The organism is Bifidobacterium sp. LH_730 (genome assembly GCF_056355835.1).
The window spans coordinates 1-104355 of sequence record NZ_JBKETB010000003.1; the positions used below are offsets into that span (position 1 = coordinate 1).

The following is a 104355-nucleotide window of genomic DNA, read 5'->3' on the forward strand; positions in this document are numbered from 1 at the left end:
GTCGTGACTGCATCCAAACTGCATATGACTGCACGGGTGCAGTTACAAATTCCATCAACGTTGGTGGTTTTCAACTGCACCAGGCAGTCACGGGGCGGTGATGCGCGGGCATTAACTGCATCCCGACTTCACGGCGGCTTTCGCATGCCCCCCGGCCGGCTTCCGGGTCGTGGGCTCGCGACCTGACTCCACGGCCGCCTTTCCCCAGGCGGGCGGCCTCCGGCTCCCCGGACACGGCCGCGCCGCATCTCTGTTCGCACGGCGGCTCCCCGGAGCCGTCCGATGTTCCGCCGGCCGTGGCGGCGTATCGCTTGGAGTGACTTCGGGACGGATGCCCGGACCCGTCCCATACCCCCTTCGCATGGCTCGCAAAACAAGGGGGAGGTACATCCCTTCTTGGCGTCCGGCGGGAACATACCCCCTTATTTTTCGCGGACATCATCGTTCGAAGACCTCTTTCAGGGGACGTCCGCCGCTGGCCCGCGGTCCTCCGGTCCGCGTCTCGTCCGGATGCATAGCCGCGTCGCATGGCTAGAACATCATCGCAGCCGCGCCAGCCGCGCGGCATCCCCCAGGGCGGCCAGTGGGCGTCGGACGGGACGGCGCACGGGACGGACGACCTTCCCGCCCCTCCCGTGGAGATCGACCCGGAGACCGGCAAGCCGGTGGGCTCGACCCTCGAGTTCGACGACCCCGCGAAGTGGTCGAGGAGAGACAAGGCCCTCCTATGGTTGGAGGACCGTCTCAGGGCCAGGGAGGGCGAATACAGGGACGACCCGGTCATGTCCTGCGAGCGTGAGATCGAACTGCTCGACAAGGCGGTCGGCACCGAATCCGAGCCGGGCCCCATCATGCGCGGCCTGCTCCCCTATTTCGACAACAGGGCGGAATGCCGGCAGCTCGCCCTCGCCTACGCGGATGAGAAGCTCCTGTGCATGCGCCGGTCGTGCGCGCGCAACGGCAACACGACCCGCACGTATTCGGAACGGTTCGTGTGCAACCGCAAGTTCGGCCTGTTCGCGCCCGTGCGCGTTGAACGCATCCTCGCCAAGCCGCCGTGGAGGCTGAGCGCTCACAGGATGCGCGTCGGCATGCGCTACAAGAGGAGGGTCGACCAGTGGCGCGCCAAGCACGGGGGCCGCATGCCCGACTCCAGGGAGCGCGACCGCCTGTGGGACGAGAACATGCGCGACTTCGTCGCGGAGAAGATCAGAAACGGCAAATCGTTCGGCCATGGCATGACCCTGTCGGACGGGCACAGCGCCGACCCGTCGGTCAACCAGGAGAAGACGCGCATGTGGACCGACCCGAAGGACGGGTCGAAGCATCCGTTCAACGGACGCAAGGACTTCGAGACGATGCTCGACAACGGCATGCGCCACCTGTCCAGGACGCCCGCGTTCGACATCATAGCCGCCCAGAACGCGGGCGAGGCGCTCGTCTCCCGCGTGGACGACGCGGACCTGAGCGAGGTCGTCGAGATCGCCGCCCGGCATGGCATCGACCTTAATACGGTCGCCGCCCGGCTCGACATCAAACCGGATTCGCTGCGGCGCATGGCAGGGGACGCATGGGAGGGATGACAGCATCCATGTGACGGCCGGAAGGAGGCGCGCGTCATGTTCATCATCGGATTCATCGTCGGCTTCCTGCTCGTCGCCGGAACCATCGCCCTCGCGACCGCCACGCTCTGGCTGGCGGGCATGCTCATCGGCCTCGTCCTCGGATTCGGCCGACTGCTCCTCGGCCGGGGACGGTGACCTCCCATGGCCACGACCGGCGTCAGGAACCCCATGCGCGCGATGCGCGGCCGGCGCCTGCCTTCCCCCACGGAACTCGGGGAGATGGGTCCCGGGGAGATCGAGGAGGCGAACCGGCTCGCCGGCGAATTCCTCGAAGCCTGCGCGAACGCGAACGTAAGCGAACGGTTCCGCGTCGACGACCTGATCCTGCGCGGGCATGATCCCTATCTGGACCCGCACATCTAGGGCAGGCGGGAGCCGAAAAGGCGAAGGCCGGGGGCGATCATGTCCCCGGCCTTCCCTTCTTTCGGATTTCCCTATCTCAGACGCTCATTCCCATGCGCGCGAACACGTCCCCGCCGGCGTCGGGAACCGGTTCCGCGGGCTTGTCCGGAGCATCCTCCGCGGCCCCCTCCCCGTCCATGGGAGAGGCGAGGCGCAGCATGCCCTCCAGGCGCGCGCTCTGCCCGGGGTCGAACAGGCTCTCCGCGCCCTCCGGGTCGATCGTGCACCGCACCTGAGGCAGGCTCGGCGCGCGCACCGCCACCCCGTCCGGCAGTTCGCCTGACAGCTCGTGCTCCACCAGGCCCTTCAACCAGCCCTTGTCCAGGGCCGCGTCCACGGGCATGGGCCTTGGCTCCGTCATGGTGGCGCGCCCGTTCGCCACGAGCCACGCCGCGTACTTCTCCGGGTCGTCCACCCTGTAGGTGCACGCGTCGCCGCCCTTGGTGCGCGCCAGTGTGGCGACGACCCGTCCGTCGACGGCGACCGGCATGTCGCCCTCCGTGGGATCCATGCGGTCCACGAGGCGCGCCTTCGCCTCCCTCTCCACGAGACGGCAGCGCTCCCCCAGCACCTTCGCCAGGGCGACGGCGCGCATCAGCTCCGCGTCGGTCAATCCGTCGAGCATGGGGTCCATCAACTGTGCGCCCATTCCAGGCTCCTTCCATGTGATTCGATTCGGTTCGCTTCCCCACATGCGTCCCCGCGCATAGCCCCGCCCCATGAACGAAGCCCTCAAACAGGAAGCCTACGAGAAATACCCGGACCCGAAGGACAGGGCGTTGGCGCGCGCCAACGCGAACCGTCGCACCGGATGGATCATGGGCCGGCTCGCCGAACCCACCCAAGCCCAAGTGGAGGCCGCCGAAAAGGCGCTCGCCAAGGCCGGCCTGCCCGCCCGTGCGGCGCGCATCGCATTGGACGCCGCACGGCAGGCCCTTTCGGCTACTTCCCCCCGGTGATCGACCTCAACTGGTCGTCGGGGATGCGGCATTCCACGGGGATTGCATCCCCGGCCAGGCCCACGTAGTAGGGGATGCTGCCGCGCAGCAGATGCCCGTCGTCGGGATCGTGCAGCGCGTACAGGCTCTCCCAGTCGGGCGCCTTGCTCTCGTCGTCCAGGACGGCCTTGTGGCGCATGCGCGCGTGCATGCGCCCATTGTCCGGCAGGTCGAACAGGCGGCATGCGGCCTGCGCCTGCGACACCTCGCCGCTCTTCTCGTTCTTAGCGCTCACGGGCAGGATGATGCCGCGTCCGATGAACTCCACGAGACGCGCGTTGACGAACTCGTCGATCTTCTGCGACATGTACACGGGCAGATAGTTCTGGGCGCGCGCCAGGCGTCCCTGCCGTTGGGCGACGCTCCTTCCGAACTCGTCGCCGAGGATCAGGTGCGCCTCGTCCTGCACGAACAGGCCGTTCCTGCCCATCACCGACCCGGCCGCCCCTAGGGCCATCATGCGGACCGCCCACCGTTGGATGGCGGACGGCACGCTCTCGCTGCCCTCGTCGGGCGCGATCGACAGGCTTCCCGCCGACAATAGGGTCAGGCCGCGGCTCGCGTTCAACCTGAGCCCCCCGGGCTCGCGCCCGTAGATGAGGCGGAAGATCTGACTGTTGTCGGCGGCCATCTCCAACTGGTCGTACACGTCGTCCACCAGGGGGCTGACCCGCCCCCGGTCGCTGCCGTCGTGGTGCGCCTTGTGGGCGACGCGCACGGCCATGCCCGTGCAGTCGGCGCCCTGGTCGAGCCCGTAGTTGATGATGCTCATCAACGCGATCTGGCGCATCTTGTCGTCCAGGTCGCCGCCCGTCGTCTGCGACAATAGTTCCACCGCGGTGGTGATCATCTCGTCGCGCAACCCGTCGGGCATGCAGCGCACCGGATCGAGCATGCCCTCCGCCCTCGGATCGTCCAGCATGTACACGCGCCCGCCCCGCGAACGCACGTATGGGCCGAAATCGTCCGAGTTGGGCTTGGGGTCGTTGAACACCACCGGGATCGTCTCCCCCGGATGGTCCGGATCCTCCAGGCGCGCCCACTGGCTGGCCAGGTAGAGCATCATGGTCGTCTTGCCCGCGCCCGTGTCCCCGACGACGAGCAGACAGGGCGGCGTCTTCCGGTACTTGCTGGCGAATGGGCTGACATAGCAGGGCAGCCGGTCCGCCTCCGTGAAGCCGAGCAGACCGCCGGGCAGGTCGGAGGCGCGGCCCAGACCCATGTCCTCGCCGGCGACGCTCCTGCCGTGCAGGCCCGCGTATGCGAGGATGGGGGTGGGCCAGTAGACGGGGCTGGGATTGTAGGACACGTTGCTGCCGATCTGCATGTCCTGGAACGCGGCCTCCTGCCGGTCCGGGTTCAATGTGACGAGTCCGCCCGGGTAGGCGACCTGGGTGCTGCGTTCCACGACGGCGGGGATGGCGACGTGCACGTGCGCGTCGATCAGCGTGGGCCAGGGTTTGCCGTCCGCCTGGTACACGTCGTTCGCGTAGTTGAGCTCCTTGGCGACGCCGAGGTTCTGCTTGTGGCGTTCGGCCGCCTGTTCGATGGCCTTGTCGAGGACCTTCTCCTTGTCCTTGTCCAGTTGTTCGCGGCTGACCTCCCCGGGTTCGACGGCGCCGCGCACGCTCAACGCGAGCGCGCCCATCCCGTCGCCCAAAGGGCTGGCCATGAGCCGGGCGGCCCAGTCGCAGTCGCCGGTCTGCCATTCCGCCTCGCCCTGGTATGGGAGGGCGCCGAGGCTGGCGATGGTCATCGTGTACGCGCCCCTGATGTCCTTCCTGCGGGTCCAGGTGGCGCAGTCGACGCCGGTTTTCTTGAACTTGTCGCCGATGCTCGCGGCCCTCCACGTGGGGAACGTGTGCAGGTGGGCGGGTTCGACCATGAGGGGCACGGGGTCCGGGCTGCGGTCGAGGTTCCACCAGGCGAAAGCGCGGCGCATCTGCCTGTCCGAGGGGATGGTGCAGCCCGCGTCCCTCAGGATGGTGGTGATGACCTCCCTGTCGTGGTCGAAGCTCTGGTCGGGCGCCCACCCGTCGTCGCCCTGGGTCTGGGCGACCATGTCGACGATGCGGGCGAGCATCGACGCGTGTCCGCCGCCGGTCCTCAATAGGACGCCGATCAGGGTGAACCGGTCGTGGACCATCTGCGACCCGTATTCGCGGGCGAGCGTGAGCCGCACCCCGTCGTTCACGCCGCCTCTCAACGTGGCGGAGGGTTCGAACCGTTGGGGCGTGGCGATGGCGAGGATGTGGATCTGCCTGTAGAAGCCTTTCAACGCCTTCCGGTTCGCCAACGGGATGCGCGGCGCCAACGCCGCCAGGCGGGGCATGATGATCTTCAACGGCTTGGCCGCCGCCTCCCGGTCGTCCCACCCGTTCGCGTCCCGCACGCTCGGCTGGCCGGGCAGGACCATGTACTGCCATGCCTGACCGTCGTTCGTGCGGACGAACCCGTTCCCGTTGTGGTGCCCGAACGTGCCGACCGGGCGGATGCTCTGCATTGCCATGCGGTGCGGCTATGCGCCGCACGGCCGGAGGAGGGATCAGAGCAGGTCGAGCGTGACGACGAGCGCGCACCAGAACAGGCCCGCGGCCACCGTCCAACGGTCCAGGTTGCGGGCGGCGACGCCCGAGTTCGCGGCGTTCGCCGCCAGTCCCGTGGAGAACATGTCCGACAGGCCTCCGCCACGCCCCCGGTGCATCAGCACCAGCATGGACAGGAGCAGGCTCGCCACGACGGCGAACAGGGTCAGGGAGAACTTGAGAATGGTCATATGAAGGCCTATGCGTCGGACGGCGAGATGGGAAATGGGTCCTTAGCTTTCGCTGAATTGATTGTCTGATTCCACAAGCGGCAGACGCCGGCCATTCGGCAACGTCACCTCCACATGCAGCAGACAGCCGACGCTGTTCAGATAGCGGCGCAGGGACTCCACGTCCACGCGGCCGAGGTCGCCGTTCTCGATGTCCAGCACGGTGCCGTCCGTCACATCCGCGTAGTTGGCCGCCATGTTCAACCTGTCGTGACGCAGACGGCGGATGCCCTCGTAGGCGGCGAGGATACCGGTGTGCTCCGCGTGTATTTCTTCGTAGGACCTCATCGAATGGCCGGCGTCTCCGTGGAGCTGTTGACCAGCGGGTGCCTGACGCCGTCACCGAGGTCGTATTCGACGTGGATGGTCGCACCGATCGTCTCTAGATAGGATTGCAACGCTCCGATGCGCACGTCGCACAGGTCGCCGTCCTCGATCATTTCGCTGGTCCCCGGTTCGAGGCAGGATTCCCTGTCTGTGGCACCGAGGTCTCCGACCATGCTTTCGCGGACCTTCGGTAAAAGCGTATATGCATTCTGAAGGGCGAGCATGTGGCCGGTCATCGATAGCATCGCCACTTCGGCAACGCCCATGTGTTCAAGCTGTTTCGACGAGAATCTCATTGTGGGCGCCCCCTCCGGATGTCATGCAAGCTGTCATTGCATCCGCAATGATGCGTCCGCCGACGTCATTCGCCATCGAAAGGCCTTGCCAATTCCGGTCCGTCGCCCCTCAACGGCATCACCCGCCAGGCCTCCAGCCGTTCGCTCCGGCCGATGCCGGCCTTGGCGGCGCCGGCCAGCAGTCGCGCCGCGTCATCCGTGGGATCGGTCCACGCATCCAGGTGGTCGGGGCCGATGAGCAGCGGCATACGCGCATGCACCTGCTCCGCGTCGCCGACGGCCCGTCGCGTGAGGATGGTGCAGGTGAGCCGCCAGAACCTTGCCTTCGGGTCGCCGCGCCACCATGAGGCGAGACCGGCGAAGTACAGGACCGGCTGGCCTGGATCGTGGAAGTACCATGGACGCCGTTCAGAATCCCACTCGTAGTATCCGCTTGCGGGTATGAGCACGCGCCGGCGCAGGGCCGCGTCACGGAACGTGCGCTTCTCCAGCACCGTCTCGACGCGAGCATTATGGGTCGGATACGACAGCTCCAGGCTCTCCGCCCATGGTGGCGTCAACGACCAGCGGGCCGGGGAGGCGTGCCTGCCTCCCCCGTCGTCCTTCGCCAGGACCATCACGTCATTGGTCGGCGTCACGTTCCACGAACGACTCGGGATGTTCGCATCCGGCTGGGCGTCGAACCCGGCCGCCACGTCATAGGGGTCGAAGTCGGTGGCGAAACGGCCGCACATCACTCATCCGATCCGTCGGTCGGAGCATCCCCGTCAGCCGAATCGACATCCTTTCCTATCGCCTTGGCATCGCGGGAAGACTTCCAGCGCGAATACAGATTCGACAGAACGGTCACGGCGCCAGCCACGGCAAGGGCCGCCAGAGCTCCGGCGGCGGAGCCTTTCCTGAATCCGTCCCTGCTGAGCCCCTCCACATACTTGTCGGGGCCGCCGGCCTCATGCGCCGCATGGGTCAGCATGGAATAATCCCAGTCATTGGCCATGTCATCTCTCCTTGGATTCCATCTTGGCGATGGGCGAACGGAACGTCCCGTCTCACGCCCTCGCCGTCCCTCGTCCGTCCAAACCCAAGTCAGCGTTCCTCCGGCTTGGGTTTGGCAAACTCCAGTCCCCATGCGGTGAAGTCGTCCATGACAAGATCCGCGACCCGTCTGTCACGTTCGAGGATGTCGTCCAGGTCCCAGTCGTCGTGTTCGGCTCCCAGCCGGTTGGTGACCGTGATGCCGCTCTGCGCGTAGTACTTCCGCTTCTTCGAGAAATACCCGTTGCTGGCCTTGATGTTCAACGGCTTCTCGAACGGTACCTTGTTGCCCAGATGCTCCAGACGCGCCCTCACCTCGCGATCCTCCAGGGCGGGGAACCTCATGTCGTCCCACTTCTGCGGGAACACATGCTCGATCTCCCAACGGTCCGGCAGCAAATCGTGCTGGCTTGGCTCGTGGTAGGCGATGATCTTCAACAGCATGCGCACCAGGCTGCCGTGCGGTTCGACGATCCTATGGCGCAGCTCGTCGGCGTCGACCTTCGGGAAGTCGAAGGATGGTTCGGCGGAGTCCAGAATGCGCGCATTCAGCCTGAACACGCTGGACTTGACGCCGTTGACGGTCGGCGTGACCGCGAACTTGGCGGCGAGGCACGCGGCCAGACAGCGGAGGAAGGCAAGGAACCCCGCCCCGAAATCCTCCTCGGCCCGGTGGGTCAGATAGTAGATGACCGTCGGATACTTCCAGAAGTCGTTCGGATAGGATGCGAGCACGTCCAGCGTCCGGAGGATGGCCCCGTCCATGGACCAGGGCTCGCCTTCGATAGACTCATGGCCGGACGCCACGCGCCACACGTTGAGGATCGCATCCAATTCGCCGAGCACATTCCCGGAGCGCAGACGCCGGAAGTCGTTCTCCGCATACCATCTGCGCATCCTCGGCATACGGCTGCCGCTGTTGCCCTCGCGCGCCCACAGCACGTACATGTACTGGGCGAACAGGGACTGCATGCTCTGCCCCGCTTGCTCCGCCTCGGCCGAGATCCGCCGCCATTCCCCGACGAACCTGTCGCGCCCGTCGCCCGCGTACCGGTACATCTTCGCCTTGAAGATGTCCGCGTCCGACAGGCTCAGCCCGCGGTCGTTCAGCGTGTTGAAGATCATGAGGGCCGCGTCCTGGGAGTCGGCGCGGATGGGCAGCACCACGACGTTGTCCAACAGGGTGGCGATGAACCCGGGGAACGCGAGCGTCTCCGCGGCGGCGTAGTCGTCCACCCGCTTCTCCAACAGGCGGTAGTTGGTCGAATACGCGTCATGGGCCGCCGGATCGGTTTCGCCCGTCTCCAATATCAGCTTGAGCATGGCGTCCGCGTCATCGTCGATGGCCCTCGATTCGATGAGCGTCGCCGTCCGGTCCGCCATGCCGGTGATCCGGTCCGTCCGCCACAGGGCCGGGGTGATCCTGTTCATCAGATTCGTGCGCGCGGGCGAATCCGACATGCCCTCCAGCTTGCGGTACAGGACGCGCAACAGGAGGAACAGGGTCGTCAGCCTTTGCTGCCCGTCGATGACCTCCCGCCGGCCCTCGTTGCGGTACGTGACCACGCAGCCGAGGAAATACTCCGACGAGGCGTCCGACCCCGCGTGCTCCACCAGATCGTCGAACAGCGTGTCCACCTGGTCCGCGCCCCACGCGTACGGACGCTGGTACTCCGGGATCAGGAAACGGCTCCTCGCCCCGGATGACAGCAATTCGGCGACGCTCTTCTTCGACACGTCGATGCTGGTCTCGTCAGCCATCGCAAACCGCCTTTCACATCGGCCACAGTCTCATCAATGGAATATACGCGCCTCGGGGACGACCCGCGCGGAACACGCGCCTCGACCGCCTTCCGTCATCGCCTCAGGGCCCGGGCGGCCTCGTCGAGAAGGGCGGGCGTGAGCGCGCGCAAGGCCTCCTCCGGGCAGATGACTTCGAAACCCAGCTTCCCCCCGTGCCAGAAGACGACGTCGTATCCGTCCTGGCATGAGTTGCATTCGAGCCGGCCGTCGAAAACCCGGAGCCCGGGGCGCATCTCCACCTGGGCTGCGAACCATTCGCCGACGGACTGCGTGCCATCCATCGCGTCAATCCTCCCGTTCCATGTCCTCCTTGAGGAGCGTGAGCGCATCCTCGGGCACATGCAGGCCCGCCTCACGCAGGTCGAGCAGCCACTCGTAGGCTGCCCGATGGGTGAGCCCGTTCCGCGTCATTCCCGCATACGGGGAGTCCAACGGCTCCCGATGCGCGAAGGAGAACGCCCGGTCCTGCTCGTCGCAGTCCTCCATGATTTGCTCGACGCTCTTGCCCGGAGTCCACCTGTGGTCCGGATACGGGTGCGCCGGGTCGAACACGATCCGGCTGCCCGCCACATGCACATCCACCCCGCCCAGGCAGGACTCGTACGCGTAAATGTCGGACTGCCAGCCGTCGCTGGAATACCTGCAATAGCTCATGCAGGCTGAATGCGTCCGCCGGATCGTCGATGTAACTTCCGGGGGCCGGAAACTTACATCGATTGGTCCGGAACGCCGTTTCCGGCCCTGTTTTCGCGTGTGCATGTAAGTTCCGGGTGACATGCGCGGGGACGCATAGGTTCGGCAGACGACGATCCCGGAAGGGAAGAGGCCCATATGGACGACAGGCTCCGACAGCCGCGCGGCATCCCGCAGGGCGGCCAATACGCGGACGAGCACAGGGGCACGGGCATTATTGACGATCTGCCCGCCCCTCCGAACATGACCATCGTGGCCACGCCCAGCCGCGGCCACGACTCCACCGACAGTTTCGACGACAAGTTCGCGCGCTTCGACGAGCATATGAGCGAGCTTGGCTTCACGCGGGTGGCGAACGTGAGCGGCATCTGGAACAACGAGCGCGAACGCTCCGCCATGTACATGGGGCATGTGGACGACATCCACGACATCAAGGCGTTGGACCGGCTCGGCACAAGGATCGCCAACCAGTGGAACCAGGACAGCGTGATGCTGGTCGTCGACGACCCGGACGGCCTCGACCGGCTCGTCTCCTACGACGTGGACTACGAGACCGCGAATCGTGTCTGCCAGAGGATGCTGGACCTCCACAAAGACGATCCCGACTATGGTCTGGGCGCCAGTTACGCCGACGGGCGTCTGACGATGGCCGACGTCGCCGATTTCGGCGGACTGGACCCCGACGACATCGACATGTTCGCGATGATGAGCGAATCCCAGGCCCGGCGTTCCTCGCCGTGCCGCATCCTTTTCCCCGAGTTGGATGACGAGCACAAGGCGAACCAGAAGCGGCGGGATGCCGAGGACAAGGCGTATGCGATGCTGGAAGGCAGCATCGACTCGCACGCCCCACCCGAATCCGACAAGGCGGAAGGTTCCTCCCACTCGCACAAGTCGCTCGTCGACTGGCTGAACAGACACATCTAAAGCATCAAAAGGAAAAGACAATGACCTACACCGAGCTCCGCATCCCCGCCCAACATGAGGACGGAACCAGGTACGAATGGACCGCGTGGGCGGACTTCGAGACGCAGGACATCAAGGTCCGGTGCGCCGACGGGCACGTCTATTGGGTCGGACACGACGTCACCGCCAGGCAGGCTCGCACCCATGAGGAAAAGAATCGCGTCGCCGATGCCATGGCCGTCGCATTCGTCGTCCGCCGCAAGTATCGGGAACGGTTCCGCGAAGGCAAGAAGCGCGCGATCGAAAAGGGCATCCCCCTGGCCCCGTACATCGGATATTCCGAGCGCTCCGGCAAAACCAAAGAGAAGCCGCTCCCGGTCTTCGATAAAGACCATAACGTCGCGGTCATCGTCCGATGACATCCGGACCCATCGCATAGGGGATCCCATACCGCTCGCCTAGGGAAAGGGGCGCATGATGGGCGTCGACGCGCACGGACGATCGCACGAGCCGCGGGGCATTCCCACGGGAGGCCGCTACATGGGCGGAGGGTCGGGGTCGGGCGTGACCGACGACCTGCCGCCTCTCCCCGGCATGGAGGCGCAGAGGCCCGTCTGGACGGCGCGGGACCTCGAATACGTGAACGCGGCCGCCCTGTTGGACTCCCCGCTGGTGCGCGTCGCGTCCGACGGCGAATCCGACGACCGCGAAATGCTCGCCGCATGGGACCTGTACGATCCCCTGGCGGAGGACAGCGAATTCCCGTTGCAGGCCCACGCCAACGCGCTGCGCAACGCCATGACCACTCCTCTGCACGTGGACGATCCCGACGGCATGGTGCGCATGGAATTGGCGCGCCGCATCCAAGCCACCAGCCTGAACCCCGGCGAGGACCTGAAGCGATGCGGGATCGACATGGAGGAACTGCGAGGCATCCAAGCCACGCGCGCCTGCTGGGACGCGGATGCGAGGCAACGCATTCGGGCATTGGATCGTCTGCGGGACGAAACCATCGACGCCGACGACCGGGTGTGCCGCGAACTCCTCGACCACGACGACAGGCCCTGGCCGCAGGACGTCGTCCAGACAATCGACTGGCGGCACGCCCGCTTGGACGAACATGATGCGGACCGACTGCTCGCCGACCCCGATCCCATCAAAAGACGGGTCGCCGTCGACCACGGGAGCCCCACGCCCGACGCGTTCGCCCACGCCGCGCTCACGGAAACCGACGTGCATACGCTGCGGCGCATGGCATTCGCCGCGGCCCGGCGCGGGCTCGAAACAGACGATCCCAAGGCGGGCGACAGGCTCGTCGCCGCATTGCATGATGACGAGCTCGACGCGGGCGCCATCCGCACGCTCGCCCAACACACGCCCATGTCCGCCCGTTCGATGGACCGTCTCGCGGACAGGAACGCGAGAGCCCTCTGGTATGGGCTGCAATACGCCGGACGCGAAGCCGACTGTCCCGCATCCGCGCGCGCCAAGGCGGGGCGGGCCGCCATCGAAAAAGGCGACTATCGGATGGCCGGGGACATCGCGTGCATGGAATCGGATCCCATGGTCCGAATGAAACTCGCGCGCTTCTCCTACGACAGGTCGACGCAAGTCATCCGCGAGGCATCCAGCCGTTTCGCCAGGGACAACGCCATCAAGCATGCCGCCGGCAACCTGGGCGGGCTCGCGCGGAGCCTGCCGTCCGAGGAGACGGCCACGCTTGCCGAATCGGACCCGTCGAACCCCCTGTGGAAACAGGCGGACGTGGTCAGGGCGATGCCCGAGGCCACCCTGCGCAGACTCGCCCGATCCACGGAATGGAGGACGCGCGTCATCCCCGCACGCCACCCCGACCTCCTGCCCGACGACGTCAGGCGGAAACTGCGGGAGGACGGGACGAAGAGCGTGCGACGGCTCGCCGGCGGAGAATAGACGAATGTCTCCGCATAGACGGACAACCATGAGCGACCTGAAAAACATCACCCCCCCCCATTGCGTTTAGGCATCTGAAGACCGTTTTCGCCGCATTGGCGACGATGCTGTTGCTGGCGGCGGGATTGAACGGCGCGACAGCCTACGCGGCCACACCCGAACCGTGCGGAGGAGACTCTGGTTTCTGCTATGCCGGATACTCGGCCAAGGGTTTGAAGACCATCGCCGAGGACCTTAGCGCGAACGGCCAAGGCTCGCAGTATTACGGACAGATGAAGGCCGCGATGGACGCGGACACGAGGGGCGCGCTCAAGGTCACGAGCACTGCTGTCGCCACCAAGGGACAGCAGGTCGACATGCCGGTCCGTCTGATCGGCATCCTTCACGACGACAAGGCGAACGGAAGCGGCAAGGCAGGCCTGACGTTCCAGACCGTCAATTCGTTACCTCGCACCTACTGCATGAACGGGATCATGTTAGATAAAGACTCCTCGCAACATTGTTTCCCCGCCGGAGAAACGAATAGGGGCGGCTGGCGCGACAGTTCTCTCCGGGAGAACATGAACTCCGGGGAAATCTGGGCGAGCATGCCCGCCGATCTGAGGGACACGGTGGAGCCAGTCGTCAAAATGACAAACAACACCATCGGCAACTCGAAACACGCCGTCACCACCGGCACCAATGACAGACTCTGGCTGCTTTCCTACCGCGAGTATGTGCAGACCATGGACGACGGAGGGAAGGGCTATGATGGGGCCCAAGCATGGAGCCAGGAAGGTCGCCAATACGAATTCTATGACGGCAAGGTCTCCAACAGTAACGGTCGCAATACGATCCTTAAAACGCTTTGGTCCGATCCCTCCGGAGCTGATCCCGCCGGAGGGATCGACGGTGTTGCATGGGAACGGTCGTCCCATCCGGACGAATCCGATGTCTTTCTGCAAGTCGATTTCCGTGGAAACCCGAACTACACAATCAACGGCGCGGATAAGCGCCAGGGCGTAGCGCCCGCCTTCTGCCTTTGAACCGTCTCAGACCGCGACCGGCGCCTTGATCGTGGGATGATGCCGGTATCCCTCGATATGGAAGTCCTCGTAATGGTAGTCGAACAGCGAAGACGCCTTGTCGATCGCGATCGTCGGGTAGGGATACGGCTCGCGCGACAGCTGCTCGAGCACCTGGTCGATGTGGTTGTCGTAGACATGGCAGTCGCCGCCGGTCCACACGAACTCCCCCGGCTCCAGGCCGGCCTGCTGGGCCATCATCAGCGTGAGCAGCGAATAGGAGGCGATGTTGAAGGGCACGCCGAGGAACATGTCGCAGGAGCGCTGGTAGAGCTGGCAGGAGAGGCGCCCGTCGGCCACATGGAACTGGAACAGCGCGTGGCAGGGCGGCAGGGCCATGTTCTCGACCTCGGCCGGGTTCCAGGCCGTGACGACCATGCGCCGTGAATCGGGATGGTTGCGGATCAGGTCGAGCACGTTCTCGATCTGATCGATCGTGCGGTTCGGATCGCCGGGCGTCGGCGCGGGCCAGGAGCGCCACTGCACGCCGTAGACCGGTCCCAGATCGCCGTTCTCGTCGGCCCACTCATCCCAGATATGCACATTGTGCTCGGTGAGATAGCCGATGTTGCCGCCGTCCGAACCGTTGAGGAACCACAGCAGCTCATGCGCCAGTCCCTTGAAGAACACGGTTTTGGTGGTCAGCAAGGGGAAGCCCATCGCGTCCTCGGGTTTGTTCGGTTCCATCGCATACGACAGGTCGAAGCGCATCTGCTGGCCGAACAGGCTTATCGTGCCGGTGCCGGTGCGGTCCGATTTCGGCGTGCCCTCCATGATGATCTTCCTGACCTGATCCTCGTAGGGTGTGGGAATGGGTGTGTCCGGACGCGCGGGGACGCGCCTCCTGATGCCGTCCAATTCCTCGGCGTTCATTCGTTCGATCCTTCCTTGTCGTATCGGCTCACCATGCGCATATGCCTGTCCCGCGCCCGCACTTCGATCCGCCCGCAGTCCTCGCGCATCCACTCGCCCGGCGCGTCCACGTCGGAGAAATACCATCGATGCTCCAGGGACTTCAGCCACATGTTCGCGTTTTCGTCCATGTAGAAGCCGGGGTCGAGGAGCCGGTCCCGCCGGTCGTCGAGGATGGTCTCCGCCATCCGGTCCAGGTCGATGGCCGGCGCATCCCCGTCGCCCATGAGGAGGCTGTGATCCAGGAAGTCGTATTCGACCGGAAGCCCCTCGGGTATGTACAGCCAATCACGGTCGTCGGCGAGCCGGTCGACGAGGCGCAGGAACAGGGGCGTCTCCTGCGCCTCCAGATCGAGGTCGCCCATGTCGAAGCCAATCAATCCATCCGGGTCGGCGGGCCCATAGGCGAACGGATACCAGCGCCAGTCGATGTCATGCTTCCGCAGCCATTCGCCGTCCACGGTCAACAGCCAGACGACGCCATCGGGGTCGACGTGCAGCCCCGGATCCGGTTTCCCCATGCTTCTCCTCACTTCCTCTCGTCGCCGCGGACGACCTGTGGCAGCCGTCCGCCGTTTCCGAGCATGCCTCGGATCGAGATCAGACGCGCGGCCAGGTCATCGATCTCCTCCAGACCGCTTCTGGCGCCAGTTTTGCATGTCTGTCGTTCAGCCGATACCTCAGTTGCGCATACTCGGCTTTAAGAGCTTCGAGCCTCTTGGCGTTCGCCTCCATGCGTCGCTCCCTTCTCACTTGCATTCGCTGTTATCGCTGGTCTCGGGGCATTCGTACCTGTACGTGTAGGCGCCCAGATACCGGTTCTGGACCTGGTGCGGGCCATGCCTGTCGCACCACTTGTCTATATGGTCCTTGCACCAGCGGGTGCCCTCCACGGTCCGTTTGCCGCACGCATTGAAGCCGATGGTGGCCATCTTGCAGCTGCCGTCGATGTCCCGGTTGTCTTCGAGCAGTAGGTCATGGTCGCGGTCGAGCCGGTCAAGCAGACGATTCACGTCAGCCAGCTTCGACTCGAGTTCGACCGTCTCGCGCGCCGCGTCGGTGAGCGTCGCCGCCTTCCGATTGAGCGCAACGCAATCCGTTGTGTCCGCGTTCGACACGTCGAGGAACGCTTTCTCGACTTGATCGCGCGTCAACTGGAGCTTGTTCTCAAGCCGGAACCTCCGATGCCGCAGGTCGATCCGGCGGCGTTCGATCCAATCCGCCTTCCCGTACTCCTCGAGTTCCCGCTCGTGCTCCTCCGCCTCCGCGAGATCGTCGAAGGTCCTGCCGTCGCTGGTCGCGTAAGTGGTGACTACTCCCATGTCTAATCCTCCTTGCCGCCGGCGCATTCCGCACATTTCAATAGGAACGTCTTGCCTCCCATGCGCTTCGCGTGGTCACAATGCTCCCCATGCCTGTCGCACCATTCGTCGACGTGCTTCTCGCACCAGCGCGTGCCCTCGACCGTAGGCTGCCCGCACGGGGCGCCGTCGACCAAGCGCATCCGGCAGGTGCCGTCCACGTCCCGGTTGTCTTCCATGAGCCGCGTATGGTCCTTGGGCAGGTTGACGAGCAGGTCATGTTGTTTCTCCTCCTCCATGCGCCGCGCGTCCACAGCCTCGCCTCTGAGCCGGGCGGCGAGTTCGGCGATCATCTGGTAGGAGGATTCGTCCGTCTCCTTCAGCTCGCCAAGGGTGAAACGAACCTGATGGTCGAAGCTCTTCAGCCACTTGTCCTTCTGCCGGATGCGTTCCATCACGTATTTGACGCGGCGTTCCAGCCAGTCCATGCCATCGTCCCGGCCGATGCGGCGCTCGTGCGCCATCGCCGCGCCCCTGTCCTCGAACGCCTCTCCGTCGCTGGTCATGTACATGATTCGAACGCCCATCACTCCTCCTCGGTGTCGTCCTGCCCTTGGGATGCGTCCCCGCCGAACGCGGCGCGCACGATCCGGTCCACGTTGAAATACCACTGTCCGTCTTCACGGGGGATTTCGACCAGCATCTCGCCGTTCGCGTCACGGCTTTCAAACTCGTCGATATGGTCGCGGTCATCCCAATCGATGCAATGGCTCTGCATCCAATCCATCTGGCGCAGGATCTCATCGAACACGCGCCGCGAGGCCTGCGAATCCGGCCCGTCCGACTCGAAGCGCAAGCTGTCGTTGGCGGCGACAACGCTGCAAATGTACATGGCGCTCGCCCTGTCGGAGGCGTCGTCGTAGCTGATCGTCATGGTCCTGCGGGTCATTTGCCCATCTCCTTGATTCGTCGTGTCGTCCATTCCTGGTCGAGTTCGTTGAGGACGTTCATGCTTTTCAGGTAAAGGCGCATGGCCCCCATCTGATTGTCGGCGCCCAGGCTCGCGTCATGCAGGATCCTGCGCGGGTCATCCGCCCCCCGCGCTCGTCCCGTCGCCGAACGGATTATCCCTGCATGCTTCCGGATACCGGCGGTGGAACTCCGACTGCCCGTAAGGACGGTCGATGGGGCAGTCGCAGCGCAGCGCGAACCCGTCGCCATGACGTTTCGACACGATGCGGTGCTGGCATACGAGGCAGGGAACGGCCGTCAGCACGTTCCACTCCTCGACGAGACGGCCCCATGTCTCGTCGGCCTCGACCACGAGGCTCGCGGCGGCGGACACCGTCTGGCGTTCCGAGAATCCGTGCGCGAAGGGGCAATGCGAGTCCTTCGCATGCGCCTCGATGACCCGCATCGTGTACGTCGTGATGTCTCCCGACATGGCCGCATCCTCGACCGCGATCACCGGCCTATGCCCGCAGACCGGGCACGGCACGCATCCACGGAACACCTGTGTGTCACCCATCGTCTTTCTCCTTCTCATTCGTCGCACGGCCAGCCGTCGCCGGGCAGTCCGGCCCACCAGTCGCCGCCACTGTGATGCGTGGCGAACGAACGTGATCTGTTGCATTCGACAGGTCCCGTCTCATTGATGGCGTGATGGTGGGGCCTGATCTTCTCCCATTCGTCGAAGTCACGGAAGTCATCGGGTCGGATCGTCCGCTTCGAGAACCAAGGGCGCAGATTCCCATCCTTGCGTATGCCGACCTTGATGATCGGGGTCCTGCCGCCCGAGTGCGCGCGCACCAGCAGGTGATGCGCGTCGGGCAGGCCGATGATGGTCAGGGCGATGGTCTCGCCGTTCTTTGCCAATGTCTCGCACTGGTTGCCGATCAGATATCCGCTCATTGTCAGTCCTTCCCCGTTTGGCCTCGCATGCCGTCCGTCACAGACGGCATGCTTTGTCCGCATGGTCGAACGCGCAGTCGGAGCATAGGTCGCGTTCATGGGTGCTGCAATAGGTGTCGTCGTCGCAGCACACGGTGCGCCCGCAGTCGGCGCACCTGTTCGCGCATTCCACGCAGACATGACGGCCGCACGCCTCGCATACGAATGCGGTCGTATCGTTGCCGTCGTACTCGCAATAGCCGCATTCGCAGGGGCCCGTGTACTCGCCGTCATGCAGGATGATGTCACCCATGATTACCCTCCTCGTCGCTCGTGTTTTCCCGTCGGGACTCTCATGCGTCCCGAACTCGCTGAATCACATCATGCCCGGATTGCTCAAGTCGGAACCGGGGCGACCGGAACGTGTGCCGTCACAGACTGGCGATGATGTCCGGCACGTCACGCCAGTCCTTGAACGTGAGGCCCGGCATCGAATCATCCAAGTACGGCCGGTCGGGATGCAATACGGTCTTGCCCGCGTCCGCAAGCGTCCCGATCGCATACGGGCTGTCCTCGACGTACAGGTCGGCGTCCAACAGGAGCTTTCCTCCCATCCACAGGCCCCGGTCCGCCGGCAATAGGTGGTGCGCGTTGAGCCAGCGCAATGTGTCCCCGTGCGTGTCGTCGCGGCGGCTCGTGCAGAACATCACTTGATGTCCCCTGTCTTCGAGCAAGTCAATCGTCTCCTCGACATATGGCAGGACCTCCTCCTTGAGGTACAGGCCCGAATCCACGGCCCTCGCGTGCATGGCACGGAACTCCTCGACCGTGCCGAACGGCCATGTCGGATCCACGAACCCATAGTCCGTGGGCCCGGTCATCGGATACTCGTCGAGCCCCGGATACCGTTCGCTGATGTACTCGCGCAGCGCGCCCGTGTAGTCGGCGATCGTGTTGTCGATGTCTATGGCGATCCTCATGGACTTTCCTTTCAACGTTTGTGCGATTTCATGCGTCCCATCATGCGATGGACGACCGGCGTGGACACGGGGCGACCGTGGGCCGGCGGTTCCTCTCCCGGCGATGCGCAGGATGGGCGCGCTACCATATGGTCCCGGTCGAAGGCATGGGACCTTCGGCTGAAACCCACAGAAAGGAAAACACGATGGGAATCAAGGAATCGATGATTCGCGGAATGGCCCTTTATGGGACCAACAACAGCTGCTACATGAGCAAGGCCATGGCCGAGACGGTCCTCCAAATCGCCAACGAAACCAAGCGCTGAAAGCCGGCTCATCAACGGGAACACGGACAACGGGGTCCGGTCCACTCCCCTTCTCTAGCCTCCCGACGCAGTAACAGGATGAATCCGGGGTGAAAGAGGAGGTTCCCATGGAAAAGAAGAAACGCAACGTCATCATCGCCGCCATCGTGGCCGCCTGTCTGATCGTCGGCGGCGGTGCCGGCTGGTGGTTCGGCTACGAGGCTCCGCACCGCGATGCCGAGGTCGCATGGCAGTCGGCCGTCGACAAGGTGAATGCGGAGAATGCGAAGCTCGACAAGGCCTTGGACAAGGCGGATAGGCTTGTCAAATCGAAGGCCGGCACGCTGGACCCGCAGACGAAGAAGGATGCCAGGCAGGTCGTCAAGGACGCGAAGAAGGAGCGACGTGCGGTCGGAGAGAAGCCAAAGGGCACGGACGAGCTGAAGATGCGCGCCAAGGAACTGGCCGAGCCGCTCGACTATTCGGCCGCGATCAAGAGGCTGGAGGATGCGGTCACGAGCGTGGACAATGGCATCCGCCAGCTCAAGCAGGTCACGGATCCGTCCCAGGATTTCATCGTGTCTCGTTTGCGGACGGTGCCGGGCGTGACGGGCATCGAGAGTGTAACCGAAGGCCATGATCCGAACGGGTTCCTGAACCGTCAGGGCGGATACACGGCCAGCATCTACTTCTCCTACGAGGGCATCGACCTGGCCCAGTTCGACGGCGACAACCTCGTGGACAAGGGCACTGAGTCCGGCGGCAACATCGAGGTCTACAGGACCAAGGATGACGCGGCGAAACGCGAGGCCTACCACGCCGCGTTCGACGGCACCGTGCTCTCCAGCGGCTCCCACACTAGGGTCGGCACCATCGTCATCCGGGTCAGCGACCAACTGCCCGCCGCCCAACAGCAGGCGGTGCAGCAGCAGATCGTGGACGCATTCACACGACTCGAATAGACCTAACACCCGGGAACGCGGAGGGAGTCCATCATGGCCCAGGTGATCCTGCATTCCGATTTCGACGGCGTGCTCAACGTGTTCCCGGATGCGAAGATGCTGCGTCGCGGCGGGCAGGACCGGCTTGGCTGGTTGAAGCCGGGTGATCCGCGCCTGCCCCTCTATTCGTTGGGGAATGCGTTCCGTTTCGACCGGTCGAAGCGGCTTTCATTGGGGTCTCCGTATGGGAAGGTGCGCATCCGTTGGAGTGGTGAACTGGCCGACGCCTATCGACGGCTCGTCGAGCCGGGCATCGTCGAACTGGATTGGCTGACCACATGGCAGCCGTTCACTCGCCTGCTCGACCTGGAGCTCGGATGGGTTGGCCTATCGGAGACGGTCCGTTGGTATGACCCCGTCACCGGCGCGGGACGTCTGACCGGCAAACTCACGGCCGTCCTGCGCCGCATCGAGGTCGAACGCGACTCCCCCGATCCGAAGCCAATCATATGGATCGACGACGAGGAATGCCATCCCAACCGGTTATCCGACATCGAAGCCGCCCGGCCGGCCATGCCCGTGCTCATGGTCAGACCCGACGAAAGGATCGGCATAAGCCGACGTCAATGGGCGCTAGTCGAACGGTTCGTCGGTGATCCGAGCGGTTTCCCCATGGTCATGTTGGACGAGGAACCGAGCATCGGGCGGAGGAACGGACACATGGGATTGTAAGAGAGCCGCTCAGGCCGGATTCTCTGTGAACGACGTCGCCGAAAATCCGGCCCTCGACCAATGACATGGCCGCGGCTCACTCAGGAACAGGACCGGAGACGTGCCTCGTCAGCGCGGGGACGCATGGATGCTGTTGCACAACGGAAAGCACATGGAGGAAGTTTCGATGAAGGCATGCATGAATCCCGGTCAGCGCAGAGGGTTCTCCAAGGCGATCCGGGACACGGGGCGAAGAGAGCGTGATTGCGTGGTGTACGAGTGGGAATGCGCGTGCGGGGGAAAGTGGGAGGGAGTGATCGACCAGAAGGGCGTCAACCTTTGTCCCGCCTGCCGCAAGAGCGTCTGGAAACGGAGACTGAGCGAATCGTGGATGCTTGAGAGGAAAAGACGGCAGTCGGTTTTCGCGAAGGAAATGGGCAGGGCCAACAAGCGTGACCTCGTCGGATTGAAGTTCGGTTTGCTCACCGTGCTCAGGGACACCGGGCTGCGAGACTCGCAGCGGCGCGTCCTGTGGGAGTGCGAATGCGAATGCGGCAACCATGTGGTGACAGCGGGAGGCTATCTCAAGAACGGGCGTCGTTCGTGCGGCAAATGCTCAAAGGCATATTGCAAGCCATGGGAGGTCGAGGTGGAGCGCGTGTGATCAGATGCGGCGCGCCGCCTCCTCGTATACGGCGTTGTCGTCGCGCACGCTGACGACGATGGCTGGCATTTCTCGTTCCGTCCGTTCCAGACGGTAGACGATGCGGATGTCGTCGCCGCGTAGTTTGACTTTCAGCAGTCCGGTCAGGTTGTGGTTGCGTTTGTTGCCCAACGGCTTGCCGTAGCCGCCTTCGGTGAAGGGCAGTGGGTTTCCACCGACCTTGTCGACCGCCGCGCGAACGTGGCTTATGACTGGTTCGCGCAGTCGCCTGATGTCCTTGGCCGCGGCCTTGGTGTACAGGACCTTCCATTTTGCGTCGGCGGTCATTCGAACTCCGGCTCGTATCCGTCGTCGGCGGACTTGTGGTCCTTGCCATACACCTCGTCGGGGGTCAGGCGGGTGCCGTCGTCGTCCCTCAGACGGTCCATGGCCTCCCGGTAGAGCGCGAAGTCCTCTTCGGCCTGGGTCAGTCTCCTGTAGTCGTCGGGTGTGATGATGACGGCGCTGGGCCGGTTGTTCTTCAGCACCACCACGGGGTTGTCGTTTCCGACGCGGCTCAGGGCTTTGCTTGCGCCGCCGTGGTTGAGGCTGGTTACGGAGATCATGTTGTCGAGCAGTGTTGCGACCGGCATTCCATCCTCCCAAGTCGTATACGGATAAGTACCCTCAATCGTATCCATTCGTCAAGGGAAGCACAACCCATCCAGATTGACGCGCCTCGATACTAGACTGGCTTCCTAGCCGATCCGCCCAGTCCGCGGAAACGGTTTCCTGGCACGCCGCGGCGTGCCTTGCTTTTATCCGCGCCTGTCCACGTCGAGGCGGTTGCCGGGCCCGCAGACGATGGTCAGTCCGGGGCCCATGAGGATGATCTGCCCCCAATGGTTCGCGTCGGCGAACCATAGTTCCTTGTGGTTTCGGACCTGTTCTACGGCGAGGCGCACCGTGTCGGGGCTGACATAATCGGGCGCATCCGCCGCGACGAGGCGGACCAGTCGTTCGCTAAGCATCCTGCTCGATGTCCTCCGGCTTGCTGGCGGCCGTGATCTCGGTGATCCTGTGCTTGGGGATGACGATCGGATCGGTCTGGGACCAGTATTGGGGTCCGCCTTTGAGGGTGACGGTCCCGTAGCATTCGCCGCCGATCATATCGCGGGTTTCCTTCCATCCGGCGTCGAGATAGTAGGCGAACGTGGTGTCGTCGTCGAGCTGGACCTTGATCGGCCGGTCGTTCGGCAGGATGCTGTCGAGCCCCTCCGCCTCGTGGAGCCGGCTGGCGGCGATGGAGCTGACCGCGAGGCAGAGCACACCCATTTGGTCCTGCGAGTTGCCCGCGCTGTCGAGCAGTTGCTGCGCGAGCTCGTAGTTGTCGATTGTCTCCATCATGGTTTCCTCCCGTGGTCGTTCCTTTGCCAAGGCCATGCGTCCCCGGCCTCTTGGGATCAATCCTCGCTGATGGTTCCGTCCGTTCGGGAGGCCGACCGGGCGCGCGCCGCACGCTCATCCCCGCACAGGCGGATGTATCTGCGGATGCTCTGCGCGAACGCTCCGGCGGCCATGCCGACCGTCACGCATTCGACCAGCGCCGCGGGCAATGACAGTCCCTCGCGGTATGCGATGGCGCCGAGCATGGCGGCCGCGACCCAGCCGACCATCCACGCCGGCAGACTCCACTCGACGAGGTCCACGTCGGGCAGTGGGTCACCGCGCCCGATGGTGATCGCGAAGTCACGGAAGGCGAGCGCCATGGCGGTCAGGCCGCACAATGACAGGGCGAGCGCCTGGAACAACGGGGACGCGGCGCGGGTGCCCCAGATCGCATACATCCATGCAACGCAGGCGGCGAGAGAGGCCGTGTGTCGGATCCATTTCATAACGTTTTCCTTTGGTTGGGGTTGTTTCCAACCTAGGATGCGTCACATTGCCATGGTTCGCGGAACGCGGGCCAGGATGACGTCAGTTGCTTCTCTCCGCTTTGGTGGTTTTGATGAATTCGTCGACGAGGTACAGGTTCGAGCCACGTTGCAGCGAACCGTCCCCGGTCGTCGCCCGCTTCCATGAGTCGATCCACGAGGGGCTTCCCTGCATGCTCCAAAGCCGCTTCACTGCCTTGCGATAGAGTTCGGGCTGCGCGCCGAACAACGTCGACAGTTGCGCGGAGATGCGTTCCTTCTCTCCGTCGGAGAGATTGTCCGGATTGCCGAGGAACGCGTGCTCGAGGTTGCGGGACACGTAGAACAACCGGTATGGGACGCTCCACCTGTCGAGGGTGACGTGGCTCATACCGAGGAGTTCGCGGGTGCCGCGACGTTTCTCCTTGTTTCGCTTCGCGATTCCGCCGGGGTTCTTCGAGTGTATGGCGTGCAGATCGTACCGCACCTTGGATGCCCGCTCGTCCATTCGGATCTTTTCGTCGTCCACGAACGCTCCGTCGAGGTCGGTGACGTGGATGATGTGGGAGACATCGTGCCACGTGAGTTCGGTATGGAACGCGAGGTATCGCTCGACCGTTTCACGGATTATCTCGCGCATCGGCGTATGTTCCGTCCACTGGTAGCCGTTCCTCTCCGCGTCCTCCAGATGCATTCTGACGATGGTGACGTCGAAATGGTAGGCGAGCCCGTCCACGGCACGATCCGAATACAAAGCCCGCAGGGCCCTTGCGACCACGTCCTAGTCGCTGGGGCCCTCGACGAGGACGAGAAGGGTTTTGCGCGCCATGCGGTCACTCGCCTCCGATCAGAGCCCGGAGGGCCCGGTCGACGTCCCCGTTGTCCTGCCCGGGATGCCCGGCGCGGTACATGCCCGTGGCGATGCTTTGCTCGTCGGTCATCCTGTAGAGGATCTGGTCGCCGTCGGAGGTGAGGTTGGAGATGTATCGGGAGCGAGGGTTGTGGACCTCCCTGATGTTCCGGCGGACCGCGAAACGCTCCCCCGGATTGACGGTCGTGACCACGATGCTGCTGTTCGGCATTGTCTCCAAGGTGCGTAGATTGTGCGCGGTGAACACCAGCTGGCCATGCGCCCGTTCGGACATGACCGCCGCTATCTGGCCCAGCAGGTATTCGAACACACCGGAGTCCAATTCGTCGATCGCAGTGAATGCATCCGGCTCGTTGTACGAGTGGATCAGGTGGGATAGCAGGGACGTGAGCCTGACGATGCCCTCGGATTCGCAGCGGAACGGTATCCGGATACTGTCGTCGCGCACGCTAAGGAACTCGACCTTCACACCCTCGCTTCCGTCCGCCAGCTTGGCGCTGCCTTTGTCCCGGGCCTCGATGTTCAGGCCGGGCACCAGCCGGGGCAGGACTTCGTTGAACGTCTTCAGGCTTTCCTTGAGGGAGGAGAAGGCCTGAAGCCCGACCATATTGTCTCCCAGCAGATCGTACATGCGCTCGTCGTCGGGCATGCCCGCCGCGTTGGGCAGGATGATGTAGTTGAAGCTGGCGGGCGCGGTGCGGGAGGTCTGGGCGACGAACATGTCATGCAGGGCGAAATGGGTGAGCCTGTCCACCGCCTTCGCCAATGGTTCGAGGCGGTGATCGACGTATTCCTCGGTCTTGGCGTTGTATTCCTCTGTTTCCTTGTATCGGTCCGCGATGCCCTGCAGATGGTCCCTGTAGAAGACGTATGACATGGACGGGTCGAACGTCTGGGTTTCCGCGTAGGCGACGTCGAGGAGGATGCTCTGATCGTTTCTGAGGATGTCGTTCCATATGTACGCGGGGGTGAGCTTGAATTTCTTCCTGCCCGGCTTGTCGGGATCCCCGTCGAGTTCATGCGCGAACACGGGGCGTCCCATCTTGGCGGGGTCGTCGCCGATTCGCATGGTTTCGCCCTTGATCCGCAGCCTGTTGTCTTCGCCGCCTTTGATGAACGTCGCATCGTATTGAACGAGCGTCCCATCTATCTCGAACAGGGCGGTCACGGTCATGTCCGGGGCTCCGTAGCGGATGTAATCGGCGCTGTTGGGGGCCAGCCGCATGCCCGCCATGATCTCACGGAGGCATTCGAGGATGTCGATGACCGCCGTCTTGCCAGACCCGTTCTGTCCGTAGATTCCGGTGACGGAGCCTCCCGCACCGTTCGTCTGAAAATCGATGGCGCCATGAACCACGTTCTTGACGTTCTGCATCTCCAGTTTTTTCAGCCGGATCATTTCAGCTCCTCATTGACAAAAACTCTTGAAAAACGTATAAAACATACATATTTACAGACTTATTGTATCCCCGTGGAAGAAAAGACCCAAACAGGCACGCCAAAACAACAAAAAAGCCCTAAATCGTCTGGCTTATGCCGCTCCCTCCAGGACGAACCGGATGATGAGCACACCCACCGCGGCGACCGCCAGGAGTTCGAGGAGGGCCGTGAGCGCTGTCCCGCACCGGAGGCCCGCCAGGTATCGGCGGAACAATCGCTTGCGGTCGGCGAGCATGCGATACCAGTCCGCTTCCGCCTGGTCGAACCATTGGCCGCTGGTCTCCGGCGGACCATACTTGGCCAGATGCTCGGCGACCGTGGGCATGGGGTCCGCCGGCCACGGCTCATGCGAGAACCGGGCGAACGGGCCGGCGATGCGCATGCCGCGTCTGACCCCGTCCAGGAAGCCGCCGTGCTCACCTGCCATCGTCGGCGCCTTGGATGAGCCGGCGGGTCTCCTCGATTCCGGCGAGCTCCCTATCGGCGCCTTCGGCCGCATCATGGCGTTGCAGCCAGTCGTCATACCGATCCTCCGCCCTCCGCTTCCAGTCATGGAGGGCGCCTTGCCACGTAGACCCCTGGCCGGTCGTGCATGCGCACGAGCACGCGTAGGGCCGGTCCTTGTCCTCGACGCCGTGGAGACGCGGCCTCGGATCCCCGTGTTCCCGCTCGCACATGCGGCACGAGGCGGCGGCCAGCGTAAGCCAGTCGTCGACAAGGTCATTCCATTGTCTGGAGATGTCACGCTCGTATTGCGCGGTCGCCCTGCCCAATTGCGGGTGGGCCTCGCAGGAGATGAACACGCTCCCCCACTTGTCCCTGCTCGGGAACACCTCATGCCGGCAGATCGGACAGGGCGCGGGCATGCCCGCATACAGGTCGTGCCAGTGTCGTTCCGGCTCCTCGTGCGCGTATCCGTGCGCGTCGGCCCACTCGTTCCACTCGCGGATCGCCTGCCCGGTCTCCGCCTTCCGGCCGAGCATGATGCGAGGCGCGGTCACCGTGAACGGCTCATACCCGTCCGCTTTGAACCGGCGTGCGTGCCCGTTGGCGCAGTCCGCCCAATACGCGAGGGTCGCGTCCCCTTTCGGCGGCTTCGCCCTCGTGCCGTACAGGCGCATGCTCGTCCCGCACACCGGGCATGCGTGAAGTTCTCCCGGATAGTCGCGGGACCAATCCGAATCGCCAATCATCATCGTTCCTCCTTGTCATGAAGTCTTTGCGCCGCGAGCAGCCTGCGGTCGCACCAGTCGCGGATGCCCTCGAGATCGCATTCATCCAGCCACTGCTCGAGGTCCACCACGCCGGACTCCTCGTCAACGACCTCGATGCATGGCCCGCATTCCGTATTGCAGAAGCGGACGATCCCGTCGACCACCTGATAATCGTCGCCCCGAAGCGGGGGCAGCATGTTCCTTCCCATGGTTCTCCTTCCCGTCCCGTCTATTCGGCGTCCCCGTCCACGCGGATCATGCTCCTCATCTCCTCGATCCGGAGGATCACCATGTCCGCCTGAGTGAACGCGCGGCGGCGACGCTCCCATGCCGCGTGCTTTTCGTCCGTCTCACGCTTCCACCCGTGGAACGCCTTACGCCATGTGACGCCGAAGGCCTTGGTGCATTCGCATGAGCACACGTAGGGGCATTCCACGTCCTCGCGCGCCGTCAGACGTGGCGTGCCGTCCCACCCCTGCCGGTCGCATTCGGCGCATGCCGCGTCGGCGAACAGACGCCAATCGTCCGCGAGCCCGTTCCACTCCCCGACCATCCCCTCGATGCCACGCTCGTCGAGCGCAGCCTGCCCGAGTCCGGGATGCTCACTGCAGGCGAGGAACACGGCGCCCGTTTCGTCCTCAAGGGGCTTGACCTCCCGCTGGCAGACCGGACAGGGCTCCACGAACCTGGAATCGGTTTCGTTTAGGATACTGGGGTCGATCATCGCTTTTCCTTTCGCTGTCCCGACTATCGCATGCGTCCCCCATGCTTGGATGGGGCGACCGTGGGACATGTCGGAAAGGGCGGAAAAAGATCCGGCCCCTCCACCCATTGCGGGAAGAGGGGCCGGACCGCGGCGACGACGCGAACAGTCGTCACATGACGGCGCTGGCCTTGACCATGCGCACCGGCTGGGCGAGCTTGCGCTCGATATGCGCGCACGCCATGCCGGCGAGACTGGCGGCGATCCCGTATCTTTCGCAGGTCTCCTTGTCGGCGACGGCGGTCGCCAAGTGCGGCCCGTCCTGGATATAACGCCCGTGGCCGACGATCCCGCCGTCCGCGGTGATGAACGCGATCATGTCGCCGGTCGCCCGCTCCGCCCACGAGGCGAGTTCCGTGGGGTCGGCGTCGGGCGCTTCGAGCCGGTCGAGTTCCAGACGCGCCTTCGAAATGTAATACGGGTGGGACGTCATAGTTCCTCCCAGAGTCGTTTCGACGGCAGGTTGCCCCGCAGGCACAGCAATCCTATGGCCTCGAGCTCCCCGTCGTCACGGGGCATGTCGAACAGGCATCGGGTGCGCTCTCCGCTGCCTTCGCCGCCCTGGTTCCAGCCGCGGATCACGTCGACGATCATCGCACCCATGTCGAACTCGCGGCCGGTCGACCACGAGTAGGCCTTCCAAGAGACCTTCCACGCCTCGACCTCGACGCTTCCCTCGGAAAACAGACCGGCCAGCGTGTTCTCCTTGGCGAGGACCAGATGCTCTACCTTAAGGTCGTGGTCTCGTTCCGTGTCCTCGATCTTCCTGAACCGCTGGGAATCCAATTCCTTCAACGCTTTGCGGATGGTCGCCTCGTCGGCGTTCTCCTTGATTCCTATCATCGCTTGTGCTCCTCTCATTGTCTTGCTGTGATATGGGATGTGGGACACTCCGATTTCTGGAATGCCCCATGGGAGAGCCCCGCCAAGGCGGGGAGCAAAAACAACGATCGTCGTCGGCGACACAGGAGCGAATCCTGGCGTCCGACCATAGCGCAGTGACATCGTCCGTGCGCGGGGCCGTTCGAACGATGGGTTTTGGCGTCGTGGTGGAAGAGGCCCGCGTCTTTCGACGGGGCTTACCTGTCTTCGAGGGCGGGGATGAATGAGATGCGCATGGCTTTGTTCCTGTCTGATGCATGCTGGGCGATGCTTCTGTGCCAGGCCGCGGGCATGCCGTCTGGTGATTCGGCTTCGGTTCGGGGGACGGTCGCCCGAGTCTGGGGGCGTATGGAGTCCACGGCGGCGTCGAACGTGCCTTTGAGCGCCAGTAGGTCGTCGGCGTATTCGGCCGGTGGCAGGCGTTCGCGTTCCCATCTTTTGACGCTGTATTCGGCGACGTTCCAGCGGTTGGCGAGCCATGCCGTCGTCAATCCCATGCCTTCGCGGAGGCATTTGAATTCGGCGCAGGACAATGGGGAGGAACGCCCGTCGGGGTCTCCGACCCATTCGATGGCATCCAGCACCGCGTTTCTTGCCGCTTTGCGTTCCTTGCGGTACGGGTCTTTGTCGATGGTCGGCTCCTCCGATTCCCATGGGTCGCCGTCCTGCGTGAAAAAGAAGTCCGGGGAAAATTCCTTGAGCCCGGCTAGGGCGAGCGTCGGATACGATTCGTATGAGACGATGCGGTTCTCTTTGCCGGTCTCGCCTTCGCGGCATGTGATGATGACCTTGGATATTCCGGCGCCTTCCGCGGCCTTGATCGTCGCGACGCGGTTCAGCGTGGTGTCGCGCTCGGTGGCGCGGATGACGTATTCGTGGATTTCCTCGCGGCTTCGACGCCTGTCGTCCGGCCCTGTCTCCCATGTCGTGGTGAGCCTCTGTACCTGATTGTCGCTGCATTTACTCAGGCATAGCTCGATCCAGCTTCGCGCCGCCCTTGGTATGTAGTCGGTCATGGCTTCCTCCTTGCCACCTCCGGATCCCGGGCATTCCTCGAGAATCCTGCGCCGCCTTTTATGCGGGCAATCATACCACAGCCGGTTACAAATAGTAACCGACATGCCTTTCTCATGCGTCCCGCAATGCCATCATCGCCGTCTGCATGAGAATCGGCCGCACAAGATCGCGGAATTCGTTCTCATCCAACGGCTCCGGCAGGTTCGAGCCGTCTACCGTTGCCGGCTCGCCGTCATGGATGTCGAGCAATCGGTCGAGTTCCTTGGGGTCGCGTCCGTGTTCGCGGATGTCCAATAGTTCGGACCAGTCTTCGGCGCGGCGCACGTTCAATCGTCCGGTCTGGGCGAGTTCGAGCATCATCCTGTGGATGCGGACGGCGTGCATCATCGCCTTGCGGGCGCGCTCCGGTTCGCTCGTGGGTCTCGACGCGATGTGGCGGGCGTGCATCATGTAGCCCTCCATGGGCTTGAGGCACGAGCGGGTCAATAGGCGTGATCTCAGGCCGATGACCTGGCGGCCTATCGAATCCGCGTACAGGAGACAGTCGGCCGGCAGGGCGAACAATTCGATGATGTTCGGGTTGCCCCGCCACAGCATGGTCAATGTCTTCCGGACGCTGCGAAGCGTCACATCCACGCCATCCAGATGCCTTTCGTTGAAGTCCTCCTGGAAGCAGATCTCATCAAACGTGGGCGGCGTCATGCAGCGTACATCCCAATCGGAGTCCTCGTGGTTCAACCCGTAGGCTCGGCTGCCGGCCACATACACTAGGCTCGCATACGGAACCTCGGCGAGAATCCTGTCCCGCAGTTCGGCGGGAAGCCGGTTCATCTTCGCCTCATAGGCGAGCCGTTGTTCCCAGCTCAGGTTCACTCGATCCTTCCTTCTCTCAGTAGATGGTCCGATTTCCGGATGTTTCGCAAAGCCACCGTCTAACGGAACGGACCGCGCCACAGACGATGAACGTCACGACCAGCACGCAGGGCAGGAGCCAGAGTCCGAGAGACACCGGCTCCTTGAGGGCGAGGAGCAGAAGGCCGAAGCCCGGCAGGTAGGGCAGAATCATGGCGCAGACGGTGACTCGTGTGTTTCCGATACCATACCCGACGAGGATCGTCGTGATGTTCGACAGCGCGGCGCAGACAACGAAGGTCAGGATGACGGCGGCCACGAACAGCCACTTGTCCCGGACCGGGTCGTACCCAGGCTCTGCGACGATGCTCATGAACAGGGGCGCTGCCACCGCAAGCAACAACGGACTGAGCATAAGCGTCCATTTGAGTGCGCGCCTGGCCTTCTCCTCCTCCGGATCATCCATGGGATCGTTCACCGACCGCTCCTTTCCATCAGTTCGCACAGGCGTTTCGACTGTCCTACGGTCATCATCCCCCTGTCGAGGCAGTCCCAGAGCCGCAGGGCCTCCCCGCGCTCCCCGTCGTCTAGGAGTTCGAGCCGGTCGCGCAACCATGCCGCATCCATCCTATTGACCGACAGCGGGTCCGTGACCAGACGCACCTTCAGCGTGGGCCACACGGCACGCCACTCCATGTCGTAGGCCCGACGGTCCGGATCATCCATGCTCCACTTCCCCGTCCACCACTGGCGGGCGAGGAAGGACACGAAGATCAATGACAGCGCCACGCCGACGCACACGCCGACAAGCAGCAGGGCGCGCAACCAGGAAGGCGCCTGCGGGAACCACACGTACCACAATAGGAACAATGGCATGAGCGAACATACGATCCGACTCCACCGGCGGGCGGCGCCCGACGCCACCGCGATCCGGTCCACCATCCGCATGGCCGCCACCATCGCGGCGATGGCGAGCAGGGGCGTGAGCGTGTGGGAGTTGACGAGGTCGTTGGAGAGGAAGCTGCCGTCGACCGCTCCGGGCAGGACCTCAAGCAGAATCAGGAACAGCAGTGTGAACGCCACATCCCCGCAAGCCTTGTTCAGCTCCCGGCGCACCATGCCCGGCACCGCCCCGTTACGCTCCTTGATCTTGTTCATCGTTTCCCCTCCTTGATGCGCGTGATCCTGCCCACGCCCGGCAGCCGACGGCCCTCCTTGTCGAAGAGATCGACGTAGTTGTCAGAATACATGGTGCCGTCAGGTTGTATCCCGTACCCGTCGTGGTTCCTGTACAGCCACATCTGACCAGTCACCGTCTCGCCGTCGACGACGGCCGTATACCGGTGCCTCGCCGGATACCTGTGCTCCACCCACAGCCAACGGGGATGATGGAAGAGCATGTGAAGGAATGCCTTGAGATATCGCATCAGCGCGTTGCCGCACCTGATATGCTTCCCGCATGTCAGACAGGTCCAGATCCAACGCCTCGGCCGCAGACCCGCGACTAACAGGTACCCGGCGAGCGCGAGCAACGCCACGGCGAACGGGGTGAGCATGCCCAGCATGTAGATCAGCCACGGAGCCATCGGCTCTCCTTCTCAATCGAAATGAACCGAGCCGAACGGGTTGAACGGCTTCAAGGATTCTTTGGCATGCCGTTCGATCTTTTCCACCGTTCGTTCGACGAGCGCTGGGATGCGTTCCCCCTCCGGCGGGATCTTCCCTTGCATGGGCCTATGGTCCGAGGCGATGGATCCGCTTCTGGTCATGCCGTGGCGTCCTCCGAATAGTGTTCGCGGAACCATCCGTAGGTCCATTCCAAGGCCTTCGTGTCCCGTGGGCCGCGTTCGTCCAGATATTTGAGCCATTCGGCGAGCTCCAGCCCGTCGAAGCGTCCACGCTCCAGCAGGATGCGGGCGAACGAATCCAATCGCCTGTCGAACCTGCGGCGTTCCTCCGGGCCTAGGCGGCTCGGGGTCGGCGTGGTCGCATCGATCATCGGCAGGCTCTTGATCTGCAGCTCCCAGTACCGGTCCGAGTCGAGGGGAAGCGCGGCGTCGGAATCAACGTCGTAGACCACCCAACGGTATCCGATGAACGTCCCGTCCAGGCGTGAGCGCAGCGCGGGAAACAGCGCGTAGGCGCGCCCGTCGCGTTCGATCACGAACATGTCGCGCAGCAGGATCGACTGGCCTTTAGCCGGGAAGAGCGCGTTGATTCGGCCCTTGATATGGTTCAATGACTCCAATGGCTTCGATTCACCAAGCGTATTGTGCATAACAGTCCTCGCATATCTTGTATTCGTGGTGGCCGAACAGCCACGAACTGACGACCTCGTATCGTTCCCGGCATTCCGGCCGCAACACTCGCACCGACATCGCTCCGGCTTCTCCACCGCGGTTGTTTCGCCGCGCTGCTGGGCGTGGACTTCGTCCAATACCTGGGCGACCGTCCTATGCGCTACATGGTCATGCCAAGACCAGTCGGCCTTGAAATCGAGGATGGGCCGCAGGTCCCGCGCATGACGCGCATGCTCCAGGCAGACGGGCCGGTGAACTACGCGCCACCTGAAGGTGACGGCTTCGCGGGTTTCGCCCCATTGCCGGGAATCTCGTCGGATTCCTTTGGTCTTACGTGTGGGCGGATCGTGGCTGGCGATGCTACCGCAACCCCGTTCACGGGGTAATCCTGTGTTGTGCCGGTCGTTGGTCTGGTTGTTGTCGTGGTAGGCGTGGGTTAGAAGGCCCTGCAGGCGCAGTACGGTCCGACGGGCACGTCACGTGGCTTGCGCAGGTCCCCGTGGCTCAACGCCCTATCCTTCAAGGCGATCATGTTCAAAGCGGAGTGGAGGTCGCGTTTCTCCTTGGCACCGCAGTACGCGCAACGCCATATCCTCTCGGACGGCGGCGTGGGCGTGCGGCATCCGCATAGGCGGCACCATGCGGTGGTCGGCTGCCATTTGTTCAGCACGATGACATGCGGGTCGGTCTTGAGCATGGCGTACAAGCGACCGAGTATGCCGCCGTGTAGCTTGGCTCCTCCATAGGAACGAATCCAGTTGGCTATCTGCTCGTCCTGGACAACGAGGGTCCCGTACCTCGGGGTCGGACCGGCGACGAGGCGCTGATATTCCTCACGGGCCGCGCATGTCCGCTGGGACTGGAGTCGTTCCTGTTCCTTCCGATATAGGCGGTTCGCCGCCCTCCATCCCCGCGAATTCTTGTCTCGCTTGCTCATGCGCCGCGCCCAATACCGGGCTTTGCCGGTGTCCGGGTAGCGTCGGTTGGTTTCGGTGCCATCCGACTCGGTCAGGTCCGTCTTCATGCCCGCGTCCATGCCACCAATGGGCATCTCCGGCTCGCGAGCTTCGACGGAGTCGGTCTTGTCCCTATAACAGGTGACGGCAAGATAGTAGCCGCTGGCCTTGCGCAGGAGTTTTGCGTTCGCCGGCTTCCAACCCTCTCCGATCTGTCTCATGCCGGTGACGTGCATCCACCCGGGGACCTTCTCGACGCGGATGTAACTGCCATGGATGGCGTAGGTCCTACCGAACTGCTTCAGCGGAATGCTGTCCACGCTTTTCACGCGCTTCAATGCTCCGACCTTGTGGCCGGTCTTCTTCAACCCGGCGAGACTCTTGATGTTGTCCTTCGCCTGCCGGACGATGCCCTGCTTCGTCTGCGCGCCAATATGATCGAGGGCTCGCTCCTCCCGTGTCCCGTCCGGGAGAGTGACCGTCACCACCGACGGAATCACATAACCCTTGATGCTCTCCGCCGAGACCACGTCGTTGTACAGGTGCTTCGCGTCACGGAACAAGCCGTTCAACGCATCTCTCTGTGCGACCGTGAGCTTGCGGTAATCCACCTTCACCGTGAACGTCCGGCACTCCTGACGTGCGCGACGCTCACGGGTCTTACGTTGCGCCGTTTTGATTGCCTGGTTACGAACCCACAAAGCCGACCTGCCGATCGCCATACGAACCACCTCCCCAAATCAACGAAACACAAGATAAGCAACACAAACGAGCTATACGCCCACCGACCGGAAGGCGTGTCGCGATTCACCACCCGCCTAAGGGCGGGCGCGCTCTCGCGAGTCTAGGTAGGAGACCCATGGGTTCATCGCGCCACCATCCGTTTCCACTCGTCCCATGCGAATTGGTGGCCTTCCCACCAGTCGGTGCCGAGATGTCCGTTCGGACAGCGCAGCGAGTATTCGACGATGGTCTCGCGCCACTGGTGCACGATGTACCGCTCGAAGGGCCTGTGGGCCAGCGGATTGTCGTCGTCCACAAGCACGTTGCGCCTGCGTGCCACGATGCGCGGCGGCTCATGGCAGAACGGGCAACGGTAGTCCGGTTCCGGTTTAGGCCTGCGCTTGAACCAGATCATCGTCCGCCTCCCCTCGCCGCTTCCAGCACCTCGCCCAACGGGATCACATCGTGCACCGCGTGCGCCTTGCACACGCCGTCGTAGACGCCTTCGGGACCGATCTCGCCGTCATCGTCGTATTCGCCCGCGTGCCAGCGGCGGATCGCGACGACGGGCTTGTCGCACGGGCATAGGGTCTCGTCGCGCCAAACGCTCGCGCAGCATCCCTCGCCCCCGGGGATTGACAGCCGTCCGACTGCGCCGCGGATAAGCCCAAGGTCGTAGGGGACGTCCGTCCTCCATGCCGGTTTTGCTCTGTGCTTGGTCCCGCTCATCTCCTCCACAGCCTCCTATGCTTGAGCCTCCTGTTGCGCTTGATATGCGAGACGCCCGGCAGGCGACGGCCCTTCGCATCCCATAGGACGACGTCGTCCCTGTTGTATCGGCTCAAGCCAACGCCATCCTCAAGCACGGAGATCACGCCCTCGACCCGTTCGCCGCACTTCCAAGCCTCCATCCAGTACTTCCGTGGATCGAAGCGAAAACCGAGGAGCATGATGCGAGGATGCCGGAGGGCCAAATGCGCCCAGAAAGTGCACTTCAGGAACAGAGGGCGACGCGCCACATCATCCGGCGCCTTGTTCGTCCACCCGCAGAAGCACTCATCCGGCTCGTAATCCGACGTGGATCTCAACCCGCGGGCGAGCCGGCGCATGGCGAAAGCCAGGCTGGCCGATAGGATGCCGGTCGGGATGCCGAGCAGGAACGATAGCCAAGGATCCAATGCGAACACCTCCGTTACTCACGCTAGAACATGCGTCCACAATCGGCGCCAGCGGGCGCGGGGCAGGCTAGAATCAACGGCGGAGCCAGCCTTCGCAACCGCATCCCAGGCTGTTTGGCCGACGGCAGTGGCGAGAATGGGCGGTGTAGGTCAGCGGAGGCCGAAGACACCATGGTGTAGACCGCGTAGAGTACCCGCGGAACCTCCGCGGGGGTTGTCATATGGCCGACAGTAACGAATGGCTCCACCGGTCGGGGCGGTTGGCCGCCGCCCCATCAGGACCGGCGTTCCATCAGTATCTTTCGTTGGCCGCATCCATCACATGCCGTTTGAACACGACGATCGGCGCGCGCTCGGTCTTGTCGGCGGCCGCGAGCGGAGCGACGGACACCGTCGTGAGGATGCCGTAATAGGCGGTCTGGTCCTCGTCCCACCCGGGCGCGAGCTCGTAGACATGATCGTCGTCCATGTGCAGCCGGACGTTCTTGCCGTGGTCGAGGAATCCCATGTACCCGAGAATGCTGCCTGCCATCGTTTTGCCTTCCTTTCAATCGTTGACGGGCTGGATGCCGGTGCCGGACAGGAGCAGGTCGCCGATGCTCCAGCCCTTGACGCGCCAATGCGTGCCATCCGAGAATCCGACGAGCAGGTCCACGCCGTCGCGTCCGTCGGCGTAGTCGTCGATATGCGGCCAGTCCTGCGATTCCGTGATGTCGCAAGCCTTGTGATCGAGGAACGCGGCGGTCTCCGTCTCGTCGGCGTAGGTCCAGCCCCATCCGTCCTCATAATCGTCGTCGTAGCGGTCGGCCTTCGCGTATTGGAGTTCGGCACCGTCGTGGACCATGATCCGGCTCAACTTGCTCCAGACGGTTTCCCTGACGAGCTCGCCGAGGTCATTCCCCTGCATGGTGAGATGTTCGATGCGGAACATGCTCAGATCTGCCTCCGGGTACCAGATCCCGACCTTATGCTCCACGTCCTCGCGCGCGAACGTTTCGCCGTCCCGCTCGGGGATGCGCGCGACGATGACGTCGCCCTCGACGTCGGTCCAGTTCTCGCTTTCGATTGTGCCGTCAGACTCGAAGTCCTTCTCCCATTCATCGAGGCCGGCAAGATAGGCCTGCGTGTCCCTCGTGTAGTCCTTCTTGATGCTGACCTGCCAGCCGGTGAAGTCCGCCATGATCGCTCTCCTTGAATCGTTTTCGCTGTCGGTTCCCGTATGCGTCCCAATCATCCGCCGCGCACCTCATGCCGGAGAGGGGCGACCGGGGTGTGTGTCATGCGAAACGCGGACAGTTCGACCGGGAAGAACCTGTGCCATATACTCGGGATTGAGGTTTTCGTTTCGCTTCGCCGTCCAAGCGCCACGAAACCGAAGACTTCACTTGGCATAACGGAGGATATCTGCCGCGACCCGTCATCGGCGTTCACGTCGTTGCGAGAGCGACGGGTCCAAGATCCGAGGATCCGATCGAAGCGATCCTGGTAGCGATTCCCGATTCCTTGTGATCGGGATGATTTCCCGCAGTGGATGTGATTCTCCGACATGCCTTGGTCCAGGGGTTCCTCGCAAAGGAGCCCCTGGTTTTTCTTAGATGCCAGAGGGAAGGCGCATGTCGAGCACGACGGAAGAGAAGGAACGGCTTCTGCGTCTTTCGCGCCGCTACCAGTCCCTGTGCCAGAAGCTGGTCGACCGAGGCAGTTCGACCATTGTCTGCGCGGACGCAAACCACACCAGATTCACGGTGTTGTGGAGGAAAGAGCAGTACGCTCATTTGTGTGGATGGGAGTACTACAAGGACAAGGCGAAGCGGATTCCCGGACCGCGGAAACAGTTCTACGACCTACTAAGAAAAGGCGTCCGTCTGGAAAACCGCGTGAAGCCGACCGACCCATATGCCCATATCGACGAGCCAGGACGGAAGCCCGATACGCTCAAGTGGACGCGGGAGAAGCACAGGGTGCTGCCGATGGCGTTGGCGCTCACGTCGGCCACGAAGGTGGTGGTGTCGGCCAAAGGGTATGCGGCGATATTCTTCGGGAACAACGAGTGGGCGTTGGGACTGCTGCCGACCGACGGCGACGCCTATGTTCCGCGGACGTTGTTCGCGCTTTCCGTCGAAGACCCCACGATCCGACGCAAAGCCAAGCAGGGCGAGATCGCGGAATGGGACATCCAGCATATCGAGTGAGCCGACGCCGAGTTCTCGGTGCGCGTCGGCCCACTCGATATGGTCACTTGCCGCTGGTCTCCAACGCGCCTGTCAACTGCGTGTAGAGGTCTCGGTATCCGCCGGGCGTGGAGGCGGGCAGGACCACGGTCTTCGCGTTCCCCGACTCGCTCAGGCTGCGCATCACGTCGAGGTACTGGTTGAACAGGACGACATGGTTCACGTCGTCGATGCCCATGCCGACGGCCTGCAGGCTCTTGATCTGGTCGACGATGCCGTTGGCGATCTCACGCCGGTAGTTCGCCTGCCCCTCGCCCTGCAGCCTGGTCTTCTCCGCCTCCGCGGCCGCCTGGGTCTCGATCTGGATGCGCTGCGCCTCGGCGCGCTGGCGGGTGGCCTCCTTCTCGCGTTGGGCGGCGTTGATCGAGTCCATGGCGGCCTTCACCTGGTCGGTCGGATCGATGGCGGTCACCAAGGTCTTGATGACCGTGAAACCATACCTTGCCATCTCCTCGCCGACCGTGTGCTGCACGTCGGCGGCGATGTCGCTCTTGCGCGCGAACGCGTCGTCCAGGGTGAGGGCCGGGACGGCGGAGCGCAGCGCATCCTCCATGTAGGAGCGCATCTGCGAGGCCGGGTCCCTGAGCTCGTAGTAGGCGGTCGCCACGTCCTGCGGCGTCACACGGAACTGGGTGGACGCGACCACGGTGACGAACACATTGTCCAGGGTCTTGGTCTCGAGTTGGACGTCGAGTTGGTTGACGCGCAGGTTCGTCTTGGTGACGATCCGGTCGACGTAGGGGATCTTCACGTGGATGCCGGCGCCCGCGACCCGATGATACTTGCCGAGGCGTTCGATGACGAACGCCTGCTGCTGCGGGACGATGAAGATGCCCGCCAGCAGCGTCACGATGGCGAGGATGCTGATGATGATGACGAATGCCATTTCTTCTCCTTCTATCCAAGGGTTATTGCATCCCACGCTATGGGGCGAAGCGAATGGGCGAGCCCGCGGACGCGGGGCAGAAGGATGCGGACAGCACGGAACTCAAGTCGATGCATCTAACGCTTTGAACACGAAAGACGTCTCCACACCCGACTAAAATATGGTTCAGTCAATAAAAAATTGATGAAATACATTTTGGAGAGTGGTAGGGCCTATGATTCGACTCGAGAAATTGATCCTCGATGACATGAGGAACATCCGGCATGGAGAGCTTGCGTTCGACGACCTGCCCCAGGGTGGCAGCGTGACCGGCATCTACGGGCAGAACGGCAGCGGCAAGACGACCGTCATCGACGCCATCGGCTTGCTCCGCTGCCTGCTCTCCGGCCGGCCACTGCCCCAGCATGCGGGCGACGTCATCAACACGGACACCCACCGTGCGACCATGACCGTCCGCCTTCGCATCGAACGGGAAGAAAAACCGGTCCGATGGCTCGAATACCGGACGGTCCTCCAGCAAACGGAGCCAGACGACATGGGCGCGAAGGTCCTTGAGGAGGCGGTGCGCATCGGCGAGGACCCGAAGCACATGGGCCGCGAGCTCGTCTCCCACCGGCTCGCCGACCTTGAAAACGGCCGCTTCGAGGACATGCCCGCCTATGTGTGGAGAAGCATCTGCTCCGTCCCCTTGATGAGACAGACCATCGAAAGAACCGCCGAGCGCGCGTGGGCGGAAGGCACATCGTTCCTATTCGCCCGCCGCGCGGCCATGTCCGGCTGGACCCCGGAATACCTGTTCGACCTGATCTCCGACATGATGCCCCCGGACGGCATGGCGGCGCGGTCGGTCGCCTACATCGACTCCGCGTTCAAGGAGTTCGCGGAACTCAGGCAATGCCTATGCGAATACGCGTTGAACGACATCTTCGTGTCCACGACCAGGCGCAGCAACTACGCTTCCTACAGTTTCATCCCCATCATGGAGGAAACGCCGGAAGGCAAGGAGGAAAGCCTTTTCGACCTATTGAAGCCCAATCCCCTCACACCCCGCGAAGCGGATCGTTTGGAACGGACGGTGGCATCGTTCGACCGAATACTGCCCACGCTCATCCCGGGGCTGGGCGTCGAACTACGCACACGGCCCGCCCCCTCGGGTGACGACGGCGAGGATAGGATCATGGCCGAACTGTTCTCCAAGCGCGGCGACAGCATGGTGCCGTTCCGCTGCGAATCGGAGGGCATCATACGAATCACCGCCCTGCTCGGCTACCTCAAGCACGCGTACAACGATCCGAGCGCCTTGGTCGCGGTCGACGAGATCGATGCGGGCGTGTTCGAATTCCTGTTGGGCGACATGCTCACCCAGCTGGCCGACGGATGCGTGGGACAACTGGTGTTCACCGCGCATAATCTACGCGCGTTGGAGCTGCTTCCCGGCAGGTGCATCCGCACCACCGGCACGGACAACACCGACCGCTTCCTTACCATGCCACGCAAATCCGCGTCGAACAACCAGCGCAAACGCTACCTGGATGCGAGCGAGTTCGGATGGCAGGGGCCGGACATCTACGATGCTCCGCTGCCCCGCATGTTCGGCAACGGCCTCTACCTGGCCAGCCATCCGGAGGAGCTTGATGAGTAGACGCCGGATCGTGCTGATGGTCGTGGAGGGGTCGAGCGACGCGAACCTATTGCAGCCTGCGTTCAGCGCAATGGAGCGAGGCAAGGCGTTCCAGGACGTGGAGTTCCGGTGCGACGTGCTCACCGCGCCAAGACACGCGGAGACATTCCTCCAACGCAACGGATTCCTCCCGAAGCCCGTCGCAAGGGACACTGTGCGTGAACTCGTCGACAGACATCTGAGGTCCCGCGGATTGGAATGGGCCCAGTTGGGATGCATCATGCAGGTGTGCGACCTGGACGGCGCGTTCGTTCCCGACGACCACATCGTCCAGCAGTCAGGCGCGGAGGGAATCTCGTACACGGAGAACCTGACGTTCACGCCCGATCCCGGCCTCACCCTCGCGGACCATGCGGAGAAGCGCCGCAGCGCGGATGTTTTGATCGCCTGCAATGCCCTCAAAGGCAGGAGGTGCGAAATCCCCTATCGATTGTTCCACGTGTCACGGAATCTGGAGCATGCGTTCGTCGGAGAGACGGGCAACCTATCGGAACGAGAGAAGATGGGAGTCTCCGCCCGGCAGGCGGCGCGATATGCCGCCGACCCGAATAAGTTCCGGGCCATGCTGGACTCATTGGCCATGATGCACGGAAGTCCGGCATCATGGGAGGCTTCATGGAGGTATGCGATGGAGGGAACGCATTCGTTGGAGCGAGGCAGCAACCTCGCGTTCGCCATTCCATGGATCACCGAATCGATGCGATGAATGACGCTAGGTCTTGCCGGCTTCATATTGCGATGCGGGCCTAGAACTCGACCTTGGGGGTCTCCAATGTGCCGGCGGGCGCCGTGTATTGCTTCATGCGTTGGAAGCCCATCATGCCGGCGGTGATGTTGGCGGGGAAGCTGGTGACCTTCGTGTTGTATTCGTTCACGGTCTGGATGTAGGTGCGGCGTTCCTGGCTGATGCGGTTGATGCTGCCTTCCAGCTCGGTGACCATCGACTGGATGCTCTGGTCCGAGCCGAGGTTCGGATAGCTCTCCTTGATGGCATTCACGTAGAGGCTGAGCGATTTGTTCATCTCGTCGCCCGCCGCCAGCTTCTCGTTGCGTGACGCCGACGGGTCGGCCTCCGCCTGCGCGTAGCCGGCCCTGCCCTTCGACACCTGCTCCATGATGTCGGTCTCGTGCTCCATCTGGCCCTTGACGGTCGCGTTGATATTGGGGATCAACTGGCTCTGGCGGTTCATGACGTTCTCGACCTGGGCCCACTGGGAGTCGACCTTGTTGCGCATCGCGTTCAACCCGTTGTACGAGCCGGCGAGCATCACGCCGACGACCACGACGATGGCCGCGACGATGCCGGCGGGCACGACCCACTTGGTGCTTTTGCGCGCGCCGTTCTGCTGTTGTCCCATGATTCGTTTCCTTTCCTGGCGTTTCCTATGTCACCAACTGCCCGATGCCCCGCCGCCGCCCGACCGGCCTCCGCCGAACGACGACGAACCCGAACTTCCGGACGAGGAGAATCCGCCGCCCGAATACCGCGGCCCGGACGACAGGACGACGGGGCCCGCGTATGCGCCGCGCGACGGCATGCGCGTGAAGACGATGATGAGGACGATGGCGAATGCGAGCGACACGAGCGTCGAGACGACGCGGTCGCTGGTGTCAGCGTTGACGTCGAGCTTGCCCGCCTTCGTCCAATCCGCCAGACGGTCCGTGACCTTGGTGACGGCCTCGTCGTAGTCGCCCTGCTTGAGACTGGGTTTGGCCACATTGTCGAGCAGTTCCTTCGCCTTGTTGTCGGGGATGTCATCCTCCAACCCGTAGCCGACCTCCAGCCTATGCTTGTGGTCCTTGACGGCGACCAGATACAGCAGGCCGTTCGAATCCTGGCCGTCTGCCCCCGTGCCGCCGACACCATACTTGTTGAACAGGTCGTGCGCCTTGTCCTCGATGCTCTCGCCATCAAGACTCCTGAGGGTCACGACCAACAACTGGGCGTGGAGCCTGCCGTTCTCCATCCGCCCGTTCGCATCCCTCACATGCCGTTTCGTCGCCGACGACAACACCTTCGCCTCATCCTGCACGTAGATGCCGCCCTGCGGATCCACCGGCGCCTTCTCCGCCGCATGCGCCGGCATCGCCAGCGCGAACACGGCCACCAACAGGAACAGCAGCGGGATGACGCGACGGCGAGTGAGAAGCATGGCCTGATCCTTCCCATGAGGTTTGAAGATGAACGTATCCATCGTGGTCTCATATGCGTCATCGCAGGCCCACGAACGCGGGGCAAGGCCGTCCACCGTTGGAGAAGGGCCGGGTGTGTCGAGGAGAGGGCGCGGTACATTGAAGGTACGCCTCAAGGCCCACGTTCCGACTTTATCCCGTCCGGAGTTGGGTCGTGGGGCTGGAACGGTAGGAATCAGCCATCGCAAACGCATCCCGTTCGTCCGACCGACGAATGGCGTGAATGGGCGTTGTAGGTCAGCAGCGGCCGAAGCATCGGGAGATGAGCCTGCGTAGAGCACCGGAGATCCCATGGGTCGAAGGGGTTGTCATATGGCCGACAGTAACGAATGATTCCCTCCGTCGGAGGGGCGATTGGTCATCGCCCCTCCGCATTCTTCTTAACCGGATATCGGAGGAACGAAGCGTGGACGACACCGAGCTCCTCGCCCACGCAAGAGAGACAGCCCGATGGTACGAGGATCATCTTGCCGACAGAGACACGTTCCTGTACTGCGAGGATGGCTTCGACCTGCAGGTCCACTGGGAGCGGGCTCAACTGCCGCATCTGACCGGACTGTGGTACAGGAAGGGCCGAAAAGATTTTCGCCCCGTGGCCGCCCGACTTTTCTACAAATACCTGCTCTCAGGGCAACGAATCGACATGCATCGCCTCGACTACACCACGTCGAAAGGGCACGCGATCGATAAGGCAGATGTGCTGCCCGAAGCGTTGAGGCTGCGCGCCGGAATGACCGTGTACGAGATCACAAAAGGCGTGTTCCTTCTCGGCGTTGGCACGAGCGAACATTGCCTCGGGCTGGTCAGGGACGAATCCAGGTCGATCCCCGCGCGGATGGTGTACATGCCGAAATCCGTCTACAAAGGAGACGTCACCGGCACGAGAGGCTTCACGGTCAAGGCAACGCACGAGGTGCTCGAGGCTGTCACAAGATAAGCCGCCTCCGGAGATGGGACATGCAGGTCAGAATTGGCCGCGCAACGATCGGGGTAGGTTAATGCCCTCCTTGAAACGGGTTTCGCCCTCGCATAAATGCAGTAGGTAGATCTGGCAGAGCGTGCGCACCACGCGCCTTTTCGCCCCATATGGCAGGTCTTGGCGCACCTGCATCTCCATATGGTTTGGCCAAGAGGTGACCATGCCGTCCCATGGCATGCGCGCCCGTTCCTCGATGGTCGCGCCGATGATCTTCCTCGCGAATTCGAGGGCGTTCCTGTCGGTCAGGCGCATGAGCCCATCCAGCAGATCCTCATGGCAGCCGATCAATCCAATGCCTCCAAATCCTTGAGGAAGTCGTCGATCAGGTCGATGCGCTCGCGGAATGCGTGCAGCATGTCCCGGGTGATATATGTGTGCGCGCCCGTGTTTCTCAGGAAGAGGTTGTCGTCCGTGAGCGCCGAGCCTTTTGGTATGTCGAACCTGATCCTGTCGTTCGTGTCGACGCCGATGGTCGGCGGCTGGCATGTCCACGCGCTCATCGACCCGTGCTCCACGGCCAGAAGCCGATCCTGATATCGCGCGCGATCTCCCGGTTCCAGTCGCCCATGGTCTCGCGCAGGCTCGCATCGTCTAATCCGGGGATGCTGGTCCGTGTGGTGCCGTCCGGCCCGTCCGAAACGTTCGCGGAGAGGACCCAATGGGTCCGGGACCGGCCGACCTGCGGAACCACCAGAGGATGGAAGCCATGGCGCAGGAGCATGCTGCGGATCGCCTGCGAGCGCAAACGGAACGCCTTGAGCTCGTGCGTCTCGTACAGGCGGTCGCAGTACGGGCACTCCCAATGGTCCTCGACCTGGGCCAGCGTGTGACCGCACCATTGACAAGCGTAATTATTGATATCATTCGTCCCATTCATCGGGCTCCTCCTCCTTCGCGATGATGCCTTCCGCCTTGGTGCCTTCGCCTAGGAAGCCGCCATGCCAAAACGAGTGGCAGTTCGGACAGACCCAAAGTCCGTCCGGAATGGTTTTCAGCACTCTGTCGCAGTTGTCGCAGACCATCGCCAGACGGCATTCGGGCAACTCACCATCCATCGTTTCTCCCCTCTCTCTAGAAATGCCCCGGCAGGTCGAGGACGGCGCGCGCCTCCACCCTGTGGGTCTTGCCGTTGTTGCGGTCGTACACCTTAGATCTGTCGTCGAAGACCTCGAACCAGTCGAGCCCGCGCTCCTCGACCTCCTCGAGGGAGAGACGGCCCGCGAACATGTGCAGCAGGCTCACCCCGGGCACATCCACCTCACGATCGTCGTCGAACGTGTGCACCAGCACCTTCACGTTGAGGTCGCCATGCTCACGCCGGAACGCTTCCAGACCGGAGATCAGCTCGCTGACCTTCATCGCTTTCCTTCCCCTTGCTCTCCGCCGGTCCCACTGACATCGACGCCCACGGGACGGTTCAGTCTGACATCGAAAAGATCCTGCAGGTCAGCATCCAAATCAAGACTCATGCTGAAACCGTCCGCTGTGTCGACGCGAAGCGCGCACACCTCCACGTCCTCGAGCTGCCAGCCGACGACACGTAGATCGGAGCCCTTCGCGTATTTCGCCGCCTGTTCCGACAGGTATTCGCCAAGCAGTTCATGCAGGCGGTCGATGTCCTCGGCCCTCATCCCCGGCTCCTTTCCTGAATCCTGTTTCTAGTGACTCCATCATGCGTCTCCATGTTTATCCGGGAATAGGGCGACCGTGGAATCGTGTTGTCCGTCAGTCCTCCAGATGGGGAAATCTGATATTCGCGTTTTGCTGGCGGATGCCAACGGCCCTCGCGATGTTCGCCTTGCTGTTTTCGTTTCGATACGCTTCTTGTGCGAAGGTTTCCGTCAGTGTTTTCATGCGCTCCTGTATCTGGTTGGCAATCCACAGGGCCGCCATGTCGGGAGGAATATGTTCTCCGTAGTCATTCAATAGGTGTTCCGTCAGGGCCTTCGCTTCCTTCCGGATCGTTGCCTCCAATTCCGCGAGGGCCATGGAGGTAGAGGCGTTTGCAGCCCACTCGCCCACGGTCTTGTCACCGTTGAGCAGATCAAGCGCCGCCTTCGTGCTGGCGTTCCTTGCGAACCCAGTCACAGGCAGCTCCATATCCTCATAAGTGGGACGCGGTGCCTGACCCCATTCACTCATACATAACCCTCCTGTGCTTGTCGGTATGGCCTCATCTTGCCTTGGAACGCTGCTGTTTGCTCCGGGTGACCGTGGTCTCGTGTCGTCCGTCAGATCTCCTCATCGAAGACGTGCATCTTGTAGGTGGCGTCGGTCAGCCGTCGTGCCTGCTCCGCGCTGTCCGAGAGCGGATGCTCGCACATGTCGATCAGCTTCAGCAGGTTGGCGCGAAGCCGCGGGGTCATGGGCTCCAAGCCGCGGAACGCCATGTATCCGCAGCGCGAGTGCTCGCACCGGCGTTCGACGCTTGACCCGGGTTCCCAACGGACCGTCCAGCTGCCGTACCCATCCGCCTCACGCCACAGGGAAGCGAGCCTCATCGCCAGGTCGTAGTCGCGCGAGGTCTGCAACGGAGTCCAACGCGTCCAGACCTCGCGCTCCCAATTGTTGCCTTCGCGCCGCACCAGATACCGGCGCAACGGCTCGAGATCATGCACGCGGAGAGGGGCGGTGTTCCGCATCAGCCACACGTATTCGTTCGGATGGGATCGGAGGTGGCCTGGCAAACGTTCTCCGAACTCCTCGCGCAATAGCAAAGCCGCCTGTTTCGCGGGGATGCGCGAATATGGCCCGCCGTCGCGTCTCCACGCGCCGGTCCCGCGGAAGATGTGGACGCGGTTCCGGCCGTCCAACGCGTAGATGCAGTTCACCGGCTCCATGTCATCCTTTCCTCTCGCTGGCGATCTCGATGGCGGCGACCGCGGCCTCGCCTTTCTCGGTGAGCATGCCGCCCATGGTTCCGGGCGCGACCTGCGTGCGCTCAAGGTATCCGTCGGCGTACAGGCGCGGCGGCACGCCGTCGTCGCGGACAGTGCCGATCCGGCTTGCGTAATGGAGGACCCGTCGTTCCTCCGGACTGAACCATTCGGCCTGGATGCGCGTGCCGCCCGAGAGGATCCCACATTCGCAATGATCCTTGTGCCGACGGCAGAGAGGGCACATGAAGAACCCCTCGAGCAGTTCGTTGATGGGCGTGCGATCGTCCGACTGCATGTCCATCTCGTCGGCGATGTCGTCGAGGTCACGTGCGATCCGGTCCATGTCGGTCCGGTCGGGGATGGTGCGCGCGTAGTCGCGCAATAGTCGGATGAGTTCGCTCATGCGCGGTTCCCCTCGAAATACGTGTCCTCCAATCGGCGGGACCGTTCGCAGATCTGCAGGTAGTCCCGCCGCAGCTTGACGGCCTCTACCATGAAGTCCCTCAGTTTGACGTAGGCGAGACGGATGCGATGCTCAAGGTCGGGCGCGTCCACGGGAATGGTCGTGAGGAAATGGATGACACGGTTCGCGTCGAACACGGCATGCAATCTCAGCCTTCCCTCGTCGTTGCGGATGGAGAGTCGGCAGACCGGGGGGGTGAAGTCGCCGTCCATACCCCGCTCGAATCGCTCGTCGAACGCGTACCCCATGTAATGCTCGCCGTTCTCACGGTACCGGCGCATGGGCAGAGGCCACCCGTTGCACGGAGCCTGTTCCCCGCCGCCCGGCATGCTCCCGACGAGCCGGCACGCCAAACGCACCGACCTCATATCAAGGCAGTTGAGGCCCTTCGCCGTGATCCTGACGTGTCCGTCCTCGACGGCGACGAGCCCCTTCGCCTTGAGTTTCGCGTCCACGGCCGCGTAGGGTCCGTGGGGGTCCGGGTCCTCCAGCGGGGCGAAGTCACGCGCCCATCGCAGGCATCGGATCTCAGTGTCGTTAAGCATCATGGTCTCCTTTCAGAGGAAGCTGAGGATGTTGGCCCATCCGCAGGCGGTGCATTCCCATCCCGAGGACAGGCCCTTGTCCTCCATTTCCTTGTACTTGCATTTGCCGCCGCACTTGGGGCAGGCCACTTCGAGGGATATCAGCCGCGCCGAGGGGACGAAATCCCTCAGCTGTTCCTCGATGCTCCCGAACAATGGGGTGCATTCGAACGTGACCCGCATCGTGCCGCGGATATTGTCTTTCTCCATGGGTTCTCCTTTCTCACGCGGCCCTGTCCATCGTGTTTTCGGCCATGAGCGTGCGGAGACGCTGGCCGAGCCTCGCGTAATCCTCGCGCAGACCCTCCGCCTCCGCCATCAACCGTCCGAGCCTCTGGTAGTAGGCGAGGATGCGCCGCTCCAAGTCGGGCGCGCCGACGGGAATGTCGGCGGAGCACAGGATGCTCCGGATTCCGCCGTCCACGCACACGACCGCATGCAGTTCCAACGTGCCATCCATGTTGAACGGGGTGAGCCGGACCAGCGGGCAGAACGCATCCGCCTGCGGGTCGCCGAAGAGCGGGTCCCACGCGTATTCGCGCGGCAGATGCATGCCGGAGGGCGAGGGTTCTCGGCGCATGGGAAACGGCCACTTGGTCTCGCCCATGAGGCGGCGGGCCAGCATGACCGGCCGTTCGTCGATCACGTCGAGGCCTTTCCTGGTGATCGTGGCCCATCCGCCCTTAAGCGTGATGAGCCCCTTGCCGGACAGGCGCGTCATATTGAACCAGTCGTCCGAATGCAGGATCGGTTCCAACGTTCCCTTCGCGCGCAGCCTTCTGAGCATGGCGCGCTCCCTGGCGTCCAATCGCATGGCCATTCCTCCTTCAAACGGTGTCTGATCTCATCATGCGTCCCCATGCGCTCAGGGAACCGGGGCGACCGTGGGACGTGTCGCAGGCCTTCTAGGCGGCCTTTCCGAGCTCCAGCACGTCGGCGACCGGAGTCAGGACGGGCTTCTCGGCGTGATGGTCGGCGACCATCCACCTCTCCCCGTCCCACACGTAGAGGTAGGAGGCGTTGCCCTCGCCCCTGTCGAACGAGGACAGGACCCTCTCCGGCGTCATCGAATCCGGATACACAGGATCGAGGTCGCCTGCATTCCCACGGTCCCTGAAAGCGCGGCAATACCGGTCCATCCACCGGTCGAGCATCGATCCGCGCGCCATGTCCGCGTAGAAGCGGATGTCCCAGAAGGCCGGCACGCTCACCGGCGTCTCGCCCAGCCACGACAGGTCGCCCAAGCGGATCAGGGCCTTGGCCTGCGCGTCGGACGAATAATAGGTCTCGAGGACGCGTCCCACACGCTCCGGCTCCCCGTCCGTATGACAGTAGATGGCCCTGTACGTGCCGTCATTCCGCTCGACCGCGATCATGCTCCTAGTACTCATCTCAGCTCCAAACTCTTTTGACGTTCGTTGACATCTCCCAGTCTTCACCACGGCATCCGCCATGAGACGGGGCGACCGGAGGGACGTGTCGCCCAAGACATGCGTCCCCGAACCCGGTTCCTGTGAATTTCCATAATGCCCCGCGCTCGCCGCCCCGCGCGCCATGGAACGGACCGAAATTGGTCTGCCAAAGGAGAGGCATCGGGCCTCATTCCAATGGACGCATGGGAGCCGGTCATGGCGGATAACAGGAAACTGCACGCGGCCAAGAAGGCCAAGTTCGACGAGTTCTACACACAGCTCTCCGACGTGGAGGCGGAGCTCAAGCACTACACCGGCCAGATGGGAGGCGACAACCACTTCGACGGAAAGACCGTGTACTGCAATTGCGACGACACAAGCCAATCCGCGTTCTGGAAATACTTCCAGGCGAACTTCGCGAACCTCCACTTGAAGCGGCTCATCGGAACCCACTACGACCGGGAGCGCCCCACCTGGGCCAACATATTGGATTGGGGGGGGGTGGACGCGGACGAGTGGCGGCATGACCCGCGCTTCGTCAGCCAGACCATAGTCCAGGTGGCCGGCACGGAACGAACCGTGCTGATGACCACCCTCCGATTGGAAGGCAACGGCGACTTCCGCAGCGAGGAAAGCCAGCGGTTCCTCGACCTGAGCGACATCGTGTCCACCAACTTCCCTTTCTCCCTGGCACGCGAGTTCATCCAACAGCTCATGGACCACGGCAGACAATTCCTCGTCATCGCGCCGATGAACGCCATCACCTACAAGGAGGTGTTCCCGCTCATCCGCGAAGGCCGCCTGTGGGTGGGCGTCAACCAGCCGAAGCGCTTCCTCGTGCCCGACTCCTACGACCATGCGAACGTCGAGGTCGACGAGGATGGCAGGCGGTTCGCGAAGATGGGGAACGTCTGCTGGTTCACGAACCTCGACTACGTGCGCCGCCACGTGCCCATCGACCTGTACAAGCGGTACACGCCGGAGGAGTATCCCGAATACGACAACTATCGGGCGATCAACGTGGACCGGGTCGCCGACATCCCATGCGACTACACGGGACCGATGGGGGTGCCGATCAGCATGCTGGTCGGCGGCAGGTGGGGCACGTTCTGCCCCGAGCAGTTCGAAATCCTCGACGCGAACGATTACAGGAAGACCACGGACGACGACGCGGCCCTCGAGAGAGAGAGAGAAGCTGGCCCGCATGGGGGGACCCGATCCGAGGCCGCGTCCAGGGACGCGACGTGTACCGGCGCATCCTCATCCACAGGACCAGGCCGACCGCCCTCGAGAGAGAGGAAGCGCACCCGCGGCGCTCGACCAGATCTGGGATCAATGGACGCAAGGTCTACAAGCGTCTCCTCGTCCGCCGCACGCGCTGACGGGAGCCCAGACCACGGTCAACGGCAGGAGGAAGTACGCGCGCATGCTGATACGCCGAATCTGACGCCCCCCCCCCAGAGCCATATTGGCCGGGCGTCAAGCTCTACGTCCGAAGGAAGGCCAAGTACAGCCGGATCATCATTGGAAGGCGCCATTGAAACCGCACGGACTCATCAAGGACAAGGACTCCAGCATAGGAGGAAAGGCGAGGTACGCGCGCATATTGATCCGACGGGCCGGTGGCTCGCGCCGGTGACCGGCGGGAACCTGCGCGGACTGGTCGACGGAAGAGAGAAGTACATGAGGGTACTCGTCCAGAGAAAGGACATGCATGAATGAGGAGCTGACGCGGTTCATGGAATCGCTCGACGAAGGACAACGCGGACTGCTGTTCGAAGCGCTGCTCGCGCTCGCGGAGACAGTCGAACCTGCCGGGGAAACGCAATCCGGAGAATCGCCCGCGCGCCAACGCAGACCGAGGTTCACGTTCAAAGCCTGCCGGATCCCCGTGGGCAGCGTTCTCGAATACTCGGATCCACGCGAAGGCCACGCAGGCAATGTGAGCGCAAGCGTCGTGACCGTCGACGACATCAACCAGGTCAGCCTCTCCGGCACGAGCATGAGCCTGAGCGAGGCCGCGCGCCGATTGAGCGGGTCGCGCACGGCCGCGCAGGGCGCGAAGCACTTCACTTACCATGGGCGCCGGTTGACCGATCTGCGCGAGGAAATCGGATTCTAGAAAGGACGCCAACCATGAAGATCCAGCTCACCCCCATCAAGATCCGCGACCTCGTCGACGGATACCAGGACCTTGGCGAGGACGGCGTCATCGGATACCACGGGCGACTCGACATCCGCCCCGCCTACCAACGCGAATTCGTCTACGACGTCAAACAGCAGACCGCTGTCATCGACACCGTGATGAAAGGCTACCCGCTCAACACCATGTACTGGGTCCTCAACGGACACGACGACAACGGCCAGCCCACCTACGAGGTATTGGACGGCCAGCAACGCTCGCTGTCGATCTGCAACTACGTGCAGCAGCGCCGTCCGGACGGCACGTGGACGCCCGGCACCCTGAGCATCAACGACCGCTACTTCATGAACCTGAGCCACGACGAGCAGGAGCGGCTGCTCGACTACGAGCTTCAGGTGTTCGTGTGCGACGGCACCGACTCGGAGAAGCTGGAATGGTTCCGCACGGTCAATGTCGCGGGCGTGAAGCTGACGAACCAGGAACTCCTCAACAGCGTCTACGCCGGCGAATGGCTCACCAACATGAAACGCAAGTTCAGCCGCACAGGCTGCGTCGCCGCCAAGCTCGGAGACAAATACGTCAAGGGCACGCCCATCCGCCAGGAGCTCCTCGAGAAGACGCTCGCATGGAAATGCGACCAACTGGAACGCGAGACCGGCGAAGCCTGGCCCATCGAACGCTACATGGCATTGCATCAGCACGAACGCAACGACTCACCGGCGTTCGACGAACTCTGGGACTACTACCGTGACGTGCTCGACTGGGTCACCGGCCTGTTCCCCAAATACCGGCGCGAAATGAAGCAGGTGGATTGGGGCACACTATACAACCAATACCACCGGAACCGGTACGCGCCCGACCAATTGGAGGAGACCGTCAGCCGTCTCATGGCCGACGACGACGTGACCAGGAAGCCCGGCATCTACCATTACGTGTTGATCGAACATCCGACGGTCAAGGACGAACGCTGGCTAAGCATCCGCGCCTTCAGCCCGGCGGACAAACGGTCCGCCTACGAACGCCAGCACGGCAACTGCCTCGAATGCGGCAAGCACTTCCCGTTCGAGGAGATGGAGGGCGACCACCAGGTCGCATGGAGCCAGGGCGGACGCACCATCCCCGAGAACTGCGGCATGCTCTGCAAACCCTGCAACAAGGAGAAGTCCGCCGCATGAGCCTCGACCTCGACCGGGTGACGGACCATGTGGCGCACGGCCGCAGCCACCTGACGGTCACCCGATTGGGCCGTTCGAGCATGCTCCTTGGCAACCGGAACGGGTACGTCTACGTGAACGACAAGGGCGAATGCTGGGTGCACCGGTACGACAGGGGCAAATCGGTCGAGGTGCGGTTGCCGTCGGATCCGGCGAGAGCGATAGGCGTGGTGAAGAAGCGGCTGGTATGAAAAGCGTGGCCCGGAGAGGGTTGAACATTCCCTCTCCGGGCCACGCCAATCCGGGAGCCCGTGATTTTGCAATGCCCTCCGCCAGGCGGTCCGCTCAAAGGCGGGCCCACGGGAATCTCGTGTTCGATCGTTTCGCCGGCTCCCTCGGCTAGGCATCCCTGCGCGTGCCACCCGCGGGTGGCGTCGGATGCCGCGGCGGACGGGGCTCCCGGGATTTGATTCTATGCGCCCGCCGTGTCGCGTCCCCATGGTTCGGGCATCATGGCGCAGACTTGTTCGCCTAATGGCCGCCGCCTCCTGTAACCGGGGTGACGATGACCGGTCCGCCGTGGATTGGCGCGTCATCGGTCAGCACTTCGATCCTGACGATCGGGCGTTTGCCGCTGAAGTCGATGTCGGTCACACGGCCCGACCATTCGTAGCTGTCGCTCATATGGTCCTTTCCTAGAGATGTATGGTCACGTCGTCCAGTTGGACGAGCCGTTCGAAGAGGTGGACGGCCGTGTCGTCATTCGCATCGAGCTCCACGATGCGGACCATACGGGGTGTGTTTTGGGGCAGGCCATTGGGAGTAGAGACGGTCACACCATCCAGATTGGCGAGCGCGGTGACGAGAGCGCACGCCTTGTCGTCGTTCGCGCCGAATTCGATGATCCTAGAGGTTCGCATGGCCTGCGTCTCTCACCAGTAGACGGAGATCTTGGCGGCCGCGAGCTCCCAGTCTTCCGGAGGCACGGGCAGGTTGCCGCCGTCGCAGTACAGGTCGGGGTCCTCCTCGTGCAGCAGGTCCATCTGTTCGGCGAGCCATTTGAGGCCCTGCGGGCATGAGTATTCGGTGAGCATGTCGCTGTCGGTCTTCTCGCACAGTTCGCTCAACGTGTTCTCGAACGTCTCCGTGTCCTCCGGGTAGGCGTAGTCGCGGATCGTGGGGATGGTCCGCCACGTGCCGCCGCCGGGCAGGTTTCCGCCGGATTCCTTCTCCAAGTCGATGCACACGCTGATGCTCATCACAGCCTCCAATCAAATCGTTTCCTGTGTCCGACTCTTGCATGCGTCCCCATTCTGCGATGGGGCTTGCGCGGGATTGGAGGGTGACCGGAGCGCGTGTCATTGAAGGCATCGAAGCCGCTATGATTCGATGCCTTGCGAGCTCTTTCTACCGGAGGATAGTGATTTTGACCGGCGTATCCTCCCATCTCGCCGGCGGAATGGGAAGGCAGGAGCCGTCGCAATACTCGTCGGGAGCATCCTCATGAAGCATGTTCATTCGCCGGGCCAACCATTCGGTGCCTTGGTCGTCAATCGAATATTCGGTCCCGCAGTCGGTTTCATGCTTGTCGCATAGTTCAACGAGCGTATGCTCGAATGCATCCATGTCGGCCGGCTCCGCCCATCCTTGGAGGGTGAGTACGCTCTTCCAGACGCCGATGCCGGGAATGTGCTCCGGTTTTCTCTCCAAGTCTATACGCGCGAATACGCACATGTCCGCTCTCCTGGTCCGATGTCATTCTCGTCTGCCATCCTACAAGGCGGTCTTCTCCTCCCCGGCGGGCCCATACCCGGCCTGCGCGAACCTCGGCAGCTCGTCCTCCGACAGCAGCGGGAGCAGGCGCGGATCGTCCGATTCCACCCATTTGAGGATGAGTTGCGCCGCCTTCCGGCGTAGGCCCGCGACCGCCCGTCCCGTCTCGTCCACATACGCCTCAGCCTTCAGGTCAGGCAGGCCGGGCATCGATGCGTGGGCCGTGTAGTCCTTGACCATGATGACGACGGGCAGCCTGTTGGCGAGCCTTTCCGCCTGCCAACGCGGATTGCCGGGCGTCTCCTCGTCCTCCTTCGCCCGCTCGTTGCGCTCCGAGACCAATCGGTCGTCCATGATGGCGAACAGGTCCTGCATGAACCGGTCGCTCCCGTTCGTCAGGCCGAGCGAATCCAGGGCTCGTCCGAACGCGAGGCCCGACAATGCGGCCTCCGATTGGGCGGCCAATCCTTTCTGCCAGGCGGACGCCAGCTCCGGGTGGTTGAACGCGAACTCCGTCTCGCGGTCCAGCAGGTCCTTCTCGGTCATATAGGATGCGCGCAGCACGTCAACGCTTGCCTCAGCCTCGCCGAACGTCGGATACGGCTCCGGACCATACGGGTATCCCATGACTGCCTCCTCTGCATATCGATGATTCCGATTATCCGCATGCGTCCATGGGCGTGGGCGGACGGGCGCGGGGCCGCCGAGGAGACTTTTACCCCATGGACACACGCGGACAATCGGAAGAGATACGACAATGGATACGCCCGGCCTCGCCAAGTCCGAGAAAGGAACCACCATGACCGCAGGGATCAACCAAACCTTGAACTCCCAGTCTCGGACCGAGGATCCGGTCGAGGAAACCATCGATGGGGAAAATAGAAAGCCGGTCGAAAGCATGGGCGACCGGCTGAGGAGGATTATCGAAGAGCTCTCTGCCTGAACTCCTGTCTCGCACCCGCATTCCGCTTTCCTGACCGCACCTATCTGGAAAAGACTTGAGGCCATCGGGCGGAGTGAGATGGGCGCGGGGATAAAAAGACGGGCCGCGAGCTTAAGCCCGTGGCCCATGAAACGTCGAGGCGAACCCCAACGTTTCTACGTTATGGCGATCATTCTAGCATCATGCGGTTCCGTGTTCGATACGTTCCCTCTGCCGGAGCGTCTTCGCGACCACAATCCTCTCCAGATCCTCATCCGTGATGCCATGCATGAGCTGCAGCAAATGGATGCAGATCAGCGTGTCCGCCATCTCCTCCACCAGGTTAGCCTTCGCGCCGGGTTTGCCGCGCAGCATCTTGCTGACCGCCTGGATCAGCTCCGCGGGCTCCTCCATGCACACGATCGACTGCTTGGTGACGCCAAGGGTTTCGACGCTTTTCCTCCACGTCTCCTTGACGAGTTTGCGCTCCTCCGCGTTCACTCCGCGCTCCCCTCATTCTCGGACACCATGTCCCGGAGTCGTTCGGCCGGGCTTGGCATGTCCTTGTCCTCCTCGATTCGCTTCTCCAGATAGTCGAGCACGCCCATGCGCCTACGGTATTCGTCATACGCCTTGGCAAACGTGCGGCGTCGTTCGTGGCCCGTTAGCCTGTTCGTAAGCACGTCCATGTCGCTGCCGTTGAGGATGCCCATCGAGTAGGCGCACGAGACCGTGAGAATCGAATCGCATGAGCAGTCCACGGACCACCGGCCCGACTCGCCGTAGGAGCGCAGTTCGACGGGCTCGCCGCAACGCGTGCAGACGCGGGCATGGTGGACGATCACATCGAAATCGTTCTTCAATTCGCTGAGTTTCAGCTCGGCGCTCAGACGCGGTGCTTGCAACGGATGCGTGATGCGCGCCCGCCAATGCCACATCCACGGGCATCCAGTGAGCTCGTGCGAATACGTGACGACGCCTACGCCCTTGGGGTCGTCGTCGAAATCAATCCTCTCCAGTCTGGCGTCGAACATGCCGCCGCACACCGGGCACTGTATCGTCAACTGGCCCAAGTCCAGCAATGGCTTGCCCATGCTCTTCCTCCTATTCCTCGGACTCCTCGAGATCGCCCCATTCTTGGATGGCGGTCTCGCTGGCGTTGAGCAGGCGTTCGAACGTGCGGACCATGCTCCGCTTCGTCTCGTCCACCCGGTCCAACGGCACATGGTGGATGCTGCGCGCCAGGGTCGGCAGGAACAAGCGTTGATGCTGGAGCCATTCGGGCAAGTCGACGAGCACGGTCACACTCGCCTCCCCGTCCTCACGGCGGACGCAGATATACGCCACGCCCAAACCGCCGCCCTCCAACGCCCACTCGTCGTGCTCGAACTGCGGGTCCGCCATGATGATCTCCCTCCAAGAAAAAGTTTCGTTCGATACTCGTATGCGTCCCATCATGCCTGTATACGACGGCCGGAGGGATGGGTGACCGTGGGAATGTGTCTCGGAGGTTTTCCTAGGCATTCGAGGCGTTCACGCACGACTGCCGTCGGGACTCCGAACGTGGCGGCCATCTCGGTCATGCTCCGCCGTTGTTTCCGCATTCGGGTGAACTCGCGTTCCGGCATGAGCAGGGCGTATGCGAATTCGTCGGCGTAATACTCGTGGAGGTCACGGTTGGAGAGCCGCCGGCATGCGAAGGAGAAGTCATCGTCGTCCGCCACCACGATGCGCTCGATGTAGTGGCCCAGCTCATGGGCGAGCATGAAACGGCGCCGGTCGGCCGACAGGCCGGCGTGCACGTAGGCGCGCGCATCCCACATCAGGTTCGGCTCGCCGATGACCATGCCCATGATGTCGTCAGGCAGCGTGGCGCGGTAGGGTTTCACACCTAGGTTCCGGCACATGCCGGCGACCTTGACGGGCAGCAGGCCGTCCCAATGGTTGTCCAGGACCTCCTGGGCGAGCAGACGAGCATCCTCCCACGCCAAGGTCACTGCTTCTCCTCCGGCTTGCATTCGCGTTGCCAGTCGCCTGCCTCGAACGCCTCCTGCGCCAACTGGGGACTGGGGAACCCGTGTTCGAGTCTTTTCTTGCAGTGGGGACAGGCGGCGGTCCACCGGTAATCGGGAGTGCGCTGGAGCCTGCCCTTGTGCCCGCACTCGGGGCACATCATGGTGGTGTCGAAGCCCTCCTTTTTGGCTTTTTCTATCTGGACGAGCATGTCCGCTTGCGTGATCCATTCCGGGTTGATGCCGGGGAACCGGCTGACTTTCCCGGCGCCGTATTCGCGCATGAGTCGCATCATGCCATGCTGGATGTGTTTCCTGGAGAAGGTGGCCAGGATCTCCCGTCCGTCCATCTCGACGGTGAAGAACGTCTCCTTCAAAAACTCGCCCTTCTTGAACGCCTCCTCCGCCTCGCCGATCGTGTCACGTGGATAGAGGAGGCATGCGGGGCAACGGCTGTTGGAGCAGGAGCAGCCGATCATTCGGAACATGCCCTCGCCTGCCAACGGGTCTCCGTTGATGGTGGCGAACGAGCCGGACGGCAGGCAGGCCATGGTGGAGAACGCGGCCCCGTGGCCCGACCTGCACAATGGGCATGGGCAATGCCCGCGGGCCAGCTTCCGTTCGATCCTGCGCGCCTCACGTTCTAGCGAACGCTCCGCATCGATGGGTCCATAGATTTGGTTCAGCAATTCCAACGGAAGGCCCGTGAGCTCGCGGGCCTTCTCGACCGTCAGCCACGGGTTCTCGCGGAACAGTCTGGCGGCGCGGGCCGGCGCGCTCTCACCTCGCATGGGAATCCCGTTCTCCGGCGAGCGCATTGCTGTGGTTGAAGCCCATGTCTGTTCCTTCCCGGTCGTCCGTATGGTTGGTGCGCGACGTTTATGCGTCGTGGCCGCGTCGGGAACCATCATGCGCTCCGCGTGGGCTTATGGTGTGGCCGACCGTGGGGCGCGTCGCAAGGCCTATCGGACCGTGGGCTCGTCGCCTTTCCCTTGTGTACAGCTGGCGAAGATGAGGACGAGGCCGCCGATGAGGGCCGCCACAGCGAGGACCGCGGCCAGACTCCACAATAGGAACGCTCCAAGGGAGAGCACGAATATCACGCCGAACGTCAGCAATACGAGGCCCACGTTCCGCGGATCCCGCATGTCAGCGACCAAGGTGATGAACCCAAGTCCCTCGTCCCGGAACATCCAGCAGCCGACGGCCAGACCGACGCCAATAAGGACGAGCAGAACACCGATGATAAGCAGGGCGATGGGTTCGCGGGACGGGGCATTCCCATCATTCATCGTCTGTTTTTCCGGTCGCTTGGAGTGCGGCGAGGAATTCCGCGGGCGTGAGGGCCTTCACTGGCGATGCGGCGAAGTCCGTGACGTTGTTGGTGACGATCGCATCCGCCTGTTCTCGTTGCGCGATCGCAGCGACGAAGGAGTCCTCGGGGTCCTTGAAGTCCAATGCCAGTCCCTTGAGGATGGTGGTCTCGTCCAATGCGGCGACGTGGGCAACGCTCAGGCAGTTCGAGAACGCGGTCAATGCAGTCTGCCTATCGCATTGTTTTTCGACTATGTAGAGGATGGTGCTCGCCGAATGCGCGGGCATCAGCAGCTCGCATCCCCGTTGGGATAGGTCGAGGATCCTCGCAGACGCGTGGCATAGGGGTTCGCGTCGGAGGATGACGTCGAGGAAGACGTTGGTGTCGACGACCAGCCTCATAGGTATTTCTCCTCCAGGTGCCGGCGGTAGTCGTCCTCATGCGCACCCTCGGCCACGCCCATGAGTGCCGTGACGGCCGGGGAATGGGAGCCGGGGATGGTGGCGTCCTCGAGGCCCTGCAGAAAGCCTCCGACGAGGCTGGACAGGCTACGGCCGGTGCGGTCCGAGTACTGCCTGCCGGCCTCAATGGCATCAGATCGGACACTGAGGGTCAGTTTCCTAGTGGCGTTCACTGCAACCTCCTTGGATACGTATATAAACAATTTCATTATACGTATCATGCTGTGGGCGCGCCACACTCCCGCGCCTAAAGCAATCCCGCGAACGACACCTCAGCGGGAATCAGCTCCCGGCCACGCGGATCGGGTCTGCGGTTCGCGCTTCGCCGGGCGCACTCGTTGATGAGCGCATCGAGATAAGCATCGTGCTCCTCGTCGGAGAGCTCGCTGGCCGTCTTCCCGATGTCCGCCAGCCATTGCATGGCGAACCGTTTGAGGGATTCAGTGTCGTCGCCCTTGGCCACTGCGGGCTTGTCCGCCATCCGGTAAGCCGTGGGGACGCCGGCCTTTAGGCCGGTGGGGAAACGGCATTCTATGCTGGCCTGTTCTGCTTCCGTATGTAGGTTTTGAGGGTAGCGAGTGGCGCTCCGCCGCTTGTTCCGGCGTAGTAGCTTCCCGACCAAAGGCGTTGCGTCTTCCAGTAGTGTTCGGCGAGTTCGGGGTGGTCGCGGCGCATGATGCGGCTGGAGACTCCCTTGAGGCTGTTGACGAGCCTGCTGATCTGGACGGTGGGTGGGAACGAGACGAGCAGGTGCACGTGGTCGCTCTCCCCGTTGAATTCGTCGAGACGGCATCCGAAGTCGGCGCACACGTCCTGGAAGATTCGCTCCAGGTGGGTCAGGTGGGTGTCGTCGAACACGTGGTGCCGGTATTTGGTAACGAAGACCAAATGCACGTGCATGTCGAAGACGCAGTGTCTTCCCTTGCGAATCTCGTTGCCGTCGGACATGCAACCAATTATAATCGAAGATGGCCGGGGAAGGAGGAACGGTGAGCCAGAGAACACGGATCGAGAGCGTGCACGTCGAAGGCATGCCGTTCCTCGGATATGACAAATGGGGCGGCCCCGTGCATTCGGACGACCCGGACAGGGTGATGCGGTGGCTGTGCCACGGGTGGCGCCACCGGTTCAACGAACTGCGCTCCCGGCGCATGCGGTACGCCGACCCTGACCATATGCTGTTGGAGCCCATCGGCGAGGACGTGGACGCGAGGAGGACCAGCGAATGCCGGGAGGACCACCCGTGGACCGCATGCGTTCCCGACACCATCCTCGACTCCACCCTCAAGGAGGAGCGCACCGAATGGAACGCGGCCATCAAACGCCGCCAGACCTTGCGCGAGAAAGGCACGGATCCCGGCGCGATGCCCGGGTTCAAGCGCAAGGGCCGGGATTTGACGTTCGTGTGCTGGCATCGCAAGGGCAGGAACGCCAGGTTCCGCAAACTCAACCGGAAGCACGGCGAGGTCACGATCACCGGGCAGATCCCACCGAAACACCGTCTTCCCGGAGAGCCCGCGAGATTCCGCATCGTCATCCGCGTGCGCCTGTCCCAGCCGATACGCGACTACACGAGCGTCAGGGTCAACTGGACCAAACGGGAGCTTGTGTTCACCAACCAACCCCTGCCCATCGAACGCGGGAGGACGGGAGCGTGCGTCGGCCTGGACGGCGGCGCCGTGCACGAGCTCGCCGACAGCGACGGCGGATTCCACGACCTACCCATCGGAAAGCTAAAGCGCATCGACAGACGGGTGCGCAACCTTCAGCGCCAACAGGCGAAACGGCGTGGGAAGGCCGGTCTGCCGAATGCGAAGGACTACTTCGAACACGGCGCATCCAACCGGTACCTGAAGACCGAACGGAAAATCAAGGACCTGCAGGCCCGTGCGGCGCGCATCACCATCGACTCCCAGCACAAGACCACCACGAGCCTCGTCAAAGACAACGACATCATCGTCGTCGAAGCCCTCCAGGTCGGAAACATGACCCGCAAGGCCAGGCCGAAACCGGACCCATTGCATCCGGGACAGTACCTGCCGAACGGGGCCAAGGCCAAGCGCGGCCTCAACAGGGTCATGCGACGGGCCAGCCTCGGACGCCTCTACGACATGCTCGAATACAAGACCAGGCTCGCAAGAGTCGCCTACATCACCGTCAATCCCGCGTACACCAGCCAGACGTGCTGCCGGTGCGGCAGCGTGCGGAAGGAGAACCGCGAGAACCAAGCGGTCTTCCACTGCAAACGCTGCGGTCACCGGGCGAACGCAGATGTGAACGCGGCGATCAACATCCTCAACCGAGGATTGGAAACGCAAACGGCCGGGACACGTGCCGGCGTGGAGGAGCATAGGATCCCGGACGAGACGACACGTCCCGCCCGGGACAGCTCCCGTGAAACGCGAACCAACAGGCCACGGGGAAACACCCCGTGACGCTGGAATCCTCCGCCTTCAGGCGGAGGAGGATGTCAAGTCGTTCCAGTATCGGCTCGCGCGCTCCATATACCCGTTCGGGTTGCCACTGGACTCGAAGCGGAACAAATGCCATAGCCACATGCCCGTGCTGAACGGGTAGCGGTGCAATAACTCCAGACTGGGGAACGGGGCATCGTAATCGTTGGGGAGTTTCCTGCTGAGACCGGTCATCTCTGCGCTCCCATCGCGGCCTCGAGCATGAGCCTTGCCGTGGCCGTGAAATTCCACTGCACGTCGGTCTCCTCGTCGTAGCCCAGCAAGTCACCGGGCTCGTGTCTGACATGCACGCGCGGATCATCCCGGACCGGCTTCACGTCGCACTGACGGGCGAGCGCACGGGCTGCGCGCTCCACCATTTCGTCCGTTATGGAAATGGATGGCTTGCTCCCATCACGGTAGGGGTTGTCCGCCAGCAGTCCGTCCAATGGCGGCATCACTGCGGGCCATTCGTGCGCCACGCTCCGGTATGCGCGCCCGCAGCCTTCTTCCCACGCCTTGGCGCGCAGCATGCGTATGCGCTCCGAAGCCTCGTCAAATAGGTCGTGGACCGTGGCCCCGTCCTCCGTGTGGGCGGCCTGCCATTCGGCGCCAGCGAGGAATCCTTCGCGGCGGGCCTGGTCGTGCGGGTCTGTGGTGTCTGCGGGCGGCCAGCGTCGTCCCGCCTCCTCCAATGCGGTGCGATGAACCATGATGGCCCTACTATTCCTCTGGCCGTCCGGGTATCGAATATGCTTTGACTGGCTTCAGGATTTTGCCTTTGTCGGTCTGGAGCTGGACCTTGTCGTCGAGCAGTGTAAGGGTGCCGTGCACAAGCTCCTCGCCGCCATCCGACCCACTGGCCCAAAGGGCCTTGTATTCGCCTTCCGGTGGAAGGGGTGATGCAGACCAGCTCACGACGCCCCGCATCGGATCGTCCTTCCCGTACCGTAGGTCCTCGATGCCGTAGCTGGCTTCCACCACCTGGTTGAAGCCGCGGGCACCCTCGGGCGGCGTGCCGAGGACCCATCCGAAGAAGACTCCTCCGACCATGAGCGCCAATCCGAGAACGACGGCTTCGAGGATCCGTCTGTCTGCCGGATGCAGCGAACCGTCCTCGTCCGAGCGCAACAGGAACATGGATGCGAAGAGCGAGCATGCGAAGACCATAATGCCGGCAAGGACCACGTATGGGGTGAACGGGGCCGGCACGCGTGCGGATGCATCCGCATATGATTCGAGGTCAAGCATTCTTGCCCTCCTTGGGTACCGAGTATCGTTCGACCGGCTTCAGGATCTTGCCTGCGTCGGTCGTCAATTGCACCTTGTCGTCGAGCACTGTGAGCGAGCCATGCATGATCCGACTGTCCCCGCCGTCGCCGTTCACCCACATGGCCTTGTACACGCCGTCCTTGGGGAACGAGTCCAGTTCCGAATCGGGTCTCCCGACCGTGGGATCATCCCTGTCGTAGCTCAGACCGGTGATCCCGTAGGCCTTCTCGATGACTTCCGTGACGGGCCTGGGGTCCATGCGGGGCGGCGTCAGCATGTTGCCGACGGTCAGGGAGACGGCGAAAACGATCGATCCGGCAAGACCGACGCCGATGCTGATCCATTTCGCACGCCGGGTCAACGAAATGTCGAACATGATGACGCCCGCGATGATACCGAGCACACCGACGAGGACGAGCAGGACCAGGGGCCATGGCATCAGCTGCCGGTCGATGTCTGCGACGTATTGCGTGAGGTCAAGCATCAAGCGCCTTGCCTTCCCATCCGAAACATTCTTCCCAATGTTCGGAAAGAGGCCCGTCCGGCGGCGAGGCCGACCGGAGGGTGTTCCGTCAGGCCCATGGGAAAGGCTTTCTCACGGGCCTCATATCCGGGTCCCGCAGCCATTCCTCGCTGTAACCGAGCAGACGGAACAAGTCCGTGTCTTCCATGTCGCCCTGCATCCCGGGGTTGGCCCACAGGATACGTTGGCTAGGCCCGCACGGGGCCATGGCCCACACCGCCTGCTCCTCGTGCCGGCTGACCACCCAGTCGCCGGCGAGGACGAGCATCGGGGTGTGGCGCAGATCGTCCGCCCAGAAGGTGGCCGGCTCCTTGGCGCTCAGGTACAGGTGCGGCGTCCACGGGGCATCGCCGCGCGGACCCATGTCGGTGACGATGAACCGCGTGCCGTCACGGTCCTCGGGCAGGCAGACGAGCAAGCCGTCCGACGTGGAGAACGAGGGCAGCATGCCGTTGCGATGCCAGTCGAGCGTGAACAGGAAATCCTTGTCCATGCTCGGCATGGGTTCGCCGTTCCCGTCGAGGACACGGCGCCAGCGCCGGTCCAACACAAGCCCGTCGGCGAGTTCAATCTGATGGTTGTCGTCGTTCATCGGTTTCCTCCAAACCTTGTGCGGAAAGAACATCCGGATGCATGCGTCCGTGCCGTCTCCGGCAGCGAATCACGCCAATCCGGGAACGGAACCATGGGATGGCATGCATGGTCGAAGCGTCCGAGCTTCGACCATGGCGCGGCCGCCTTCAGGAAACGATCGCGTTCGCGGCTGGCCAATGTCCTGAAGTATCCGTTGATGTCATTCATTGGTTTTTCTCCTTCCCTCCGTCGAGCCTGTCGATGGTCTCCGCCCAATCCGATGGCGTGAGCAGTCGGACGACGAGCCAAAGGATTCCGGCAGCGAGCAGCAGCATTGCGGCGGGGATGAGGGGCCATGTCGTGTGCGGCAGGCGGAGCAGGATGAGTCCCACGCCGACAGCGATGAGGGCCACGGCGATGGCGGTCAGCCAGTCGCGTGCGAGGATGAGCCCCAGGATGCGCCGGGCATTCCTATCGTTGGTGTTGGCGAGCCGTTCTCGGGTCACGATCGCATGCAGGCCCATGCCCAGTCCGATTCCTGCCATGAGGATGGTCATGGCGCCGAGCGTGAACATGCCCGCGCCGGTGTCGCGCAGCATCCCGTATATGAGGTCCTTCACCTGACTTGGCTCCCTTCGCGTCGGCTCACGTTTATCAACGTAGGGGATGCGTCAGGAACCGTGGCCCGTGTGCGCGGGCCACGGCCGTTCGTCCAGGATCTCCCTGTCCGTGGCGCCAAGTCCTGTGAGCAGTCCTGTCAGCCACGCCCTGGCCTCTGCCACGGGGTCGGTGGAATCGGCGGAGACAGGATGTTGGAACGTCCTCTCCATGGTGTGCAGTTCGAGATGCACATGCCCGTATCCGATCCATGTCGGATCGCAGGTGACGACGTACTCGAAGCCCTTCGAGTCGGTAAGGACGACGACCGTGCCGGTGCGGGTTCCGCCGCCGAGCAATGGCCACGCGGCCTTGTCGAGGATGTCCTTGCGGATGGTCTCCTTGATCTCCTGCTTCTCGTATTGGTTCACCGTTTGCCTCCGAGCGTTTGTTCGAGGACGACGCGCGCGATGGTCCTGTTGTCCGCCAGTTCGAGGAGGCCGGAGGCGATCCACTTCTCCGCCTCGTCGATCATCTGTTCGGTGATTTCGACGGGCTGTTGCCGCTGCCATGCGACTCCCTCGCGGAACCCGCTCACGGCGATGTCCTGCAGCAACGGGTCCGTGTAGGCGAACCTTTCCTCGGCCGCCCTGTCGATGACGTCATCGTTTTCCATGATGGTCCTCCTTCATTCGATTCGCGTGGCGTCGTCCGGCCTTGCGCACGCGGGGCAATAGGTCCTGCCGCGTTGCACGCCCTTGACGCCGACCCGCCACCCCTTGTGCCTGCAGGCCCATTCGACGGCCTGCTCCGGATTGTCGATGTCATCGGGGATGTCCAGGGTCATGCCGCAGTGGAACGCGTCGCATTCGATGAACATGCGGATCACGGTCTCGGTCCGTATCATGCTTCGCCTCCCAACGCGGCCTCGAGCATGACCCGGGCCTCGTGTATGAACACGTCGCGGATGTTCCCCGGATTGTCATCCCACTGGCAGCGGGCGAACCCGTCCGCTTCGGGGCCGGTGGTGCGGGTCTTGAGGAGCGCGAATGCCGCGCGCTCCACCATCGGTTCGGTGATCGCGTCAGCGGGCTTGTCGGAGGTGTCCTCGACTTGTCCTTGATCGTCCTCGAACGTCCACCGGGGGCCTTCGATGATCCCGACGATGGCTCTCGCCAGCTTTCGCAACGTCTGTATCTCCGCCAGCCCGCTGCCGCCGCGTTTGATCGTCTGTTCCCAGATATAGTTGCGGCCCGCGGTGTCGAGGAGTTCGTCGGGACTGTCGGCCTTGCGCCGCCACCATAGGATGCGGGCCAACCGCTCGGTCATCTCCGGATCGGGACCCGCCCCGGAGTCTTCGATCATCCGCTCGTTGATCCACTTCCTGTACTCGGAGTGGTCGGCCTGCCATCCGTCGATGAAGTCGAGGATGTCGCGCGCCTGCCGACGCAGGCTTTGCACGCCGATCCGGTTGAACGCGCCGCCGTTGGTTTTCTCCGCCCACGCCTTGTCGCGTGCCTCCGTGTCGTTCTCTTCGCCGGGCTCGTGTGGCTCGCGGCTCCACCACAAATGCTTGGCAAGGTCCTCCGTGAGCTGGTCTCGCATCGGGTTCGGCTGTGGCTCGTGCATGGTCACTCGTTCCTCCCGTTCTGTTCCCGCTTGTCGTTGAGCGTGATCAGCAAGTCGACGGTGCGGCCCGGGTAATACCAGGAGTCGCGGCGAGCTTCGACGGTCGCGTCGGGGAACCGTTTGCGCAGCGCCTCCACGGCCTCGTCGACATCCACGCCGGCCAGGTAGGGGCTTGCGAGGATCGTGCGCCGTCCGTCGCCGCTTTCGAACAGGCTGGTGTGGTCGAGGATGCGCGGCCAGTTGACGTCCGGGTCGATGCGGTTCAGCTCGTTCGTTTTCTCACGTCCGGCGCCCGGGCTGACGGCGAGCCACCCGTATTCGTGGGCCATCTCTTTGAGCCTACGTTGGTCGGAGTGCCTCTGATCCCAGCCGTGGACCTGTTCGAAGCCCTCCGGCAGGGGCAGCAGGTCGTCGAACGTGCGGTGGACGGACACGAGGCGGGGCCAGCCCGTGTCGAGGTTGCGGGCGACCGCCCTCAACCCATGGCATGCCGTATGCCAGTACCCGTGCTCGTCGGGCATCCACGGGGACAGGGCGTGGGATCGGGGCTCGGGGTCGTCGAACAGCCACGGCGCAAGCAGATCATAGGCTCGCTCCCGCTGCCCGTCGGAGAGTTTTTCCGCGCGGGCCAGCAGACGGAGCAGCGTGTTGTCGGCGATGACCAGTTCGTCCCGGCGCCGGCCGATGACCGTGGCCGCGAAGTCGAGCCACTGGTCCTCGGACATGTCCATGTCGCGGAACTCGGCCAGCCCGTCATAGGGGTCGCCCACGTGGTAGCGCACGACCCATTTGTGGTCGGGGTGGCGGACGAGCCATTCGTCGAACGACATGCCCTGCTCCGAAGCATCCTCCACGGGGACACGGGCCAGGAAACCGTCGGGGATGGTTTCGCCGAGCACGCCCTCGTCGCGCAGCATGCGGATCCAATTGACGGAGGGATCCCATTCGGCGAGCCGTTCGACTGCCCTGTCTGCGGAGGACGAGAGCAGGGCGATGCCCTCCGTGTTCTCCTTGACAGTGTCCTCCTCCGTGCGGTCGTCCCAATTGGCTTCGCAGTCGAGGCATCCGTCTGCGCGGGTTGCGCGGACAATCAGTTTGACGGTCATGCTCTTGTTCCTTTCAATGGTTTTCCATCCGACCATAGGGGTGCGTCAATCTTGCTCCGGTCATCATTTCGACTCGTTTCTCCGCCCATTCGGGCAGGGCCTTGATCAGGCTGGCCGTGAGGCGGATGCGCTCCTCCGTGCCTATCCCGTGTTCGTGTCGTCCGCCGTTCTCGTCGGTCACGAAGATCGTGTTGTCGTCGAAATCGAACTTGTTCGCGGGTTCCGGCTCCCAACGTTGGGTCTCCGCCTGCGTGAGCCTGCGTTCGAGTTCCTCGTAGTGCCGGCGCTCCTCGTCTTCGCAAAGCGGATAGTCCTTGATGGTTTCGCGCATCGCGTCGCGGATCTGTCCGGCGGTGTAGGGGCCGTGGAAATGGTCGGCGAGCCGTTGGACGTCGATGTGGCGGTACGGGGTGCTTGAGTCGGTCATCGCCCAGAACCTCGCGTCCTCGTGGCTGAGCATGTCCATGGCGACGATGAGATGCTCCGGCACTCTTTCGTCCTTGAATCCTTCGAAGCCGCCGAACCATGTCGCGCCGTATGGCAGTCTTGCCCCCATGATGCCGTTCACTGGTCGACTCCTTTACGCATATCAGACATGGCTGCTTCATACCCTGCAATGTATGCGTCCTCGATGTCGGCGGAATCGTAATCCTCGTACTCGTAACCGCTGAGCGAACGGACATAGTCGTTCGCCGCGTAGACCACCATCAACGATGGCTTGCCATCCGTTTCCATGCTCACGCCTCCTCGACCATCTCGCCCACACGACGCTTCGCCCATGCGGGCATGGCTTTGAGCAGGTTGGCGGCGAGGTGGATGCGGTCGTTCATGCTCATTTCGTATTCCCATTCGTTCCCCTGGGGGTCGCGGATATTGAGCGTGGTTTCGGTGGGGATGAACCAATAGGACATGATGCTTGTTCCTTTCGTTTTTCGAGCTTAGGTTGATTCACTCGCCCCGTGGGGCATGGAAGCGGGGCTCCTGTGCGAGGATCCATTCGGCGATCCATGCGGGCGTGCGACGGTACGCGTCCACGGGGCTGCCGTTTGATTTGATGGCTCGCAGCGTGCCGTTGTGGAAGATGAGCTTGACGTAGCGTCCCTCGATGAAGGCGCGCACGCGCACATGTCCCTCGTCGTCGTCGGATACGGTCCGCCAGTCGTGCGGCTGGCCGAGCGCATGGTCGATGCGTTTGATCTTCGTTCGTATGCTCGAAGGCAATCCATCCATGACCGTTTCCCCTTTCAGTCCTCGACGCCCAGTCGGAACAGGGCTGCCGTGTGCGTGAGGGCGGCGAGCGAGCATGAGTCGTCAAGCATCAAGGCTTTGCGCGCATGACGGTCGGTGGCATCCACGTCGTGGCGCATCATCTCGATCCAACCCATCATCGCGGGCGCCTGCACACACGACTCGTCCGCCGACAGCACGTCCGACAGCAGGGCGAACAACCGGTCCACGCGCGGCAGGTCCGGGAACCCCTTGTCCCACACGGCCGACAGCGCGTAATGGACGGCCTGCGAGTCCACCCGGTCCGACGAGCCGACGGCGAGACGATCCAGCAGGGCGCGGTCCGCGGACGGCTCGCACACCGCCAGCAGAAGCGCGTCACGCAAACCCAAATGTTCCCCGTCCAGCAGACGCGCCAAGCCGGCCGACAGCAGGCCGGACGATTCGGTCTCGCCGTCCAACACCTTGAGCGAGTCGGCGAGCGCGGACTCGACGGTGAACATCGGGGCGAGGGTTGCGGTGGCCATGATGGGGACTCCTGTCTTGGATCGGGGTTTCCTTGTCGCCTCTTGCATGCGTCCCCGAAAAACAATGGCGGGCATCCGTCTTCCATTGGCCGGATGCCCGCCGTCGTGCGCGGGGATCGTCACTTCAATAGGTTCGAGCCTCTGAGCGCGATCCCGGCGAGGCTGTTATGCGGGTCGAGCCTGAGGGCGCGTTCGGCGTGCCGCTTCGCATCCTCCTTGTCCCTGCGCATCCAGTGGAGCCAGGCGGCGGCCGCCTCCCCGTTCGCGCTGCCGCCCTCCATGTCGTTGACCTTGTCGAGGAGGGCGAGCATGCGGCGCGGCCTGCCGCCGGACACCCCGTGCTCGTGGGCGGACATGATCGACTCGTGCTGTTCGTACTTGTCGTCGTCGGTCGGCTCGCCTTGGGCGATCCTCTCCAGCATGCCGCGGTCCGCATACGGGGCGCATGCGGACAGGAGAAGCGCGTCGCGCATGCCATTGCCTTCCGCCAGGCGGGAGGCGAGTCGGGCGGCGGTTTCGTCCGACGGCTCCGTGGTTCCGTCGAGCACGTCCAGCATGTCGACCAGGTCACGGCGGACGTCGTCCGCCGTGGGCGGGGCGGGCAGGTCGCTGGTGATGCCGTGACCCGAGCCTCCGCTCGCGTATTGGCCTCCGGTGGGGATGCCCTGGGGTTCGTGCAGTCGTCCGTTTTTGTCCATGACCATGGCCGGTTCCTTTCCTTCCGTGTCCGGACGTCCCCTATGCGACGGATGCCGTCAGGCCAGCGTCCTGCGCACTGCGAGCGCCCATTGGATGGCGGCGGCCGCCTGTTGGGGCACGACCCCGTTGCCGAGCGCGCGCAACTGGAGGTTCCGATGGTTCAGGTCCACGTGCTCCCATGCCCTGGGGTCGGTGACCGTGCCCGGGTCGAGGCCCATCATCCATTCGACGAACATGGGGCTCAGGCAGGTGAGGTTCGGTTTGCGCTTCACGCCGCGCAGCCAGAAACGGAGGATGCGCTCCGACGGCAGGCTCGTGGCGGGGATGACCAGGTCGCCCGATCCATTGTCCCCGGGCACCCGCCCCCATAGGGTTTCGTCGATCCGGTCCCCCTCGGTCCATCCGGGCACGTGTTCCCTCAGCCAGTCGTTGCGGAAGTTCTCCGCGGACAGCCGGCGCAGCGCCTTCAACAGGCTGCCTGACGCCTGCGTGGGGCAGGGGGAGGGCCGGTCGAGCGCCTGCTCCCACCGGTGGATGGCGGGCCCATAGTCGCCCCACGCGTCCGCGAGACCAGTTTTCTCCGTCACGTCCTGGAGGGTGACGGCGTGGCCCGACGCCTTCTTGCGGTCCGGGTCGACGGCCCCGCCCTTCCCGCCGTCCCGGCTGACCGGGGTGGGCAGGTAATGCTCGACGGCGACGGGCAGGCAGCTGTCCGTGTGTTGCTGGTTCGCGCCCTTGCCGTCCCGGCTCGTGGGCGTGGGCAATAGTCGATGCTCTTTCATACGGGTTTTCTTCTCCTTCTGCCGTTGGTCGCGGCGCGCCTCCTCCGATTCGTCCATCCTGCCCGGCAGGGGCAGGACGAGCACCCTGGTGGCGAGGAACGTGCTTTCGGCGACGCTCCGTCCCGAGCACATGGGGCCTTGTTCGAACAGGCCGTCGGACGCCTGGGGGGTGGGCAGCAGGACGGTGGTCACAATGCCTCCAATGCGGATGGAATCCCATGGGCCTTCCCGTCGGCCATGACGCCCTGTTTCGGCCAGCCGTCCATGAACACGCTGGGTTCTCCGAACAGGTCCGGGTCGGGCAGCGTCCACACGTCCAGATTCTCGTCCCATACGGCCCACGGCGGGCTCTTCGGGCATATGGGCGGCAATGCGGCCAACCCGTTCAACGTCGGATCGTCGGATTCCCTTCCCACAGTCTTCGGGTCGCGCGGCCATGCGGTCACGAACACGCGCTGCCGGTGGTGGGGCGCGCCCACCTGCGAGGCCTCCACGATCCGCCACACGGCGTCGTATCCGAGGTTCGCGAGGTCGCCGAGCACGCGGCCGAGGGCGCGGATGGTCGGCTGGGCGAGCAGGCCGTCGAGCCTCGCGCCGCCGGATTTCAATCCTGTGGGAGTGTCCTCGTAGACGCGTAGTCCGCACCTGTCGCATGTCAGGCCGCTGGCGTCGATGTCCTGCTTCGCCGCCCATTCCAGGTATTTGTCGTCCACGCGGGTCGCCTCGTCGGTCGGGGGCTCGAACCCGGGCATGGCTTCGAACATGGGTTGGTCGCATGCGCACAACCCCGCCTGTTCCAGAATCTTCGCACGTTGGTCGGCGCGCTCCACGTCCATGCGGCTGGACGCCCTCGCGGTCAGACTGCCGGCCACATTCTCCCATATGGCGAGCGCGGGCCGTTTCACGGCGATCAGGTCACGCTGGTATGACCATAGGCCGCTCCTCGTGCCCTCGCGCATGCCGGCGCGAAGGCCGGCCAAGCTCATGCTCTGGCAGTTGTGGACGGCTATCCCGCATGCTGTGTACGAGTTGTCTTCGGCGACCTCGAGGTTGTGGACCCGGACGTTCGACCGGCCGGGGAGTATGTCGAGCACCGGCTCCCAATGGGGGACGTCTTCCATGACGAGCCACTTCCGGCCCCTCATGGCGATGGCTTCGACCCATTCGCCTGAGTCGACGGCCCGCCGTCTGGTCTTGGCGGAGTAGAACGGATGGTTCGGGGTGCATTCGATGGGCGGGGCGCCCTCCCCTTTGAGAATGATCGTGTCCGCGATCCGGCTGCCGGTCTTGAGCACGGGCTCCCAACGGCCCAGGTGGGTGAGCACCAGATCGCCCACCTGGACTTGTTCGATGGGTTTGAATCCGTCTCCGGTGAGCACGGGCGTGCCCGTGGGGAAGCAGGGGCTTCCGCCTTCGACCACGTCCACGTCGGGCAGGCCGTCGGGGTCGACCTGGGTGATGTCTCCGATGTTGGGTGCCTGCGACTCGTGATGGGCGAGGAGGGCGCATGGCCCGGGTTCGATGTCCGAGACGAACATGGTCCGCGTGTTTCCGCCCAACGCGCGCGCGACGCCCTGGGTGAGGCCGCCGTATCCGGAGAACAGGCTTCCGATGAGAATGGGTTCCATGCCCGCCCGTATGCGTCAACGGCAGGCATGGAACCATCATTAACTCAATGCGGGGCTTTGCCGGGATTCCACGCCCAATGCCCGGCCACGGGGTATCCGTTGCGCACATGGTCGCTCACCCAATGCCGATCAGCGTTCCCCGGGATGCTGGTGATGGAAAGGTTCCGCATGGTCCTCTCCGATTCTTCGTCGGCGGGTATCGCCGAACCGAGGAACCGTCGCATGATGCCTTCGGCGACGTGGATGTACTCGCGCTCCCGCTCGGTCAGAGGACGTTCGAATTCGTTTCTCCACGAGGAGAGGAACCCACTGGCATCCGGCCCCTCGTACAGGAGCCTTCCGTTTCTGGACATGGTGCAGAATCCGTCGAAGAGTCCCGCGGCCGCGATGTCCGACAGAGTGCCCGAAAGGTTCGCGGCAATCATGTCATGGTCGAGGGGAGCCACCCACCTGCCTCTCCCCTGGGCCGCCTCCAAGGCGTATCTTCTGACGATCGCGGCACGGGACACGGAGGGCGGCGTGGCGATGACGACGAGGACCGTGCCGCGGCCAGCCCCATGGGCCTGCCGGGCATAGGACAGGGCTCGTTCGGAATGCTTGAACGCGGTCTCCACCAGAATCGAATATCCCCGGAGGTTGGCTTCCGTCACGGCCTTGTCTCGCCAGAAGGAGGCGGCGTGGGCCGTCGCCGACGACATCCTCTGGGGATTATCGCGCATGAGCCGGAGATAATCCGGGTGGAATTGTCGCAGCGCATCCGCGTCCAACACCGTCACCTGTCCGTCGGAGAACGTCTCGTCAAGGAAATTGGTCCGGCTGGCGGTCTTGCCCGCGCCCGGTTGCGCGCCGAGAACGATGGTCCGCGGATGTTCCTCGGGCCGCGCCTTGTCGAAGACACGGTCCTTGATGTCCCGCGACCATATGCGTTCCAGTTCGTCAGTGTGTATTCTCGGCATCCTTGATGCGCCTGTCCCATTCTAGAATCCATGAGATGACCCGGGACCGGTCCCCTGGCTTGGTCGAGCGTCGGACCTGTTCGACCCGCTTCCACTCCATGTCGGCCTCCGGGGTGCGTCTGGCGAACAGCACCGCCTGCCAGTGCGTGCAAGTGTCCGAGAAGACGTCATACAATTCCGTATCCTCGGCAGCCTCGAGCAGGCTCCTCATCGCGTCGTTTTCGCCCGCATCCATGGCATCCTCCTTCTCCCACCTTGGTCCACGCTCCTTTACAAATCATATGCGTCCCTCCCCGGGGCTAGTCGAAGAGGCTTTCCTGCAATGCGGGCTGCGGGAACCCGTTTTGCATGCGTTGGTGGAAGCCGAGGGCCCAGGGGTCGGCGCGCACGTCCATGCGGGTCAGGGGGCGGCTGAGGGTGAGTCCCTGGAGGCTGGTGGCTCGGCTCAACGCGACGTAGGCCTGTCCGTCGGCGAACAGGGGCCTGTCGGGCAGTTCGAGGTGGAGCCGGTTGAAGGTCTTGCCCTGGCTTTTGTGGATGGTGATGGCCCAGCCGGGGGTCAGGGGCAGCTGCGTGTAGGAGCCGACGGTGGTGGTGACGAGCTTTTTGACCTTCTTTTCCTTCTCCTCGTCCCACTGTTCCTCGACCTTGCTGCGGGTCACCTCCCACGTGTGTTCGGTGACGAGCACGACCGGCCCGACCCCGTCCTCCTCCTCGGGGTCGATGAGCACGAGGGGCTTGCCGTCCTCGAAGCCGAGGAGGGTGCCCATGCTGCCGTTGGCCCACATGCCTTCCTTGTCGTTGCTCAACAGCATGACGCGCATGCCTTCCTTCAGTTCCAGGTGTTCGGGGGCGGGGCGCAGGCTTTTGTCCCATTCGCCTTTCGACGTGGCGTGGAAGCGCATGGCGGGCGCGTGGATCGAGTCGAGCATCATCCGGTTGATGTCGTCGGCCCGCCGGTTCGTGGCCGCCAGGACCATCGCATGGTCCCGGTCCCAGTCGCGGCTCACATGCCGGGCGAGCAATCCCAGGGTCGTTTCCCCCGCCCTCCCCCATCGGATCTCGTCCAACGCCTTGAGGAACACGGGGTCGGTCTGCCTGTGGTTCGCATCCAGTTCCACGCCCTTGAATCCGACCGTCGCCCGCCCTTTGAGGATCGGGTCGAACGCGTGCGCGTGGAAAAACCATGGGCCGGGCCACATGTCGTGGAAGGCGGGCGCGTCCTGCCGGGTGACGACCGGGGGCAGTTGGGCCACGTCCCCGCACAGGACGAGCTTCAGCCCGCCGAATGGGTCGTCGCTTCTGCGCGCGGCCTTCAAATACGCGTCGAGGCAGTCCATGAGGTCGGCGCGCACCATGCTCGCCTCGTCGACGACGAGCGCGTCGAGGATGGAGGCGGCTCCCTCCCTGCCCCACCTGCGCCCGTTCTCCCGCGCCCTGTCCATCTGGTCGCCGGGCTTCAAATGCATGAACTTGTGCAGGGTGACGCCGTTGACGTTCAGGGCGGCGATGCCGGTGGGGGCGACGGTGAGCACGTTCAATCGGCGGCCGTCCCTGCGCGCCGTGTCCAGCCAGTGTTTGATGAGGGTGCTTTTGCCGCTTCCCGCCCTCCCGTTGAGGAAGGTTATCTGGCGGGGCGCCTGGATGGCCTTCAACGCCTCCCGGGCCTTCTCGTCGAGGATGAAATCTTGTCCTGTCATGCCGGTGGGCATGCGTCGCCCCTCGGGTGGACGCATATCCACCGGCATGGGAAACGATTCGAATGAGACGGTCCTCCTGTGGGTGGACGTGGAGACCACGGGCCTCGACCCGCAATGCGACCAACTGTTGGAGGTGGGCATGCGCGCCACCGGCGGGGACCTCAAGGACCTCGTGCCCCCGTTCCACACGGCCATCCGGTGGACCGGGGAGCCGGACGCGTTCATCCAACGCATGCACGGGCCGAACGGACTGCTCGCCGAATGCGCCCACCCGTCGACGCCGACGCTCCGGGAGGCGGCCGTGGAGGCCGGCTCCTGGATGCACATGCTCGAAGACGGGTTTCCCGACGCGCGCATCCTGCCGGCGGGCAGCACGGTCCGCTTCGACCGCGGGTTCCTCGACCGGTGGATGCCCGGACTGTTGGGGCATGCGGACCATCGGAGCCTCGACGTGAGCGCCCTCGACGAGGCTGCTCGCATGTGGAGCCCACGGTTGTGGGAGGCGCGTCCCGCGAAGACCACGGACCACCGGTGCATGCATTGCCTCGAGGACAGCCTCAGGCTCGCCTCCCATTACAGGGGGATGGTCTCGTGCGGAGAGTGAAGGCCTGGTTCAAGTCCGCGCGCGGCAAGACGATATGGGGGCGATTGCTCGGCCTCGCCCTGTTCCTGCTCGCATGCCCGTGGCTGACGGTCCTGTGGCGGCTCATGCTGTACGGGGACGCGCTCAGCCAGATGACGGTCATCATGCTCACGGGCGTGGGGCTCATCCTGTGGAATCTGCGGAACGCGTTGAGACAACATCCCAGGGAGAGAAAGAAGGAGGGGAAGCGTGTCGAAGACGGGGAACGATAGCCTGGACGCGCTCGTCGACGAGGCCGCCAGGTTCGTGCGCGAGCACGCGAGCGAGCATCAGTCGTGGGAACTGTCCACCCTGCACCCGGTGTGCATGACCGTCATCTACCAGAAGTGGGCGCTGGCGCACGATCGGCCGGTCCTCGACGTGATGGAGGCTCCCATGGCTTTGATGAAGGTCATCGAGGACTCCAGGCATGGGCACGAGGTGTTCGACCGGACCAGGGACGGTTCGATAATCGCCTACGGGTTGAGACGGGACCGGCGGTGAACCGGCACGGCAGGAAAGGCATGCCGCGAAGCGTGCCCGGATGGGCGTGGCCCACGCTCCTTGGCATCATGTGCGCATACACGGGGACCATGCTGTTCCTCGCAAGCCTGTTCGACCACACACAGGGCGTGATGATGACCCTGACGCTGCTCATCCTGGGACTGGTGGCGGCGCCCATCCCCCTCGCCCGGTATTCGATCCTGGACCGGCAGACCAGGAGGCCGCGCCGCGCGAGGGGGCGCGCCGAGTGAGGACGCGACTCCATGTCCTCCCGCCCGTGCTCGCGTTCCTTCTCGCGGCGCTCCTCCAGGGGCTCGTGTTCATCGGCTCGTTCGGCCCCCTGTCCATGCCTGACCCGGACATGCACGCATCCAGCGCCTGGTCGCTCGCATCCGGCCAGTCGTTCACCAGGGTCGAGACCGGCGTGGATGCGGCGGGCAACCCGCACAAACGGCAGACGCTCCGCCTGCCCTCCTGGATGGACGACCACGAGATCATGGAGAACGGCACCGTGTCCAGCCTATTGGCGGACGGACCCCATGACCGGAGCGGCAAATACGCGGACCAGTGGAAGACGTTGAGCCGGCACGCGCGCCTGGAGCCGATGTCGGCGCGCTCCACCCAATACTCGCCCCTCGCCTACCTGCCGCAGGCCACGGGCATCAAACTCGGCATGCTCACGGGCGCGGACGACTGGACGTGCCTGACCCTGGGGCGCGTGGCGAACCTGACCGCCTACCTGCTTCTGGCCGGCATCGCGATCCTCATCCTGCCGTGCGCACGCTGGCCCATGGTCCTGCTGGCCGCAAGCCCCGTGGGCATGTTCCTTGCGAGCAGCCTGTCGGCGGACGCGCCCACCCTGGGCATATGCATGCTGTTCGCCTGTCTGACCGGGCGCGCGTGCGCGCGGGGGAAGGCGTCATGGGCATTGACAGGGGGGATGGCCTTCTGCCTCCTGTTGCTGCCAAGCCTGAAGGTCGCGTACCTGCCGCTCGCATTCCTGCCGTTAGCGGCGCCCAAGGGGTCGTTCCGCCGGCCGCAATGGCTGCTGTCCGCCGGATCGGGGCTTGTCGGCTGCCTGTCGCAGGGCGTGTGGATGCTTGGCTGGCAGGACACGCTCATCCGCGACCATGCGAGCAAAGGCTCGAACCTGGCGGGCATGCTCGCCCACCCCGTGCACGCGCTCATATCGAACCTCGGCAACATGGTCCAGATCATGCTGACGGTCCCGTTCTCGGGCGTGATGATGCCGGTCACGCTCGCCGTGCTGCTTCTGCTCGCCCACGCCGTGGGCAATGGAATCCCGGTCCGGACCGTCATATGGACCGGCGTGCCCATCCTCGCGAGCCTGACGCTCGTCCTGCTCGTCCTCCAACTGACCTGGACCCTGCATGCGGGCCAGGTGGAGCCCGTCCCAGGCTTCCAGGAACGCTACCTGCTGCCACTCGCGTGCGCGCTCGCCGTGCCCGCGTGCACGGTCCGGAGGGATACGGTGGGTTGACGAAAGGCAGGGGGCGGGCTCCGAAGAGTCCGCCCCCTGTTCGAAACGGCCTGGGATTATTCCTTGCCGTCGAACGATCGTTCCCATTCGGGTGTGCGCCGCCACCATGGCGTGTAGTCGACGTCCACTCCCCCGTCCCCGGGCGTCCCGTGGACCGTGATCTCGCCGCCCACGCCGTCGGGCAGGCGGCATTCCCGTCCCTCGTGTCCATGGGCCAGCGTGATCGCCTCCGCCAGGCCGGGCACTGGCATGGGAGCCTCTTCCCTGGGATGGGGCGTCGTGAGGATGCGTTCCGCGTGGTCGGTGGGCGCGGCCAGGCCGGTCAGGGCGATGGCCCGGTGTTCCAACGCGCATTGGCGGGCCGTGTCGGCGAGGCTTTCCGCGGCGAGCAGGAGCGCGAGCGGCATGTCGTGCGCGTCGCCCGTCGGGCACAGGCCTTCCGCCGCGGATTCGACGAGGCGGGACACGTGCTCGCCCATCGCCTCCGAGACGATGTACCGGGTGAGCGTCACGTCCTCCGGGTCCGACCAGTCGACCGGCCGGACCGCATCGTCCTGTCTGGGGAGCGGGCGCGCCCACGGGTCGTCGTCGAATCGGTCTTCCATGTTTTCGGTCCTTTCGTTTTAGAACAACGTGTTGACGACGGCTATGCGTCGCGAATCCAGGAGCAGTGGCGGCCGCCCGTCGGGCAATGGGTCGCACAGGCCCGCTATCCGCTCGCACAACGCCCCGGGGATGCGCGACCTGTCCCTGTGTCCGTTCAACCCCTGTGTGCCGGTCCTGGAGCCGCGGGGCGCCGCCTCGTGGCAGGGGTCGCCGTTATGGCAGCATGGGAGCCCGTGCCGGAGGAGCCATGGATGGTTGGTCCAGATGTCGGTGGGTTTGCGCCGCGTGTCGCCCCACTGGCAGTAGGTGGTGGTCACATGGGGCAGGCCCTGGAGGAATCGGGCGCGGCGCATGCCGCCCATCGGGTTCTCGACGAACCAGTAGCAGGGGTGCAGGCCTCGCATCAGCTGGATGACGTGCGCGTCGATCCGGTCGCAGTCGGCCGCGTATCCGGTCTTCGGCAACAATAGGCCGGTCGCGGGGTCGAGGCGCCTGTGGTGGCCGATGGCGGCGACGCTGAACGTGGTGCAGTCGGGGGACGCCCAGATCACGTCCGGATATCGCCCGTCGCACAGGTCGAGGACGTCCCGGATCGTGAGCGTGCCGATGTCGGCGTGCAGGTCGACCTGGAACACGGGATCCCAGTCGACGGTCCTGGTCTCGTAACCATGGTTTGCGAAGGCCCGGCTCATCGAATGGTGGCCGGCGAACAGTTCGAGCATCATGGGCTTCATGCCCATCGCCCATGCGTCCGGTTAGACTCGAACCCATGGCCTGCACCGTTCACCTGTCGTTCCCAGACGAGGACACCCGTGACAGGTGGCTGGCGCGCCTGCGCAAGGCAAGGCTCGACCGGGACGTCACGGTCCTCGTCGAGGAGCGGGAGCCGTCGGGGAAGATGAACGGTCCCCGGCTCGCCGCATGGCTGCGCGCCAACCCCGGCTGGCACACCATCCACTCCAGCCCCACCAGAAACGCCGCATGGAAGGCCGCGTGGAAGATCAGGAGCGGCACGAGGCGCGGCTTCGAAGGCAAACTGTTCGACGCGCGCATCCTCAAACAAGGCGACACGTGGCTCATGCAGGCCCGGTGGACGGACGGACGACGCGCGCCCAGGCCGACAGTCGACGCCACGGAATCGCAGGACACGCTGTTCTAGACGGCCGCATAGACGGACCGCATGAACAAGCCGAAAACCATCACCCCATTGCGGTTCTCCAAGCATCTGAAGATCGGGATCGCCTCCGTCTCCGCGACCATGCTGCTGGCGGCGGGCATGGGCGTTTCCATGGCGAACGCAGCCACACCCGAGACATGCGGGTCATCTGGCTTCTGCTACGCCGGATACTCGGCCAAGGGATTGAAGACCATCGCCGAGGATTTGAGCGCCAACGGCGAGAACTCGCAATACTACGGCGAGATGAAGTCCGCGATGGACGAGGACACCCGCGGAACGCTGAAAGTCACGAGCACCGCCATCGCCGACAACGGCAAGCAGGTCGATATGCCGGTCCGCCTGATCGGCATCCTCCATGACGACAAGGCCGACGGGACCGGCAAGGCGGGCCTGACCTTCCAGACCTACAACTCCCTGCCGCGCGCCTACTGCATGAACGGCGTCATGCCGGACGACGACTCCACGACCCGATGCTCCGGCTCGGACACCAACAAGGGCGGCTGGAGGGACAGCGCCCTGCGCAGGAACATGAACTCCGGGGAGATCTGGAAGAGCATGCCCGCCGACCTGAGGGACACGGTGGAGCCGGTCGTCAAAGAGACGAACAACACCGTCGGAAACTCGAAACGCGCCGTCTCAACCGGCACCGGCGATAGGCTCTGGCTCGTCTCCTACCGCGAATACGTGAAGACCCTGTACGACGGATGGAAGGACGCGAACGGTTTCCAATCCCTGTCCCAGGAGGGCTTCCAATACGGGTTCTACGACGGCCGCGTGACCAACAATTACAGCGGCAACACCGCCATCAACAGTCTCTGGGCCGCCCCTTCCGGGGCGAAGCCCGCCGGAGCCAACAACACGAGTGCGTGGGAGCGGTCGTTGTATCCGTACAGCTCCGGCTATTTCCGGCGAGTCTCCTCCAACGGCGATCCCAGCAGCAGCAACATTGCGACCGGCCGGTACGGAGTCGCGCCCGCCTTTTCCCTCTAACCCCTGGAAGGGCGGGGCTTGTCCCCGCCCTCGCCCTTCCGCAAGGAGATGATCCATGAGCGTTCCTCTGAGCAAACGCAAGGAGGCATCCACCGAGTATGTGGCCAGATCCCTGCGCATCAGACGCGACGTGCAACGTCTGCTGCGCAGATTCCCGCGTTCGCGCGAGCGCGTGGAGACCCAGTGGGTGAGCCGCATCACATATGACCTGCTCGTGGATGCTTCCGAAGCGGCGGCGATCTATCCGAGCCTGCCGGTTGAATACGACCGCAAGCTGCTCCTGCTGGAACGCTGTCTCGGCAAGGTGCGGGCCCTGGCCTCCATCCTCGACGAATGGGCGGAGGATCCGCCCAGGCAGGGAGTCGAGGATGGGAACGGGGAGGTGAGGTACCGGGAGGCCGTGCCCGCCGGCCGGTTCGAAAGCCTTGCCCGCGAGCTCAGCCGGTCCATCGGCGTGTTCACGAACGCGGTCAAGTATTGGAGGGAACAGGCGAAGCAGCATGGCGCGAACACTCTCCCAGACCTGGCGCTGCCAGTGACATGAACCAGATTTGCGGTCCCTTCCGTAAAACCCTTGTCGTTCTCTGGGCCGCCCCTTCCGGGGCGAAGCCCGCCGGAGCCAACAACACGAATGCGTGGGAGCGGTCGTTGAATCCGAACAGCTCCAACAATTTCCTGCGAGTCAACTCCAACGGCGATCCCAGCAACAACAACAATGCGACCTACCGATACGGAGTCGCGCCCGATTTCCCCGCCTTACATCATCCGGTCTCCTTGGGGTCCGGGAACCATCGGCCAAGTAGCCTCCGGGCGAACGGCGTCAGCAGGGGGAAAGGGGAAGGGCCCGCGCGCCCCGCATGGGGCGCGAAACAATCGAAGCGTCCCCGCGGAGCCGGCGGGCATGGCGACTCTCGCCGCCTCCCCATGGAGGCTGGCGTCCGATGCGGGTGGATCCGCATCCCGGGCCATGCCATCGCACCAGCAGTGCCTCGCACCCTGCCGGACATGGAACGGCCAATCCACCGTTCCACGGGGACGCTTCCCCTTACCTCCTCGAAGAAGGGACCTTGACATGAACCGCAGCCAGAGGGCGCGCCGCCGGCAGCGCCGCCGGGAGCCGCGCGACCAAAGACGGTACGGGAAACTGTATGCCTGCCTTGACTTCGACAAGGTGTTCTCCCCCATGAGCCTGTTCGCAGCCGAGCGCGAATGCCGCAGGGGGGTCGGCTGGAAGGCGAGCGTCATCAACGTGGACAGGAACGCGATGCTCATATGCGCGGCATTGGCCGACAGGCTTGCGGACGGCTCGTACAGGCCCGCCCGGCCGTCGAGGTTCACGATCAACGAGCGCGGCAAGATGAGGCGGATCAGCGCGGTGCGATTCCAGGATAGGATTGTGCAGCGCGCCCTGTGCGACAACAGCCTCGTTCCCATGGTGTCTTACCGGCTCATTGACCGGAACGCGGCGAGCCTGAAGGGACGGGGCACGTCGTTCATGCGCGACCGCTTCCAACGCGACCTGAACCGGGCGTTGAGCCGGTGGGACGACCCGTGGGCGTGCGTGTTCGACTTCTCCGACTACTTCCACTCCATCGACTCCAAGCGCGCATTCGACATGGCCGCCGGCCTGTACCGGAGCCTGTGCCGCACCGACGGGGAGAGGGCGGATTGCGAGCGTATCCTCGCGGTCCTGCGATTGTTCGCCTGCCAGGAGGAGGGTCTTGGCCTGGGCAATCAGACGAGCCAGACGCTCGCCATCCTGTACGCGGACCCGCTGGACCATTGGGCGTGCGGGCAGGGATTGTACGGACGCTACATGGACGATGCGTACTGCTTCGTGGAGACCCGCGGGCAGGCGGGGAGGGTGGTCGAGGAATACGGCAGGCGCGCGACCCTGCTTGGCCTGACGTTGAACCCGCGCAAGACCCGCGTCCTGAGCATGAAGGACGAGCCGATCCCCATGCTCAAGCGCGTCTACCGGTGGACCGGCGGCGGGTGGGACGTCCGTCTGTCCGCGAAGGCGCGTCGCATGTCTCACCGGCACATCAACCATGTGATCGACCGGTATGACGGCATCAACGTGGATCTGGACACGATGCGCATGCTCTGGGAGAGCCGGCTGAACCTCGCCGACACCATCACCAGTCCGGACGGTTGGCTGAGAATGGAGGCGGAGTCGATGCGACGCCGCCTCCGGATGCGTGGGGTCGAATTCGACCCCACGCTGGGATAAGGGGCTCAGCGGTCCTTCATGCGGCGGCGGGCATCGCCCAGGCCGAGCGCGACGGCGATCATGCCGGCCGCAGCCAGTGCGATCATGGCGGTGTCGACGCCGGTGGTGGCAAGGTCGCCGGGCGCGTCGACGGGCCGGATCGGGTTCAGCTTGACCTGGCCGTTTGCGTCCTTGTCCGGGGTACCGGCGTCGATGAGCGTGTTGCCCTGTCCGTCGTTGCGGTCTCCCGCGTTGATGACACCACCGTTGACGGTTCCGCCGTTGTTGGCATTGGAGCCGTTGCCGTTCTGGCCGGGGATCGTGGTGCCGGTGTCGCCGTCTTGGCCAGGCTTCTGAGAATCGCCGCCATTCGGATCGTCGGTGTCGCCCTTGTCTTCGTTGCCGTCGCCCTTGTCGGGATCCTCGGTGTCCCCGTCGCCGGGCTTGTCGGTGTCGTCGCCGTCCCCGGGCTTCTGGTTGTCGCCGTCGTCGGAGCCGCCATTGTTGTCGGATCCACCGTTGTTGTCCCCGGTGTCCCCGCCATCGCCGGTGTTGCCGCCGTCCGGGATGGTCGGCTTGGTCAGAGCGTCGTACTTGTCCTGCGCCTGCTTCAACGCGGCGTTCGCGGCGTCCAGGGCCTTCCGCGCGTCCTCGACGGCCTTCAGGGCCTTCTGCTGCTCCTCGACGGTCAGGTTGGCGTCCGCGAGCGTTGCCTTGGCCTTCTCGAGCTGCTTGTTGGCCTGGTCGAGCACGGTGATGCGCGCGGTCAGGGTCTCGTGCGCCTTGCGGATCGTGGACAGCAGGTCCGGTTTGATGCCGGCCGCGTCCTCGAGCTTCTTGAGCGCGTCGGCCGCGTCCTCGAGCTGGCTGGCGGCCTGGGTGGCCTTGTCCTGCGCCGTGGCGAGGGCTTCGCCGGCCTTCGTGGCGTCGCCCTGCGCCTGGGTGAGCGCGTCCTTGACGGCCTCGAGGTCGTCGGAGGCCTGGTCGCGCACCTCGACCGCCTTATCGTAGGCCGTCTGCGCCTTGTCGAGGTTCTCCTTGAGCGTGGTCAGCTCGTCGAGACGGTCCTGCGCGGTCTTGAGCTCGGCCTTCTTCTCCAGGAGGCTGCCGTTGGCGGTCTCGGCCGCCGCCTGCTTGGCCTCGAGATCCGCCTGCGCGTCCTTGACCTGCCGGTCGATCGTGTTGATCTCCCCGGTCTTGGTTTCAATCTGCTGTTCGACGTTCTTGAGCTCGGTCTTGGCGGAATCGAGTTCCTTGGTCAGGCGGTCGACGAGCTCCTGGTCCACGTCGCCCGTGCCTTTGCCGCCTGTGGACGGATGGTCCTTGAGGTAGTCCTCGTACGCCTTCTTCGCCTTATCGAGGGCCGTCTTCAGGCCCTTGGCCGCGTCGTCGAGCTTGTCAGCCTTCGACTGGAGATTGGCGAGCTCGTTCTCCTTGCTTGTGGCGGTCGAGTTCTTCGTGTCGGCCTCCTGCTGTTTGGCGTTCGCCTGCGAGAGGGCGGCCTGGTAGTCGCCGGTCGCGTTCTTCTTCTCCTGCTCCCACTGGTTCAATCGGGTGAGGTAGTCGCCGGTCGTGTAGTCATTGTCGCTGGTGGTGAGGAATTCCTGTGCGGCGTATTCCATCATGCCGTTCTGGCTGACCGCGTACCCGGTGTGCTTGTACCCGGGGTCGACGATGTTGAGGTAGTGGCCGACCTTCATGTACAGGTCGGGGTCCTTGGAATACAGTTCGTATCCGGACAGGCCCTCGAGGCTGGGATCCTTGGCGACGGCTTCCTGCCATGTCTTCTTCTCGCTCGTGTACCATCCGGCGATCGGCTGGCTCGAATCGTATTTGGGCGCGTACACGGCGATGTTCTCGCCCGTGTTCCACACCTTCGGATGGTCGAACTGCGTCTTGATCTTGTCCGCGTCGGCCATGGCGACCGCCATCAGATAGTCCGTGACCTTCAGTTCGCCCACGCCCTCCTGCACGCGGATGGCGTTGATCTGGTCGATGTACGACATGGCTTTGCGCACGTTGTCGAGGCTGGTCGCATCCTTCGAGTCGCCCGGCTTGACGATCCCGTCCTTCAGCCATTGGGCGAACGTCCCGTCGTTGTTCACGAGGTCCTTGGCCGTGTCGGAGCCGGAATCCTGCAGGAAGCCGAGATACCCCTTGTCGAGCAGGGCCTGCGCCGCCTGCGCGGCGGCCTTCCTGCCCTCCGCGTCCGCCTTCGCTGTGTCGGCGGCGGTCTGGGCGGCGGTCGCATCGGCGCGAGCCCGCTCGGCGTCCGTCTTCGCGGTCTTGACGCTCTCCTTGGCCTGGTCGGCCTCCGTCTTCTTCGCGTTGTAGTCGGCCAACGCCTGCTCGTACGCCTTGCGCAGACGCCTGGCCTCGGCGTCATTGTCGGCGGCGTCAAGCTGGCCTTCGAGGTCGTCGACCTTCTTCTGCGCCTGCTCCCGTTGCTTGTTGAGGTCCTTGAGTTCGGCCTGCGCGTCCTTGAGGTCCTGCTGTTTCTCCGAAAGCGTGGTCTGGGCGTCCTTGGCCTGGCTGTCCGCGTCCTTGGCTGCGGTTTCGGCCGTCTTCACATCCGATTCCGCCTGCTTGACGGTGTCGGTCGCGCTCTGGATGTTCTCCTGCGTCGCCTCCGCGGCATCCTGCTTGGCCTGGTTCAGATCCTGCGTCTTCCGCTCCACATCCGCGTCCGCAGTGTCCGAAGCCTCTTGCTTCTGGTCGACCGTCGTCTGTGCCTCGTCGACCTTCTGGTCGGCCTGGTCCTTCGCGGCCTGCGCGTCCTCGACGGCACGGTCGGTCTCGTTCTTCACGCCGGTGGCCTCGGTGACCTTGTCCGCGGCCTCGCCCATCTCCGGCGTGTACTGGCCGCCGGCCCGCTCGACCGCCTGATCGTAAGCATCCTGGGCCCGGTCGGCCTGTGTCTGGGCCTCGGTCTGGGCCTGCTGGGCTTGGGTGACCTGCGTGGTCGCATCGGTCACGGCCTGCTGCGCCTGCTGCACCTGCGCCTGGGTCGGGGCCTGGGACTGGGCCTGCTGCAGCGCGGTGCCGGCGTCGGTCACATCCTTCTTCGCGTCCTCCACGGCCTGCGCCGCATCCGCGACCGCGTCATGCGACACCGTCGCGTCCGGTGCCACCGGAGTCGTGTCCACGGGCGCCATGGTCTCATCGGCCATGGCGGTGGGGGCCATCATGGCGCCCGCGAGGGCGGCGGCCATGGCGACGGGCAGGGCCTTGCGCTTGTTCTTGCTATCGGGGTTCTTCAATTCGCGTCCTTTGCTTCTAGGTGTTTGGACGCCGACTCCATGCGTCCCCGCCGCACGACGGTCTTCGACGCATGTGGATGGATGCCCGCCGCGTGGAAACGAAAGGATCAAGAATATGAAGGCAAGCGTCGTGGAGGTCACTCCGGAGATGGCCTCCGAATGGCTGAAGCATAATCTGAACAACAGGAGCCCGAAGCCGCAGGCGATCGCCGCCTATGCGCATGACATGAGGCATGGCGCCTGGCAGATGACCGGCGACGCGATCCGCTTCGATGCGGACGGCACGCTCGTGGACGGGCAGAACCGGCTCATGGCGTGCGTGCAGGCCGGAGTGTCGTTCCCCACGCTCGTCCTGCGCGGGCTCGACCCGAAGGCGGCGGACGTGATGGACACGGGCTCGAAGCGCACGGTTTCCGACCAATTGAAGAGGCACGGGGAAAGGAACGCGAACGTGCTTGCCGCGGTCATCGTCACCGATTTGACGTGCGAGCGGCATGGCATCGAACATGGATTCCACGGGCCTGGCGGCCGACGTTCGACGGTGACCGTCACCGACGCGCTCAGGCATCTGGAGGAGAATCCGTGGCTACGGGACAGCGCCGCCCGGGGGCTCCTCGTGTACCGGGAGCTGCCGGAGGTGACGCCGAGCCTCGCCGCGGGCGTCCACGCCCGCCTGTGTCGGGTGGACGCGGAGGATGCGGATGTGTTCGTCGAGTTTCTGGCGAAGGGATTGTGCGACCGGGAGGACGATCCCATCCGCGTGCTGCGGAGCACGCTCGTGAAGAATGCGCACTCCAATGACAGGCTGCGACTCACCCAACGCTACAAGGCCGCCATCTGCTTCAAGGCATGGAATCTATGGCGGAACGGCGACTTCTGCAAGCGCATCTCGTGGACGCCGGGCGGTTCCCGGAAGGAACCGTTCCCCATCCCGCGCTAGAAAAGGCTTATTCCCGGTCCGCGAGCCTCGCGTGTTCCTCGTCCAATGTGCGGACGAGAAGCCGCGAGGACTCCCTGTCCACGCCGCAGGCGTGGGCGAGCCCGTCGGCGAACCGTTCGGGCCCATGGTATTCGACCGCGCATCCATGCTCGTCCATGTCGACCATGCTGTAGCGGCGTCCGTCGTAGTTGGAGACGCTCCATGTGGAGCCGTCCGGGGCGACGAGAGTGAGCCCGTCCCGTTTGACCAGGGCCTGGCTCACATGCCCGTGGAAGGGGGCGAGCGCGCGTGCCAGCGTCTCCATGGCCCGCGCATGCCCGGGATCGTCCCGGTCTCCGGTGACGAGGAGCGTCAGATCGCCGGTGCCGATGCGCGGCGTGTCCGGGTGGGAGCGGTTCGGGCACGCCGCCCATCCGACGGGCAGTCCGATCCCCGTGGGAGGGGATGCGGGCAGGTCGTCGGTGATGCCATGCCCGTTGGAGGAGGGCATGTATTCGCCTCCCCGCGGGACGCCACGGGGTTGGTGGAGGCATCCGTGCCTGTCCATGACCATGATGGGTTTCCTTTCCGTCCTGGATCGTCGTTCATTCCACTATATGCGACGGGCCGGCGCCTTCGATGAGCCGTTTGAGGCTTCGCGCGTCGACGAGCGTGCGCCGGACGCTCGGCTTGTGATGGGCGAGCCTGCCCGTCTGGCAGAGGCGTTTCACGTATCTGATGGAGCAGCCGAGGATCTCGGCCGCCTGCCCCAATGTCAGCTGGTCGTCGACCGGCATCTCACGTTCCACGCTTGGCGGGATGGCGCGCGAGTCGGCGTGGACGAGCGTGTGCCGTTGGGTGATCCTGCGCAGGCGGAGCCGCCCCCGGTGGGCGAGCAGGTACGCCTGCTGGCGGGAGCAGTGCAATAGTTCCGTGGTCTGCCGGATGGTGAGCATGCGGGGCATGATGACGGTCATGCCCCGTTCCATGCGTCAGGCCTCGCGTTGGATGCGGCGCATCTCCTTGATGGAGCGGTCGAGCCGTTCGATGTCGTCCTGCAGGGCGCGCAGTTGGATGAGCTTGCGGTCCCGTTCCCTCTCGAGCATGCCCAGGTCGCGCGGGGATCCGAGCATGCTCGAATACACATCCTCCACGATCTGGATGCGGCGGCGCGCGTCGTGCGCACGCTGGTAGTGTTCGAGGCTGACCCGCACGTCCGCGTGGCGGCCGAACAGTTGGACGTCCTTGGGGGTGGCGCCCATCTCCACCGCCTGGGTGATCGCGGTGGCGCGCAGGATGTGCGGCTGCAGGTCGGGGCGTCCCGCGGCTCGTTTTGCTCTGTCGAAATATTTGGAGATCTCTCCAGTGGACAGGATGCGGGCGCGTGGGGGTTGGAACAGCATCGCCTCAGGTCCCTGGTCCCGGCAGTGCTCGCGGATGTGGTCCAGGGCGCGCGTCCACAGGCCCCGGGGCATGGGGAGCCGGTCCATGCTGGTCTCGTTCTTCGTATCGCCTAGGTGCAGCGGACCCCGGTCGCCTTCGCCTCGTCTGGCGCTGTGCCTCACGAGGATGGTCATGGTCGTGGGGTCGAGGCATCCGATCTGGAGGGCGCACGCCTCCGCGGGGCGTAGTCCGCAGGCTATGAACAGGTCGATAGCGAGACGGAGGCGGGGAGGCATGTTGTCCCTTATCGCCTGCACCTGTGCCGGCGTGGCGGGTGGAATGAGCGCGGCCTTGCTTTTCTCCTTGGCGGGCGTGGGCATGGTGCAGGGCTGCCGTTCTATCAGGGGGCGTCCGCCTTCGGGCGGATTGTAGGCGTCCTCCAGGAGATTGCGCAGCACCCCATAGGCGATGCGCAGGGGTTCCCGTCCTTGGAAGCCGGGGTCGCGGAGCCATTCGTGGACGTCCCTTGTGGTGATGGAGTCGAGGCGCCGGTCTCCGAATCGTTCGATGATGCGCCGGTAGGCGAGGTCCTTGTGGCGGAGGGTGGCGGCGGCGAGGAGTCTGCCTTCCCGGTCGACGCGTTGGCGCGGGTAGGCGTCCTGGGCGAAGTCGCGTAGGAGGGTGGCGCCGTCGGAGGGCGTTTTCTTCCGGGGGTCGCGTTGGTCGGGGTGGGTCCATTGGGCGAATCCCTGGAGGCTGGCCTGGACGAGCGCGTGTTCGCGGTCGAGCCATGCGCGGGCCGCCTCTTTGGTGGGGTGGTCGCGGTAGATGCGGGGGCTTCCGTCGGGAGGATTGTAGCTGGCGCGCACGGCGTAGGCCTCGCCCCGGCGGTTGCGGCGGATGGTGATGGACCCCCATTGTTTGGGTGCTGTTGTCTTCCGTTGTTCGCTCATGCATGTCCTTATGCGACGATTCCGCGGCACATCATGCGGCATATTCTTAGGGATTTTCAGTTGACAAACTGTCCTAAACAAGCCGGAGGATCGAGAAAGCGACACGCCGAAAGCCGGAAAAGGAAAAGGCCCCGGAACCAAAGATTCCGAGGCCTTTCAAGCGTTTCCGCCGAAAACGGAACCGTGAAGCAGAAAGGAAGAGAAACTTCCCAGTGGGCGATGTAGGAATCGAACCTACGACCCCTTCGGTGTGAACGAAGTGCGCTAGCCGCTGCGCCAATCGCCCGTAAAATCATCTGACTCACGGTCCCTATTCAATTGTAAAGCCGGATTGCTCCGGCTTATCGTGGGCGATACAAGATTCGAACTTGTGACCCCTTCCGTGTCAGGGAAGTGCGCTACCTCTGCGCCAACCGCCCGGGTCTGCGTCTCAGGTTATCGGATTGCTCCGACACCCGAGAGGTGGGTACGAGAGTCGAACTCGTCTATACGGCTTTGCAGGCCGCTGCCTAACCGCTTGGCTAACCCACCGTAAAGGTCGTCAACTCTTCGGACCTTAGAGCGGACAACGGGACTCGAACCCGCGGTCTCAACCTTGGCAAGGTTGCGCTTTACCAACTAAGCTATGTCCGCACTCGTCTCGGCCGCGTTCCCGCTGCCTGAGCACGAGAAGTAACTATAACCACATCCGTGTAGTTTGCCAAATACGGCGTGTCGCGAATCGCTCGCCCATGGCTGAACACGTTGTCCCACAAGGGTTTGCAAGGGTTATTCTTGGAGTTATGCAGAGCGAGACGAACAGACCGACGACCGTGATGATCGCGGCCTTCGACGGATGGAACGACGCGTGCCAGGCGGCGACCGACGTCGTGCGGCATCTGGTGAGGCGGTATGAGGCGAGCGAGATCCGCCACATCAGCTGCGACGGATACTACGACTATCAGGTCTCGCGCCCAATGGCCTGCCATATGGACGGGCGGCGGCGCATCATATGGCCGCAGACGACCTTCTATGAGATGAAAGTCTCCCCCACGCTCACGCTGATCGCGCAGATCGCCCCCGAGCCGAACTACCGGTGGATGGCATATTGCCGACAGAGCCTGGCCATCGCGGAGGAATGCGATGTCGACCGCATCGTCACGCTCGGCTCGATGTTCGCCGAATGCCCGCACACCCGCCAACTGCCGGTGTCGGTTTCCGAGGATGGCTCGCACAGCGATCTTCAGGAGTGCTACGACGGTCCGGTGGGTATCCCCACGGTGCTGGACGAGATGGCCCGGGAATCCGGATTCGAGACCACGTCGATGTGGGTGTCGATCCCGCAGTATCTAGGGGCCGATGAGTGCGCCCCGGGCACGCTGCGCCTTTTGGAGACGCTATCCGGTCTGCTGGGCATCGAGCTGGACCTGGGTGATTTGGAACAACGGGCGGAATCATGGCGTGCGCAGGCCTCGGTGCTGACGCGCTGCAACGACGATCTGGCCGATTATGTGCATCGTCTGGAGGCCGGGGTCGATGGCGCAAAAACACCAACGCCCCCGGTGCCGTTGGACGGCGACGCGGAGGCGTTGGTGCGTGAGGCCGAAGCCTATCTCAAGGGTTTGTGAGACTTCAAACCGCGCATAATCACACGGTTTCGAGCGCAGGCACCACGCCCGTCAGCAGCAGCACCGCGACCACCACCGCAAGGCAGATGCGGTAGACGCCGAAGGCCTTGTAGGAGAACGTGCTCACGAACTTCAAGAAGCCGATGATGACGATGTATCCGACGAGGAAGCTCACGATCGTCGCCGCGATCGTCACCCCCCAGCCGGGGAACATCGTGTCGGTGCCGGCGGCCAGGTCCTTGACCGCGCTGACGGTTTCCAGGAGACCCGCGCCGACGACGGCCGGAATGGCCATGAGGAAGCTCAGACGCACCGCCGCCTCGCGCGTGTAGCCGAGCGCGCGGCCGAAGGTGATCGTGCCGCCGGAGCGCGAGACGCCCGGGATCAGCGCCAGCATCTGGCCCACGCCGAAGAGCAGCGCGTCGCGCATGGTCATCTCATCCATCGTCTTGGTCTGGCGCGAACGCTGGTCGACGATCCACAGCAGCACGCCGAAAAGCGCCAACACGGTGACGGTGATCCACAGGTTGCGCAGATAGCCCTCGATGGCGTCCTTGAACAGCAGACCGGCCACCAGAATCGGCAGGGTGCCCACGATGATGAACCATCCCATCTTGGTGTCGCGGTTATGCGCGCCCATCCGGCTCTTCCAATCCTTGCCCTCGCGGCCGAACAGCGAGCCGAACCATGCGGACAGGATGCGGATGATGTCGCGCCGGAAATAGAGGATCACCGCCAGCTCGGTGCCGATCTGGATGATCGCGGTGAAGGCCGCGCCCGGGTCATGCCCGAGCATCAAGTCGCCGATGATGCGGATATGCGCGCTCGACGACACCGGCAGATATTCGGTCAGCGCTTGCACCAATCCAAGAAAAATAGCCTCGAAGAAATTCATATCCCCTCTTCCTATCCGGTCCTCTCCAAGAGGTCGTCGTTTCCGACGAACACGATACCCAACACCCCCTAGAAGCGCGAGGGGAACCTATAATCATCCACAGAACCGACCGAAAAGGAGCCGCATATGGCATCGAATGTCTACCGCAAATCCCGTCCGTTCAGTCCCAAGGGCTTCTTCGAATGCGAGGGACGCGGCCTTCAATGGCTGGGCCAAGCGCAGGCGCAGGGCGGTCCGCGTGTAGTCGAGGTCTATGGCTGGGGCGACGGGCATCTGGATATCGAGCGCGTCTCCCCCGCCTCACCCTCCCCCGAGGCGGCGCGTGCCTTCGGCGCGGCGTTGGCGCGCATGCACGACGCGGGCGCGCCGCATTTCGGTTCGGCGCCGGAGGAATACGAGGGAACCTGCTACTTCGGGCCTCTGCAGGACCCGGTGCCGATGGACACCGGCGACTGGGATGATCCCGCGACGTATTTCGGCCAGGGGCGTCTGATTCCGATGGTCGAGATGGGCATGCGCCGCGGCGAATTCGACCAGCGGGATATGGACCTGACGATGCGCGTGGTGGATGCGCTGCCCGATCTGCTGGGGCGTGCCGCGGACGATAAACCGGCGCGTGTGCACGGCGATCTGTGGGCCGGCAACGTCATGTGGACGACGCGCCGCGACGGCGCGGGCAGCGAGGCCGTGCTCATCGACCCGGCGGCCCACGGCGGGCACCGCGAGGAGGATCTGTCGATGCTGCGCCTGTTCGGCATGACCTATATGACCGAGATCGCGGAGGGATACCAGTCGGTCCATCCGCTCAAGGCCGGCTGGCAGGAGCGCATCACGCTCTGGCAGCTCTATCCGATCGCCGGACACGCCGTGTTCTTCGGCGGCGGCTATGTCTCCCAATACGAATCGATGTGCCGCTCGCTGCTGCGCTGACGCCGAAGTTTGCATATGAAAAGCGTCCGCTGACGAATGGTTAGCGGACGCTTTTTCCATAAGCGAAGCCCCAGGATCAGCCCAAGGCGTCCTTGAGCTTGGAGAAGAAGCCCTTCTTGCCTCCGGCGGCGCCGGCAGCCGGACGCGAGGAGCGCGCGACATGCGTGGCGTCGGAATCATGGCTTTCGGCGAAGCGCTCCATGAGCCTGCGCTCCTCGTCGGTGAGCTTGGTCGGCGTCTCGACGAGGATATGGGCGATCAGATCGCCGCGCTCGTCGTTCTGACGCAGGCGAGTGACGCCCAGTCCCTCCAAGGAGACGGTCTGTTCGTTCTGGCAGCCCTCGGGCACCGATATCGTCTTGGCGCCGTCGAAGGTCTCGACCTCGATGTCGTGGCCGAGCACCGCCCAGCTCATCGGCACCTGGATCCAGCAGTGCAGATCGTCGCCGTCGCGGGTGAAGCGCTTGTCGGGCAGGATGCGGATGTCGACGTAGAGGTCGCCGGCCGCGCCGCCGCCCTCGCCCACCTCGCCTTGGTTGGCCAGGCGCAGGCGTGAATCGTCCTTGATGCCGGCGGGCACCGTGACGCCCACGTTTCGCGTGGTGCGCACACGGCCATGGCCCATGCAGCCGGGGCACGGGTTCTTGATGACCGTGCCGTGTCCCTCGCAGCGCTCGCAGGGGGCGGAGGTCATCATCTGGCCGAGCATCGTGCGCACGACCTTCTGCACGAAGCCGCGCCCCTGGCAGTCGGGGCAGGTGGTCGGCGCCTCGCCGTTCTGCGTGCCCGCGCCGGAGCACTGCTGGCACAGGCCGAAGGTGCTGATCTTGACATGCGCGGTGCCGCCGAAGACCGCGGTTTTGAGGTCGATACTCGCGCTCGCCAGCGAGTCGCGCCCCGGCTGGGTGCGCGGCACCGGTCCCTGTCCGCCGCCGGAGAAGGCCCCGCCGGTGAACATGTCGAAGATGTCGCCCATGCCGGAGAATCCGGCGCCGCCGAATCCGCCGAATCCGCCGGCTCCCGCGTTCGGATCGTTGGGATCGACGCCCGCGTCGTACATCTTGCGCTTCTGTGGGTCGGAGAGGATCTCGTAGGCGGCGTTGACCTCCTTGAACTTGTCCTCGAACTCGGGGCCGGCGATGTCGGGATGGTATTTGCGGCTCATCTTGCGATAGGCCTTCTTGATCTCCTCGTCGCTGGCGCCTCTGTCAACGCCGAGCACCTCGTAGTAGTCTGCCACGGTTCTCGAATCCCTCCGTAGGGTCTGGGTTGGGTTCTATGAAATAAGTGTTTTCCAGCGGAATATTGTGCCATGAGGCGTTGTCAGCGCCCGCCTCCGTCCCGCCCGTCCCCCGGGGCGTCGCGCCCGGAGTCGAGGAAGGCGGTCAGGTAGCGCGCGACGGCGCGCACGGCCGCCATGGTCGCCGGATAATCCATATGGGTCGGTCCGATCGAGCCCACGAAGGCCACGGGCTCCGCGCAGCGCCCGGCGGCTGCCGGGGCCGATGCGTCCGCCGCCGGGCGTCCGTCGGTTCCGTCGGGCCCGTCCTCCTCGTCGTTGTGGGACCGCTTGGCGTCGGCGGAGCGTCCGTATCCGCTGGTGACGACCGCCGCGTGCATCAGCCCGGGGGTGTGCGTCTCCGAGCCGATGGCCACGCCCACGCCGCCCGAGGCGGGCGCCTGCTCGCTCAGCGCGTTCATCAGCCGCATGAGCACAACCTGCTCCTCGAGCGCGTCGAGCAGCGGTCCGATGTCGGCCAGATCCCTTTGATGGGCGAGGTTCGAGGCTCCGGACATGTAGAGTTCGCTGGCCCGCTCGTCGTCGGCCATCGATTCGAAGGCGCGCGCCAGTGCCTCGCCGAGCTGTGCGAGTTCGCGGAAACGCGGCTCTCCGGCCTTGGCGCGCACCTGCGCGGCCGCCTGCGACAGCGTCAGCGAAGCGCATTCGTCGTTGACCTCGCCGGTGAAGACGGCCAGCGATCTGTCTGCCGCCCCCGGCGACATCGCGATGGCGTGCTGGGCGACGGAGCCGGTGTCGGTGATGACGACGGCCAGCGTCGTGCCGCTGGAGACGGGAACGAGCTCGACGTGCCTGAGGCGCGACTTGGCCAGCGAGGGCGAGGCGACGACGGCCACCTGCCCGGTGATCTGCGAAAGCAGACGCGCGGCGCGGCGCAGCGTGTCCGTGAGGTTTGCCGAGCCGGAGAGGAACCCCTCGATCCCCCGCCTCTGCGCCGCGGACAGCGGCATGACGGTGGCCAGTCGGTCGACGAAGAAGCGATATCCCTTCTCCGTGGGTACACGCCCGGCGGAGGTATGCGGCTGGATGAGGTATCCCTCGTCCTCGAGCGCTGCCATATCGTTGCGTATCGTGGCCGAGCTCACTCCGAGGTCGTGCTCGCGTGTCAGCGCAGACGAGCCGACGGGCTCCTGGGAGCGTATGTAATCCTCCACGACGGCGCGCAGCACCAGCATGCGTCGCGACTGCTCCATCCCGCACCTCCTGCAATCGGTTACCACCTATTTCTAGCACTCGGGCGGCGAGAGTGCTAATCGTTCGTCGAGGGCGCATTCGTCGACATGCGCGGCTGCATGCAGGCATTCGAAGGTTCTCGTTGTGCTTTTCTGTCACGCGCTTGTGAGTATGTGAGCGTTAACGGAACAGAAGTTACCAAAACACGCTCAAATTCCAACAGATAGTCGGCTGACGTGGGTAGCATGTAAGAGCAATGTGAGGGCGGAATGCGGCCGAAGCAGACGCCGAAGGCGGGCCGCCCGAATTATTGGAAGGAATACTATGACCGAATTCAAGGAGACCGAACTGGACAAGCGCGCCATCACGATGGCCAAGGTCCTTTCGGCTGACGCGGTCGAGAACGCTGGTTCCGGTCACCCCGGCTCCCCCGTCTCGCTGGCGCCCATCGCCTACACCCTCTACCAGCACTTCATCAAGCATGATCCCGCTGATCCCCAGTGGGAAGGCCGCGACCGCTTCATCCTTTCCGGCGGCCACGCCTCCCTCACGCAGTACGTCCAGCTCTACTTCTCCGGCTACGGCCTGACCTTGGACGACCTCAAGCACTTCCGCGGCGGCGCCGACACCCGCACCCCGGGCCACCCCGAGTACGGCCTGACCCCGGGCATCGAGATGACTACCGGTCCGCTGGGCCAGGGCTTCGCCTCCGCCATCGGCTTCGCCTACGGCGAGCGTTTCCAGCGCGGTCTGCTCGATCCGGAGACCCCGAAGGAGGAGAGCCCCTTCTACCACAAGATCTGGGCCATCTGCGGCGAAGGCGACATCGAGGAAGGCATCTCCGGCGAGGCCGCCTCGCTGGCCGCCAACCAGAAGCTCGGCAACATCACCGTGATCTTCGACGCCAACCGCATCCAGATCGAGGGTGACACCAACCTCGTGCTGGCCGAGGACGTGCTCAAGCGCTTCCAGGCCTACGGCTGGTACACCGACGAGTTCAGCTTCATCCAGCCCGACGGCTCCTACAAGGAGGACGTCGAGGGCCTGGCCGACGTGATCGCCAAGGCCGAGGCCGCCGCTCCGGATCAGCCGAAGCTCATCAAGGTCGACACCCTCATCGCGTGGCCGACCCCGGGCAAGACCAACGATCCGTCCTCCCACGGCTCCAAGCTGGGCGCCGAGGCCGTCGCCGGCCTCAAGAAGCTCCTGGGCTACGACCCGGAGGAGAACTTCCATGTGGACGAAGAGGCCCTGGCCCACGCCCGCAAGGTCGCCGAGCGCGGCCTCGAGGCTCACAAGGCCTGGGATGAGAAGTTCGATGCTTGGCGCAAGGCCAACCCGGACAAGGCCGCCCTCTACGACCGCATCAAGGAAGGCAAGCTGCCTGAGGGCTTCGACAAGGCCATCGACGACGCTGAGGCCACCTTCGAGGTCGGCAAGGGCATCGCCACCCGTGGCGCCTCCGGCACCATGCTCAACGCCATCGCCGCCGTCATGCCCGAGCTGTGGGGCGGCTCCGCCGACCTCGGCGGTTCCAACAAGACCGACCTCAAGGGTGCCGCGACCTTCGCTCCCGCGGAGTGCGCCACCAAGCAGTGGCCGGTGTGCAACGAGTTCGGTCGTCAGCTGCACTTCGGCGTGCGCGAGTTCACCATGGGCTGCATCACCAACGGCATCCTGCTGGGCTCCCACACCCGTCCGTTCGGCGGCACCTTCTTCATGTTCTCCGATTACGAGCGCTCCGCCGTGCGTCTGGCCGCCCTCATGGAGATTCCGAACCTCTACATCTGGTCCCATGACTCCGTGGCCGTGGGCGAGGATGGCCCGACCCACCAGCCGGTCGAGCACCTGGCTTCCTTCCGTGCGATTCCGCAGCTCGAAGTCGTGCGTCCGGCCGATGCCTTCGAGACCGCCGAGGCCTACCGCTACTTCTTCGAGAAGAAGAACACGCTGCCGACCGCGATGATCCTCACCCGCCAGGGCGTCCCGGCCCTCGCCGAGACCGCCGCCAAGGCCAAGGACGGCGTCAAGAAGGGCGCCTACGTGCTTGTCGACACCGAGGGCACCCCGGACGTGATCCTCATGGCCACCGGTTCCGAGGTTCAGTGGGCCGTCGAGGCCGCCAAGACCCTGGCCGGCGAGGGCGTCAAGGCCCGCGTGGTGTCCGTGCCGAGCATGGAATGGTTCGAGGAGCAGGACGCCGAGTACAAGGAGGCCGTGCTTCCGGCTTCCGTCAAGGCCCGTGTGTCCGTCGAGGCCGGTGTGGCGATGCCTTGGTACAAGTACCTCGGCTCCTACGGCAAGGCCGTGTCCATCGAGGGCTTCGGCCTGCAGGGCGACGGCGCTCAGAACATGATCGACCTCGGCATCACCGCCGAGCATGTGGTCGAGGCCGCCAAGGCGTCCATCGCCGAGGCCAACGCCTGATACACCATTGTCATCCTGAACGGAGGACGAAGCCCGGAGTCGAAGGATCTCATTCGCATAACGAACAGAGATCCTTCGACTCGCTTCGCTCGCTCAGGATGACAACAAAAAAAGATTTGTTCCAAATAACTGGAATATAAGGAGAAAACAACAATGACCGCAGCAACCCAGCGCACGTCCGATTCCGGCGTCTCCATCTGGCTGGACGATCTGTCCCGCTCCCGCATCGAGTCCGGCTCCCTGCAGGACCTCATCGCCAACAAGAACGTCGTCGGCGTGACCACCAACCCCTCCATCTTCCAGAAGGCCCTCCACGAGGTCGGCCCCTACGATCCGCAGCTCAAGGAACTGGGCAAGGTGGACGTCGAGACCGCCGTGCGCGAGCTGACCACCACCGATGTGCGCAACGCCACCGACATCTTCCGTGAAGTCGCCGAAAAGACCGACTTCGTCGACGGCCGCGTCTCCATCGAGGTCGATCCCCGTCTCGCTCACGAGACCGAGGCCACCGAGAAGCAGGCCGAGGAACTCTGGGCCAAGGTGAACCGTCCGAACGCGATGATCAAGATCCCGGCGACCCTCGAAGGCCTGCCGGCCATCACCGCCACCCTCGCCAAGGGCATCTCCGTGAACGTGACCCTGATCTTCTCGCTCGAGCGCTACGAGCAGGTCATCGACGCCTTCATCGAGGGCATCAAGCAGGCCGACGTCAACGGCCATGACCTCAAGCACATCGGCTCCGTCGCCTCCTTCTTCGTGTCCCGCGTGGACACCGCCGTCGACAAGCTGCTGGAAGCCAACGGCTCCGACGAGGCCAAGGCCCTCGAAGGCAAGGCCGCCGTCGCCAACGCTCGTCTGGCCTATGAGCTGTTCGAGAAGAAGTTCAACGAGTCCGCCGACTGGGCCAAGCTCGAGGCGAAGGGCGCCAAGCGCCAGCGTCCGCTGTGGGCCTCCACCGGCACCAAGAACGCCGCGTACTCCGATTGCAAGTACGTCGACGAGCTGGTCGCCAAGAACGTGGTGAACACCATGCCGGAGAAGACCCTGAACGCCCTGGCCGACCACGGCGATGGCAAGAACACCGTCGAGGGCTCTTACGCCGAGGCTCACGATGTGATGAACAAGCTCGCCGAGCTGGGCATCAACATCAAGGATGTCACCGACAAGCTGGAGGCCGACGGCGTCGCCGCCTTCATCAAGTCCTGGGACACCGTCCTGGCCGACGTGCAGGCCGGCATCGACCGCGTGAACGCCTGAGCAGCTGACGGTCCAACCGACTGACTGATATATAGGGAATCCCCCGGAGCCACACGGTTCCGGGGGATTCCCTATTCTTGCCGTCATTTCGCAATTTCGCGATTAAAGAGGCATCCCTCCCATCATTCCACAACTGAGGCGGCCGTCCTCTCCTGTCATTTCGAGCAGCCCGCCCAGCTACGCTACTTGCTGGCTTACTTGCTGGCGTAGCGATGAATCGACGTGTCCACCAGCGAATCGGTGTCCTCGATATGGTCGGCGAGCACCGGATCGGTGTCCTTGAGCGCGAAGTACTTCTCGCGCTTGGCGGAATCGTCGTTGGTGGAGTCGTTCCATGTGGAGTCGACCACCAGCCAGTCGCCGTCGATCTTCACCTTGTTCCAGGCATGGCCGCCGAGACCTGGAATGTTGCCGTCCATCATCACCGACTCCAGCCCGGCCTCGTCGGCGATCATCTTGAACGCCGACGCATACGACAGGCACACGCCGAGGCCGTCCATGAGCACGCCCTCGGTGCCCATGCTTGACCACAGCCGGTCGCCCAAGTCGAACGTCGCCAGGCCCCAATTCGAACCCGCCGCCTCCGTGGCCTTGAAGGCCTCGTAGTCGTATTGCGCATGGGTGACGATCCAGTCGTTGATGGCCCGGGCCTTGTCCCTGTCGCTCATGCCGTCGTGCGTGACCTCGCCGGCCACCTCCTTGGCCTTGGCGCGCATCTTGGCCTGCTCACCCCGCCAATCGAAATCCCCGTCGTGGGTGTAATACGACACGTAGATGATCGTATGCCCATCCGCCTTGCGCGTCTGGACGCTCGGATACGACCGCACGATCAGCGGATTCTGGTACACGGCTTCGCTCACCACGTCATCGACCTCGGGCGCCATCGGATCATCGGAGTACTGGGTGACGTCGATGTACCGATTGCCCACCAGCAGATTGGCCGCCACGTATTTCACGTACTCGGTTGAGCCGGTGACGGGCAGGTCGGTCTGGGGCATCGTGGTCGCGGGCGTATCCCTGAACGTGTTCCAATTCACGGCGCTCTTGGCGTAGTCGAAGCTCTTGGGCATGCCGCCCTTGGGCAGACCGTCGGCATACAGGGCGTTGATGGCCTGGTCGACGGGTGTGCGCCAGTCCCCGGTGTGATCAATGAGCTGGATCTCGTCGCCGATGCGAGTGCCATAGGCGTAATACGGCAGATCGACGTTGGTGGCGCTGGGGTTCGCCGCATTGGGCTCGGTCGTCGCCTTGTCGGGGTCATATTGGACGGGGATGTCCACCGTGCTGCCGTCGACCATGGTGATGGGCAGGTGCCGGGTCACGGCGATGGAATCGAGACCGAATCCACCCCATCCTTCCTTGTCCCGGACCTCCGTCCACGCGGTGTAGGCGATCGCGAACGGCATCTGGCCCAGAAGTCCCGAGATGTCCTTCCACTGCACATTGCTGTGCGTGCTGTCATCCTTGTAAGCGATGACAGCGATCTGCGCATGGCCTTTGTCCGCGTCGGTGAAGTCGGAGACTCGGGCCCCAAGTATGTTTCCGTCTTGTTCCTCGACATCCTTCCGGTTGCGGCGCACATCGTCGTCGCTGATGACATGCAGGTTGGCGAACTGACCGTTCTGCGCGTTGTCATAAACCCGACCGGCGAGAACGGCGGCGTGATCGGTCGAAGCCGTGTCGAATGTGGTCTTGTCGGTCTCGCCAAGCCAGGACAGTTCGTACTCGTCCGGGTTGGTCGCCGCAGACTGTTCCTTCTGCAGCAGGACGCGGTACTTGGTGGCGCCTTCGACCGGCGACCAGGCGATGTTGAGCGAACCGGTGGCGCTCACCGTGGTCGTGACCGTCGCGGGCGATTCGATGGGCGCCTCGGAGTCCTTGACCGTGAACATCGTGACCTTGGGGCGCTTACGCTTGTTGCCGTTCTCGTCCACGTAGACGGCGATGTAATAGCGGTCGAACAACGCCCACTTGCTGCCATCGGGGAAGATATTGTCGCTCTTTCCCGGGTTGCCGTTGTCGTCCGCCTTCGACCAATCCTCCATGCCACTGGCACCGAAGGTCGGATACGGGCTGATCTCAAGATGGTCGTCTTCCTGCAGGATGAAAGCCTTGATCGGGGTGGTCAGCGCCGGATCGGCATACACGGCCGCGATGTCGGAGCCGACGACCTTGATCCCGGATCCCGTCACATTCGAGTCGAAGGCTTCGAGCGCATCGCGCTCCACGCCATCGATGTTCACCTCGGAGAAATCCTTGTCGGTGCGCAGGGGCTCGCTGAAGCTCTGGTCGGGATCGACGTTAAGGATGGGGTCATCGACGTCATACGGCAGGTTCGAGTAGTCGCCGTAGGCGAACTCACGGTTGTGTGACTTGATCAGTGCCCTGGCGCCGAAGAACGCACCGATGCCCAATGCGATCACGACGAGGATCGCGATGACAAGGATCACTGTCTTCTTGGCGGTCCACGGCTTGCGGTGCTTGTGATGCTTGCAGGGTTTGCCTGGATTGGCGAGATCGATGGAATCGGTGGGATTCCCCAGCTGCGGCTCCTGCGGATGCTGCTGAGTTTGCGGCCCTTGCGGTGGATAGGGCATATACGGCTGGTATTGCGGCCGGGGCGTCGGCGCGCCCGCCATCGGCTGGCCGTAGGGCTGAGCCGACTGCGGACCCTGCGGGAATTGCGGGACCGGCTGCGGATGCTGGGACACGTCGGTGGGCTGCCACGGCGCTTGGCTTGGCTCGGGCTCCCGATCAGGCTGCGGCATCTGGTCGGGATTGGGCTGTGAATCACTCATCGGCGCTTCTTCTCTCGCTAGAATTCCCCCTATACAGCCACCCATTATAAACGCCGCCCCACCGCATCAACAGGGCCGTTCCGCCGTTGTCACGTACGCCAAATTGACGTACACTATGGATTATGACAACAGCAACAACGGAGATGATGCGGTCCTCCCGCCTGGCGGTGAGGATGACGCCGGAGCAGCGCTCCACCATCGACAAGGCGGCCACGCTCAAAGGCACGACCATCACCCAGTGGGCCTTGGATCATCTCATGTCCGCGGCGAGAAAAGACATCGAGGAGGAGACCACCATCCGCCTGTCTGCCCGCGCCTTCGACGAATTCAAGGAGGCACTGGATCGCCCGATGCCCCAGGCGCTGCGCGACCTGCTCAACAAGGACGCGCAATGGCTGTAGGCTTCACCAAACCGCGGAGAATCGAATTGGACGACGACCTGTCCGGATTCCACTGCGGCAAGGACTTGCTGGACTCGTGGCTGATCGAGCACGCGCTCAACGCCCTGAACCGCGGCACCGCCGTCACCTATGTGACGATGGACGGGAACGGATCGTTGGCGGGCTTCTACTCGCTGTCCGCGAACAGCATGAGCCGCGGCGACGTCCACGGCGGCTGGCTGTCCCGCAACACCCCCGAGCAAATTCCGGTCATCCTGCTGGGCATGCTCGCCATCGACGAACGCCACCAAGGCCAAGGGCTTGGTTCGATGCTGCTCAAGGACGCGGTGGAACGTGCGCTTGCCGCATCGAGCCAGATCGGAGCCCGGGCCTTGGTCGTCGACCCACTGGACGACGACGCCACCGGCTTTTACGAGCGTTACGGATTCGCGCATCTCAAGGACACGACCCGAATGTTCGCCAAACTCATATGACGTCAGGACGGATCCAGGCCGTCCAAAACGCATCTTCCCCGGTTTGTAAGACTCATGCCGCCCACCGGCCGTGCGGGAATCCGCTACTCCTGGCGGTAGTAGGACATGAAATCGGCGAACTCGCCCATGGCTTCCTTGAGCACGCCCATACGCGGCAGATAGACCACGCGGAAGTGGTCGGGCCGGGACCAGTTGAACCCGCCGCCGTGTACGATGAGGATCCTTTTGTCGTGCAGGAGATCAAGCGCGAATTGCTCGTCGGAGTGAATATTGAACTTCTTGACATCGATCTTGGGGAAGATGTAGAACGCGGCCTTCGGCTTGACTGCGGTGACGCCGGGTATCGAGTTCAATGCATCGTAGACATAGTCGCGCTGGTCGTGGATGCGGCCGCCGGGCACGATGTAGTCGTTGACCGACTGGTGGCCGCCCAACGCCGTCTGCACGATCGACTGCGCGGGCACATTCGAGCAGATGCGCATGTTGGTGAGCATGTTGAGGCCCTCGATATAGTCCTTCGCAAGGCGCTTGTTGCCCGACAGCACCATCCATCCCACGCGCCAGCCAGCGATCATATGCGATTTCGACAGACCGGAATATGTCACGCAGAACAGGTCGGGGGCCAGCGAGGCGATCGAGGTGTGCTTGAGCCCGTCCATGACCAGACGGTCGTAGATCTCGTCGGAGAAGATGATGAGCTGATGGCGTCGCGCGATCTCCACGATGCCGCGCAGCACCTCATCCGGATAGAGCGCGCCGGTGGGGTTGTTCGGGTTGATGATGACGATCGCCTTCGTGCGGTCCGTGATCTTGGCCTCCATATCGGCCAGGTCGGGATACCATTCCGATTCCTCGTCACACACGTAATGCACGGCCTTGCCGCCGGCCAGCGTGACGCAGGCGGTCCACAGCGGGTAGTCCGGGCTCGGCACCAGCACTTCGTCGCCGTTGTCGAGCAGGGCGGACATCGACAGGTTGATGAGCTCGGAGACGCCGTTGCCGGTGTAGATATCGTCGATCGTGACGTTCGGCAATCCCTTGAGCTGGGCGTATTGCATGATGGCCTTGCGCGCCGAGAACAGTCCCTTGGACGGCGAATATCCCTCGCAGTCGGCCACCTGGCGGCGGATGTCGTAGACCACCTCGTCGGGGGTGCGGAAGCCGAAGGGCGCCGGGTTGCCGATGTTGAGCTTCAGGACATGGGTGCCCTCGGCCTCCATGCGGTTGGCCTCCTCGACCACCGGTCCGCGCACGTCGTAGAGCACATGGTCGAGTTTGTGGGATTTGCCGAAGGTACGCATGGAATGTTCTCCTGTCTTGACTGCGGAAAGTTCAATATTGGGATTCGTGGTCATTGGGTTCAATGGTGTGGCGTCCGCCGGGGACGGGGACCTGTCGCTGGGACCGGTTCGCCGGGGCGCGGACTCCCCTATGCCCGAACCCGTGCCCGTGCTGGTCTCTCCGTCCCGGAGCCACGACTCCTCGACGCCGAGTTCGCTGGCCAGGAACCGCATGATGTCCTCGCGAGGCGTTGTCTTGCCTGAGACATATTGGCTGACATGGCTTTTGCCGAGCTTGACGCCGGCGCTTTCGGCGGCTCGCACAAGGTCGATCTGTTTGAACTGACGCCGTGCCATCGCCTCCTTCAGCCGTGAGGCAAACGTTGAACCAGTCATATCCTCTCCCCTACGGAAGTTCAATTTAATATCAATACTGGTTCAAAATCATATCACTGGTTCAAGATATGGCGTTCAATCCATTGCGCCACACCGTCCTCGTCGTTGGACGGGCAGATTTCGTCGGCGATATCAAGCACCTTGGGATTGGCGTTCGCCACCGCGACGCCCTTGCCGGAGGCCTCAAGCATATCGATGTCGATGAGGTCGTCGCCGAAGCTGACCGTCGACGACAGCGGGACGTCCATGCGCTCGCACAGCGTCCTCAACGCCTGGCGCTTGTTGGCCAGCGGATTCATCAGCATCCACATCGATCCCTCGGAGATGCTCACCTCGAAATCCTGTGGGACGAGGCGGCCAAGCGTCCCCCACTGCTCCGGCGAGGGGAAGACGATGATCTTGTCGGCGACGCCCTCGGGCACGTCGGTGAAGTCGGTCATGCGCCATGTCTGCGTCTTCCAGTAGACGCTCACATCGAAGTTCGTGTAGCGCACGTCGTCCATGACGATGCCGACCTTGAGCCCCGGCAGTTCGTCAAGCAGGAACCGGCATACCTCGCAGGCCCTCGACGAGGGGAAGCCGATGCGCAGCAGATGCCCGTCCGTCGGCGTCGCCCCACTGGTGAGCAGATCATAGTCGGAGGCTCCGGGCTCGAAGTCGATCAGGGCGCCGTTGAGATAGACGTAGGCGTCGACGGGCAGTCGTTCGGCATAGGTGTAGCCGGTGGAGACGGGGCGCGCGGTGGCGATGGCGAAGCGGTATCCCGCCTCGTGCATCCGCCCGATGGTGTCGACGGTCCGCTGGCTGATGAAACGTTCCTCGAAGGTCGGCGCGTCATGCAGCAGCGTGCCGTCGAGGTCGGCG

Annotated in this window: 146 protein-coding genes and 4 tRNA genes (1 of these 150 only partly in view); 37 read left to right on the plus strand and 113 right to left on the minus strand. The window is 63.8% G+C overall.

All coding sequences use genetic code 11. The features are described from left to right. The first annotated feature begins 527 nt into the window (after positions 1–527). From AC1AUD_RS04785 to AC1AUD_RS04795, 3 genes are read left to right on the plus strand one after another with little or no spacing between them, the layout of a single operon-like run. Positions 528–1583: a hypothetical protein gene (locus tag AC1AUD_RS04785; RefSeq protein ID WP_476572594.1), complete on the plus strand. Its 1056-nt coding sequence runs from the start codon at positions 528–530 to the stop codon at positions 1581–1583. 36 nt (positions 1584–1619) lie between these two features. Beyond that, a complete protein-coding gene (locus AC1AUD_RS04790) occupies positions 1620–1760 on the plus strand; it encodes a hypothetical protein (protein WP_476572596.1) in 141 nt (46 codons plus the stop codon). A gap of 6 nt (positions 1761–1766) precedes the next feature. Then, a complete protein-coding gene (locus tag AC1AUD_RS04795; protein WP_476572598.1) occupies positions 1767–1988 on the plus strand; it encodes a hypothetical protein in 222 nt (73 codons plus the stop codon). A 76-nt stretch (positions 1989–2064) separates the two neighbouring features. Here the strand turns inward: AC1AUD_RS04795 and AC1AUD_RS04800 are convergent, their stop codons facing one another. Further along, positions 2065–2676 carry a hypothetical protein gene (locus AC1AUD_RS04800; RefSeq protein ID WP_476572600.1) on the minus strand — a complete coding sequence of 204 codons (612 nt, stop codon included), beginning with the start codon at positions 2674–2676 and terminating at the stop codon, positions 2065–2067. Positions 2677–2746: 70 nt separating this feature from the next. Between AC1AUD_RS04800 and AC1AUD_RS04805 the strand changes: the two genes are divergently transcribed. Beyond that, the gene (locus AC1AUD_RS04805) at positions 2747–2986 is read left to right on the plus strand and encodes a hypothetical protein (protein ID WP_476572601.1); all 240 of its coding nucleotides are present in this window, start codon (positions 2747–2749) and stop codon (positions 2984–2986) included. On the opposite strand, the gene AC1AUD_RS04810 is transcribed toward AC1AUD_RS04805, so the two are convergent. From AC1AUD_RS04810 to AC1AUD_RS04850, 9 genes are all read right to left on the minus strand, one after another. Continuing rightward, a complete protein-coding gene (locus tag AC1AUD_RS04810; protein ID WP_476572602.1) occupies positions 2970–5534 on the minus strand; it encodes a hypothetical protein in 2565 nt (854 codons plus the stop codon). The genes AC1AUD_RS04805 and AC1AUD_RS04810 overlap by 17 nt on opposite strands. Positions 5535–5570: 36 nt before the next feature. Next, complete coding sequence (gene secG / locus AC1AUD_RS04815; protein ID WP_476572604.1) at positions 5571–5801, minus strand: preprotein translocase subunit SecG; 231 nt, start codon at positions 5799–5801, stop codon at positions 5571–5573. Between the two features lie 42 nt (positions 5802–5843). Then, positions 5844–6128: a hypothetical protein gene (locus tag AC1AUD_RS04820; RefSeq protein ID WP_476572605.1), complete on the minus strand. Its 285-nt coding sequence runs from the start codon at positions 6126–6128 to the stop codon at positions 5844–5846. Next, on the minus strand, positions 6125–6433 hold the full coding sequence (locus AC1AUD_RS04825) for a hypothetical protein (protein WP_476572607.1): 309 nt from the start codon (positions 6431–6433) through the stop codon (positions 6125–6127). The genes AC1AUD_RS04820 and AC1AUD_RS04825 overlap by 4 nt, the downstream gene beginning before the upstream one ends. 95 nt (positions 6434–6528) lie before the next feature. After that, positions 6529–7197: an SOS response-associated peptidase gene (locus tag AC1AUD_RS04830; RefSeq protein WP_476572609.1), complete on the minus strand. Its 669-nt coding sequence runs from the start codon at positions 7195–7197 to the stop codon at positions 6529–6531. Continuing rightward, positions 7197–7460 (minus strand): hypothetical protein, encoded by a 264-nt coding sequence (locus AC1AUD_RS04835; protein ID WP_476572611.1) that lies wholly within the window; start codon positions 7458–7460, stop codon positions 7197–7199. Before AC1AUD_RS04835 ends, AC1AUD_RS04830 begins: the two co-directional genes overlap by 1 nt. Before the next feature lie 89 nt (positions 7461–7549). Continuing rightward, positions 7550–9259: a DUF262 domain-containing protein gene (locus AC1AUD_RS04840; protein WP_476572612.1), complete on the minus strand. Its 1710-nt coding sequence runs from the start codon at positions 9257–9259 to the stop codon at positions 7550–7552. Between the two features lie 95 nt (positions 9260–9354). Further along, the gene (locus AC1AUD_RS04845; protein WP_476572614.1) at positions 9355–9582 is read right to left on the minus strand and encodes a hypothetical protein; all 228 of its coding nucleotides are present in this window, start codon (positions 9580–9582) and stop codon (positions 9355–9357) included. Positions 9583–9586: 4 nt separating this feature from the next. Further along, positions 9587–9955 carry a hypothetical protein gene (locus AC1AUD_RS04850; RefSeq protein ID WP_476572616.1) on the minus strand — a complete coding sequence of 123 codons (369 nt, stop codon included), beginning with the start codon at positions 9953–9955 and terminating at the stop codon, positions 9587–9589. Positions 9956–10132: 177 nt separating this feature from the next. On the opposite strand from AC1AUD_RS04850, the gene AC1AUD_RS04855 reads away from it, so the two are divergent. The 4 genes from AC1AUD_RS04855 to AC1AUD_RS04870 all read left to right on the plus strand — a co-directional run bounded on the left by AC1AUD_RS04855 (position 10133) and on the right by AC1AUD_RS04870 (position 13857). Beyond that, positions 10133–10921 (plus strand): hypothetical protein, encoded by a 789-nt coding sequence (locus AC1AUD_RS04855; RefSeq protein ID WP_476572618.1) that lies wholly within the window; start codon positions 10133–10135, stop codon positions 10919–10921. A 20-nt stretch (positions 10922–10941) separates the two neighbouring features. Next, positions 10942–11319 carry a hypothetical protein gene (locus AC1AUD_RS04860; RefSeq protein ID WP_476572620.1) on the plus strand — a complete coding sequence of 126 codons (378 nt, stop codon included), beginning with the start codon at positions 10942–10944 and terminating at the stop codon, positions 11317–11319. A gap of 55 nt (positions 11320–11374) precedes the next feature. Continuing rightward, positions 11375–12832, plus strand: coding sequence for a hypothetical protein (locus AC1AUD_RS04865; protein WP_476572622.1), 1458 nt, complete (start codon positions 11375–11377; stop codon positions 12830–12832). A 104-nt stretch (positions 12833–12936) separates the two neighbouring features. Next, positions 12937–13857, plus strand: a complete 921-nt coding sequence (locus AC1AUD_RS04870; protein ID WP_476572624.1) for a DUF6273 domain-containing protein — start codon at positions 12937–12939, stop codon at positions 13855–13857. A 6-nt stretch (positions 13858–13863) separates the two neighbouring features. On the opposite strand, the gene AC1AUD_RS04875 is transcribed toward AC1AUD_RS04870, so the two are convergent. The 9 genes from AC1AUD_RS04875 to AC1AUD_RS04915 form a co-directional block, all read right to left on the minus strand. Next, on the minus strand, positions 13864–14769 hold the full coding sequence (locus tag AC1AUD_RS04875; RefSeq protein WP_476572626.1) for a thymidylate synthase: 906 nt from the start codon (positions 14767–14769) through the stop codon (positions 13864–13866). Continuing rightward, positions 14766–15329, minus strand: a complete 564-nt coding sequence (locus AC1AUD_RS04880) for a hypothetical protein (protein WP_476572628.1) — start codon at positions 15327–15329, stop codon at positions 14766–14768. Before AC1AUD_RS04880 ends, AC1AUD_RS04875 begins: the two co-directional genes overlap by 4 nt. 228 nt (positions 15330–15557) lie before the next feature. Beyond that, positions 15558–16130, minus strand: a complete 573-nt coding sequence (locus tag AC1AUD_RS04885) for a hypothetical protein (RefSeq protein WP_476572630.1) — start codon at positions 16128–16130, stop codon at positions 15558–15560. A 2-nt stretch (positions 16131–16132) separates the two neighbouring features. After that, positions 16133–16696, minus strand: coding sequence for a hypothetical protein (locus tag AC1AUD_RS04890; protein WP_476572632.1), 564 nt, complete (start codon positions 16694–16696; stop codon positions 16133–16135). Then, on the minus strand, positions 16696–17058 hold the full coding sequence (locus tag AC1AUD_RS04895; protein ID WP_476572634.1) for a hypothetical protein: 363 nt from the start codon (positions 17056–17058) through the stop codon (positions 16696–16698). Before AC1AUD_RS04895 ends, AC1AUD_RS04890 begins: the two co-directional genes overlap by 1 nt. Before the next feature lie 138 nt (positions 17059–17196). Continuing rightward, positions 17197–17637, minus strand: coding sequence for a hypothetical protein (locus AC1AUD_RS04900; protein ID WP_476572635.1), 441 nt, complete (start codon positions 17635–17637; stop codon positions 17197–17199). Between the two features lie 14 nt (positions 17638–17651). After that, on the minus strand, positions 17652–18020 hold the full coding sequence (locus AC1AUD_RS04905; protein WP_476572637.1) for a hypothetical protein: 369 nt from the start codon (positions 18018–18020) through the stop codon (positions 17652–17654). A 37-nt stretch (positions 18021–18057) separates the two neighbouring features. After that, complete coding sequence (locus AC1AUD_RS04910; protein ID WP_476572639.1) at positions 18058–18312, minus strand: hypothetical protein; 255 nt, start codon at positions 18310–18312, stop codon at positions 18058–18060. A 118-nt stretch (positions 18313–18430) separates the two neighbouring features. After that, positions 18431–18979, minus strand: coding sequence for a 5' nucleotidase, NT5C type (locus AC1AUD_RS04915; protein WP_476572641.1), 549 nt, complete (start codon positions 18977–18979; stop codon positions 18431–18433). 412 nt (positions 18980–19391) lie between these two features. Between AC1AUD_RS04915 and AC1AUD_RS04920 the strand changes: the two genes are divergently transcribed. From AC1AUD_RS04920 to AC1AUD_RS04930, 3 genes are all read left to right on the plus strand, one after another. Then, positions 19392–20225 carry a hypothetical protein gene (locus AC1AUD_RS04920; RefSeq protein WP_476572643.1) on the plus strand — a complete coding sequence of 278 codons (834 nt, stop codon included), beginning with the start codon at positions 19392–19394 and terminating at the stop codon, positions 20223–20225. Between the two features lie 33 nt (positions 20226–20258). Beyond that, a complete protein-coding gene (locus AC1AUD_RS04925; protein WP_476572645.1) occupies positions 20259–20936 on the plus strand; it encodes a hypothetical protein in 678 nt (225 codons plus the stop codon). A 166-nt stretch (positions 20937–21102) separates the two neighbouring features. Further along, positions 21103–21579, plus strand: a complete 477-nt coding sequence (locus tag AC1AUD_RS04930; RefSeq protein WP_476572647.1) for a hypothetical protein — start codon at positions 21103–21105, stop codon at positions 21577–21579. Here AC1AUD_RS04930 and AC1AUD_RS04935 read toward each other — a convergent pair whose 3' ends face one another. From AC1AUD_RS04935 to AC1AUD_RS05060, 26 genes are all read right to left on the minus strand, one after another. Beyond that, on the minus strand, positions 21580–21906 hold the full coding sequence (locus AC1AUD_RS04935) for a type II toxin-antitoxin system RelE family toxin (protein ID WP_476572649.1): 327 nt from the start codon (positions 21904–21906) through the stop codon (positions 21580–21582). Continuing rightward, the gene (locus AC1AUD_RS04940; RefSeq protein ID WP_476572651.1) at positions 21903–22211 is read right to left on the minus strand and encodes a type II toxin-antitoxin system prevent-host-death family antitoxin; all 309 of its coding nucleotides are present in this window, start codon (positions 22209–22211) and stop codon (positions 21903–21905) included. The genes AC1AUD_RS04935 and AC1AUD_RS04940 overlap by 4 nt, the downstream gene beginning before the upstream one ends. A gap of 165 nt (positions 22212–22376) precedes the next feature. After that, positions 22377–22589, minus strand: coding sequence for a hypothetical protein (locus AC1AUD_RS04945; protein WP_476572653.1), 213 nt, complete (start codon positions 22587–22589; stop codon positions 22377–22379). Next, positions 22582–22965: a hypothetical protein gene (locus AC1AUD_RS04950; RefSeq protein ID WP_476572654.1), complete on the minus strand. Its 384-nt coding sequence runs from the start codon at positions 22963–22965 to the stop codon at positions 22582–22584. Before AC1AUD_RS04950 ends, AC1AUD_RS04945 begins: the two co-directional genes overlap by 8 nt. A gap of 56 nt (positions 22966–23021) precedes the next feature. Further along, positions 23022–23453, minus strand: a complete 432-nt coding sequence (locus AC1AUD_RS04955; RefSeq protein WP_476572655.1) for a hypothetical protein — start codon at positions 23451–23453, stop codon at positions 23022–23024. A gap of 82 nt (positions 23454–23535) precedes the next feature. Then, positions 23536–24249, minus strand: a complete 714-nt coding sequence (locus tag AC1AUD_RS04960) for a hypothetical protein (RefSeq protein WP_476572657.1) — start codon at positions 24247–24249, stop codon at positions 23536–23538. 55 nt (positions 24250–24304) lie between these two features. Further along, a complete protein-coding gene (locus tag AC1AUD_RS04965; protein ID WP_476572659.1) occupies positions 24305–25741 on the minus strand; it encodes an AAA family ATPase in 1437 nt (478 codons plus the stop codon). A 132-nt stretch (positions 25742–25873) separates the two neighbouring features. Continuing rightward, positions 25874–26209 carry a hypothetical protein gene (locus AC1AUD_RS04970; RefSeq protein WP_476572661.1) on the minus strand — a complete coding sequence of 112 codons (336 nt, stop codon included), beginning with the start codon at positions 26207–26209 and terminating at the stop codon, positions 25874–25876. Next, on the minus strand, positions 26199–26978 hold the full coding sequence (locus AC1AUD_RS04975) for a hypothetical protein (protein ID WP_476572663.1): 780 nt from the start codon (positions 26976–26978) through the stop codon (positions 26199–26201). The genes AC1AUD_RS04970 and AC1AUD_RS04975 overlap by 11 nt, the downstream gene beginning before the upstream one ends. Next, on the minus strand, positions 26975–27205 hold the full coding sequence (locus AC1AUD_RS04980; protein WP_476572665.1) for a hypothetical protein: 231 nt from the start codon (positions 27203–27205) through the stop codon (positions 26975–26977). The genes AC1AUD_RS04975 and AC1AUD_RS04980 overlap by 4 nt, the downstream gene beginning before the upstream one ends. Before the next feature lie 20 nt (positions 27206–27225). Next, complete coding sequence (locus AC1AUD_RS04985) at positions 27226–27720, minus strand: hypothetical protein (protein ID WP_476572667.1); 495 nt, start codon at positions 27718–27720, stop codon at positions 27226–27228. Positions 27721–27871: 151 nt separating this feature from the next. Beyond that, positions 27872–28192, minus strand: coding sequence for a hypothetical protein (locus AC1AUD_RS04990; protein ID WP_476572669.1), 321 nt, complete (start codon positions 28190–28192; stop codon positions 27872–27874). Beyond that, the gene (locus tag AC1AUD_RS04995; protein ID WP_476572671.1) at positions 28189–28602 is read right to left on the minus strand and encodes a hypothetical protein; all 414 of its coding nucleotides are present in this window, start codon (positions 28600–28602) and stop codon (positions 28189–28191) included. Before AC1AUD_RS04995 ends, AC1AUD_RS04990 begins: the two co-directional genes overlap by 4 nt. 236 nt (positions 28603–28838) lie before the next feature. Continuing rightward, on the minus strand, positions 28839–29657 hold the full coding sequence (locus AC1AUD_RS05000; protein ID WP_476572673.1) for a helix-turn-helix domain-containing protein: 819 nt from the start codon (positions 29655–29657) through the stop codon (positions 28839–28841). A gap of 112 nt (positions 29658–29769) precedes the next feature. Further along, positions 29770–30531 (minus strand): DNA polymerase beta superfamily protein, encoded by a 762-nt coding sequence (locus tag AC1AUD_RS05005; protein ID WP_476572675.1) that lies wholly within the window; start codon positions 30529–30531, stop codon positions 29770–29772. A 16-nt stretch (positions 30532–30547) separates the two neighbouring features. Further along, positions 30548–30988 (minus strand): hypothetical protein, encoded by a 441-nt coding sequence (locus AC1AUD_RS05010; RefSeq protein ID WP_476572677.1) that lies wholly within the window; start codon positions 30986–30988, stop codon positions 30548–30550. After that, on the minus strand, positions 30985–31668 hold the full coding sequence (locus tag AC1AUD_RS05015; RefSeq protein WP_476572679.1) for a hypothetical protein: 684 nt from the start codon (positions 31666–31668) through the stop codon (positions 30985–30987). The genes AC1AUD_RS05010 and AC1AUD_RS05015 overlap by 4 nt, the downstream gene beginning before the upstream one ends. Continuing rightward, positions 31665–32096 (minus strand): hypothetical protein, encoded by a 432-nt coding sequence (locus tag AC1AUD_RS05020; RefSeq protein WP_476572681.1) that lies wholly within the window; start codon positions 32094–32096, stop codon positions 31665–31667. Before AC1AUD_RS05020 ends, AC1AUD_RS05015 begins: the two co-directional genes overlap by 4 nt. Positions 32097–32108: 12 nt before the next feature. After that, the gene (locus AC1AUD_RS05025) at positions 32109–32240 is read right to left on the minus strand and encodes a hypothetical protein (RefSeq protein WP_476572682.1); all 132 of its coding nucleotides are present in this window, start codon (positions 32238–32240) and stop codon (positions 32109–32111) included. A gap of 35 nt (positions 32241–32275) precedes the next feature. Continuing rightward, a complete protein-coding gene (locus AC1AUD_RS05030; protein WP_476572684.1) occupies positions 32276–32788 on the minus strand; it encodes a hypothetical protein in 513 nt (170 codons plus the stop codon). A gap of 458 nt (positions 32789–33246) precedes the next feature. Continuing rightward, positions 33247–34488: a zinc ribbon domain-containing protein gene (locus AC1AUD_RS05035; RefSeq protein WP_476572686.1), complete on the minus strand. Its 1242-nt coding sequence runs from the start codon at positions 34486–34488 to the stop codon at positions 33247–33249. Positions 34489–34631: 143 nt separating this feature from the next. Next, positions 34632–34904: a hypothetical protein gene (locus tag AC1AUD_RS05040; RefSeq protein ID WP_476572688.1), complete on the minus strand. Its 273-nt coding sequence runs from the start codon at positions 34902–34904 to the stop codon at positions 34632–34634. Beyond that, positions 34901–35218, minus strand: coding sequence for a hypothetical protein (locus AC1AUD_RS05045; RefSeq protein ID WP_476572690.1), 318 nt, complete (start codon positions 35216–35218; stop codon positions 34901–34903). Before AC1AUD_RS05045 ends, AC1AUD_RS05040 begins: the two co-directional genes overlap by 4 nt. Beyond that, entirely contained in the window at positions 35215–35667 is a 453-nt protein-coding gene (locus AC1AUD_RS05050) for a hypothetical protein (RefSeq protein ID WP_476572692.1), read from the minus strand. Before AC1AUD_RS05050 ends, AC1AUD_RS05045 begins: the two co-directional genes overlap by 4 nt. A gap of 292 nt (positions 35668–35959) precedes the next feature. Next, on the minus strand, positions 35960–36199 hold the full coding sequence (locus tag AC1AUD_RS05055; RefSeq protein ID WP_476572693.1) for a hypothetical protein: 240 nt from the start codon (positions 36197–36199) through the stop codon (positions 35960–35962). A gap of 15 nt (positions 36200–36214) precedes the next feature. Continuing rightward, positions 36215–36847, minus strand: coding sequence for a hypothetical protein (locus AC1AUD_RS05060; RefSeq protein WP_476572695.1), 633 nt, complete (start codon positions 36845–36847; stop codon positions 36215–36217). A 433-nt stretch (positions 36848–37280) separates the two neighbouring features. Here AC1AUD_RS05060 and AC1AUD_RS05065 point away from each other — a divergent pair, with 433 nt between their 5' ends. After that, the gene (locus AC1AUD_RS05065; protein WP_476572697.1) at positions 37281–37859 is read left to right on the plus strand and encodes a hypothetical protein; all 579 of its coding nucleotides are present in this window, start codon (positions 37281–37283) and stop codon (positions 37857–37859) included. A gap of 43 nt (positions 37860–37902) precedes the next feature. On the opposite strand, the gene AC1AUD_RS05070 is transcribed toward AC1AUD_RS05065, so the two are convergent. Then, positions 37903–38784, minus strand: coding sequence for an SPFH domain-containing protein (locus AC1AUD_RS05070; RefSeq protein ID WP_476572698.1), 882 nt, complete (start codon positions 38782–38784; stop codon positions 37903–37905). A gap of 214 nt (positions 38785–38998) precedes the next feature. On the opposite strand from AC1AUD_RS05070, the gene AC1AUD_RS05075 reads away from it, so the two are divergent. Further along, positions 38999–40426, plus strand: a complete 1428-nt coding sequence (locus tag AC1AUD_RS05075) for an AAA family ATPase (RefSeq protein ID WP_476572699.1) — start codon at positions 38999–39001, stop codon at positions 40424–40426. Beyond that, positions 40419–41171: a hypothetical protein gene (locus AC1AUD_RS05080; RefSeq protein WP_476572701.1), complete on the plus strand. Its 753-nt coding sequence runs from the start codon at positions 40419–40421 to the stop codon at positions 41169–41171. Before AC1AUD_RS05075 ends, AC1AUD_RS05080 begins: the two co-directional genes overlap by 8 nt. Before the next feature lie 40 nt (positions 41172–41211). Here AC1AUD_RS05080 and AC1AUD_RS05085 read toward each other — a convergent pair whose 3' ends face one another. Together AC1AUD_RS05085 and AC1AUD_RS05090 are read right to left on the minus strand one after the other, a co-directional pair. After that, complete coding sequence (locus tag AC1AUD_RS05085) at positions 41212–41823, minus strand: LemA family protein (protein ID WP_476572703.1); 612 nt, start codon at positions 41821–41823, stop codon at positions 41212–41214. A gap of 30 nt (positions 41824–41853) precedes the next feature. Then, the gene (locus AC1AUD_RS05090) at positions 41854–42618 is read right to left on the minus strand and encodes a TPM domain-containing protein (protein WP_476572705.1); all 765 of its coding nucleotides are present in this window, start codon (positions 42616–42618) and stop codon (positions 41854–41856) included. A 446-nt stretch (positions 42619–43064) separates the two neighbouring features. Between AC1AUD_RS05090 and AC1AUD_RS05095 the strand changes: the two genes are divergently transcribed. Then, on the plus strand, positions 43065–43595 hold the full coding sequence (locus AC1AUD_RS05095; RefSeq protein ID WP_476572707.1) for a PBECR4 domain-containing protein: 531 nt from the start codon (positions 43065–43067) through the stop codon (positions 43593–43595). Between the two features lie 27 nt (positions 43596–43622). Here the strand turns inward: AC1AUD_RS05095 and AC1AUD_RS05100 are convergent, their stop codons facing one another. From AC1AUD_RS05100 to AC1AUD_RS05160, 13 genes are all read right to left on the minus strand, one after another. After that, positions 43623–43925 carry a hypothetical protein gene (locus AC1AUD_RS05100; protein WP_476572709.1) on the minus strand — a complete coding sequence of 101 codons (303 nt, stop codon included), beginning with the start codon at positions 43923–43925 and terminating at the stop codon, positions 43623–43625. Then, positions 43922–44137 (minus strand): hypothetical protein, encoded by a 216-nt coding sequence (locus AC1AUD_RS05105; protein ID WP_476572711.1) that lies wholly within the window; start codon positions 44135–44137, stop codon positions 43922–43924. Before AC1AUD_RS05105 ends, AC1AUD_RS05100 begins: the two co-directional genes overlap by 4 nt. Next, positions 44134–44514 (minus strand): hypothetical protein, encoded by a 381-nt coding sequence (locus AC1AUD_RS05110; RefSeq protein ID WP_476572713.1) that lies wholly within the window; start codon positions 44512–44514, stop codon positions 44134–44136. The genes AC1AUD_RS05105 and AC1AUD_RS05110 overlap by 4 nt, the downstream gene beginning before the upstream one ends. After that, positions 44498–44692, minus strand: coding sequence for a PHD finger domain-containing protein (locus tag AC1AUD_RS05115; protein ID WP_476572714.1), 195 nt, complete (start codon positions 44690–44692; stop codon positions 44498–44500). The genes AC1AUD_RS05110 and AC1AUD_RS05115 overlap by 17 nt, the downstream gene beginning before the upstream one ends. Positions 44693–44708: 16 nt before the next feature. Then, positions 44709–44996, minus strand: a complete 288-nt coding sequence (locus AC1AUD_RS05120; RefSeq protein ID WP_476572716.1) for a hypothetical protein — start codon at positions 44994–44996, stop codon at positions 44709–44711. Continuing rightward, positions 44993–45268, minus strand: a complete 276-nt coding sequence (locus AC1AUD_RS05125) for a hypothetical protein (protein ID WP_476572718.1) — start codon at positions 45266–45268, stop codon at positions 44993–44995. The genes AC1AUD_RS05120 and AC1AUD_RS05125 overlap by 4 nt, the downstream gene beginning before the upstream one ends. Before the next feature lie 94 nt (positions 45269–45362). Beyond that, positions 45363–45779 (minus strand): hypothetical protein, encoded by a 417-nt coding sequence (locus AC1AUD_RS05130; protein ID WP_476572720.1) that lies wholly within the window; start codon positions 45777–45779, stop codon positions 45363–45365. 89 nt (positions 45780–45868) lie between these two features. Next, positions 45869–46477 (minus strand): hypothetical protein, encoded by a 609-nt coding sequence (locus AC1AUD_RS05135; protein WP_476572722.1) that lies wholly within the window; start codon positions 46475–46477, stop codon positions 45869–45871. Position 46478: 1 nt separating this feature from the next. Beyond that, complete coding sequence (locus tag AC1AUD_RS05140) at positions 46479–46919, minus strand: hypothetical protein (protein ID WP_476572724.1); 441 nt, start codon at positions 46917–46919, stop codon at positions 46479–46481. After that, complete coding sequence (locus AC1AUD_RS05145; protein WP_476572726.1) at positions 46916–47527, minus strand: hypothetical protein; 612 nt, start codon at positions 47525–47527, stop codon at positions 46916–46918. Before AC1AUD_RS05145 ends, AC1AUD_RS05140 begins: the two co-directional genes overlap by 4 nt. A gap of 9 nt (positions 47528–47536) precedes the next feature. After that, positions 47537–47773, minus strand: a complete 237-nt coding sequence (locus AC1AUD_RS05150; RefSeq protein ID WP_476572728.1) for a primase-helicase zinc-binding domain-containing protein — start codon at positions 47771–47773, stop codon at positions 47537–47539. 13 nt (positions 47774–47786) lie between these two features. Beyond that, the gene (locus AC1AUD_RS05155) at positions 47787–48377 is read right to left on the minus strand and encodes a hypothetical protein (protein ID WP_476572729.1); all 591 of its coding nucleotides are present in this window, start codon (positions 48375–48377) and stop codon (positions 47787–47789) included. 91 nt (positions 48378–48468) lie between these two features. Next, complete coding sequence (locus tag AC1AUD_RS05160) at positions 48469–48954, minus strand: hypothetical protein (protein ID WP_476572731.1); 486 nt, start codon at positions 48952–48954, stop codon at positions 48469–48471. Between the two features lie 237 nt (positions 48955–49191). On the opposite strand from AC1AUD_RS05160, the gene AC1AUD_RS05165 reads away from it, so the two are divergent. From AC1AUD_RS05165 to AC1AUD_RS05180, 4 genes are read left to right on the plus strand one after another with little or no spacing between them, the layout of a single operon-like run. Continuing rightward, on the plus strand, positions 49192–50697 hold the full coding sequence (locus AC1AUD_RS05165; RefSeq protein ID WP_476572733.1) for an adenine-specific methyltransferase EcoRI family protein: 1506 nt from the start codon (positions 49192–49194) through the stop codon (positions 50695–50697). Further along, positions 50690–51097 (plus strand): hypothetical protein, encoded by a 408-nt coding sequence (locus tag AC1AUD_RS05170; RefSeq protein ID WP_476572735.1) that lies wholly within the window; start codon positions 50690–50692, stop codon positions 51095–51097. Before AC1AUD_RS05165 ends, AC1AUD_RS05170 begins: the two co-directional genes overlap by 8 nt. A 14-nt stretch (positions 51098–51111) precedes the next feature. Next, entirely contained in the window at positions 51112–52293 is a 1182-nt protein-coding gene (locus tag AC1AUD_RS05175) for a GmrSD restriction endonuclease domain-containing protein (protein WP_476572737.1), read from the plus strand. Continuing rightward, positions 52290–52523: a hypothetical protein gene (locus tag AC1AUD_RS05180; protein ID WP_476572739.1), complete on the plus strand. Its 234-nt coding sequence runs from the start codon at positions 52290–52292 to the stop codon at positions 52521–52523. Before AC1AUD_RS05175 ends, AC1AUD_RS05180 begins: the two co-directional genes overlap by 4 nt. A gap of 280 nt (positions 52524–52803) precedes the next feature. Here the strand turns inward: AC1AUD_RS05180 and AC1AUD_RS05185 are convergent, their stop codons facing one another. From AC1AUD_RS05185 to AC1AUD_RS05205, 5 genes are all read right to left on the minus strand, one after another. Continuing rightward, positions 52804–52956 (minus strand): hypothetical protein, encoded by a 153-nt coding sequence (locus AC1AUD_RS05185; protein WP_476572741.1) that lies wholly within the window; start codon positions 52954–52956, stop codon positions 52804–52806. Positions 52957–52967: 11 nt separating this feature from the next. Beyond that, complete coding sequence (locus AC1AUD_RS05190) at positions 52968–53192, minus strand: hypothetical protein (protein WP_476572743.1); 225 nt, start codon at positions 53190–53192, stop codon at positions 52968–52970. A gap of 12 nt (positions 53193–53204) precedes the next feature. Next, a complete protein-coding gene (locus tag AC1AUD_RS05195) occupies positions 53205–53531 on the minus strand; it encodes a hypothetical protein (RefSeq protein ID WP_476572745.1) in 327 nt (108 codons plus the stop codon). Between the two features lie 148 nt (positions 53532–53679). Beyond that, on the minus strand, positions 53680–54006 hold the full coding sequence (locus AC1AUD_RS05200; protein WP_476572747.1) for a hypothetical protein: 327 nt from the start codon (positions 54004–54006) through the stop codon (positions 53680–53682). A gap of 39 nt (positions 54007–54045) precedes the next feature. After that, positions 54046–54672 carry a hypothetical protein gene (locus tag AC1AUD_RS05205; protein WP_476572749.1) on the minus strand — a complete coding sequence of 209 codons (627 nt, stop codon included), beginning with the start codon at positions 54670–54672 and terminating at the stop codon, positions 54046–54048. A 172-nt stretch (positions 54673–54844) separates the two neighbouring features. Between AC1AUD_RS05205 and AC1AUD_RS05210 the strand changes: the two genes are divergently transcribed. Then, positions 54845–54988: a hypothetical protein gene (locus AC1AUD_RS05210; RefSeq protein WP_476572751.1), complete on the plus strand. Its 144-nt coding sequence runs from the start codon at positions 54845–54847 to the stop codon at positions 54986–54988. Between the two features lie 180 nt (positions 54989–55168). Here the strand turns inward: AC1AUD_RS05210 and AC1AUD_RS05215 are convergent, their stop codons facing one another. From AC1AUD_RS05215 to tnpA, 10 genes are all read right to left on the minus strand, one after another. Beyond that, the gene (locus AC1AUD_RS05215) at positions 55169–55468 is read right to left on the minus strand and encodes a hypothetical protein (RefSeq protein ID WP_476572753.1); all 300 of its coding nucleotides are present in this window, start codon (positions 55466–55468) and stop codon (positions 55169–55171) included. After that, positions 55465–56061: a hypothetical protein gene (locus AC1AUD_RS05220; protein WP_476572755.1), complete on the minus strand. Its 597-nt coding sequence runs from the start codon at positions 56059–56061 to the stop codon at positions 55465–55467. The genes AC1AUD_RS05215 and AC1AUD_RS05220 overlap by 4 nt, the downstream gene beginning before the upstream one ends. A 10-nt stretch (positions 56062–56071) precedes the next feature. After that, positions 56072–56371, minus strand: coding sequence for a hypothetical protein (locus tag AC1AUD_RS05225; RefSeq protein WP_476572757.1), 300 nt, complete (start codon positions 56369–56371; stop codon positions 56072–56074). A gap of 50 nt (positions 56372–56421) precedes the next feature. Next, complete coding sequence (locus AC1AUD_RS05230) at positions 56422–56964, minus strand: ImmA/IrrE family metallo-endopeptidase (RefSeq protein WP_476572759.1); 543 nt, start codon at positions 56962–56964, stop codon at positions 56422–56424. Further along, entirely contained in the window at positions 56961–57770 is an 810-nt protein-coding gene (locus tag AC1AUD_RS05235; RefSeq protein WP_476572761.1) for a hypothetical protein, read from the minus strand. Before AC1AUD_RS05235 ends, AC1AUD_RS05230 begins: the two co-directional genes overlap by 4 nt. A gap of 171 nt (positions 57771–57941) precedes the next feature. Then, complete coding sequence (locus AC1AUD_RS05240; protein ID WP_476572763.1) at positions 57942–58271, minus strand: hypothetical protein; 330 nt, start codon at positions 58269–58271, stop codon at positions 57942–57944. Next, positions 58264–58695, minus strand: a complete 432-nt coding sequence (locus AC1AUD_RS05245) for a PIN domain-containing protein (RefSeq protein ID WP_476572765.1) — start codon at positions 58693–58695, stop codon at positions 58264–58266. Before AC1AUD_RS05245 ends, AC1AUD_RS05240 begins: the two co-directional genes overlap by 8 nt. After that, positions 58692–58928, minus strand: coding sequence for a DUF6364 family protein (locus AC1AUD_RS05250; protein ID WP_476572767.1), 237 nt, complete (start codon positions 58926–58928; stop codon positions 58692–58694). The genes AC1AUD_RS05245 and AC1AUD_RS05250 overlap by 4 nt, the downstream gene beginning before the upstream one ends. Before the next feature lie 74 nt (positions 58929–59002). Further along, the gene (locus AC1AUD_RS05255) at positions 59003–59236 is read right to left on the minus strand and encodes a hypothetical protein (RefSeq protein ID WP_476572769.1); all 234 of its coding nucleotides are present in this window, start codon (positions 59234–59236) and stop codon (positions 59003–59005) included. Between the two features lie 50 nt (positions 59237–59286). Further along, positions 59287–59703, minus strand: coding sequence for an IS200/IS605 family transposase (gene tnpA, locus AC1AUD_RS05260; RefSeq protein ID WP_476572772.1), 417 nt, complete (start codon positions 59701–59703; stop codon positions 59287–59289). 41 nt (positions 59704–59744) lie between these two features. On the opposite strand from tnpA, the gene AC1AUD_RS05265 reads away from it, so the two are divergent. Beyond that, positions 59745–61190, plus strand: coding sequence for an RNA-guided endonuclease InsQ/TnpB family protein (locus tag AC1AUD_RS05265; RefSeq protein ID WP_476572776.1), 1446 nt, complete (start codon positions 59745–59747; stop codon positions 61188–61190). Positions 61191–61399: 209 nt separating this feature from the next. Here AC1AUD_RS05265 and AC1AUD_RS05270 read toward each other — a convergent pair whose 3' ends face one another. From AC1AUD_RS05270 to AC1AUD_RS05370, 21 genes are all read right to left on the minus strand, one after another. Beyond that, complete coding sequence (locus tag AC1AUD_RS05270) at positions 61400–61921, minus strand: hypothetical protein (protein WP_476572778.1); 522 nt, start codon at positions 61919–61921, stop codon at positions 61400–61402. A gap of 10 nt (positions 61922–61931) precedes the next feature. Beyond that, on the minus strand, positions 61932–62459 hold the full coding sequence (locus AC1AUD_RS05275) for a hypothetical protein (RefSeq protein WP_476572780.1): 528 nt from the start codon (positions 62457–62459) through the stop codon (positions 61932–61934). After that, complete coding sequence (locus tag AC1AUD_RS05280; protein WP_476572782.1) at positions 62452–62964, minus strand: hypothetical protein; 513 nt, start codon at positions 62962–62964, stop codon at positions 62452–62454. Before AC1AUD_RS05280 ends, AC1AUD_RS05275 begins: the two co-directional genes overlap by 8 nt. Positions 62965–63052: 88 nt before the next feature. Continuing rightward, positions 63053–63595, minus strand: a complete 543-nt coding sequence (locus AC1AUD_RS05285) for a hypothetical protein (RefSeq protein WP_476572784.1) — start codon at positions 63593–63595, stop codon at positions 63053–63055. Positions 63596–63800: 205 nt separating this feature from the next. After that, on the minus strand, positions 63801–64196 hold the full coding sequence (locus AC1AUD_RS05290; RefSeq protein WP_476572786.1) for a hypothetical protein: 396 nt from the start codon (positions 64194–64196) through the stop codon (positions 63801–63803). Between the two features lie 51 nt (positions 64197–64247). Next, positions 64248–64604, minus strand: coding sequence for a hypothetical protein (locus tag AC1AUD_RS05295; RefSeq protein WP_476572788.1), 357 nt, complete (start codon positions 64602–64604; stop codon positions 64248–64250). Next, positions 64601–64849, minus strand: a complete 249-nt coding sequence (locus AC1AUD_RS05300) for a hypothetical protein (protein WP_476572790.1) — start codon at positions 64847–64849, stop codon at positions 64601–64603. Before AC1AUD_RS05300 ends, AC1AUD_RS05295 begins: the two co-directional genes overlap by 4 nt. A 12-nt stretch (positions 64850–64861) precedes the next feature. Then, a complete protein-coding gene (locus AC1AUD_RS05305) occupies positions 64862–65080 on the minus strand; it encodes a hypothetical protein (RefSeq protein ID WP_476572792.1) in 219 nt (72 codons plus the stop codon). After that, positions 65077–65802, minus strand: a complete 726-nt coding sequence (locus tag AC1AUD_RS05310) for a hypothetical protein (protein ID WP_476572794.1) — start codon at positions 65800–65802, stop codon at positions 65077–65079. The genes AC1AUD_RS05305 and AC1AUD_RS05310 overlap by 4 nt, the downstream gene beginning before the upstream one ends. Positions 65803–65804: 2 nt before the next feature. After that, a complete protein-coding gene (locus AC1AUD_RS05315; protein WP_476572796.1) occupies positions 65805–66908 on the minus strand; it encodes a hypothetical protein in 1104 nt (367 codons plus the stop codon). A 13-nt stretch (positions 66909–66921) separates the two neighbouring features. Then, positions 66922–67476 (minus strand): hypothetical protein, encoded by a 555-nt coding sequence (locus tag AC1AUD_RS05320; protein ID WP_476572798.1) that lies wholly within the window; start codon positions 67474–67476, stop codon positions 66922–66924. Next, positions 67473–67649 (minus strand): hypothetical protein, encoded by a 177-nt coding sequence (locus AC1AUD_RS05325; RefSeq protein WP_476572800.1) that lies wholly within the window; start codon positions 67647–67649, stop codon positions 67473–67475. The genes AC1AUD_RS05320 and AC1AUD_RS05325 overlap by 4 nt, the downstream gene beginning before the upstream one ends. Further along, a complete protein-coding gene (locus tag AC1AUD_RS05330; RefSeq protein ID WP_476572802.1) occupies positions 67646–67819 on the minus strand; it encodes a hypothetical protein in 174 nt (57 codons plus the stop codon). Before AC1AUD_RS05330 ends, AC1AUD_RS05325 begins: the two co-directional genes overlap by 4 nt. A 37-nt stretch (positions 67820–67856) precedes the next feature. Beyond that, positions 67857–68138: a hypothetical protein gene (locus AC1AUD_RS05335; protein ID WP_476572804.1), complete on the minus strand. Its 282-nt coding sequence runs from the start codon at positions 68136–68138 to the stop codon at positions 67857–67859. A gap of 14 nt (positions 68139–68152) precedes the next feature. After that, positions 68153–68662: a hypothetical protein gene (locus AC1AUD_RS05340; protein ID WP_476572806.1), complete on the minus strand. Its 510-nt coding sequence runs from the start codon at positions 68660–68662 to the stop codon at positions 68153–68155. A 119-nt stretch (positions 68663–68781) separates the two neighbouring features. Further along, entirely contained in the window at positions 68782–69366 is a 585-nt protein-coding gene (locus AC1AUD_RS05345; RefSeq protein WP_476572808.1) for a hypothetical protein, read from the minus strand. Between the two features lie 51 nt (positions 69367–69417). Further along, a complete protein-coding gene (locus AC1AUD_RS05350) occupies positions 69418–70335 on the minus strand; it encodes a hypothetical protein (RefSeq protein ID WP_476572810.1) in 918 nt (305 codons plus the stop codon). Next, entirely contained in the window at positions 70332–71771 is a 1440-nt protein-coding gene (locus tag AC1AUD_RS05355; RefSeq protein ID WP_476572812.1) for a Hint domain-containing protein, read from the minus strand. Before AC1AUD_RS05355 ends, AC1AUD_RS05350 begins: the two co-directional genes overlap by 4 nt. Before the next feature lie 44 nt (positions 71772–71815). Then, positions 71816–72727: a zeta toxin family protein gene (locus tag AC1AUD_RS05360; RefSeq protein ID WP_476572814.1), complete on the minus strand. Its 912-nt coding sequence runs from the start codon at positions 72725–72727 to the stop codon at positions 71816–71818. Continuing rightward, positions 72708–72962: a hypothetical protein gene (locus AC1AUD_RS05365; protein WP_476572816.1), complete on the minus strand. Its 255-nt coding sequence runs from the start codon at positions 72960–72962 to the stop codon at positions 72708–72710. The genes AC1AUD_RS05360 and AC1AUD_RS05365 overlap by 20 nt, the downstream gene beginning before the upstream one ends. 64 nt (positions 72963–73026) lie before the next feature. Continuing rightward, positions 73027–74427 carry an ATP-dependent DNA helicase gene (locus tag AC1AUD_RS05370; protein WP_476572818.1) on the minus strand — a complete coding sequence of 467 codons (1401 nt, stop codon included), beginning with the start codon at positions 74425–74427 and terminating at the stop codon, positions 73027–73029. Positions 74428–74473: 46 nt separating this feature from the next. Between AC1AUD_RS05370 and AC1AUD_RS05375 the strand changes: the two genes are divergently transcribed. The 5 genes from AC1AUD_RS05375 (at position 74474) to AC1AUD_RS05395 (ending at position 77054) form a co-directional block, all read left to right on the plus strand. Continuing rightward, the gene (locus AC1AUD_RS05375; protein WP_476572820.1) at positions 74474–75031 is read left to right on the plus strand and encodes an exonuclease domain-containing protein; all 558 of its coding nucleotides are present in this window, start codon (positions 74474–74476) and stop codon (positions 75029–75031) included. Then, positions 75019–75282, plus strand: coding sequence for a hypothetical protein (locus tag AC1AUD_RS05380; protein ID WP_476572822.1), 264 nt, complete (start codon positions 75019–75021; stop codon positions 75280–75282). Before AC1AUD_RS05375 ends, AC1AUD_RS05380 begins: the two co-directional genes overlap by 13 nt. Next, positions 75260–75553: a hypothetical protein gene (locus AC1AUD_RS05385; RefSeq protein WP_476572824.1), complete on the plus strand. Its 294-nt coding sequence runs from the start codon at positions 75260–75262 to the stop codon at positions 75551–75553. The genes AC1AUD_RS05380 and AC1AUD_RS05385 overlap by 23 nt, the downstream gene beginning before the upstream one ends. An 89-nt stretch (positions 75554–75642) precedes the next feature. Then, positions 75643–75804, plus strand: a complete 162-nt coding sequence (locus AC1AUD_RS05390) for a hypothetical protein (protein WP_476572826.1) — start codon at positions 75643–75645, stop codon at positions 75802–75804. Between the two features lie 26 nt (positions 75805–75830). After that, a complete protein-coding gene (locus AC1AUD_RS05395) occupies positions 75831–77054 on the plus strand; it encodes a DUF2142 domain-containing protein (protein ID WP_476572828.1) in 1224 nt (407 codons plus the stop codon). Positions 77055–77110: 56 nt separating this feature from the next. Here the strand turns inward: AC1AUD_RS05395 and AC1AUD_RS05400 are convergent, their stop codons facing one another. Both AC1AUD_RS05400 and AC1AUD_RS05405 read right to left on the minus strand, forming a co-directional pair. Then, complete coding sequence (locus AC1AUD_RS05400) at positions 77111–77659, minus strand: hypothetical protein (protein WP_476572829.1); 549 nt, start codon at positions 77657–77659, stop codon at positions 77111–77113. A gap of 18 nt (positions 77660–77677) precedes the next feature. Next, positions 77678–78385: a DNA cytosine methyltransferase gene (locus tag AC1AUD_RS05405; RefSeq protein WP_476572831.1), complete on the minus strand. Its 708-nt coding sequence runs from the start codon at positions 78383–78385 to the stop codon at positions 77678–77680. Between the two features lie 44 nt (positions 78386–78429). On the opposite strand from AC1AUD_RS05405, the gene AC1AUD_RS05410 reads away from it, so the two are divergent. From AC1AUD_RS05410 to AC1AUD_RS05425, 4 genes are all read left to right on the plus strand, one after another. Then, positions 78430–78819, plus strand: coding sequence for a hypothetical protein (locus AC1AUD_RS05410; RefSeq protein WP_476572833.1), 390 nt, complete (start codon positions 78430–78432; stop codon positions 78817–78819). 21 nt (positions 78820–78840) lie between these two features. Then, positions 78841–79827 (plus strand): DUF6273 domain-containing protein, encoded by a 987-nt coding sequence (locus AC1AUD_RS05415; protein ID WP_476572835.1) that lies wholly within the window; start codon positions 78841–78843, stop codon positions 79825–79827. 55 nt (positions 79828–79882) lie between these two features. Next, on the plus strand, positions 79883–80371 hold the full coding sequence (locus AC1AUD_RS05420) for a hypothetical protein (protein WP_476572836.1): 489 nt from the start codon (positions 79883–79885) through the stop codon (positions 80369–80371). Between the two features lie 528 nt (positions 80372–80899). After that, complete coding sequence (locus tag AC1AUD_RS05425) at positions 80900–82060, plus strand: reverse transcriptase domain-containing protein (RefSeq protein ID WP_476572838.1); 1161 nt, start codon at positions 80900–80902, stop codon at positions 82058–82060. A 5-nt stretch (positions 82061–82065) separates the two neighbouring features. On the opposite strand, the gene AC1AUD_RS05430 is transcribed toward AC1AUD_RS05425, so the two are convergent. Then, on the minus strand, positions 82066–85299 hold the full coding sequence (locus AC1AUD_RS05430) for a CAP domain-containing protein (RefSeq protein ID WP_476572840.1): 3234 nt from the start codon (positions 85297–85299) through the stop codon (positions 82066–82068). 115 nt (positions 85300–85414) lie between these two features. Between AC1AUD_RS05430 and AC1AUD_RS05435 the strand changes: the two genes are divergently transcribed. Next, on the plus strand, positions 85415–86239 hold the full coding sequence (locus AC1AUD_RS05435; protein WP_476572842.1) for a hypothetical protein: 825 nt from the start codon (positions 85415–85417) through the stop codon (positions 86237–86239). A 7-nt stretch (positions 86240–86246) separates the two neighbouring features. Here AC1AUD_RS05435 and AC1AUD_RS05440 read toward each other — a convergent pair whose 3' ends face one another. The 7 genes from AC1AUD_RS05440 to AC1AUD_RS05470 all read right to left on the minus strand — a co-directional run bounded on the left by AC1AUD_RS05440 (position 86247) and on the right by AC1AUD_RS05470 (position 89187). Next, a complete protein-coding gene (locus tag AC1AUD_RS05440; protein WP_476572843.1) occupies positions 86247–86729 on the minus strand; it encodes a hypothetical protein in 483 nt (160 codons plus the stop codon). A gap of 94 nt (positions 86730–86823) precedes the next feature. Beyond that, complete coding sequence (locus AC1AUD_RS05445) at positions 86824–87195, minus strand: helix-turn-helix domain-containing protein (protein ID WP_476572845.1); 372 nt, start codon at positions 87193–87195, stop codon at positions 86824–86826. A gap of 15 nt (positions 87196–87210) precedes the next feature. Further along, positions 87211–88554 (minus strand): tyrosine-type recombinase/integrase, encoded by a 1344-nt coding sequence (locus tag AC1AUD_RS05450; protein WP_476572847.1) that lies wholly within the window; start codon positions 88552–88554, stop codon positions 87211–87213. Positions 88555–88767: 213 nt separating this feature from the next. After that, positions 88768–88840: transfer RNA gene (locus AC1AUD_RS05455), tRNA-Val, on the minus strand. A gap of 61 nt (positions 88841–88901) precedes the next feature. Continuing rightward, positions 88902–88973: transfer RNA gene (locus AC1AUD_RS05460), tRNA-Val, on the minus strand. 41 nt (positions 88974–89014) lie between these two features. Next, positions 89015–89085, minus strand: a tRNA-Cys gene (locus AC1AUD_RS05465). Positions 89086–89114: 29 nt separating this feature from the next. Further along, positions 89115–89187, minus strand: a tRNA-Gly gene (locus tag AC1AUD_RS05470). A gap of 149 nt (positions 89188–89336) precedes the next feature. Between AC1AUD_RS05470 and AC1AUD_RS05475 the strand changes: the two genes are divergently transcribed. After that, complete coding sequence (locus tag AC1AUD_RS05475; RefSeq protein WP_476572849.1) at positions 89337–90161, plus strand: PAC2 family protein; 825 nt, start codon at positions 89337–89339, stop codon at positions 90159–90161. Between the two features lie 19 nt (positions 90162–90180). Here AC1AUD_RS05475 and AC1AUD_RS05480 read toward each other — a convergent pair whose 3' ends face one another. Continuing rightward, a complete protein-coding gene (locus tag AC1AUD_RS05480) occupies positions 90181–91056 on the minus strand; it encodes an undecaprenyl-diphosphate phosphatase (protein ID WP_476572851.1) in 876 nt (291 codons plus the stop codon). Between the two features lie 126 nt (positions 91057–91182). Between AC1AUD_RS05480 and AC1AUD_RS05485 the strand changes: the two genes are divergently transcribed. After that, positions 91183–91986, plus strand: a complete 804-nt coding sequence (locus AC1AUD_RS05485; RefSeq protein WP_476572853.1) for a fructosamine kinase family protein — start codon at positions 91183–91185, stop codon at positions 91984–91986. Positions 91987–92062: 76 nt separating this feature from the next. Here AC1AUD_RS05485 and dnaJ read toward each other — a convergent pair whose 3' ends face one another. Next, positions 92063–93226, minus strand: coding sequence for a molecular chaperone DnaJ (gene dnaJ / locus AC1AUD_RS05490; protein ID WP_476572855.1), 1164 nt, complete (start codon positions 93224–93226; stop codon positions 92063–92065). An 83-nt stretch (positions 93227–93309) separates the two neighbouring features. After that, entirely contained in the window at positions 93310–94479 is a 1170-nt protein-coding gene (gene hrcA, locus AC1AUD_RS05495) for a heat-inducible transcriptional repressor HrcA (RefSeq protein ID WP_476572857.1), read from the minus strand. A gap of 304 nt (positions 94480–94783) precedes the next feature. On the opposite strand from hrcA, the gene tkt reads away from it, so the two are divergent. Continuing rightward, a complete protein-coding gene (gene tkt, locus AC1AUD_RS05500) occupies positions 94784–96886 on the plus strand; it encodes a transketolase (RefSeq protein ID WP_476572859.1) in 2103 nt (700 codons plus the stop codon). Between the two features lie 153 nt (positions 96887–97039). Further along, entirely contained in the window at positions 97040–98143 is a 1104-nt protein-coding gene (gene tal / locus AC1AUD_RS05505) for a transaldolase (RefSeq protein WP_476572861.1), read from the plus strand. A 194-nt stretch (positions 98144–98337) separates the two neighbouring features. Here tal and AC1AUD_RS05510 read toward each other — a convergent pair whose 3' ends face one another. Then, complete coding sequence (locus AC1AUD_RS05510) at positions 98338–100941, minus strand: transglutaminase domain-containing protein (RefSeq protein WP_476572863.1); 2604 nt, start codon at positions 100939–100941, stop codon at positions 98338–98340. Between the two features lie 122 nt (positions 100942–101063). Here AC1AUD_RS05510 and AC1AUD_RS05515 point away from each other — a divergent pair, with 122 nt between their 5' ends. Both AC1AUD_RS05515 and AC1AUD_RS05520 read left to right on the plus strand, forming a co-directional pair. Next, complete coding sequence (locus tag AC1AUD_RS05515; protein ID WP_476572865.1) at positions 101064–101342, plus strand: type II toxin-antitoxin system TacA family antitoxin; 279 nt, start codon at positions 101064–101066, stop codon at positions 101340–101342. Further along, positions 101333–101815: a GNAT family N-acetyltransferase gene (locus AC1AUD_RS05520; protein WP_476572867.1), complete on the plus strand. Its 483-nt coding sequence runs from the start codon at positions 101333–101335 to the stop codon at positions 101813–101815. The genes AC1AUD_RS05515 and AC1AUD_RS05520 overlap by 10 nt, the downstream gene beginning before the upstream one ends. An 83-nt stretch (positions 101816–101898) precedes the next feature. Here AC1AUD_RS05520 and AC1AUD_RS05525 read toward each other — a convergent pair whose 3' ends face one another. After that, on the minus strand, positions 101899–103452 hold the full coding sequence (locus tag AC1AUD_RS05525) for an aminotransferase class I/II-fold pyridoxal phosphate-dependent enzyme (RefSeq protein WP_476572869.1): 1554 nt from the start codon (positions 103450–103452) through the stop codon (positions 101899–101901). 92 nt (positions 103453–103544) lie between these two features. Continuing rightward, positions 103545–104355, minus strand: partial view of an HAD family hydrolase gene (locus tag AC1AUD_RS05530; protein ID WP_476572871.1) — the 3' portion only. 29 nt of this gene lie beyond the right edge of the window; only the last 811 of its 840 coding nucleotides appear in the window; its start codon lies beyond the right edge, outside the window; it ends in the stop codon at positions 103545–103547.

Coding starts and splice junctions, on each gene's coding strand:
- AC1AUD_RS05485 (WP_476572853.1), top strand. CDS start 91,183: ATGGCATCGAATGTCTACCGCAAATCCCGTCCGTTCAGTCCCAAGGGC.
- AC1AUD_RS04975 (WP_476572663.1), bottom strand. CDS start 26,978: ATGATGATTGGCGATTCGGATTGGTCCCGCGACTATCCGGGAGAACTT.
- AC1AUD_RS04955 (WP_476572655.1), bottom strand. CDS start 23,453: ATGAAATGGATCCGACACACGGCCTCTCTCGCCGCCTGCGTTGCATGG.
- AC1AUD_RS05390 (WP_476572826.1), top strand. CDS start 75,643: ATGCTGTTCCTCGCAAGCCTGTTCGACCACACACAGGGCGTGATGATG.
- AC1AUD_RS05205 (WP_476572749.1), bottom strand. CDS start 54,672: ATGGGATACCCGTATGGTCCGGAGCCGTATCCGACGTTCGGCGAGGCT.
- AC1AUD_RS05520 (WP_476572867.1), top strand. CDS start 101,333: ATGGCTGTAGGCTTCACCAAACCGCGGAGAATCGAATTGGACGACGAC.
- AC1AUD_RS05480 (WP_476572851.1), bottom strand. CDS start 91,056: ATGAATTTCTTCGAGGCTATTTTTCTTGGATTGGTGCAAGCGCTGACC.
- AC1AUD_RS05085 (WP_476572703.1), bottom strand. CDS start 41,823: ATGGGACAACAGCAGAACGGCGCGCGCAAAAGCACCAAGTGGGTCGTG.
- AC1AUD_RS05000 (WP_476572673.1), bottom strand. CDS start 29,657: ATGACCGACTACATACCAAGGGCGGCGCGAAGCTGGATCGAGCTATGC.
- AC1AUD_RS05340 (WP_476572806.1), bottom strand. CDS start 68,662: ATGGCCACCGCAACCCTCGCCCCGATGTTCACCGTCGAGTCCGCGCTC.
- AC1AUD_RS05235 (WP_476572761.1), bottom strand. CDS start 57,770: ATGCGAGGTGAGAGCGCGCCGGCCCGCGCCGCCAGACTGTTCCGCGAG.
- AC1AUD_RS05080 (WP_476572701.1), top strand. CDS start 40,419: ATGAGTAGACGCCGGATCGTGCTGATGGTCGTGGAGGGGTCGAGCGAC.
- AC1AUD_RS05075 (WP_476572699.1), top strand. CDS start 38,999: ATGATTCGACTCGAGAAATTGATCCTCGATGACATGAGGAACATCCGG.
- AC1AUD_RS04980 (WP_476572665.1), bottom strand. CDS start 27,205: ATGGGAAGGAACATGCTGCCCCCGCTTCGGGGCGACGATTATCAGGTG.
- AC1AUD_RS05065 (WP_476572697.1), top strand. CDS start 37,281: ATGTCGAGCACGACGGAAGAGAAGGAACGGCTTCTGCGTCTTTCGCGC.
- AC1AUD_RS05365 (WP_476572816.1), bottom strand. CDS start 72,962: ATGGATGCGGGCGAAAACGACGCGATGAGGAGCCTGCTCGAGGCTGCC.
- AC1AUD_RS05270 (WP_476572778.1), bottom strand. CDS start 61,921: ATGGTTCATCGCACCGCATTGGAGGAGGCGGGACGACGCTGGCCGCCC.
- AC1AUD_RS05475 (WP_476572849.1), top strand. CDS start 89,337: ATGCAGAGCGAGACGAACAGACCGACGACCGTGATGATCGCGGCCTTC.
- AC1AUD_RS04895 (WP_476572634.1), bottom strand. CDS start 17,058: ATGACCCGCAGGACCATGACGATCAGCTACGACGACGCCTCCGACAGG.
- AC1AUD_RS04890 (WP_476572632.1), bottom strand. CDS start 16,696: ATGGGCGTTCGAATCATGTACATGACCAGCGACGGAGAGGCGTTCGAG.
- AC1AUD_RS05420 (WP_476572836.1), top strand. CDS start 79,883: ATGAGCGTTCCTCTGAGCAAACGCAAGGAGGCATCCACCGAGTATGTG.
- AC1AUD_RS05155 (WP_476572729.1), bottom strand. CDS start 48,377: ATGCGATTGGACGCCAGGGAGCGCGCCATGCTCAGAAGGCTGCGCGCG.
- AC1AUD_RS05410 (WP_476572833.1), top strand. CDS start 78,430: ATGGCCTGCACCGTTCACCTGTCGTTCCCAGACGAGGACACCCGTGAC.
- AC1AUD_RS04875 (WP_476572626.1), bottom strand. CDS start 14,769: ATGAACGCCGAGGAATTGGACGGCATCAGGAGGCGCGTCCCCGCGCGT.
- AC1AUD_RS05025 (WP_476572682.1), bottom strand. CDS start 32,240: ATGCAAGGGAAGATCCCGCCGGAGGGGGAACGCATCCCAGCGCTCGTC.
- AC1AUD_RS04990 (WP_476572669.1), bottom strand. CDS start 28,192: ATGACGTCCCACCCGTATTACATTTCGAAGGCGCGTCTGGAACTCGAC.
- AC1AUD_RS05405 (WP_476572831.1), bottom strand. CDS start 78,385: ATGATGCTCGAACTGTTCGCCGGCCACCATTCGATGAGCCGGGCCTTC.
- AC1AUD_RS05425 (WP_476572838.1), top strand. CDS start 80,900: ATGAACCGCAGCCAGAGGGCGCGCCGCCGGCAGCGCCGCCGGGAGCCG.
- AC1AUD_RS05400 (WP_476572829.1), bottom strand. CDS start 77,659: ATGGAAGACCGATTCGACGACGACCCGTGGGCGCGCCCGCTCCCCAGA.
- AC1AUD_RS05440 (WP_476572843.1), bottom strand. CDS start 86,729: ATGCCCTCCTCCAACGGGCATGGCATCACCGACGACCTGCCCGCATCC.
- AC1AUD_RS04880 (WP_476572628.1), bottom strand. CDS start 15,329: ATGGGGAAACCGGATCCGGGGCTGCACGTCGACCCCGATGGCGTCGTC.
- AC1AUD_RS05170 (WP_476572735.1), top strand. CDS start 50,690: ATGAATGAGGAGCTGACGCGGTTCATGGAATCGCTCGACGAAGGACAA.
- AC1AUD_RS05030 (WP_476572684.1), bottom strand. CDS start 32,788: ATGCACAATACGCTTGGTGAATCGAAGCCATTGGAGTCATTGAACCAT.
- AC1AUD_RS05125 (WP_476572718.1), bottom strand. CDS start 45,268: ATGAGGGCCGAGGACATCGACCGCCTGCATGAACTGCTTGGCGAATAC.
- AC1AUD_RS05200 (WP_476572747.1), bottom strand. CDS start 54,006: ATGTGCGTATTCGCGCGTATAGACTTGGAGAGAAAACCGGAGCACATT.
- AC1AUD_RS04910 (WP_476572639.1), bottom strand. CDS start 18,312: ATGGGTGACATCATCCTGCATGACGGCGAGTACACGGGCCCCTGCGAA.
- AC1AUD_RS05045 (WP_476572690.1), bottom strand. CDS start 35,218: ATGAGCGGGACCAAGCACAGAGCAAAACCGGCATGGAGGACGGACGTC.
- AC1AUD_RS05515 (WP_476572865.1), top strand. CDS start 101,064: ATGACAACAGCAACAACGGAGATGATGCGGTCCTCCCGCCTGGCGGTG.
- AC1AUD_RS05140 (WP_476572724.1), bottom strand. CDS start 46,919: ATGAGCGAACTCATCCGACTATTGCGCGACTACGCGCGCACCATCCCC.
- AC1AUD_RS05335 (WP_476572804.1), bottom strand. CDS start 68,138: ATGGATGGATTGCCTTCGAGCATACGAACGAAGATCAAACGCATCGAC.
- AC1AUD_RS05035 (WP_476572686.1), bottom strand. CDS start 34,488: ATGGCGATCGGCAGGTCGGCTTTGTGGGTTCGTAACCAGGCAATCAAA.
- AC1AUD_RS05225 (WP_476572757.1), bottom strand. CDS start 56,371: ATGGCGGACCCGCAGTTCGAGCACGACGAGTGGGCGTTGGAGGGCGGC.
- AC1AUD_RS05150 (WP_476572728.1), bottom strand. CDS start 47,773: ATGGAGAAAGACAATATCCGCGGCACGATGCGGGTCACGTTCGAATGC.
- AC1AUD_RS05015 (WP_476572679.1), bottom strand. CDS start 31,668: ATGAACAAGATCAAGGAGCGTAACGGGGCGGTGCCGGGCATGGTGCGC.
- AC1AUD_RS04945 (WP_476572653.1), bottom strand. CDS start 22,589: ATGCTTAGCGAACGACTGGTCCGCCTCGTCGCGGCGGATGCGCCCGAT.
- AC1AUD_RS05105 (WP_476572711.1), bottom strand. CDS start 44,137: ATGAGCGCGTGGACATGCCAGCCGCCGACCATCGGCGTCGACACGAAC.
- AC1AUD_RS05360 (WP_476572814.1), bottom strand. CDS start 72,727: ATGCCGAGAATACACACTGACGAACTGGAACGCATATGGTCGCGGGAC.
- tal (WP_476572861.1), top strand. CDS start 97,040: ATGACCGCAGCAACCCAGCGCACGTCCGATTCCGGCGTCTCCATCTGG.
- AC1AUD_RS05355 (WP_476572812.1), bottom strand. CDS start 71,771: ATGGAACCCATTCTCATCGGAAGCCTGTTCTCCGGATACGGCGGCCTC.
- AC1AUD_RS05375 (WP_476572820.1), top strand. CDS start 74,474: ATGGGAAACGATTCGAATGAGACGGTCCTCCTGTGGGTGGACGTGGAG.
- AC1AUD_RS05280 (WP_476572782.1), bottom strand. CDS start 62,964: ATGCTTGACCTCACGCAATACGTCGCAGACATCGACCGGCAGCTGATG.
- AC1AUD_RS04785 (WP_476572594.1), top strand. CDS start 528: ATGGCTAGAACATCATCGCAGCCGCGCCAGCCGCGCGGCATCCCCCAG.
- hrcA (WP_476572857.1), bottom strand. CDS start 94,479: ATGGAGCAGTCGCGACGCATGCTGGTGCTGCGCGCCGTCGTGGAGGAT.
- AC1AUD_RS04965 (WP_476572659.1), bottom strand. CDS start 25,741: ATGATCCGGCTGAAAAAACTGGAGATGCAGAACGTCAAGAACGTGGTT.
- AC1AUD_RS04835 (WP_476572611.1), bottom strand. CDS start 7,460: ATGGCCAATGACTGGGATTATTCCATGCTGACCCATGCGGCGCATGAG.
- AC1AUD_RS04855 (WP_476572618.1), top strand. CDS start 10,133: ATGGACGACAGGCTCCGACAGCCGCGCGGCATCCCGCAGGGCGGCCAA.
- AC1AUD_RS05115 (WP_476572714.1), bottom strand. CDS start 44,692: ATGGATGGTGAGTTGCCCGAATGCCGTCTGGCGATGGTCTGCGACAAC.
- AC1AUD_RS05135 (WP_476572722.1), bottom strand. CDS start 46,477: ATGGAGCCGGTGAACTGCATCTACGCGTTGGACGGCCGGAACCGCGTC.
- AC1AUD_RS04805 (WP_476572601.1), top strand. CDS start 2,747: ATGAACGAAGCCCTCAAACAGGAAGCCTACGAGAAATACCCGGACCCG.
- AC1AUD_RS05220 (WP_476572755.1), bottom strand. CDS start 56,061: ATGGGCAAGCCATTGCTGGACTTGGGCCAGTTGACGATACAGTGCCCG.
- AC1AUD_RS04860 (WP_476572620.1), top strand. CDS start 10,942: ATGACCTACACCGAGCTCCGCATCCCCGCCCAACATGAGGACGGAACC.
- tnpA (WP_476572772.1), bottom strand. CDS start 59,703: ATGTCCGACGGCAACGAGATTCGCAAGGGAAGACACTGCGTCTTCGAC.
- AC1AUD_RS05090 (WP_476572705.1), bottom strand. CDS start 42,618: ATGCTTCTCACTCGCCGTCGCGTCATCCCGCTGCTGTTCCTGTTGGTG.
- AC1AUD_RS05040 (WP_476572688.1), bottom strand. CDS start 34,904: ATGATCTGGTTCAAGCGCAGGCCTAAACCGGAACCGGACTACCGTTGC.
- AC1AUD_RS05305 (WP_476572792.1), bottom strand. CDS start 65,080: ATGATACGGACCGAGACCGTGATCCGCATGTTCATCGAATGCGACGCG.
- AC1AUD_RS04995 (WP_476572671.1), bottom strand. CDS start 28,602: ATGATAGGAATCAAGGAGAACGCCGACGAGGCGACCATCCGCAAAGCG.
- AC1AUD_RS04930 (WP_476572647.1), top strand. CDS start 21,103: ATGAAGGCATGCATGAATCCCGGTCAGCGCAGAGGGTTCTCCAAGGCG.
- AC1AUD_RS05300 (WP_476572790.1), bottom strand. CDS start 64,849: ATGGAAAACGATGACGTCATCGACAGGGCGGCCGAGGAAAGGTTCGCC.
- AC1AUD_RS05020 (WP_476572681.1), bottom strand. CDS start 32,096: ATGGCTCCGTGGCTGATCTACATGCTGGGCATGCTCACCCCGTTCGCC.
- AC1AUD_RS05285 (WP_476572784.1), bottom strand. CDS start 63,595: ATGAACGACGACAACCATCAGATTGAACTCGCCGACGGGCTTGTGTTG.
- AC1AUD_RS04845 (WP_476572614.1), bottom strand. CDS start 9,582: ATGGATGGCACGCAGTCCGTCGGCGAATGGTTCGCAGCCCAGGTGGAG.
- AC1AUD_RS05275 (WP_476572780.1), bottom strand. CDS start 62,459: ATGCTTGACCTCGAATCATATGCGGATGCATCCGCACGCGTGCCGGCC.
- AC1AUD_RS05315 (WP_476572796.1), bottom strand. CDS start 66,908: ATGACCGTCAAACTGATTGTCCGCGCAACCCGCGCAGACGGATGCCTC.
- AC1AUD_RS04870 (WP_476572624.1), top strand. CDS start 12,937: ATGCTGTTGCTGGCGGCGGGATTGAACGGCGCGACAGCCTACGCGGCC.
- AC1AUD_RS05255 (WP_476572769.1), bottom strand. CDS start 59,236: ATGGCGGACAAGCCCGCAGTGGCCAAGGGCGACGACACTGAATCCCTC.
- AC1AUD_RS05120 (WP_476572716.1), bottom strand. CDS start 44,996: ATGAAGGTCAGCGAGCTGATCTCCGGTCTGGAAGCGTTCCGGCGTGAG.
- AC1AUD_RS04915 (WP_476572641.1), bottom strand. CDS start 18,979: ATGAGGATCGCCATAGACATCGACAACACGATCGCCGACTACACGGGC.
- AC1AUD_RS05165 (WP_476572733.1), top strand. CDS start 49,192: ATGGCGGATAACAGGAAACTGCACGCGGCCAAGAAGGCCAAGTTCGAC.
- AC1AUD_RS05370 (WP_476572818.1), bottom strand. CDS start 74,427: ATGACAGGACAAGATTTCATCCTCGACGAGAAGGCCCGGGAGGCGTTG.
- AC1AUD_RS04825 (WP_476572607.1), bottom strand. CDS start 6,433: ATGGGCGTTGCCGAAGTGGCGATGCTATCGATGACCGGCCACATGCTC.
- AC1AUD_RS05160 (WP_476572731.1), bottom strand. CDS start 48,954: ATGAGTACTAGGAGCATGATCGCGGTCGAGCGGAATGACGGCACGTAC.
- AC1AUD_RS05450 (WP_476572847.1), bottom strand. CDS start 88,554: ATGAGCGAACAACGGAAGACAACAGCACCCAAACAATGGGGGTCCATC.
- AC1AUD_RS05525 (WP_476572869.1), bottom strand. CDS start 103,452: ATGGCACGGCGTCAGTTCAAACAGATCGACCTTGTGCGAGCCGCCGAA.
- AC1AUD_RS04920 (WP_476572643.1), top strand. CDS start 19,392: ATGGAAAAGAAGAAACGCAACGTCATCATCGCCGCCATCGTGGCCGCC.
- AC1AUD_RS05180 (WP_476572739.1), top strand. CDS start 52,290: ATGAGCCTCGACCTCGACCGGGTGACGGACCATGTGGCGCACGGCCGC.
- AC1AUD_RS04810 (WP_476572602.1), bottom strand. CDS start 5,534: ATGGCAATGCAGAGCATCCGCCCGGTCGGCACGTTCGGGCACCACAAC.
- AC1AUD_RS04800 (WP_476572600.1), bottom strand. CDS start 2,676: ATGGGCGCACAGTTGATGGACCCCATGCTCGACGGATTGACCGACGCG.
- AC1AUD_RS04850 (WP_476572616.1), bottom strand. CDS start 9,955: ATGAGCTATTGCAGGTATTCCAGCGACGGCTGGCAGTCCGACATTTAC.
- AC1AUD_RS05110 (WP_476572713.1), bottom strand. CDS start 44,514: ATGAATGGGACGAATGATATCAATAATTACGCTTGTCAATGGTGCGGT.
- AC1AUD_RS05055 (WP_476572693.1), bottom strand. CDS start 36,199: ATGGCAGGCAGCATTCTCGGGTACATGGGATTCCTCGACCACGGCAAG.
- AC1AUD_RS05415 (WP_476572835.1), top strand. CDS start 78,841: ATGAACAAGCCGAAAACCATCACCCCATTGCGGTTCTCCAAGCATCTG.
- AC1AUD_RS04940 (WP_476572651.1), bottom strand. CDS start 22,211: ATGCCGGTCGCAACACTGCTCGACAACATGATCTCCGTAACCAGCCTC.
- AC1AUD_RS04830 (WP_476572609.1), bottom strand. CDS start 7,197: ATGTGCGGCCGTTTCGCCACCGACTTCGACCCCTATGACGTGGCGGCC.
- AC1AUD_RS04885 (WP_476572630.1), bottom strand. CDS start 16,130: ATGGGAGTAGTCACCACTTACGCGACCAGCGACGGCAGGACCTTCGAC.
- AC1AUD_RS05445 (WP_476572845.1), bottom strand. CDS start 87,195: ATGACCGTCATCATGCCCCGCATGCTCACCATCCGGCAGACCACGGAA.
- AC1AUD_RS04985 (WP_476572667.1), bottom strand. CDS start 27,720: ATGATCGACCCCAGTATCCTAAACGAAACCGATTCCAGGTTCGTGGAG.
- AC1AUD_RS05330 (WP_476572802.1), bottom strand. CDS start 67,819: ATGTCCTATTGGTTCATCCCCACCGAAACCACGCTCAATATCCGCGAC.
- AC1AUD_RS05145 (WP_476572726.1), bottom strand. CDS start 47,527: ATGATGCTTAACGACACTGAGATCCGATGCCTGCGATGGGCGCGTGAC.
- AC1AUD_RS05435 (WP_476572842.1), top strand. CDS start 85,415: ATGAAGGCAAGCGTCGTGGAGGTCACTCCGGAGATGGCCTCCGAATGG.
- AC1AUD_RS04790 (WP_476572596.1), top strand. CDS start 1,620: ATGTTCATCATCGGATTCATCGTCGGCTTCCTGCTCGTCGCCGGAACC.
- AC1AUD_RS04865 (WP_476572622.1), top strand. CDS start 11,375: ATGATGGGCGTCGACGCGCACGGACGATCGCACGAGCCGCGGGGCATT.
- AC1AUD_RS05245 (WP_476572765.1), bottom strand. CDS start 58,695: ATGAGGCTGGTCGTCGACACCAACGTCTTCCTCGACGTCATCCTCCGA.
- AC1AUD_RS05130 (WP_476572720.1), bottom strand. CDS start 45,779: ATGAGTGAATGGGGTCAGGCACCGCGTCCCACTTATGAGGATATGGAG.
- AC1AUD_RS05510 (WP_476572863.1), bottom strand. CDS start 100,941: ATGAGTGATTCACAGCCCAATCCCGACCAGATGCCGCAGCCTGATCGG.
- AC1AUD_RS04840 (WP_476572612.1), bottom strand. CDS start 9,259: ATGGCTGACGAGACCAGCATCGACGTGTCGAAGAAGAGCGTCGCCGAA.
- AC1AUD_RS04925 (WP_476572645.1), top strand. CDS start 20,259: ATGGCCCAGGTGATCCTGCATTCCGATTTCGACGGCGTGCTCAACGTG.
- AC1AUD_RS04795 (WP_476572598.1), top strand. CDS start 1,767: ATGGCCACGACCGGCGTCAGGAACCCCATGCGCGCGATGCGCGGCCGG.
- AC1AUD_RS05185 (WP_476572741.1), bottom strand. CDS start 52,956: ATGAGCGACAGCTACGAATGGTCGGGCCGTGTGACCGACATCGACTTC.
- AC1AUD_RS04900 (WP_476572635.1), bottom strand. CDS start 17,637: ATGGGTGACACACAGGTGTTCCGTGGATGCGTGCCGTGCCCGGTCTGC.
- AC1AUD_RS05210 (WP_476572751.1), top strand. CDS start 54,845: ATGACCGCAGGGATCAACCAAACCTTGAACTCCCAGTCTCGGACCGAG.
- secG (WP_476572604.1), bottom strand. CDS start 5,801: ATGACCATTCTCAAGTTCTCCCTGACCCTGTTCGCCGTCGTGGCGAGC.
- AC1AUD_RS04935 (WP_476572649.1), bottom strand. CDS start 21,906: ATGACCGCCGACGCAAAATGGAAGGTCCTGTACACCAAGGCCGCGGCC.
- AC1AUD_RS05175 (WP_476572737.1), top strand. CDS start 51,112: ATGAAGATCCAGCTCACCCCCATCAAGATCCGCGACCTCGTCGACGGA.
- AC1AUD_RS05310 (WP_476572794.1), bottom strand. CDS start 65,802: ATGCACGAGCCACAGCCGAACCCGATGCGAGACCAGCTCACGGAGGAC.
- AC1AUD_RS04820 (WP_476572605.1), bottom strand. CDS start 6,128: ATGAGGTCCTACGAAGAAATACACGCGGAGCACACCGGTATCCTCGCC.
- AC1AUD_RS04905 (WP_476572637.1), bottom strand. CDS start 18,020: ATGAGCGGATATCTGATCGGCAACCAGTGCGAGACATTGGCAAAGAAC.
- AC1AUD_RS04970 (WP_476572661.1), bottom strand. CDS start 26,209: ATGGCAGGTGAGCACGGCGGCTTCCTGGACGGGGTCAGACGCGGCATG.
- AC1AUD_RS04950 (WP_476572654.1), bottom strand. CDS start 22,965: ATGATGGAGACAATCGACAACTACGAGCTCGCGCAGCAACTGCTCGAC.
- AC1AUD_RS05240 (WP_476572763.1), bottom strand. CDS start 58,271: ATGAATGATGGGAATGCCCCGTCCCGCGAACCCATCGCCCTGCTTATC.
- AC1AUD_RS05345 (WP_476572808.1), bottom strand. CDS start 69,366: ATGGTCATGGACAAAAACGGACGACTGCACGAACCCCAGGGCATCCCC.
- AC1AUD_RS05190 (WP_476572743.1), bottom strand. CDS start 53,192: ATGCGAACCTCTAGGATCATCGAATTCGGCGCGAACGACGACAAGGCG.
- AC1AUD_RS05070 (WP_476572698.1), bottom strand. CDS start 38,784: ATGGCATTCGTCATCATCATCAGCATCCTCGCCATCGTGACGCTGCTG.
- AC1AUD_RS05060 (WP_476572695.1), bottom strand. CDS start 36,847: ATGGCGGACTTCACCGGCTGGCAGGTCAGCATCAAGAAGGACTACACG.
- tkt (WP_476572859.1), top strand. CDS start 94,784: ATGACCGAATTCAAGGAGACCGAACTGGACAAGCGCGCCATCACGATG.
- AC1AUD_RS05195 (WP_476572745.1), bottom strand. CDS start 53,531: ATGAGCATCAGCGTGTGCATCGACTTGGAGAAGGAATCCGGCGGAAAC.